This is a genomic window from Poseidonibacter antarcticus, assembly GCF_003667345.1.
Lineage (GTDB): Bacteria > Campylobacterota > Campylobacteria > Campylobacterales > Arcobacteraceae > Poseidonibacter > Poseidonibacter antarcticus.
Map to the genome: position 1 here is coordinate 230,686 of NZ_RCWF01000002.1, position 115,343 is coordinate 346,028.

The window sequence follows — 115,343 nt, forward strand, 5'->3', positions numbered from 1 at the left end:
CCTCATCTTCATTATCTCTAGTTTCTGTAGCACTTGCTGTTATAGTTAAATCAACATTTTCAGTTCCTTCAGGAACAGTCATTTTGATATTTGTATAATCGATAGACTTTACATCTTCTGTAGTAGTTAATTGCCAAGTACCATTGCCTTGATCAACTAAATTATTTAAATCAAAACTTGCATTATTAGGAACACCACTTATTTCTACACTTAATGTTTCACTTCCATCTATATCTGCTAAAGCGGCACTTATATCGACATTGTATTCTATTGTTGGGCTTGCATATCGTATCTCTTCGATATGATTTACTGTTAATGTTTGGTTTGTATCCTTATCAATTATTTGAGCTGCTATTACACCATTGTTATTTGTATAATTATTTACAGTGTAACTCGATTCAGATTTACCTAGTACTAATATATCTTTCCCATTTCCACCATCTAAAGATGTATTGCCACCGATGTTTCCATTTATTTGAATTACATCAGGACCATTTCCACCTTTTATATTGGTACCACCAGCTGTATTACCAATAATAACATGATCTTTACCATTTCCAACATCTATATTTTGATTAGAAGATAAATCTCCAAAGTTATGTTCCGTATATCCATTTAAATTTCCAAGATTTACAGCACTTCCAGTTGAGTCTACTTTTGTTACATCAATACTTACAGTAGTTGGAGCATCAGCAACAGCTTTAACATCAATAGTTGTAGTATATGCATCACCAAAATAAGTTCCATTCCCGACTTCAAATTTAAAACTTCCATCTTCATCGCTATTAGCAGTTGGTTCAAATACAAGTTTTCCAGCTGCTATATTAGCTAAAGAGATAACAGTACCTGCTCCAATTGCCACTTTTGAAGTAGCTGTTATAATAGTTGATTCTCCATCTTTATTGATAATAGTATCTCCACTTGTTACATTTAAATAAAGTGTACCATTTGTTGGAAGCTCAGTTATTTTAAATTCTGTTGTAGTAGTAGCAGTATAATCACCAAAATCATTTATTGTTAAACTATAATAAGATGTCTCTTCGTCAGTATTAATAACATCATTTGTTGATATTAATGGATCTGGAGCAAAATTAAAAGTTTCACTTGTAGTATTAACTTTCTCATAACCTCCACCAATCACTTCTGTTACTTTTACCTCTATACTAGATAAATCCTCCAATGCAGCTATTTGTATCGCATCAAGTGTTACTGTTCCTCTTCCTGTTGCATTTAATGCAACATCATAATTATCATTACCTATCTGAACTTTAACTGTTGCATTACCATGAGGGGGATAATCTTCATCCATTTGAATACTAAAAGTTATACTACCATCTGAAGTTACTATATCAGTTATGCTACTATCAACAACTTCTGTATAAACTATCTTATTGATTAAATAATCATCCACATAATTTGGTGCTGAAAACTCTACTTTATCAAAAGATACTATATCTGTATCTGTAGAGTTAGGTAATTCAAAAGTATATGGATTATCTACTTTATCAGAACTTCCTACTGCATTTACCATTTTTATTTGAGTCCCTGATGCATCATAATAAGTAACAAAAGCTTGTGTAGTACTTGAACCATCTCCTGTCACAGTTGCAGAACCAACAACATCACCATCATCATAGAAAGTTACTTCTGCAGTCTCATGATTATTTCTCCAAGCAAAAGCAACATCAAGTGAATTTACATCATTATCAAAATCAACAACAATTTTTTCATTTAATCCTAACTCTGTTGTAGCACCATTTGAAAGATTTGTACTTGTTACACCAAATCCATCATGATTTGTACCACTAACGATAGATAGATCTCTCTCTTCTCCATCTGTTCCAATGGCAGTAACTTTGACACCATTTGTACCACTTACATCAGTTGTTATATCAATAACTTTTGGTGTTGTTGCATCTGCTGTTATTGTTACATTTACGGGGTCACTATCATCAATTATTTTTGTAATAGCAGGTGTGTCATCAAAAGTTAGATTTTCTAAACTTCCTACTTGCCATGCATTTTCTTCATTTACAAATGAGATTGATGCAGATAAAGAGTCATTATCGATATATTTATCTTCACTAGAACCATCATTATCTCTATTTACCTCTGTTGCTTTTACAATTCCAAAAGATTCTCCAGCTTTTATTGTAATAGTTAAAGAATCAGAAGCACTTGCAGGTTCTCCATCTATTCCAACATTCAATGTAACAATTATATCATTTTTAGCTATAACACCATCTGGTAATGAAGCTGTATATGTAATATCGTTTCTGGCTTCAAAATCACCTTCAGGATTTGGATCTTCGTTTACTGATGCTGAAGCTGTTAATGTTACTGTTGTTTCATTTTCAGTATCTGTTACATTTGCTGTTGCACTTGCTCCATCTACACTTACATTTTCAAAGTTTCCACCGTTAATTGCTGTTACTACTACTTCATAACTTTGTGAATCATTATATACATCTGAATCTTGTGTATCAATTGTTAATGTACCTTTTCCACTTGCATCTAAAGCTACTGTTTGTTCAACTCCATTTACAGTTACTGTTGCAGTTGCACTTGTATTCGCATCTGGTGCGTTTGAAGTTTGGATTGTAAATGTTACATTTGCTGCATCTTCATTTACATCTGCTGTACTTACACTTACTGTTGTTGTTTGATTCACATCATCGATATTTGCACTTACTGTTGTAGTTGTGTCTGCTGTTAATTTCTCAAAGTTTCCACCACTTACTTCTGTAATTTTATTATCTAATGTACTTGCATCTTGATATACATCTTCTGTATTTGTGTTTGTAACTTCTAATGTTCCTGTAGTTCCCTCAGTAATTGTAATATCACCAAGTGTTGTTTTTACTACTACTGGATCATCCCCTTCTAAAACTGCGTTTGAAAGTGTTGCTGTAAATGTTACAGTTTGTGTTGCTTCATCTGTATTTGTTGCAGCTAAACTTACTGTTGTTTCATTTTCAGTATCTGTTACATTTGCTGTTGCACTTGCTCCATCTACACTTACATTTTCAAAGTTTCCACCGTTAATTGCTGTTACTACTACTTCATAACTTTGTGAATCATTATATACATCTGAATCTTGTGTATCAATTGTTAATGTACCTTTTCCACTTGCATCTAAAGCTACTGTTTGTTCAACTCCATTTACAGTTACTGTTGCAGTTGCACTTGTATTCGCATCTGGTGCGTTTGAAGTTTGGATTGTAAATGTTACATTTGCTGCATCTTCATTTACATCTGCTGTACTTACACTTACTGTTGTTGTATCAGTCTCAGATTCGAGAACTAGTTCTGGTTCTGACTCTATTCTATCTTCATCAGTATTTTGTATTTCTGTATTAAATTCATCTTCTCTTAAATTACTAGTAATATTAGTTGAATCAGCAGTTCTTACATCAGATACTTCATTAATATCTGTATTATCTAGTACTGTTTCTTCACCTAATGCTGTTTCTTCCTCTGTAGCATCTATATTATTTTCAGTAGATTCTACATCTTCATTTAGGCCTTCTCTAGTAAAAAATAATTCTTCTGTACCTGATACTATCTCAATTAATGAAGAATTATTAAGTTGCATTTGTCCATTATTAAGAACAACTACATCATTTGATAAAAGTTGAATTTCTATTTGTGATGATGACGAATTTGCACTATCTCCAAATACTGTATCATTTTCATAAATCTCGTCACCAACTTCTAAAACTCTAACATTACCATTTTCATCTTTTACTTTGAAAATTCCATTTGATAAGCTTTTAACATTTCCTGTAATCTTCGCCATAACTTTTCCTTAAGGAATATTTTATTTTATTATTTTTAAATATTACCACAATTTTATATATTTGTAAATAACCCAGTGGGGTGATATAAATGAATTTAATACTTAAATATTATTAAATTATTTAGTTTAGGAACTTTATTTATTAAAACGTGCTATATAGAGTGTTTGTATTACAGATAGTATTTTGTAAACTAGACATTTTTTTGTCTAGTTTTTATAGATTTACTACTAAAAATTCACTTTGATATTTTATATTAACAAAAAAGGAAAAGATATATATTATAGTAGAATAAATTATATGTTTAAGAGTTTTTTTCTGATATACAACAAATAAAAGATTGCACATCTATCATATCTTTTGGTTCAAGTTCTGTAATATTATTCTTTAAATATTTAGCAAATTTTTGAACTCTGTTATAAGTATTCCAATTTAATTTTAATTTATATTTAATATCATAGCCTACTATATCAGTAATACTTTGTATAGTTGTCGGTTTAATAAACATATGATTATTTGAATGGATTAAGAATTGGAAATATGAGACTATTGTCCATTTATTTGCATTTATTGATTCTAAAACTGCACAAAATTTATTAAAATGTAGTTTTTCATTTTCTTCATCATACAACAAATTAAATAACAATTTTGAAAATTCTTCTTTTGATTCATCTGATTCTAATCCGTTTTTAATTGCTAATTTTTCATTTGGTAAAATTAAAGTTGTTGTATTTATAATTTTTAATGCTCTTTTTACAATTTCTTCGTAATTATCATTTTTTAAGAGTTCTTCATATTCTTCTTTATTAAGTAAGTCAATTGCTAAATCTTTTGCTTTTATTTTATAATTTCTTTTTTTCTGTACATAATCTTCACCACTAAATCCATCTTCATAGTTTTCTAGAAAATATTTTATTAAGTTAGAATTAGGAATAAATTTTTCACTATTTTCAGTATTTATATTTTCAAATAGTTCATTAGTTATTTCATCAATTTCTACTAATGGATTTTGTTTTCTATTAAATTTTTTTAAACCACAATTTAAGAAAAATACTTCATAAATATTATTTCCAGTATTTTCTAATACCTTACCTGCTCCCCATTCTTCTTTCAAAGGATTTTTTACACATATGTCTTTTTTTAATATCATTTAGTCTTCTTTATTTTAATATTTACAAGTATTTGATAATAAAATATATTTAAATCCATTTTATTACAAAACACTAATAACTCTTAGTTTAGCACTTATTTATAAATTCCAGCATATTTGATACAAAATTACTTTCTTAAAGACTCTAAATTCTTTCTTTTTTATATTTTAATAACTGATGTTTTTATGAATTAGTTTTATAACTTTATTGTTTATTTCAGATATGCCAATATATAAATATACTAAAATTTATAGTTATTTAAAATTCTTTAGAAAAATGATAAATTTTATTAAATACGTACTTAACGTGTTTTGAACTAATTATTTTTTGGGAATATTAATTTTACATAAAGATATATAACAATTGGAAGAATTGCAAAAAGTATAATAAAAGTTATTATACCAATTTTTATTTGTATTGATATAAACATTATAAGAGCATAAATAATCATTATAATAATTCTTACTTTTTTATCTAAATTATTTAATTTTTTTAGATTCATAAAATACACTTTATCTTAATTTTTTTAATTATACAATTAATTTAAATAAAATATACTATTTGTATTAAAATTTAATTTTTATTATCCTTTAATTTTTAGCTATCGATACATTTTTTATAGCTTCTGTTTTAAACTAGATATTTTAATCTATTTTTATTGTTTTTATTTCTTCTTATTTTTCTTTTTTGAAGCTTTAGCCATTTTAGCTTTTTTCTTAGCTTTTGCTTTTGCTAAATCTACATTAGCACCTTTTCTAGCATTTATAACTTGTTCACTTGTTTCTTTGTGATTAAAGCCTACTAGAACTGGATTTTTATTTTGATTAGACTTCATTGCAATCTTATCACCTTTAGTTGTATCTACACTAGAAGTATTTTTTCTTGACATTTTTTACCTTAAGTTTTATAATTATCGTATTCTATTGAAACTTCAATTACAAAGAGTTAAAAAAACTACTTTTGACATTCTTGTGCAGTAATCATTTGTAAATAATCTTTGAAATAAATCTTTTCATTATTTTCTATATATACTCTTGGTACTCTCTTATTAATCATACAAACAATTTCATAATTAATTGTGTCTAATGATTCAGAAACACTATCAATTGAAATTCCATTTTCATCATTTCCACCAAATAAAACAACCTCATCACCAATTTTAACATCGAGACCTGTAATATCAATAAGACATTGATCCATACAAATATTTCCAATAATAGGCACTTTTTTATCTTTTACCATTACAAAAGCTTTCCCTGATAACATTCTTGTAAGTCCATCAGCATAACCAATTGGAAGAGTTGCTACTTGTGTGTTATATTCACATTTATGTTTTAAACCATAACTAACACCCTGCCCTTTTTCAATCTGTTTTACTTGAGAAACTTTTGCTTTTAAACACATAACTTCTTTTAGATTTATTTTATTATGGTTTACATATTTTGAAGGATATAAACCATATAACATAATCCCAGCACGAACCATATCTTTGTTATATTCAGGTAAATCAATAATAGCTGCACTATTTGAAACGTGTTTAATAGGAATATCTAAACCTTTTTGTTTTAAAGCATTAACAACATTTTCATAAGATTTTACTTGTTTTCTTGTATATTCTTTATCTATTTCATCAGCAGTTGCAAAGTGAGTAAAAATACCTTCAATATATAAACCATCAAGTTTACTCATTTGTAATATCGAATCAATTGTTTCTTGACTTTCTTGCATACCTAATCTATTCATTCCTGAATCAATTTTAATATGTATAGTCATTTTCTTATTTAGACTAAGTGCCGTTTTTGAAAAAAATTTTGCTTGTCTTAAAGAATAAACAGTTTGAATTATATTATTTTGAAGTATTTCTTCTGTTAATTCATCAGGAGTATAACCTAATACTAAAATTTCAATATCAGGGAAAGAAGCTCTTAATTGTATTGCTTCAGATAATGTAGCAACTGCAAATCTATTCGCACCATTGTCAAGTAGAGTTTGAGCAATTGATACTGCTCCATGCCCATAACCATCTGCTTTTATCACAGCAGTAACTTTAGTATCTTTTTTTACTATTCGTCTTGTTTCTCTCATATTATGAGCTAAATTATCCAAATTAATTTCTGCCCATACAGCTCTTGATAATTTCACTTTTTTCTCCTGATATTACTAATAAATTATTTTAACTTTTTTTTATAAGCAGATAGTTTAAATCTGCTTATAACTTTTTTTAATTATGATTTCTTTGGAATACCATTTTCAAAGTATCTATTTGTTTCAGCTACGATTACTTTAGATAATAAAAGTAAAGCTATTAAGTTTGGTATAGCCATTAATCCATTTGCTAAATCTGAGAAGTTCCATACAAATCTTAATTCAGTAACTGCTCCAACCATAACAAAAACTAAAAATATAATTCTATAAAGTATTACTGATTTTTCACCAAAGGCATATTCAAAACCTTTTTCACCAAAATATGACCATCCAAGTAATGTTGAGTAAGCAAAAAATACTGTTGTTGCAAATACAATTATCATACCAGTATCACCTAAGAAGAATTCAAAACTTTTTAAAGTCAATAATCCAGCACTTCCACCTTCTAACCAAACAGGAGCCATTAAAATTACAGTTGCAGTCATTGTACATACAATTAAAGTATCAATAAGAGTTTGTAACATAGAAACTAAAGCTTGTTTAACAGGATCACTAGTTTGTGCAGCAGCTGCAGCAATTGCACTTGAACCAAGTCCAGCTTCATTTGAAAATAATCCTCTTGAAACCCCCATTCTAATTGCAGCAGCAACAGCAGCACCAGCAAATCCACCAGCAGCTGCAAAAGGAGCAAAGGCATGTTCAAAAATTAAACCAAAAGCATCTGGTACTCTATCAAAGTTTGTAACAATAATAAAAAATGCAGAAAGCATATATAATAAAACCATAAAAGGAGAGAAATAAGCTGTAAATTTTCCCATAGTTTTAATTCCACCAAGAATAACAGCTCCTGTAAGAACAACTAAAACAGCTCCTGTAATCCAAGTAGGAATTTGTGCTTGATCATATAATACAGTTGCAACTGCATTTGATTGAGTCATATTTCCAGTTCCAAATGAAGCTAAAATAGTTAAGATAGCAAAGGCCATTCCAAGTTTTGGCATATTTAGTCCATTTGTGATGTAATACATTGCACCACCTTTATAACCATTTATACCTTTTTCTCTATATTTAACAGCTAAAATAGCTTCTGAATATTTTGTAGCCATTCCTACTAAACCTGTAATCCACATCCAGAATATTGCTCCAGGACCTCCAAGTGCAATTGCAGTTGCAACTCCAACAATATTACCAATACCAACAGTTGCACCAAGTGATAACATCAAAGCAGAAAACTGAGAAATATCACCTTCTGCTTTTTTATCCTTTGCAAAAAGAATTTCTATGGCATGAGCTACAACCTTAAATTGTAGTCCTTTTAAACGTATAGTTAAGAACAAACCTGTTCCAACAAGTAATATTAGCATAGGAGCACCCCATACTAATGATGATAATGAGCTAATAAAGCCGTTAATTGTTTCCATATCTTCTCTCCTTAGATATTCTAATGAGTAATTAAATTATTAAAATTACTCGCATTACGTAACTAACTAAACAACAGTTTAATTACAATATTAATCCAATGATTAATATTGTAATCAAACAAAGATATAAAATGAAGAGATTATCTCTTCATTTTATATTATCCTTGGAAAAAAGATGAGAATAATAAAATATCCACATTTGTTTCATTTTTCTTATCAACTGTAATTACATCACTAATAATTTTACCAATTGAAGGAGCAAATGTAATTCCTAACCAACCAAGACCAGTAGCGTGAACTAAGTTATTGTAATTTTCATCGAATCCTAAGATTGGAATATCATTTGGAGTAAGTGGTCTAAATCCTGACCATTCTATAACATCTCTTCTTTCAAAATCATTTGTATATTGAGCTAAGTTTGCATTCATACTATCAATTTGTTTTTTTACAATAGCAGGATTTTTTGTTGCTAGTTCAAGTTTTGCAGTCATTCTAATAGTCTCTCTTCTTGGAGTCATTGCAATAAAAAGATCAGCAAATAAGGCTGAAGTTTTAGGCATTAATTCTTTATCCATTTTATAAGTTAAACTATAACCTTTTGCAGGTGTCATTAAAAATTTGTTTTTTGCTTGTTTTGCTAAAGTATCATCCCAACCTGTAGATAAAACAAAAGTTTCAGCTTCATACACATCTTTTGAAGTTCTGATTTTACTAACTTTTGAACCTTCAAATTCTAATCTTTTTACTTCTTCATTTAAAAGGAATTCAACACCTTTTTCTTCTAAGTATTTTTTTAGGGCAAGCATCATTTCACCTGAATCAATATGCCCATTTTCTTTTAACAAAATTGAACCAATTGCTTTATCATTTAAAATTGGCATATACTCTTTTGTTTTTTCTTTTGAAAGAATTTCGTAAGCTTTAGGATCAGTACAATGAGCAGCTTTTGCATCAAAACTAGCTTGTTCTGTATAAATCATTAATAAACCATCTTTTCTAAAGTGAAAATCTATACCATCATCTTCAACCATTGATTGATACATATCTAAACTAACTTGTCCATATCTCTCAAATAATGCTAAAGTTTTTTTCAATCTAGCTTCAGTTGCACTAGCAGCAAATTTTAAAAGCCATTTTAATAAATGTAAATCTAATGTTGGATGAATACTTAGAGGTGATTCTCCTTTTAACATTAATTTTAAAGTTTCAGTAATAGCACCAGGTGTACTAAATGGAGCTTTTTTAAATGCAGATAATAATCCTGCATTCCCAAAAGATGTCCCATTTGTAATATCATTTTTTTCAATTACAGTTACACTTCGTCCACTTTTTTGTAAACAATATGCTGACATAAGTCCAATACAACCACCACCTACAATAATCACATCTTTTTTCATTTTACTTCTCCATTAATCTATATAATAAATTTTAGTTTATTTTTTTGCTATTGCTTCAATTTCAATCAAAGCGTCTTTTGGTAATCTTGCTACTTCATAAGTTGCACGTGCTGGATATGGAACACTAAAGTATTCTCCATAAATTTTATTTACTATAACAAAGTCTTCTAAATCTTTTAATAAAATTGTTGTTTTTGAAATATCTTTCATTTCTAAACCAGCTTCTTCTAAAATATACTTGATATTTTCTAAAGATTGTTTTGCTTGAGATGCAATATCCTCTCCTGCAAATTCACCTGTATTTTCATCTATTGGTAATTGACCTGATACAAAGATGAAACCATCTTTATCTACAGCTTGAGAATATGGTCCTATTGCACCAGGAGCTTTACTTGAATTTATTGCTTTCATTTTAATCCTTTTATGATAATTTTTTTTCACTAAGGGCAGTATATAATAAAATTTTATCAATGTAAATACTTTTTTGTATATTTTTAATACAATTTTATTATCGTAAGAATAAATTATTATAGTTTGACAATCTTTTCTTATTATTCTATAATATTTTTTATACAAAAACTATTTAAGGAATATTTATTGAATCCGTACATTAAAAAATTTACATTTATTGCAGACTTTCTAGCAGAAGTGCTAGGCAGCAATACTGAAGTTATATTACATGATTTAACTAACTATAAAGAATCCATAGTATATATTGTAAATGGGCATATTAGTGGAAGAAAAATAGGAGATTCTATTACAGACTTAATGTTAGAGTTTATTCATAAAGAATCAAAAGGTAATAAACAATTTATATGTAATTACAATTCAAAAACACTTTCAGGTAAACTTTTGTATTCTTCAACATATTTTATTAGAGATAATTCAAATAAGATAGTTGGTGCTTTAGGTTTAAATTCAGACTATCATGATTTCAAAAAATCATTATCTTTTTTGACTTCTTTACTACCTAATTATGTTGATGATAAGACTCTTGCTTTAAATAATGTAAGAGAAAACCTAAGTTCAGATGCGCAAGAATTAACATTAAATAAAATTGATACAATAATAAATCAATTTAATATTATTCCAACAAGAATGACTACACAAGAAAAAACAGATATTATTGCAGCGCTAGATGAATGTGGAATCTTTAATATAAGAGGTTCTGTTCAAGAAGTAGCAAATAAAATTGGTATGTCAGAACCTTCAATTTATAGATATATTAAGAAAACTAGAAAATAAACTAATTTTTTTAGACTCTGCAACCTTAATTTTTTCTTCTTTTAAAACTTTCTTAAACTCTATAATTATAATTAAAACTTATTATGATAATATAATTATATATTATTGAACATAAGGGAAAATCATGAAAAAATTAAAATATTTAAATCATATTGTATTATTAACAAGCCTAACAATAGGATATAGCGCTTGTGGTGACACTAAAAAAGTCAACGATCAAAAAGTAAAACAAAGTGAGACATTAAGTCAAAATAATACTAATATTGAACCTTTTATAAAAAAATACGCTATAAAAAGTGCTCATATTGAATATAAAATTATAGGTTCTATGGACATTATGGGTAATAGTTCAAAAACAACAGGAACAAAAAAATTAATTTTTTCAAACTTTGGGAGTCATGAATTAACTGAAATTAATAAAATTGAAGAACAAAATATGATGGGAAATCAAAAAACAATAAAAACTCATACATTAGACTATATTAAAGAAGCAACATTATATAAAGTTGACTTTAATAAGAAAAACATACAAAGAATGCAAGTTCCTGCCTTAGGTATGATGATAGAAGATAAAGATGAAAGCATACAGGAAAAAGGTCAAAAGATAATAATAAGTATGGGTGGGAAAAAAATTGGCATTGATAAAGTCTTAGGTTATGAATGTGAAGTTTGGTCATTAATGGGAACAGAACAGTGTTTATATAAAGGAATTCCTCTTAAAGTTCAGAGTAATATTATGGGGATAAAAAATACTGAAATAGCTACAAAAATTGAATTTGATTTACCTATAAATAAAGATATATATAAACTCCCAACTTTTCCTATAATTGATAGTATAAGTGGAACAAATATAGATAGAGATCAATTAGATAAAATGGATGAGACTGACAAAAAAAATGCTATTAAAAATAGAACTGACCTAGATAATTTGACTCAAACATTACAAGAGAGTCAAAAGAAAATAAAAGCCAATCCTAATATGAGCGAAGAAGAACAAAAAAGATTACTAATAGAAACTATGAGTAATTCAAAAGATATGAAAAGCCAATTTGAAAAACAAAAAGAAATGATGCCAAAAGCTATTACTCTTATGAAATTTTATCGAGATTGTCTTCAAGATGCTAAGTCCAAAGCTGATGCACAATCTTGTGATAAAAGAGGACAAGCACTAGCTAAAAAATTAGGGATAGATGAAGAATTTAATGATGAGGAAGAAGATAAAAGAGCTTGGACAAAAGAAGGAAGAAGAACTATTGTTTTAGAGATAAATGAAGAAATAAAAAATATAGAAAGTAGATTACCTTGTATTCAAAAAGCAAAAAACATGATGGATTTAATGAATTGTAATCAATAATCCTAAATTCTTCTATATTAAAGATAATATAATAAATTATTTAGATATATTGTATATAAACCAAAAATTCTATTGTAGGGAGAAATTATGAAAAAAAGTATCTTAAACGTTTTTCTTATGCTCTTTGTTCTTCTATTTTCTGCATGTACAGCAAAAAATGAAGTAGATCAAAATGAAAAAAAACAACTTATTCTAAATATGAAAGATAAAGTTCTTCAAGATTTATATATATTGAAACCAGATGTAAAGGCACAAATTACAAATGCTGAAGGTTATGGTGTATTTACTAATGCTAATCTAAAAATAATTTTTGCAAGTCTTGGTGGTGGTTATGGTGTAATTAAAAATAATAATACTCAAAGATATACTTATATGAGAATGGGAGAAGCAGGAGTCGGACTAGGTCTTGGTATAAAAGATTATAGATTAATTCTTGTTTTTCATACAAAAGAAAGCTTAAATAATTTTATAAAAAATGGTTGGACACTTGGTGCACAAGCTGATGCATCTGCAAAAGCAAATAACCAAGGTTATTCTGTTGGTGGAGAAATGAATGTAAACGATATTACAATTTATGAACTAACAGAAAACGGTCTATCTCTACAAGGTACAATAAAAGCAACTAAATTCTGGAAAGATGAAGAGCTAAATTAGTAAGAAAGAATAGAATCATCCCCAGTTATAATTACTGGGTCTATTTTGCCTTGTCCATTTTTTGACATAATATCTTGTCCTTCTTTTGATAAAACATAATTTACAAATTTAATAGCACCAGTTTTATCTTTTGAAGGATTATCATTTTCAATAATTGTAATACCATATATCATTGCATCAGCATCTTTAGTAATAAATGACCCCTCTTCTTTACCATTAATATTAAAAGAAACTGTTTTGTAAAATTCTTTATTCTCATTATCTTTTAAAGATACTTCTTTTGATAAAGTAATATATTCTAAATTGTGTTGTTTAGCAACTGATTTATAAATATATAAATAGTCATATTTATTTTCTTGAATTAATCTTAATAGTTCAGACTCTTTATCTCTTACTATGATTTTATTTTTATTTTCACTTCCTTCTTTATAACATGGTTCATATCCTAGTAAATTATTATAGAAGTTTGGTATATTATAAAACTTTTCTGCTAATTTTGTTACTAAGATTGATCTATAGCCACAAGGATCTAAGTTTGGGTTTGTGTGTGCGATTTTTACATCATCTCTTAAAAAAATTTCTGGCCAGTTCTGATTCGTTATTTCTTTTGCATATTTTGCATTTTTTGTATATGCAATAACCATTTCATTTGTTGAAAATTGCGCATTAAATTTAGCATATTTAGGAATTAACAAATTATCAATTACTTTATAATCGGCACTTGCTAATACATCAGCATGTTTACCTTCTTCATAGATCTTTTTTGCTGCTTTTATTGAACCTGAGTTTTCCATTTTTACAATATATTTTGGGTATTTATTTTCAAATGCTTTTGCTATTTGCAGAAAAGGTATGCTTAAGGAACCTGCTTGAAAGACTGTAATAATTTCTTTTTGCATTATTTATAAATATCTTGAGTAATTACAATACTATTATCATTTTCAATAAGAGTAAGTTCATTATCAAATATATTACACTGCATATTCATAGATCGTCTGTAAAGTGATTCTATATCACCCTTAATATTTAGATGTACTATTTGAAGATTCTTAAAATGAAAAAGAGAATGTTCTATATTTTTACGCCAAATACTCTCTAAATTTTCTTCAAATGTATATATTATTACTCTTTCTGATTGTCCACATATTTTTTTGATACGTTTTTTATTAGGTTGTCCCAAATCAATCCATACTTCAATATTTCCGTCTTGTGACTTTTGACATAATCCAGGCTCATCATCTTGTACTCTTCCTTTACAAAACATCAAAGTATCATTTGCATTTAATATAAAAGCAACTAGCCTAATCATTAGTCGTAAATCATCTTCTGATGGATCTTGTGCTAGAGTTAAGTGATGTTCGTTATAATAGTTTTTATCCATATTTGCAATATTTAGTAAAGCCTTATGAATAATTGGATTTGCAGCCATTCTTATCCTTTATTTTGTATCATATTTTGGAATTATTCTCAAATAAATTTATTAAATCTTACTAAAATTTTCTAAGAGATTTCCATGTTCCTGCATTGTGTACATTATCAAAGCCTTTTTCAATTAAAATATTTTTTGCACTCCCACTTCTACTTCCACTAGCACAACAAAGAATTATAGGCTTTGTATTATCTAATTCTATTATTCTATTTTCAAGTGAACCTAATGGAATATTGATACTTCCCTCTTTATGAGCCAAAACAAATTCATCTACAGTACGAACATCAATAATTTGTCCACCTTGAGTAAGTAAAGATGGTACAAGTTTTAATACTTGATATTGAGTATATTTTTTGTAGGCTATAAAAGCTACAAATGCGATAATAAAATAAATTAAATTTTCATTCATAAGCATCAATTCTTATAACAAACGTCAAAAAACTGTTTTTCTAACACTACTGCTTGATTAAAATATTCTTTAATTATTTCTTGTTCTGCTTTATTCGCATTATTAAATGCAGTATCAAGTTGAGTTCTTAAGTGTTCTACAACTGATTCAAAATACTCACCAGAATGCAATGTAATCCACTCTCCAAAGTAAAATGGAAGTGATTCAACACAATCAACCAATGGCTTTGCCCAACTTAAATAAATCCACTCAGCAACACATAATACAGCAATCATATTCGCATATTCACCACTATTTATAGCTTTTAACATTAATGCTTGGAAATCACTAGTTGGTTTTAAAATTGTTGGATTTTCTTGTTCACTTTTAGGAACTTCCAATGTTTCAAATGATCGTTGAAAATACGTATTTTCAGGACCTGCAATATTTCCTAAAAAATGAGCTAAAGGTAAACGATCAGCTAAAGATGGAGCATATTGTATTGCACAAGATGCTAGACGTACAAAATTATCAATAAAAGTATAATCTTGACCTAAATAAAGTCTCATTTTATCTAAGTCTAAACTATTATTTGAAAGTTCAGTACAAAAAGAATGACCTATAACTTTAGACCAATTTTCGATATTAGTTTGTTTTAATTGTTCACTTGGACGCATTTGTTTTTTCCTTACTTATTTTTCAAATTTTAAAGAATAGTATACTATAAAACTCTATAAACAATTTATAATCATTTAAATAATTATAAATATATCTATACTTTATTTATAAACTATGAAAAAAGTATTAATAAAAATAAAAAAATCAAGTATTACAATTAATTTATTGAAAATTACAGAATATTGAAAATATCTACTTTATTATGCCAGAATAGGTACAAAATAGTACTCATATATATAATAGAAGGAGAAAGTTCTCCTTCTATTTTAATAATTTTTTAATTAACTTTTATTTGTTTAATAGTAGTATTATCTTTTAGTTTTGGAATTGTTATTTCTAAAACACCATCTACACTTGTTGCAGATATATTCTCTTTATCAATGTTTTCAGGTAAATTAAAAACTCTTTGAAATTTTCCTAAAGAAGTTTCAACCTTATAATAGTCTTCTTCTTTTACTTCTTCTTTTAAAGTTCTTTCACCATAAACAGTCATTCTTTTATCATCTAAATCAATTTTCACATCTTCTTTTTTTATACCAGGTAAATCAATTTCAATATGATAAGCGTATTCACCTTCTCTTGTATTAACACTTGGAGCAAATGAACTAATAGATGTATCAGTATTTGCTTTTGTTAACGTATCTAAAGTTTTTTGCATATTTGCAAATTCAAACAGCGGATCTAATCTTGTCAATAACATGTTGACTCCTTTTATTTTTTTACTTGAAATAATATTTTCAAGTTATGGTCGAATTGTAACATTTTTTTTAGCACTTGTCAACACTGAGTGCTAATTTTTAGCACTATTTTACTTTTAGTGCCAATTTATAATTATTATTAGGTTTATTTTAGTCAAGAAGACTCAAGTTCTACAATTAGCAAATGTGTTTAAGTACTTTATGAAAATTAGGTAGAGAAACAACATCACCTGCAATCATACTATCAATATGAATACCACCTATTCTAACTCTTACTAATCTTAATGTAGGAAAACCCACAGCAGCTGTCATCTTTCTTATCTGACGTTTTTTCCCTTCATTAATTGTAATAGAAATCCAACTAGTAGGACCGTGTCTTTCATCTCTAATATTACGACCACGAGAGGGAAGTTTTGGCTCATCTGTAAGAGTGAATGCTTTACAAGGTAGAGTTAGATATTTGGTACTATTCACAGTAATCTCAACACCATTTTGAAGTTTTGATATTGCTTCTTCTGTAATCTCTCCGTCAACTTGAACGTAGTATTCTTTTTCTATACTTTTGTCTCTTACTTTGTAACTCATCATACCATCAGTTGTCAGTAATAATAAACCTTCAGAGTCATGATCTAATCGCCCTATTGCCATTGTATTATCAGGGAAGTTAGATAAATCACCTAATAACTTTTTCTTCCTTTTTGCTTCTTGTACAAACTGACTTAAAAAGCCATGTGGCTTAAATATTTTAAAATGCTGGTGTTTTTGGACTGTTTCGCAGGGTTCTATTAAATTGTTTTGATTAGTACTTGGCATTAGAAATTTCCTTGAACATAATGAATATAGGCTTTTTTTTTCAAATTATATTCCTTTTATTTTAAATTATAATTAGTTTAGTATACTGTCCTTTGAATTTAAGAAAATCATTGTAAGGAAAATATATGAAGAGATCTATTGGAATGAAAAGTTCTTATGCTTTAACAAATAATAGTGTAGATGATGAAATCACGCAAATATCAGCTGGTAACTTTGCTTTAGGATATGAAAGTAAAAGTGGGCTATTTGTAGTTCAAAACTTTGGTCGTTCTGATACCAATTTAAATCAAGAAGTAAAAAATTGGATTGGTAAATATAAAAGATTTAAATTTTTCTATGCTTCAAGTCCTAAAAGTGCTTTTATAAAAGAGTGTAAAAATTATCATGCTTTTGATAAAAATAAGATAGATAATAAAACTCACCCAGAAAAACCTGAAAATACAGATTATACTTGTCCTTATTGTAAATAATTAGGATAGACTCATCCATTTTCTTATTTCAAGGCTTAATTTTTTAGGCACCTCTAAAGGTAACATATGACTTGTTCCTTCTCTTGATACTTTTGTAATATGTTTATGTTCATTTGTAAAATTGTCTAAAGAACTATGAGTAAAAAGTCTATCTTTTGTACTATAGAATATTCGAATCGGTAAGCGTAAAGAAATCATTTCTTTATGTAAATCTTTTCTTTTAAAGGTGCTATTCATTTGAATATTATAGACATTTTGTCCTAAATCTGTAAACATATCTTTTATAAGTTTTATAAGTTCTTCATCATCTTTGTTGGATTCTTCAATTAAAGAGAGTACTTTTTTATGAGATAATCCTTTAAATCTTAAATTATTTATAAGAGCTAAAGTCTGTCTTCTTTTTTCAATCTCATCTGTTTTCATTTCACTTGGTGTTCCGGCTACTAGAAAAAGTCTATTTACTCTATTTGGATAATTGATTGTAAAATATGTTGCAAGATATGCACCTAAAGAAAACCCTAAAAGATTTATTTTTTCATCTTTTATAGTCTTTCCTAACTCTCTTGCAGCTTCCTTGAAATCATCTGTTAAGGGAAGTGATAAATGAATTAATTCAAAATCATCTTCTAAAAAAGGTTTTAATCTTTTCCATAATCTTTCATCGGTCATAAGACCAGGAAGTAAATATATTTTTTCTTTCATTTTTACATATGACCTGTTTTTACAAAAATTATAGTTTCCTCATTAACATAAGGAAAGTGTTCACTCAAGTGAGGACTTCTTATCCAAGATCCTTTTGGATATTCTCCGTATTCATCTATAAACATTCCTTCAAGAACTAAAACTTCTTCTCCACCCCAATGTTTGTGTGGAATAAACTTTTCACCTTTTGGCCATTTTACTAATGCTGTTTGTTCATGCAAGGGTTGAACCTCAAGATTACCTTGTCCAGCAAGCCAAGGAGATGTATTAGTATCAATAATTACCTGTATTTTATCAGTAAAGAAGTTAGTTTTTCTAAAGATTACAAAACCTTTATCTGATTTTACTAATGACTCATCTTCTTGTGGTAATCTTAGATAAGTTCCTTTTGGATATTCACCATATTGATTAATATAAGTACCCTCTAATATAAAAATCTCGACACTATTTATTTTCTTTGTTTGATTTAATGACGAGTTTTCATTTAATTTAATAAATGAAGTCTCTTCTTTATCTTTTATTGATAATACTTTTTTAAATACATTTTTATTTTCTGTTTCTTGCCATTTTATAGTATTGGTATCTATTAAAGCTCTTTTTTCATAATCACTATTCATTTTATTTACTTTTTTATTTTTATTTTTTAACATAAATTCTATTTTAAGTAAGTCAAAATCTCTTCATTGATATTAAGAGGTTTTGGTTTAATATCTTTCATTAAATTTTTAAAGTTTAATACTAGTTCATCTTTATTTTGTAAAGTCACTTTTTGATTAGATTTGATTAAATAAACAGTAAAATCACTTAAGAACGAATTGATAAAAGACATCCATTGGGCTATTAGCCCTTTAAAGTCTAATGATTTTATATTTACTTTTGCATCATCATTATTAGCAATAATAGCTTGATATTCTTCTAATTTATAGTAAGTTCTTAAAAAACTTGAAGCTCTGTTTTTAAGTTTATTTTTTAAATCTTTGTTATTCGAAATCTCTGCTAAAAGTAAAAAATAACCCATATGGTAAAGTGGAGTTAAAAATGAAACTTGTTTTGAAGGCTCTTCTTCCCATCCACTAAATATATTTTTATAAGAACTTTCTGTGAGATATTCTTCTTTCATTTTGTCAAAAAATGAAACTATATTCATAGAATTCCCTTTATGAACAATTTCTGGCATATATCTTGTTGTTTGTGATATAAGTACAAATTTTTGGGCTGTTTCTTTCATAACACTTTCTTTAAATTCAGAAGATTTAAATAAAATACTAGTGTTGATTTCTAGATGATTTTTTTTTGAATAACTTGTTTCCATTTTAATATTTCCTTGGTATTTATATAATTGAACGAGATTATTAGATTAGTATACTGTCACCGCATTTTATTTCAGGTATTGTTAATTACTTTTAAACATTGAGTTTAAAACTTTAGAAATAGATTCTTTAGACATAAATAGCTCTATCAATAATAAATTTTTTTGCAGTTTTTCCCATACCCGAACTATCTACTAAATCAACAGGTATTCCAAATATATTACTAATTTCTTCTTTTATTTCATTTATTCTACTAATAGCTTTAAAACCATATCTTGAAGCAAAATCAGGTGTTGATTCAACTAAAATATCAATATCGCTATTATTTGTAGCTTCATCTCTTGAGTATGAACCAAATAATCCTTGTATAATGAATCCCTCTTTACTGTAAAAAGGTTTTAATTCTTTTAGTTTTGAAATAATTTCATTTTTTTGTAGCACTATTTTGCCTTTGTATTTTATAACGATATCATATCCAAAGTTTTGTTTATCATTGTTTATAAATATTTGTTCTAATTTGACTTACTGAAATTGTTTTATAATTAATACCGTATGCTTTTTGGGAAATTGGAAATTCATGACCTGACCCCTATTTTTGAAATAAAACATTTTGGGATAATATTCATTCTTTATTTATCTTTCATATAACATCTAAGTTGAAAAACAAGGTATCCAAACGTCTTGATTATTAGCTATTTTATATATCTTAATTCGACATATAAAAGCTAAATAATTTCGCATTATTACCTTATTTTCTTTCCAACATTTTGTTATCCTTATCTGTTTAATATTCTAAATATTCTTCTATTTCATCTTTTGTGATAAATTCATTTTTTAATCCAATACTTTCTAAAAAAACAATTATTGACATTTTTAATAATGCTTTGTTACCTTTTAATGTATCTAAAATCAGTTCATTACTAAATCTGATTCATTAAAATTTCTAGCAATTTTATTTGTACCAGTATGCGTATAGTCATTCATCATTTTGTAAGCTCTATCTTTAATGTCTGAATAAAACTCTATTCCAGATTCTGCATCTATTTCATCTACCATATCTTGAATAATTGGAAAATGATTATTTCAACTGTTAGCATTATAAATTATTGTGATTTTTGTATCACTCATAATATAGTACATATATTTTAATTTTATAATATTTTCAAAAAATATTCTTTCTAGAGCAAATTTATAAATTTTATTTGATACTACAATATTCTACTTTACATTTTATATTTAAAAATAAATCTTTATTTTTTGTAACAATAACTTCTTTGAAGCTTTTCATACCACTTATTTCTAATAGATTAGTCTTATCTCTATGAGCTGATTTAGTCATTATTATATATTTTCCTGTCGGCAGTTTAGTTTTAAAATTACCAGCACCATCGACCGTTACAATTATAGGTTTTAGTTCAGAAATATTTATACTGAAATTTTTAGCAATATTATCGGTTGCTTTTAAAAAATTTTGGTCTCTTTCACCAGAATATTTTGCAATTGCATCCTTGACACTATACTGTTTAAACATTTTAATATCATTTATAATACTTTCTTTAATTAAATTTGATTTTACAAAGTATACTTCAGAACCTGTATCAGGTTTAAAACCATAATTATCATTAAAAAAATATGTCATATTCCCAGAGATTTCAGATTGATGATATGCTTCTTCTTTTTTAAAATAAATTGCACTTATTTCAGAATTTTTAAATTCTTCTTTATTATTTCTATACTTGAAAATAATACCATTTTTTGTTAGGCTTGATATTTCTCCTTCAAGTTTGCTCCCATCATTCAAAACCAATGTCTGAGCATTTAACATGCTAACGGTGATTAAGGTTTTTATAATTAGCCCTTTGTAGAAATTATTCATTTTTTTCCTCCATTAATATTATCTAAATAGTTTTTTTTATTTATAACTTTTTATTAGTATCCCATTATAGTCTAATATGACTTAAGTAAATTATTTAATAACTTTTTAGTTTAATTCAATAAGAGAACTTTTAAAAGCCCGTATTTAAAGATTTAACAAGAAAAATATTACATATTGAAATATTTTTAGATACATAAAAAAACATATTAGATATTATTTTAATAACCCTTTTTTCATAAAATAACTAGGTAAATGGTCTAAAACGTCTTACTATCATTAGCTCTTGGATTGAATCGGTCATTTGATGTTTTACTTAATTTACATTTTAATTTAGAAAATTTAACTAAATAATCTTTCTAAATCCAACAAACCTCATCAACATTAATATTTACATAAATTCTATCACCTGGTAGTAGTGTTTGTTCTTGCATTTGTTCTCTTGTGATTTTACTATTAAAAGATATTCCGCCTATGCTAAACTCTATTAGTAGATTTTGGCTTGAAGATTCTTGTCTTATTGATTGGATTTCACCTATTAGTGTGTTTTCATTTTTCATTTCATCGCAGTTTTCTCTACAGATTTCTATATCATTTGGGTTTATCATCACTACTGAATCTCTTTTTTTTGCTTGGCTATTTGGTATTATTAATCTTTGTTTATCTATGAATACTTTTACTAGGTTTCCTTCTTCGTTTTTTTCCCATGGTGAAAATAGTAAGTTTACACTTCCGCTTTCTACTAAAGTACCTTGAAAGAGTGCTACTCGTCTATCGCAGATGTGATTTAGCCATGTATGGTCGTGGCTTGAGATAAATATTGTTGTATTGTATTTTTGTTTTGCAGATAGTATTGCCTCTTTGATTAGTTGGGCTGAGTTTGTATCTACTCCACTTGTTGGCTCATCTAGGATTAGAACTTTTGGTTTTAGTATCAGTCTTGCAGCAAGTGCTACTCTTTGTGCTTCTCCACCTGAGAGTTGGCTCCATTTTCTGTTTTTAAAAGAGCTTTCTAGTCCTACTAATGCTAGTGATTCTTCTACTCTTTGTTCTACATTTGTAGTATCTTTTCTTAACTTTAATCCAAAAGCTATATTTTCATAAACTGTTCGTTTTAAAAGATATGGATTTTGAGGAACCATTACTATGTTTTGTTTTGTTTCTTGGTTTATATTTTTATTATCAATTCCGTTAAATTTTATATTTCCACTTGTTGGCTTATCTATAAAAGAAAGTATTGAAAATAGTGTTGATTTTCCACTACCATTTGGTCCAAAAAAACCAGTTATTTTATTTTCTTCAAGACATAAGCTATCTATATTTAGTACTTTTTTACCATCATAATGTTGCTCAATATTGTGAAGTTCATACAAAGTACTCACTGTGTCCATTTCCTTTTTAACTGCGATAATGCGATATTTACTATAAGTGCAACTGCAAATAATACAAGTCCAAGTGCAATACCTGTTACAAACTCACCTTTTCCAGTTTCTAAAGCAATTGCTGTTGTTACTGTTCTTGTGTGATATTTGATATTTCCACCAACCATCATTGAAATACCAATTTCTGTGATAATTCGTCCATAAGCAGTCATAGCAGCTGTCATTAAACCAAATCTTGCTTCAACTAGTGTTGCTATTAAAATCTGATATGAATTTGCTCCCATTCCTTTTAAAGATGTATAAAGTCTTTTATCTACTTGCTCAACTTGTGTGGCTGTTAGTGCAATAATAATAGGCAAACCTAAAACTATTTGACCTATTATAATTGCTTGTTGAGAAAATAGTAAATTATATTCACCAAATGGTCCAGCTTGAGAAAGCATTGTATAAGCAATAAGCCCTATTACAACTGTTGGTAAGGCTAGAAGAGTATCTACAATAGTACGAACAACTGCTTTACCAAAAAAGTTATAATAACCAAGGGCAAATCCCAAAGGAAGCCCAATGATTAAACTAATCAACAAAGACCAAGAAGATACAGTTATAGTTGTAGTAATTGCAGAATAAACACTTTCATTACCAGATACAAGCAACTGTATTGCTTCATGAAAACCATCGGTGAATAAATTCATTTTCTATAAAAACCTTTTATTTACCAGCATTTGGAATAAATAAAGCTTGACCTAATAATCTAAAATCAGCAATTGTTTGTTGAGTAGCAGGAGATACAACCCAGTTAGTAAATTTTTTAGCAAGTTCTGGTTTTACATTTGAACATTTTTCTTTATTAATTGTTACTACAGAATATTGGTTAAATAGTGTTTTATCACCTTCAACTACAACTTTCATTGTATTTTTATCACCTGTTTGTGACATATATTTAATCCAAGTACCTCTATCTGTCATTGTATATCCACCTTTTTCGTGAGCCATATTAATAGTTCTTAACATTCCTTGACCTGTTTGAACATACCATGAAGATTCAGCTTCTGTATCTACTTTTGCATTTTTCCATAAAGATAACTCTTTTTTATTAGTTCCTGAATTATCACCTCTTGAGAAGAAGTTTGATTTATTTGATTTGATTTTTTGTAGTGCATCACTTGGAGTCATACCATTTACCATTGCAGGATCTTTTTTTGGACCTACTATTACAAAATCGTTATACATAACTTGTTGTCTATCAACACCAAATCCAGTTTCTAAAAACTTTTTTTCTGATGCAGGAGCATGAACAAAAAGAATATCAACATCACAATTTCCACCCATTTTAAGAGCTTTTCCAGTTCCAGTTGCTACCCATTTTAATGTAGTTCCTGTATCTTTCTCAAACTTTGGTGCTAAATAATCTAATAATCCAGTATTATCTGTACTTGTAGTTGTTGCCATCATAAGTGAATCTTTTGCCATTAAACTTGTTGATAAAACCATTGATACCGATGCTGTAATTAGTGCTAATTTTTTTAAATTCATTCTATTTTTCCTTTTTTAATTAAATATATTTATTTGTGTTTGTAATAATTTGTTATTAAACTTAATAACTTTCACCATTTGTTCTTGCTGTATATTTGAAGTGTTTTCATCTGTTACTAAGATGCAATTACTTTCATATAAAGCTGTAATCATTCCTGAACCATATTTATTATTTCTTGTTACGCTAAAGCCTCCATTTTCCAAATTTCCTAAAACTAAGTTTACTCGTCCTTTTTTCGTTTTAAACTCTTGTGTATTTTTTGCAATTAAAACATCATGATAAAACCCTTTATTCCCTTGTATTTTATTTAATACAGGAATTGCAAAAAGTTGTGTGTTTATCATCGCTGTTAATGGATTTCCAGGTAGACACATTACAAAAGTTTGTTTTTGGTTTTCTTTTATTGTTCCCATCATAATAGGACGACCTGGTTTTACATTTACTCCATGAAAAGCAGTTTCTAAGCCATTTTGCTTAAAAGCTTCTGCCATAAAATCAGCATCTCCCATAGATATTCCACCACTTGTAATAATCACATCAAAAGTTTTTAAATTTGAAATAAAACTTATTGATTCTTCTAAATTATCAGGAACTACGCCGCTATATGTTGCATCAAATCCTGCTTCACTTAAAAGTGAAACTAAAGCATAAGAGTTACAGTTATAAATCTCTTCATCATTTGCTTCTTCCCATGGTTCTTTTAGTTCATTTCCTGTTGATACTATTGCAATTGAAATTTGTTTAAAAACTTCAATCATCATAAGACCTTGAGAAGCTAAAAGAGTAATATGCGATGAGTTTATTACCTCACCTTTGTGAAATAATACATTTCCTTCTTTTTGCTCTTCACCTTTTAATCTTAAGTTTGAACCCTCTTTTATATCAAAAGGAATTGTTACACCCTCTTCGCTTACATTTGTACAATTTTCAATTGGCACAATAGTATTAGTATCGCTTGGAACTTTTGCTCCTGTCATAATCTTATAACATTCACCCTCTTTTAAATCAGCTTGAACAGCAAAGCCTTTATCCCCTGCGAAAATTACTCTTTTTATTTTTAGCTCTTTTCCACAATCTTCTACTTTAAAAGCAAAACCATCCATAGCTGAGTTATTAAAAGATGGAAGATTTTTCTTACAGATAACATCTGTTGATACAATTCTTCCTAATGCTTTTGATATTGGAATAATCTCTTTTAGTGTTGTTGTTTTTGCTAATTCAAGACTTTTTTTAACTGCTTCTTGAAAATCTAAAAAATTAAGTTTATTGCTCATTTAAAACCTTTATTTGTTTATATCTTTTTACTAATATTTTTATAACTTTTTCTATTTTTTCTATGTCAAACTCTTTGCAAAATGTAAAAGAAATTGCATTTCTTGAAATAAGCTCTTCATAACCCATTTCTTGAATAACTCGTGAAGGCATTGATAATCCTAAAGAACATCCTTCCCCATTTGTAATATGAATTGAGTCTAAGGCAAGTGTTCGTATAATTTCTCTTGCTTTTATATTTTTTAATGCAAAATGAAGTGAATATTCAAGTGTTTGATTTGAATCTACAAGAAAATAAATATCATCACCAAATCCTTCAATAAGTTTATCTTTGAATATATCCTTTTGGCTTGTTACAAAAAATTGTTTTTTCAAAGCATCAAGTATTGAATAAACCGCTGTAATATCTTTGAATCCTATAACTTGCTCATCAAATAAATCATTATCAAATAAAAGAACAGACGATAATGAAAAACCAGTTAGTTTATAAGTATCAAAATATATTGCATCACTAAACTTTGAAGAATTTGCACTAGCATTTGAAATAATTATTGCATTAGTAAGACTTTTCACTTGTTCTAAATCTACTTTTACAAAAGTATCGATAATATAAGATGAAATAAAAATAAAATCTGCTTTTAAACTTTTTACATCCTCAATATTTATATTTCCATCTTTTTGTAAGCCTATCCATTCAAGTTCAAATCCCAAAGACTCAAACTGTTTTGCTGCTTGAATTATCGCATAAGATTCTCCAATACTTACTGCAATTTTTCCTTTTTTACTTAAGTCTAGTAATAATCCAAGAAATCCACTTTGTGAAAATGAAAATGTTATTAATTGTGAAAATGAATATTTCTTTTTAAACTCATCTTCTAACTTTGTAAACTCATCATTATTTTTTAATATACTAAGTGAGTACTCACTAGATATATGCAAATTTTGCACATTTGGGTATTGTAAAGAGTTTAATTTAATCACTTTTGACCTTCTTTAATATTTTTAGTATTTAATATTTCTTTGTTATCTTTCAAAAATAGCTCTTTGAATCTTGCATCTGCATATTTTTTAATATCATATTGCAAAATTTTATATGTTTGAATCACTTCTCTAGCTTTTGGAGTTAGGGAGCTACCACTTTGCTCCCCTTGTCCTTTGTTTGTAAATACTAAATCATCTTCAATATGTTTTTCTAATATTTTAATATGCGACCAAGCTTTTTTATAATTCATCCCTACTTTTTGGGCTGCTTTTGAAATAGAACCTGTTTGATCAATTAACTCTAATACTTCAGTTTTTCCACCACCAAAAATAAGATTTTTTTCTTCATCTTCAATCCAGATTTTAACTTTTACTTTCATTATCTTCCGCCTTATGTCCTTGTTTATCTCTAAAACATCCAAGTTGACAATGTACTACATCAATATCAGTACTTTTTACTGTTGAACCAACTGTTTTCAAAGAAGTTTTTTGTGCTTCTTCCCATAAGATCTCACATCTTACTCTTGTATTACCATTGAAATTCTTTTTTATTTTATTGTAAACAGCCATATTTTGGTCTTTAAACTTAAGTTTCCCAAAAACTCCTAATTCACAATTTGTTATTTTTATTCCTAAACTTTTTGTAATTGCTGACATTTCTTTTGGTTTTCTTCCAATTAAACGTGCAACTTTAAATGACTTTAGACAAGATAGTTTCCCATCTTCATCTAAATTTGTCATAATCAATTCTTTTTGAATCTTATCAAGTTTCATATCAATATTATCGTCAATACTAGACATTTATTCTTCCTTGATGAGTATATAAATTCATTTTTCTACCTCGTGCAAATCCTATCATCGTGATACCATGTTTATGTGCAACCTGAACACCTAAATAAGTAGGTGCAGTTCTTGAAACAATTATAGGAATACGATGCATTACTGCTTTTGTAACCATTTCAGAACTTAATCGTCCTGAAACAAATAAAACAGATTTTGTAGTATCTAAGCCTTGTAATTTACACTTTCCAACAACTTTATCAATTGCATTATGTCGTCCAATATCTTCAGCAGTAATAGTGGAACCATCAAGTAAATAAATCATTGCTTTATGTACACAACCTGTTAAATTATATAATTCACTCTCACGATAAAATATTTTTATCTCAGAAGAAATCGTTTGAGCTTTTACTGTAAAGGCAGTTTGGTTAAAAGGTATTTCAAGTGAACCTTCTATATTTCCAGTAATTCCGCCTCCACATCCACTTACTAGTGTTTTTTCTTTGTATAGATTCTCTAGGGAACCTTCATTTATTTTTGCTTTTACATCTACTCTTAAACCATCTTCGCTTACAGTAATATCTTCAACATCAGCAATAGAAGATATTACATTTTCACTCATTAAAAAACCAATAGCATGGGCATCTTGATCTTTTGGTATTGTCATCATAGATATAGTTTTTTCACCATTTAAATACAAGTTAAGACGTGATTCATCAATAGTCACATCTTCAAATTGGGTTGCTACATTTTCTATAAGTTTGTCAATAATTACTGTTTTTAAATATTTGGCGTTATCCATATTTTTCCTTAATATGCTGTATTTGCATATTTCTATTTTCTAAAAAAAGAAAAGCTGTTTTACCCCTCTTGGAGTAAAACTACTTAACTTCTATTTTTAAATTTTCTTCTTCTAAAACATCAGGTCTTAATTGTTCCATATACTCTATTGGTAATCTTCCTGTAATTACACCAGGAATATATCCTTTTACAGATACAAAATATGAGTACACTGTTTCAAACGTAAAGAATGAAATAATTGCACTTCCCATAAAGTGAATAAACAAAATAAATCTTTTTATTTGTATAGTTTCAGCATGCACTGCTGCATTTGGATACATAAACCAAATAATAAAACCACTAAATACAAGTAAGAAGCCAAAAGCTACATACGCATAATAGTTTACTCTATTCATTGGTTCATATTTTCCACGCAAGAATATTTTATTCCAAATTTTCATACTTGGTCTTACAAAATATTTATGATCTTTAAAAGCAATAATAGTCATAATAAACCAAACTGGCATCCAGCCTAATCCTACAATTTCATGTGTTGCTCTCATCAATCTTGCTATATATCCACCACCAGTCCAATTCCCAAAAGTAATTGAGAAACCAGTAATAAATAGATATATCATAATGATAATATTTAATAAAAGTACTATTCTTTGGAAAACAGAATATACTACAACAGTATCTTCTCTTCTCGTGATTTTTGCTTGTTTTCTTCCCTTTGCTATAATGAACATTGTAAAAAACATACAAAACTCAACTAAAAATACAATTGGTAATAAATGCTGTCTTTCTTCAAATGCTCTAATAACCTCTGGTGCTATTGCATCGTAACTAGGTCCAAATAATCCTACTTTCATTTGCTGATTATGTGTTAAAGTATCAAAAGGAACTATTTGTCCCGTAAAGTTTCCTTGTAACATCTGCAAAATAAATTGATATACATAAGAAATATCTGCAATAGTTGCTAACCAAAAGTACCAATATGTTAAAAGGGCGAAAATAAGACCTATAATTAAATAGACCTTATATTCACTTAGAAAACTTTTATTTTCCATACGCTTTATCCCAACCATAAGGTGCTGATTGAACCCCATGTCCTGAAGCCATTACTCTTTGTCTAAAAATATTTGATACAGATTCTGCATCACCTACTAATAAAGCTTTTGTAGAACACATAGCTGCACAAACAGGAACTTTACCTTCAGATATTCTATTTTGACCGTATAATTCTCTTTCATGTTCACTGTTAGTTTCTAAAGGACCACCTGCACACATTGTACATTTATCCATAACACCTTTTGTTCCAAAAGCACCTGTTTTTGGGAACTGTGGAGCTCCAAATGGACAAGCGTATAAACAATATGAACAACCAATACATTTATTTTTATCATGTAAAACAATACCGTCTTCTCTAATATAAAAACAATCAACTGGACATACTTGCTCACAAGGTGCATCGGTACAATGCATACAAGCAACAGATAGAGAAAACTCTAACCCTTGCTTACCTTCGTTTACAGTTACTACTTTTCTTCTTGAAATCTCAACTGGTAATTCATGAGCTTCAGCACAAGCAACAGAACAACCATCACAATGAATACATCTGTTTTCATCACAATAAAATCTCATACTTGCGAAATTAATTTCATTACTACTCATAATACTCTCCTATGCTCTTGCTATTTGACATAATCCACCCTTAGTCTCAGGAATTTGAGTAACAATGTCATAACCGTAGTTACTAACAACATTTGCACTCTCTCCAATTGCATAAGGAGCAGTTCCATCAGGATACTTATGAAGTAAACTTTCACCTTCCAACATACCAGCAAAGTGGAATGGAATAAATATTCTATCAGGTGTTACTGAATAAGAATAATGTGCTTTTACTTTAATCTTTGTTCCTTGAGGTGAATGAATCCACATCATTGAACCTTCTCTAATTCCATATCTTCCTGCTAAATCTGGATTAATATCACAGAACATTTCAGGACTTAATTTAGCTAGATATTTACTAGCTCTATTTTCCATACCTGCACCATTCATATTTACAAGTCGCCCTGTAATTAAGTTAATTGGGAAATCTTTCGCCCAATCTTGCTTAGATTGTTCAGAAATATATCTTGTATCAACTCTCCAATGATTTGGTTGATCTGGAAAACTAGGATAATCTTTTGCAAGATCAGTTCTTTGCGTATGAAGAGGTTCCCTATGTTTTGGAATCTGATCAACCCAACCCCATACTTTTGCTCTTGCTTTTGCATTTCCATAAGGAGCAATACCTGCTTCCATACATTTTTGAGCAATAATATTTGATTTATCAACTTTCCAGTTTTTACCAATCTTAGATTTTTCATCTTCTGTTAAAGTAATTCCTAAAACAGCTTCAATATTATCTTTATTAATTTCAGGATAACCATCTTTGTTATTTGAACCTATTGGTGCACTTCCTTTACCTGCTAGTAAATCTTCACCATCACGTTCCATACCAAATCTGTTTCTAAATCCCATACCACCTTCTTTAACAGGTCTATTTATATTATATAAAATAGGACTTCCTGAATGGTTTTCAGTCCAACAAGGCCATGGTAAACCATAGTACTCACCAGTCATCTCTCCATAACCTCTCATAGTTACTTCATCAAACATATGCCAGTTTTCTTGATGTTTTTTTAATCTTTTAGCTGTCCAACCTGTTAATCCAATAGTTTTGATGATTCTAGCCATCTCATCTGTTGCATCTTCTGGCCAAGTAAAATCTTTTTTATTTTCTTTTACTTTCATTCCAGCTGTAAATTCATCATAAAAACCTAGTCTTTTTGCTAGTTCAAACATAATATCTTGGTCTGTTTTACACTCGTACATTGGAGGGACTACTCTTTGTCTCCATTGTGCTGATCTATTTGTTGCCGTTACTGAACCACTAGTTTCAAACTGAGTAGTTGCAGGTAAAATATAAACATCATTTTGTTTATCAGTTAAAATAGCACCTTCATTAACAAAAGGATCACAGAAAACAGCAAGATCTAAATTATCTAAAGCTTCTTTAACTTTTTTTGTTTGCGCTGTTGATGTAATACCATTACCCATAACAAGTAAAGCTTTTAATCTAGTCCCAGCATTGTGAATAGCATCTTCACCTGGATTTCCACCAAGTACTCCAGCCCACCATCTAGCTAATGTCATACCTTTTTTACCCATCCACTCAGGAGATTTAAATCTTGATTGTAACCAATCAAAATCTACATTCCAAGATGAAGCAAAATATTTCCAAGAACCTTCACTTAAACCATAATATCCAGGTAATGAATCAGCTAAACAACCAAAATCAGTTGCACCTTGAACATTATCGTGACCTCTTAAGATATTAGTTCCACCACCTTCAACACCCATATTACCAAGTGCTAATTGTAAAATTGGAGCCATTCTTGTATTTGATGTTCCATTTGAATGTTGCGTTAAACCCATAGCCCAAATTAATGTTCCAGGAGTATGTTGTGCGTAATGCTTTGTAATTTGTACAATTAAATCTGCATCAACACCTGTTACATCAGCAACTCTTTCAATTGGCCAATTTTTAGCCTCTTCCATAATATCTTGCATACCAAAAACTCTATCTTTAATAAAGTTTTTATCATGCCAACCATTTTCAAAGATGATATTTAACATTCCATACATAAATGGAATATCAGTACCTGGTCTAATTTGTGCATAATAATCTGCTTTTGCAGCAGTTTTAGTAAATCTAGGATCTACTACAATTATTTTAGTGTTATTTCTTTCTTTTGCTTTTAAGAAATGTTGGAATCCTACTGGATGATTTACTGCTGGATTTGCTCCAAAAATAATTATCGCTTTAGAATTTTGTATATCTCCCAAAGAATTTGTCATAGCACCATAACCCCATGTGTTTGCCACCCCGGCAACTGTTGAGCTATGTCAAATTCTAGCTTGGTGATCTATATTATTAGTTCCAAACATTGCAGCAAATTTTCTGTAATAATATGATTGCTCATTACTGAATTTTGCTGATCCTAAAAACATTGTTGAATCTGGACCGTGTTTTTGTCTTAAGTCTTCAAGTTTTGAAGCAATACCATCTAAAGCCTCATCCCAAGAAATTCTTTTCCATTGTCCGTCTTTTTTCACCATTGGATGTTTAAGTCGTACTTCTGATCTAACCATATCAATCATATCAGCACCTTTACAACAGTGCCCTCCAAGTGATACAGGATGATCTTGAGCTACTTCTTGTCTTACCCAAACGCCATTTTGTACTTCTGCTATTACACCACAACCAACAGAACAAGCTGTACAAATAGTTTTCACCATTTTTGAACCAGGGAAAGGATTTTTAATCTCTTCGCTGGTTGCTTGTCTAGTTGCTTCAGTACTAGCAAAAGAAGATGTTACACCAAATGCAGTAGCAACTGCCGCCATTTTCATAAATGACCGTCTTCCTACTTTTGCATTTAGAGCTTCATATGTATTTGCTGACATACATTACTCCTTTTATTTATTTTGCTTTCTTGTAATATTGTTCCCAAGTAGCAGTTTTTTTGTATAGAATCTCTTTTTTAGTAGAGCTTCCTACAACAACACCATTATTTTCATCACCTTGAACTGATGAATTACCAGCTGCAGCCAATACACTAGTACCTGCAACTGCAGCAGCACCTGCTGCGACAATCGCTGTTTTCTTCGCAAAATTTCTTCTACTTTCTTGCACGACTGACCTCCTTATAGAAATTAAGCCCCTTACACTAGAGACTTTATTAAAAAAAGAATCTTTTCTTAATAAAGCCTCTTGATTAAAGAGATTTAACTCTTAAACATCTGTTTCCATTGCTGTAGCTGTATCAACAGGACCTTCATAAATTTCTTCTTTTTTAGGTCCTGATTCTCTTAATAATTTATTTTTAGCTCTTCTTTCTAACTCTTCATCAGAAATAGAATCTTGGACTTTTGCTTTTTGTACTTTTACTTTAGCTTTTGGTTTAGAAACTTCTAAATATAATCTTTCAAACTCTGCAAATGAGTGTAAAACAATCATTAATTGAGAAAATATCTTCGCATTTTTATTTTCATATACTTCTTTTGCAAAATCATCTACAAAATCATTTAAAATTTCTGCAAAAATACAGTGAACAGTATTTTCATATTCATGATTTCCATTAGCAATATTGTCACAAAGTTGTGCCATAAAAGAGAAAATAAATCCTACAGAATCTTCATATTCAAAATACTTTTTTTCATCACGTCTTAGTTTTGTTTTTGCAACAAACTGAATCATTTCAACTCTTTTTTTACCAGATTCAACACCTTCATCATAATAAGAAGCCGTAAGTCTTATCTTTTTATTTAAAGGACTATGAAATAAATCATCAAATTCTTGAACTAAAACTACATTTGAAGATGGATCTAATTCATTTGAAATAGCTTCAAGAGCTTTTCCTGATTCTATATCAAGAGGACTTTTCTTTAAGATGTTTATTAATCTTACTAATTCAAAATAGTTTTCACTTTTTGATGAAAGTACAAAAAAGTTTGCAAATAAATTATAATAAAGAGCTCTTGCTTTATTTATTGAATTATTATCTTTCATTATGCTTTTCCTTTATTTTTTTGATCATAATAATTTTGCATCATAATCTTTGGTTTACAATCTGCACAACAATATAAACTTCGCTCTTTTACAGGGTCATGTGCAAATAATGGTCCCATCATATTTGCTATTTTTGTAACTGCTTTTACTGTTGCAAATTCAACACCACACTCAACACAAGCAAATAAATCATCTTTTGCGATTATATTTTCTTTAAACCAAGTTGGTTCAAGTTTTATAACATCCCTTTCAATTGTTAAACAATCATCTTCAGGACATGAAACTTCACAGTATCCACATGAAGTACAAAGACTTGGATTTAATCTTAGAGTATTATCACTAGCATCTGCTTGAAGTGCATCGACATTACAAGAACCAACACAAACTAGACATAAAGTACACTTATCTTCATTTACTTTTACAAGTCCATAATGAACGTGTTCACCTGTTTTAACAACGCCAAGATCTTCATCACCTACAATTTTTTGTAATCTATGTGAGAATATTTCTCTTTTTTTAAGACCGTCTTGATTAAAGTTAAATTCAGAACCTTCTATAAATGAAACCTCGTTAATTGCAGATTGAAGTTCATCTTCATTCATAGCTACAAGTATTGCATCTTTTTTATATTTTGCTTGATAAATATCATTTACAATTCTAATAGCATCACCGCTACCTTTTGAGATAAAATCAGTGTAAAAAATCACTTGAGAACCTGATATTTGAAGAAGTGTTAAAAATGATTCTTCATGTAAAAATTTTTCACCTTCAATTGCAAAAGGTAAAACATTTTCTTTTAGAGATACTTCAAGTGTTGATATATTCATTTTTTCAGGCACTATTAAAGGATGAGTTTCTTCAAAAAACTTACTCATTTCAAATAATGATTCTTTATTTGATGGAGCATAATCAATTGCACCACTTGGACAAACTGAAACACAACCACCACAACCGTGACAATCTATTTGAGAGAAACCTAAAGTTTTTGTTTCATCATCTTTTGTAATCGCAACTGTTGGACAAACCTCTTCACACTTAGAACAGATTTCTTCTCTTCTTCCATCGTATTGACAAATTTCTTTATCATAAGTTGTAAACTTTTTGTATGAATATTCATTAATATTTTCTTTTAATGTTTGAACAACTTCTTCAATACTTGATTCATTTGGATCAAATGTTCCGCTTTGAGTAAGTCCCATTTCTTTGGCATCAAACCAAACAATTTGAGAAACATTTAAAGTAACATCCTTACCTTCATCATCAACAATAACTGATAAGTTTCCAATATGACCTGAAATTTGCTTTACAATATCTTCTTTTACAAAGAATAGTTCAAAATCATCAGACTTTATACAGGCTGTAAAAGCTTCATACTCTTCTTTTGAATTTGTTATAAGCAATAATTGTTTTGAAACTTCTTGTGAATATGAAATATCTTGTGCAAAGTCATATTTGCTAGCTGCTATTTCATAAAGTTTTAGTACATTTTCTATTTTTAAAGATGTTGAATCTTGAGAATTTTTAATATAAAAATCAATTTCATCTGCATTTAATTCTGATTGTACTTCCTTAGTATTAGAAATTAGAAAATCTTTATCTTTAGTATCTTCTATATTTGTAGTAACTAAAATTTCTTCACTAATTGGGAAGTCTAATCCTTTTGGATTATAATATATAAATTCTTGCACTTAATATGCCTTTTTTGTCAATAATATTTTAATCTTATATTATATGCATAGAAATTAAACAATGCTTAAATGATAAAAAATATTTTACCAAAAAATATTCTTCTGTTACATTAAAGCCGTTTATTGTTGATTTTTAAGTAAACTACTTTATGATTAAACGTATTCCCATATTACTTTTTATATTTTTATTAATTTTTATTTATTCCAAAGATGAAAAATTTATGAGCAAGACTATTACAATAGGAACGTCTATTCCTCAAACTGGAATTATAAAAGCATTAGGTGATTCAGTTATAAATGGTGCTAGTTCTTATTTTAATTTTGTTAATGATAATCACATTTTAGGAGAAAAAAAAATAAGATTTTTAGTTTATGATGACAAGTATGAACCTGATTTAACTACACAAAATACTAATAAGCTTATATTCAAAGATAATATCTTTGCTCTTTTTAGTTTTATAGGAACACCAACTGTAAAAAGTATTTTACCTATTTTATATGATGAGAATATTCCTTTTTTTGCAGCTTTTAGTGGTGCGTCTTTTTTAAGAGATAATCAAAATAAAAATATTGTGAATTTTAGAAGTTCTTATTCCCAAGAGATTGAAGCTATTGTTTCTCATTTATATGAAGATGAAAAAATAAATTCAATTGCAGTTTTTTATCAAAATGATAATTATGGAGAAGAAGGATATATTTCTTTATTAAAATCATTAAAAAAAAGAAATCTTAAATTAGTAGCCCAAGGTTCTTATAAAAGAAACACCCTTTCAATAAATCATGCTTTTAATGAAATAAAAGATGCAAAACCCCAAGCTATTGTTATGGTGGGAGCTTATAAAACAAATGCTTTGTTTATAAAAAAAGCAAAGCAAAATGAAAATTTAAAAGATGTGATATTTGCCAATCTTTCTTTTGGTGATGCAAATGAAATGATTAAAGAGTTAAAACAACAAAAAACAAATACTAATAATCTTTTATTTTCTCAAGTAGTTCCAAACTATACGAATAATGATATACCAATAGTTCTACAATATCAAAAACTAATGAAAAAATATCATCCAAAAGAAGAGCTAGGTTTTATTTCTTTTGAATCATTTTTAGCAGCAAAAGTTTTAGTAAATGCTATAAGTAGAATAAAGGATGATTTAACTAGAGAAGAATTTCTTTGTAATTTAAAAGAGACTCCAAGTGATTTATTAGATGGTATTAATTTAGAGTATAAAAATACTCAGCTTTTAAATAAAGTATATTTGTTTCATTATGAAAACTCAAAATTTGTAGAAGTAGAAAAATAATATGCTTTTGAAAAAAACACTAAAATTCTTTGACAATCTTAGTTTTAAATATAAAACATCATTTTTGATTTTTATTATTGCTGGTGGGATGATTTGTATTGTTGTGTTATCTCAAATTTCTACTTTTAGTATAAAAGAAGATTTTGATAATTTATTTAATAATAGAACAAAATCATTAATAAAACTCGAAAGTATTAAAGATACCTACAATGTTAATATCCAAGATACACTAAAAGATTTAAGATACAATAATATAAATAATAAACAAGCAAGAGAAGTCTTAGCTCTTGCACAAGAACTTATTAATAAAAACTGGTCTGAATATAAAGAAAATCAAAAAATCAAAAAATCAAAATTGTTTATAACAAAATATATTAAAGATTTTCTAATAAATGAAGAACAATCTTATAAAAATGAAATACTAAAGCAAAATATTATACAAAATATAGATAATAAATTATCAGATATTAAAAATGCTATCTATGATATTAGTATCAAAAATACAAATAGTGATTATGAACAACTTGATCTAAATATAAATGCTATTTCAATATATCTTAGTAGTCTAACAAATTATGATTTATCACTTGCAGTAAATGAAAAAAGAAATACTGAAAAAATATTTAACAATATAATCATATTTTCTTTTATTTCTATTTTTTTAGTGTTTTTATTTTCTATAATTTTAACTATTATAATCATAAATAATTTTAAGACTTTAAACAGTACTTTAGAGCAAAAAGTAGAAGAAAAAACAAAAGAATTAATGCAATTAAATAGCTACCTTGAGACAAAAGTTTCTAAGGAAGTTGTAAAGAATAGAAAAAAAGATATGATTATGTTTCAACAAGCAAGACTTGCAAGTTTGGGAGAAATGCTAAATAATATCGCACATCAATGGAGACAACCACTTAGCTCTTTAAGTATGATAATTCAAAGTTTCCAGATAAAAATGTCTTTAGGAAAACTAAGTGAAGAGTTTGTTGATACAAAAGTTAAAGACGCTTTATTATTAGCAGAAAATATGTCAAATACACTTGATGATTTTAAAAACTTTTTTAGTCCTGATAAAACAAAAAGTAGATTTTCTATAAAAAATTGTATAGAACATTCTATGGACCTTGCCAAATATTTACTCGAAAAAGAAAATATACAAATAAAACTAATTATAAAAGAAGATATTGAAATAAATAGCTTTTATAATGAATTATCCCACGTCTTCTTAAATATTATTTCTAACTCTAAAGATGCTTTATCTTCGATTGAAAATAAAGATGATAGAATTATTAAAATAATAGTACATAAATATAAAAAGAATATTATAATAAATATGCTTGATAATGCAGGAGGAATTAAAGAAGAGATTATTCCTAAAATATTTGAGCCTTATTATACTACTAAATATAAAAGTGCTGGAACAGGTATTGGTCTTTATATGTCAAAACAAATTATTGAAAAACATATGAATGGTACAATTTTATACAAAACTGTTAGACATAAGATTAAAGATGATAGAAATTTTAATTGTTCATTATTTACTATTAAAATTCCAATTATTAATGAAATTGAAAATCAAAAGGAAAAACTCAAATGATGCAAAATAAAGATTTGGACATCTTACATAATTTTAATATTTTATATCTAGAAGATGATGAAGACTTACTAAAACATACGCATGATGTACTTGAAGATTTTGTTAATAATATTTATGCTGTGAAAACATCAAAAGAAGCTATGAATATACTATTAAACAAAAAAGTAGATGTTATTATTTCAGATATTTTACTTGAAAATGAAAATGGAATTGATTTTTTAAAACATATAAAAGAAAAAGATATTTGTATTCCTACAATATTAACAACTGCACATACAGATACAAAATATTTACTTGATGCGATTAAACTAAAGGTTGAAAACTATATTGTAAAGCCTATAAATATCAAAGAATTACTAAATAGTTTATATGATATTTTACTTCCTGTTATTCAAGAAAAAGAGATTCAAAAAAATATTTATATAATCAGAACAATATCAGCAATTACAGATGGAAAACAAGTTGATATAATCAGATATATTATCAATAGCTTAAATAATGATAATATTTTTACAGCTTCATATAGTGATATTATGCAAAAAATACCTATTTCAAAACCAACACTTATAAAACTTTTTAAAGAATTAGCCCAAAAAGATATTTTGGTAAAAGTAGCTCATAAAACTTATAAATTTAACCAATCAGCCTTAGATCATATCTAAAGCTGTGGTTTTTCAATCCCGAATTTTTTATACCAATCATAAGACAATACAATATAATGATTTTTTTCATTATCTAAACTTTTAAGATATTCATCATTTGGATATGTTTTATATAATTTAATCCAAATATTTACAGCAAATAAAAGATGTGCTTTTATATCTTTTGGAATTGGAATATAAGGTCTAAAATCAGTAATACCCTCTTTTTCTAGTTCAGCTAATTTCTCATCTGTAATATAATCAATGGGAGTGTTTGTTCGTGGGCTTCTTACTATTTTTGCTTCCATATCTTTTTGATACTGTGCATAATCAAATATTTCAACAGGTTCGTAATCTTTATTCATAATTTCATTCATTTTTAAAACTTCTTTATTGTGATTTTTGCGTAATTATAGCAATATAAGAATATAATATTTATAAAAGGAAAAAAATGGCTTATAAAGAATACAAAGTTATACATATTGTAGAAGGTGGCTTAGGAACAATTTTTTTAGGAGCATCTGGAATTCCTATTAAAGAAATGGAAATAAGACTCAATAGGGAAGCCCAATCAGGTTGGCAAGTTGTTTTTCAAATTATTGAACAAAAAAGATTTCTATTATTTTGGTCAAGAGAAGCTGTTGTTGTTACTTTAGGAAGATAAAATATGAATAATGATGATGTAAAAAAAGAAGAAGAACTTTTAAGAAATAAAATACTTTTATTATCTGATGAAAATAGAAAAGTATTCTATGAAAATGTAGAAAAACAAATAAAAGATCCTGATACATATGCTGCTTTAAACTTTTTATTTTTAACGGGAATACATCATTTTTATTTACAAAAATGGTTAAAAGGAACAATAAACCTAAGTTTATTTGTTTTTGGATTAATTCTACTTTTTGGAAGTACATTTTCATATGGTTTTGGGTTAGGAATTCTTTTAGCTGTTTTTATTTTGGAATTAAATGAACTTTTTAGATCACAAATAATTGTTCAAGACTACAATAATAAAGTCTTAGAAAAGAACTTAGAACTATTTAAGTGAACATCCACAAGAAGTAATGTTTTCTTCAACTCTTAAATATCTTCTTACTCGTCTTGATATTAAATCTACTACGATATTTAATAATGCAGTTACAACTAAGAGTAAAAACATTTTATCAAGTCTAAAATCAGCAATTGCAGAGTCTATAAAGAATCCTAACGTAGCGATTCCTAAAATACCTAAAATTGCACTCTCACGCATAATAATTTCCCATCTATAAAATAAAAATGCTAGGAATTGATTATAAACTCTTGGTATTATTTCAAAGAAATAAAGGTTGATACTTTTTTGAGTTTTATCAGGTCCTAAAACAATTAAATTAGTTTCATTTCCTATTAAATGTCCGATAATTGAACCATTATGAAGCATAAGAGCAAGAGCTGCGGGAAGCATTGATGGTCCAAATAATTGTAGGAAAATATATGCAAGTATATATTCAGGAGTTGAACGTAAAATCACTAAAAAAATATGACTTGTAAATATAGTCGGTTTATTTGCAAACTTTTTTGATACCAAAGGAAACAGTAAAAGGGCTAAAAAAGCTGTTAGCAATAATGATAATTGTGTTAAAACTATTGTATTTATTGTCCCTGGAATAATCTCATTTGAGAATATATTTGAAAACCAAGAAATAGTAGCATCAAGTCCTAAATCATTTCTAATTGGATGAGGAACAATATCATTTGTAACAAATCTAATCAAATTATCAAGATTAAAACCTGAAAAATCATCTAAATAAAAAAATGAGCCAATAAGTAAAAAAGGAAAAGTATACTTATTAAACCAATATCTTATTGTCGCAACTACGATATAAAATAAAATTAAAATCATCCAAACTTCAGAATAAATTCCTTGCATAAAGGATGATGATAAATAATATCCAAGTGTAGTAATTCCAACAAAACCTAGAATAGCAGTTGAACGTAATGCACATTCAAATCTATATAAAGTATAAGAAAGTAAATGAGGAAAGGCATCTGGTATTTTTGTAAATAAAAAATAAGAAAAGCTATTTTTACCTCGTAAAACTTTAGGAAAAGTATCGTGTTCTTCAAGTATTTCTGCGTATACTTTTCCTAAAATCGCACTATATGGAATGATAATTGCTAAAAGTGCAGTTAATGTATTTAGCCCAAATATTTGTAAAAAAATCAAAGCCCAAAAAAGTTCGTGAATTGCTCTTGTAATTGCAAGTGAAATACGAACTAAAACATTTCCAAAAAACAATGCAAGAAAAAAACCAATAATTGCAGATACAAATATAGCAATAATTGCAATTGAAATAGTATTTAAAAAAGCTTCAAATAAAAGTGAATAGTCATTAAACTGTAAATGTAAAATTGCATAAAAAAAGTCTTTTGTTAGTTGTGTAGTATCAACTGTTGAAATTTCTAAATCTGCTAGAAAAAAAGACAGTAATCCTATAAAAATAAAAAGTACTGATACTTTCGTATTATTAGTCACAGACATAATACAACTTTTGTCTATCATCATCTGTTAATTGTGAGCATTTTTTATCAACTAATATTTTTCCATTTTTTAGACCGATTACTCTTTGAAAATGTTTAACCGCTAAATCAACATTGTGAATTGCACAAACTATTGTTTCATATTTTTTGTCTAAAACTTCTAAAACTTTTGAACTTAAATATTCATCCAAAGCTGAGATTGGTTCATCTGCTAATAAAATCTTTTTTTGATTAAAAAGTGATCTTGCAATTGCAGTTCTTTGTTTTTGTCCACCTGATAAATCATGGTTTTTTACAAAAAGCTTATCTTCTAAATCAAAATCTTTTAGTATATTTCTAATCTCATCAACCTCTTTTGAAGCTGGTTTGATTAAATTTCTAATATTGTAAAAAGTAGAATAATCATCTAATCTTGCAATATAGACATTGTGAAAAACTGACAAATTATTTACCAAACCTAATTCTTGTGGGATATAAGAGCTTTGCTCTTTTTCAAGTTCATAAAGTCTTTTTATTAGTGTTGATTTACCACTACCACTTTTACCAAGAAGTGCAACCTTTTCTCCTTTTTTTATTTCTAAAGTTAAAGAGTCTAAGATTACATTATCTAAGTATGAAATAGATTCATTTTGTAAATAAAATGCCATGTTATTAGTCGATTAAACCTATTTCTTTTCCAACATTTAATACTGGATCAAAATCAGAGTTTTTAGCTTTGATAAATGCAGATCTTGGGAATGCATCTAAAATTGCTTTATCTTTTACATTTAATAATGCATTTGTTAATTTTTCAGTAAACCCAGCACCATAAACCTCATCTAAATCACCATGAGCTGTAAACTGATAATCAGGATAAGTAGGAGTTGTCCATAAAATTTCTACTTTAGAAGTATCAATATTTCCAGCTGCTAATTCTCTATCCCAAACTTTAAAGTTAACAGCACCAACTTGGTATGCTCCACTTGCAACTAATGAAATAGTTTTTGTATGACTTCCTGAGAAACCTACTTTTTTGAAAATATCAACAGGAGCTTTTTTGAAGTTTTCTCTAATAAAATACTCAGGCATTAATCTACCACTTGTACTACCTTTTGAGCCAAAAGTAAATGTTTTATCTGCAATTTCTTTTGGAAAAGCTTCATTTTTATCTAAACCAAGTGCAGTATTTGCAATGATGTATGATCTAAATTGTGTATCTTCAACACCTTGTGCAATTGCAATAGAACCTGGAACTACGATTCTAGCTTTAACACCTGATAAACCACCAAACCATGCTAATTGAACTTGATTATTTCTAAATGCTGCAATTGACGCAGAATATGACTTAACTGGAACAAATTTAACATCTACATTTAACTCTTTTGTTAAATAAACTGCTAATTTTGAAAATCTTTCTTTTAGTTTTGTTTCATCTTGATCTGGAATCGCTGTAAAAGTAAATGTTTTTGAAAATAGTACTGCTGAAAGTACTAAAAGTGAAATAAGTATTTTTTTCATAAAAAAACCTCAATAATTTTGAAGCATACATGAAGATATAAAGTAAAGTAAAATTAGTAAATAATCATTTTCTTTATGTCAAACCTAAGCCTTAGGTCTAAATGCTATTTTGATTGTGAATCATACTATATCAAAAATAAACTAAAGATTAAATGGTAAATTTTTTTTTACTATTTATATAATATTAATATCAATTTAAAATAAAAGGATGTAGAATCTACTATAATATTATATTTAACATCCAAAAAGAGGAAAAAATGAATAACGAATATAAATTAACTAAATTCGTTCAAGCTGCTGGTTGTGCTGCAAAGATGGGTCCGGGGGACTTAAAACAAACTCTTTGTAACCTTTCGCCAAAAGATGAAAGAATATTAGTAGGATTTGACACAGCTGAAGATGCTAGTGTATATCAAATAAATAGAAGTCAAGCTATCGTTCAAACATTAGATTTTATTACACCTGTTGTAGATGATCCTTATGTTTATGGACAAATAGCAGCTGCAAATTCACTATCAGATGTCTTTGCAATGGGAGCAGAAGTTAAAACAGCTTTAAATATTGTAGGATTTGATAAAAAGAACTTATCACCTGAAGCCTTGGGAGAAATTCTAAATGGTGGAAATGAAAAAATCAAAGAATGTGGTGGATTATTATTAGGTGGTCATACTATAGAATCACCTGAAATGTATTATGGCTTATCTGTTACTGGAATAATTCATCCAAATGATATTATAAAAAATAATACATCGCAAATAGGTCATGTTTTAGTTTTAACAAAACCTCTTGGAATGGGTATTTTAACAACTGCAATTAAAAGAGATTTATTGCATATTGATATGATAAAGTATTGTGCTAATATTATGGCATCGTTAAATTATTTACCTTCTAAAATTATGAGAAAATATGATGTAAGTTCTTGTACTGATATTACAGGATTTGGTTTATTAGGTCATAGTTTAGAATCAGTAAATGCTAATACATCATTTTCAATTCAATCATCAGAAGTTCCAATAATACACGAAGCAATTGCATTATCAGAAGAAAATGTAATTCCTGGTGGAACTAAAAAAAATATGAAATATATTGAAGATAAAGTTTTATATATGAGTGGATTAGCTCGTCATATTGAAGTACTATTGTGTGATGCACAAACTTCAGGTGGATTATTGATAGCTATGGATAAAGATGATGCAAAAGAATATATAAAAGAAATTGAAGATTTATCTTTTGGTTATGCTACTATTATTGGAGAAGTTATTCCAAAAGCTGCAAAAGATATTATAGTTCATTAACTCACACCTACACAAAAAAGAGCAAATATTTTAAAATATTTACTCTTTTTTCATATCTCTATTTACTAATGTATTTACTTATCTTTATACTAGTGTTATAATAAAATACTATAACTATCTTAAATACCAAGGGAATTTCTTATGAATAAAAATGAAAAACTAGAACAGTATTATGCTCGTTGTGATATGAGTCAAATTAAAGGTCATTTAAAAACTTTACTTCAAAGTGCTAAAAAAGAGATAAAAGAAATAACTGTAGAAGAAATAGACCTTGAAAATATGGTTCTTATTGATGTACGTGAAGCAGATGAATTTGCATCAGGTGTAATTCCAGCGAAGAAAGTTTTTACAATACCAAGAGGAAAACTAGAATTTGCAGTAGATGATAAACTTGTAGATGTAAGTGACCATCAAGTTGTTTGTTATTGTCTTAAGGGAGCTAGAGGTTTACTTGGAGCAAAAACGCTTAAAGATTTAGGATTTAGCAATGTATCTAATCTTCAAGGTGGTATAGAAAAATGGGTTCAATCAGGGAAAAGTATCGAAAACTATTTAGGTTCTTTTAAACTTGACATATAAAAAATAGGAAAAGGTAAAGCTTAGAAGAAGGTCTAAGTTTCATATAAAACAAAGGATAAATTTATGGAAATGGATTTCATAATTGGATTAGCAGTAATAGTATTTTTTGCCTCTATGGTTCACGGAAGTATTGGATTTGGATTTGGTATGATTTCAACTCCACTTATAGCATTGTTTACGGATATTCAAACTACTATAATGTTGATGCTTATTCCTACAATGGTTGTAAATATTGCTAGTATTGTAAGTGAGGGTAAGTTTTTTGAGGCTATAAAAAAGTTTTGGTTTATTATCACTCTTATGGTCATAGGTAGTATTATTGGTACTATTCTTCTTGTATATACAAATTCAGAGTTTTTTAAACTTCTACTAGCTTTTATTATCTTTTTATATTTAATTCAATCAAGAATAAATATAAAAGCTGCTTTTGTTTCAAAATATCCAAAAGCATCAACGTATTTCTTGGGAATAGTTGGTGGGACTATCTCAGGTCTTACAAATGTTGTTGCTCCTTTGATGATTATGTATACGCTTGAGCTTAAATACTCAAAAAAAGATACAATTCAGCTTTCAAACTTATGCTTTTTATTTACAAAAATAGGACAATTAGCAGTATTTTTATATTTTGGAACATTTACAATGCATACTTTTGAAATTTCATTACTTAGTTTACTTGCTATTGCAGTTGGATTATTTTTTGGAGTTAAATTAAAAAGAAAAATTGATAAAGAACTTTATAAAAAAATATTACAAGGATTATTATTCATTATTGCTTCTATGTTAGTTGTTGTAAGTGTTTAAAAAATTTATTAGTTGATTATAAATTAAATGATAATATAACTATTACAAAAAATAAATACCAAATAGGAAAATAATGCAAAAAAGTATAGTTGTTGGTGGGTTCAACAAAGAACAAAGAGAAAAAAACCTAGAAAAACTAAAAATAAAATATGCTAAAAAAGGTTATAAATTTCTAAGCTTCAAAGAAAATGGAGCTTTGAAATCAATTGCAATTTTTGAAGTAGATGAAAATATTTTGAAAAAAGAAAAAGCAAAAAGTCTTTATATAGTAGCTGGAATATTTATATTGCTTTCAGTTTATTTATTTGTTAAGGCATCGGTTTAGAAAATATCACATAGCAGTTTGTAGGGGTATTAAAACTGTAATTATCATAGCCTCCGCACCTTTGCTATTGTATCACATAGCAGTTTGTAGGGGTATTAAAACAGTGGAAAGCTTGAAACTCAACAATGGGAAATTGTATCACATAGCAGTTTGTAGGGGTATTAAAACTATTCTGACACGCCTAAAATTGGCTATGTAATTGTATCACATAGCAGTTTGTAGGGGTATTAAAACAGTAACAAAATCATCATTATTTTGTAAAATATTGTATCACATAGCAATTTGTAGGGGTATTAAAACTCAAAATGACTTATCAAAAAGTAGTCATAAATTGTATCACATAGCAGTTTGTAGGGGTATTAAAACTACATTTTTATTTTTAATGAAAACAAAAAGATTGTATCACATAGCAGTTTGTAGGGGTATTAAAACTGCATTTTTTTCATTGCTTTTTCAATATCAATTGTATCACATAGCAGTTTGTAGGGGTATTAAAACTACTTTGCTGCTTTTCTTACTGCGTAATTTATTGTATCACATAGCAGTTTGTAGGGGTATTAAAACTAGTATCATCTTATATGGAGATACCTAAAGATTGTATCACATAGCAGTTTGTAGGGGTATTAAAACATTGAATCAGTTGATACTTCAGCAACTAATATTGTATCACATAGCAGTTTGTAGGGGTATTAAAACGGAGTACCTATGAAACATACAAGAAAATATATTGTATCACATAGCAGTTTGTAGGGGTATTAAAACTAACCTTTACTGAATAATTCATCTTCTAATATTGTATCACATAGCAGTTTGTAGGGGTATTAAAACTGGAGTTCTTAGACCAAGCAAGTAAAGAATATTGTATCACATAGCAGTTTGTAGGGGTATTAAAACATTCTGCTTTAGCTAGCCATTTTAAATTAAATTGTATCACATAGCAGTTTGTAGGGGTATTAAAACCAGACAAGCCTGAGTCAACTACATCATTATATTGTATCACATAGCAGTTTGTAGGGGTATTAAAACAAAAATCAAAAGATAGAAAAAAATTTATTAATTGTATCACATAGCAGTTTGTAGGGGTATTAAAACTCCTGAAATTGTATCATAAAAAACTTAAATATTGTATCACATAGCAGTTTGTAGGGGTATTAAAACGAGGTTGGTACAAATAAAGTTTTAGAGGTTATTGTATCACATAGCAGTTTGTAGGGGTATTAAAACACAGCAACAGATTTTGACACGGCAACAGTAATTGTATCACATAGCAGTTTGTAGGGGTATTAAAACCGATAAAAAATAAAACTTTTTATCAAATTTGTACTTTTATAAATATTATGCTAAAATTATTAATGTTATATCACATAACAGTTTAATAGGGGTATTAAACTAAGGTTGCTATTTTAGCAACTGACTTTAGGCAGTGGTTTCGACCACTTGCCCTTTTTTAGAAAAGCAATAATTGCTTTGGTTCATTTTTTTCTTCAATACTTTGCTCTCCAATTATTATATCCATAGATGCAAACTGTTTATCTGTAAACATTAGTATTCTTATATTTCCATTTTTTATATTTGTTTTTATAAACTTTTTTATTCTTTTTTTACCTAATTTCGCCGATTCTGTTGAACTAAATATTTTTCCATATACAGAGTATTGAATCATACTATAACCCTCTTTTTCTAGTTCAGCATGAAACCAATGATATTTTTTTCTTTGTTTTTTTGTTTTGGTGGGTAAATCAAACATTAGCATTAACCACATAATTCTAAAGACACTCATATTTAAAATACATCTCTTTGATACTTGGATAAAGAATCAACGAATTATCATCTTTTATCATAGCCTTTTTATAATTCATTACAAAAAGTTCTACAGCTCTTGGAATATTACTTATTCCACCTTTTATTTCTACACATTCAAAATTTAAAAGGCTTATAATTTCTCTTTTCAATTGTGTATCTAATGAGATTTTATGCGTATAGGTTTTTCTTAATATTTTTATATGAATATCTACAAAAGCTCTAAAAGGCTCTATTAAATCATCTACAAGATTAAAAGCATTATATTTATTTTGATGCCAAATACCAAAAATAGGTAATAACCCACTAGCACTAATACTTCTAGCCATACAAGCTCGAACAATAGCATATCCATAGTTAAGCATACTATTTATAATATCAGTAGCTCCTTGTTCTCTTTTAAAGTTTGGTATTTTAAATAGTTGTTTCCAATAAAGCCTTGCCCCTTGTGCTTCATCATTATTTTTATCACCTATTTGTACTTGTGAAGACAATTTTACTAAATCTTTAGCTTTTGAACTTCTATATAGTTCTAATACTTTTGCCTGATTTATAAGTTTTGACTTAATTATCTCTTGCCACGCTTTTTCTTTGAACTCTTTTGTTAAACTAATTTGTATGTGAGCTATTTCAGTCATTGTACTATGCTGAAAATAAGGAGTTAAAATACCACAAGGTGTAAACTCTTCATCAATAAAAAGAGTAGCTATATTATTTTTAGCTAAGAGTTCAAGAGTTTTACCAGTTATAGAAAACTGTGTATTATCAAAAAGAATAAAATCTATATCTTTTATCGTCACTTTTATTTCTTGTTTCTCTTCATAAAAATATAAGAGTAAATTTTCACTCTTAATTTTTATTTTGCAAGCTTTGCTTAAATGTATTATTTTCCATCCCATAACATCAACTTTTTATATTTTTAATAAAATCTAACTGTTCACTATTACAAGAGCCTATTTTTTGATATGATTTTATATTTCCTAAAATATCTAGGTTTAATTTTATTATTCCAATTGCTTTATTTAAAGATTGTTGTTTATGACTATTTGCTTTACCATTAAATATAGTTAAAAATGAGTCTGGTTGAAGTCCAATGCTTGCGGGAAACTTGGGATTAGAAAATGCACCCATTTTCTTATCTTCAAGAAAACTCACAATCTTTCCACCCCTAAAACTTCCATCAGAATAAATAAAAAATACTATATCATTTTTATATACTTTAAAACTATTATCTTTTTCTTTTCTTATTTTTTCATAGTTAGATACATCTACTCTTTCATATTGCAATTTTTCATTTTCTAAATATGCTTTAAACCCTATAAATGTTTTTTCCTTAGTAGCAAGACCTCCTCTTATCTCAAACCCTGTGAGGTTTGTTTGATAAAACTTCACTTTTCGTATGATATTTTGATTATTATCTATAAGTGGTTTATGTATTAAATTGTCAAGTTTTATTTTTGATTCACTTACAAGTTCTTTATCTTTTGTATCAATAGCACTAAACTCTTCTAAAAGTGAAGCTATTTCATCTGCCTTATTTTGAACTATTTTACATATCACATCATTTTTATTTGTTTTATATAAATACATTTTATGCAATATCTCTTTTTCAAACTTTTTCATAAAATCATCATATTTAGTTGTCGTTGTCACTTTAAGTGATATAAATTTATTGGTAATATTTTCTCTAACTGTATAAATACCATTTGCTTTTTTAGCATATATAGTATCTTTATGTACTTTTGAAACCATTGGTTTTTTCGATACCCAAAAATTCACTGCTTTTGTTTTACCAAAAATATCTTTATAAAAGATACTATTTTCTCCAAACTCATTGTATCTATCTTCTATCATCTCTACAAGCTCTTTTGGTTCAATTCCTTCGATAAGTGGAATATCTTTTTTTATTCTAGCTCTTGCTTTATCGTCTATAACACCCAAATTTTCTCTAAAAGTATTTGATAATTTTTGAAGCCAAGAATGATTTGTAAGTCCAATTAAAATCGCATCTATTGCATGGTGAATATTAGTATCTCTTACTTTTGTTTTTACTTTTAATACTTTTCGTATATTTGATGTAGCTCTTCCTGGGATATGTCTTACCTCACTACCATCTTTTTGTTTTTTTTCATTTGAAAAAGGGTAATATCTTTTTAAAATTTGTGCAGTTAGGGCTTCTATATAACTTGTAGCTCTTAAACTTTTACTTTCAAAAGTATCTTTGAAAACCTCATCAAGATTTGTTGCTAATAGATTTATTTTCTTCTTCCAATTAATTTTATGCTCTTTAAATAAGTCTTCTACCCTATTTTTGAAATCCTCTTTATCTTTTATAAAATCCATAGGTAGTTGATTTGATTTTTGAAGATTACTATCTCTATGAACTAAAACAAAGTTGTGTTTTACAGAAAGTCCTCCTACACTTTGAGGCACGATATGGTCTAAATCAACTGTATTTGTAAATATATCTTCAAATTCTATACCTTTTCCTGTATAAATATCTCTTCTATTTTGTTCTTCATACATCAAAATCTTACGTGCATATTTTCTTAAGTTTTTTCCATATTGTTCTGCAATTTTTTGATATTCTTTGTTTCCTACAATCTCATCTATTTGTTTTTCTAAAGCCCTATTAGCTTTTTCTATCTCTTTTTTTGCATCTTCACTAAGACTAAGTTCTCTTGTACTTTCTACTCTTATTTCATCAAATGCTCCGTAAGTAATATGAAGATGTTTAATAAGTCGTAAGCTTGCACTCACCACGTACTTTACGGGGTGGTTATTTATAGGTAGCTTATCATCTTCTTCAAATTGCGAAACATTAAGATATTTAATTCCTTTTTTAAATTCACTATAATCTTCACATCTATTTAATTCTAATTTTTCTTTTATCTCATCAAGAGTATAACCTTGTTCAAAATATGGTATAAGTTTAATCATTGCATAAGATGAAATTCTCAAACTTGAACCAGTTTTATTTTTAATAAGTTCTATAATTGTTTTATCATCTACTTTATTTTTTAGTTTTTCATATATTGTTTTAGGAGATTTTTCAAAACCTAAAGTATCAAATATCTCTTTTAGTTCTACATAGGGATTTTCTTTTTCAAAAGCTTTTAGAATAAAACTATTATCTATCTTTGATAAACTGCTTATAAAATGAAATTTAATAATACTATTTTCTTGTTTTTTTCCTTTATTTAGGTAGCTATCTTCTTTATTAAATATTTTTATATCATCAGATAGTTTTAAAATCTTTCTAATATCTTTATATTTAATATCAAGAATATTCTTCCCTTTTTTTATTTTTTGGAAAAAATCATCTGCTATTAATTTTATCTGCTCTTTTGATATTTTTATTGTAGGTTTTTTATTAAAAGTGATATTTGAGACAGCTTGATACATCTTATAAATATCAGCTATAAGTGAATATTGGTGTGATACCTTATGCTCTTTATAAAACTCACAAGGTGCAAATAAGTTCATATCATTTGAAGACTCTTTTTGGTCATCTATTGTCTGTATAAGCTTTGATATAAAATTATCTGTATTAAAATCTTTATCAAATAAGCCAAATTTCTCCTGAGATTTTATAATCTTTTCAATCTCATCATTTATATCTTCTCTTCTTATCATATATTTATAGTTATCATGATTTCTAAATGTCGGCGTTGCTTGTTTTAACTCCTCTTCAAAGATTATTGTAGCAACTGTTTTGTTTGGATATTCAAGTTTTAGATTCTCTATATTTTTAAGAGCGGCTTTTATTTTCCCTTTTTCATCATCTTTTTTACTTTTCTTATCTTCTTTAAAAGGTATATTCAACTCTTCACACAATTCTTCAAGTAAATCAGTGCTATCAAGAGATTTATAACCTCTATGTTTTGCTATGGCATAAAATATTGTAAATAACTCTTCAATCTTAAGTTTTTCACTAAATGTTTTTTTTGCTCTTAATTCCCATTTATTTTTATATATATTTTGTTTTTCTTGATATAAAAAATACTCTTGTTCTCCAAGCCCAAACTCCTCAAAAAGTTTTGCAAGGTTTTTCTTTCTTTGTTTTCGTAAATTTACAAGATTTGAAGCACTTGCACTGGCACTATGTAAAAGTTTTTTAGACTTGCCATCTTTATCTGTTGCTTTATCAAACATACTAACGCCATAATCTATTAAAAAATATTTGTCATTTTCCATTTCTTTTAATACACTATAACCAATACTTGTAATACCTAAATCAAGACTTAGTATTTTTTTCATTTCAAACCTTTTACATATATTTTAACTTGAAAAATATTATTAATTTATTTTATTATTTATATTATCTATTTTAATATTAATCTTTTTTGAAGTATAAAACTTAAGGCTTTGTTGACATTTTTTAAGGTACAATCGCTGTAAAAAATAAAGATGCAAATATTTAAAGTTTGATTTTAGGTAGTTAAAAAAGTGGCGAGAAGGTGTAGGAATCGAACCTACCGCGGCTTACACACGTAAACCACCAATCAGGGTTGAAACCTGTGGCGTCCACCAGGATCGCATACCCCCCACTTGAGAATTTGAGTTTACATTATTTAGTTTTAAAAACATCTGAAAGAGTTAATTATATGAGTTTATTAAAAAGCATTCCAAAGGTTGATAGGTTTATCAACAACAAAGTGTTTAATGATTTTTCAAAATCTTTAATAACACAAATATCAAAAGAGTTAATCGCCAATTTAAGAGCTGATATTTTAGCAAACAAAATAGATACTATTGATGAGCAAAAACTTATTTATAATGTGATTTCAAAGTATAATTCTCTTCTTTCACCCTCTTTACAAAGTGTTATAAATGCAACTGGAATTATTGTTCATACAAATCTAGGGCGTTCTTTGATAAATGAAAAAAGTTTTAAAAAAGCTTTAAATATTGCAACATCATATAACAATCTTGAATACGATTTAGAAAAAGGCAAAAGGGGTGAGCGATATTCTCACATTGTTAAAACTCTTCAAGCTTTGACAGGTTGTGAAGATGCTATTGTTGTAAACAACAATGCAAGTGCTGTTTTCTTGGTATTAAATACTTTTTCAAAAGGCAAGGAAGCAGTTGTAAGTCGTGGTGAACTTGTTGAAATTGGCGGAAGTTTTAGAGTTCCTGATGTGATGGTTCAAAGTGGAGCTATTTTAAAAGAGATTGGAACTACAAATAAAACTCATTTAAAAGATTATGTAAATGCTGTAAATGAAAACACTTCAATGCTTATGAAAGTTCATAAATCAAACTATACTATTGAGGGTTTTACTTCTGAAGTTTCTTATGAAGATATTGTTAAAACTGCAAAAGAAAAAAACGTGATTGATTATTATGATATGGGAAGTGGTCATATAATTGACTTGCCTTATAATCTTGACCTTGCCGAGCCTTCTATTTTAAAAATAATGAAATACAATCCAAGTTTATTAAGCTTTTCAGGTGATAAACTATTAGGTTCTGTTCAAGCTGGTATTATCATTGGTAAAAAAGAGTTAATAGATAAGATTAAACAAAATCAACTTTTAAGAATGCTAAGAGTTGATAAGATTACACTAAGTATTTTAGAAGATACTCTTACTTCATATTTAGAAAATAAACTTGATGATATTCCTACTTTAAAAATGTTAAATACTCCTGTAGAAGAGTTAGAAAAAAGAGCTTTAACTTTAAAAAATTCAATAGATTCTATTTGTGATTGCAGTATTATAAAAACTCAATCTTTAATAGGTGGAGGAACAACTCCAAATAAAAAGATTCCAACTATTGCTTTAAGTATTTCATACAAAGATTACAAAGTAAATAAAATTGAGAAAATACTAAGAAATGAGAATCTAATCACAAGAATAGAAAATGAAAAAGTTTTAATCGACTTTAGAAGTATTCAAGAAAATGAAATAAAAAAAATTGAAGCTATAATCAAAAAGGTTTTTAACTAATGGCAAATATAATCATAGGAACAGCAGGACATATTGACCATGGAAAAACTGCTCTAATCAAAGCCTTAAATGGTTATGAAGGTGATAGTACAAACGAGGAAAAACAAAGAGGTATTACTATTGATTTATCTTTTTCAAATCTTTCACGAGCGCAACAAAATATTGCTTTTATTGATGTTCCAGGACATGAAAAACTTGTAAAAAATATGATTGCAGGTGCTTTTGGATTTGATTATGTAATGTTGGTTGTTTCTGCTGTTGAAGGTATTATGCCTCAAACTATTGAGCATATTGAGATTATTAATTTACTTGGAATAAAAGATTTAATTTTAGTAATTACAAAAAGTGATTTAGTTAGTGCAGACGAACTAGAAAAAACAAAAGAAAAAACTCTTTCATTTTTAAATGACTTTGATTTTGATATTAAATTTGTACAAGAAGTTTCAATATATAAACCCGAATCAATAGAAAAACTAAAAAACAACTTGTTTACGATTAAAAATTCTACAAAACAAGAAGAAAACTTCTTTAGATATTATGTAGATAGAGTTTTTTCACCAAAAGGAATTGGTACAGTTGTAACAGGAACAGTATTAGGGAAAAAGCTTGAGTTAAATGAAAAAGTATTTATTTGCCAAGCACAAAAAGAATCAAAAATAAAAAATATTCAAGTACATAATGAAAATACTCTTGAAGCAAATATTTCAAATAGAGCTGCTTTAAACTTACAAGGAATAAATAGTACAAATATAAAAAGAGGTGATTTAATCACAAAAAAAGGTCATATTAGAGGCTTTGATGAAATAGATATCTCTTTTAAGGCTTTAAAAGGAAAAAAAGTACATCACAATAAATCATATACTATATTTATTGGTGCAAAGAAATTTGAAGCTAAAATCTTATTATTTGATTCAACAGAGGAATTAGATAGTGGTTTTGCCACAATTAAAGCAGATGAAAACTTATTTACTATATTTGCAGAAAAACTAATCATTAGACAAGGAAATCAAACTATTTCAGGTGGAAAAGTTTTAAATCCAATTATTGATCCAATGAAAAAGAATCAAAAGAAACAGTTATTAGAATCTTTAAATGAGAACAACTTTAAAGATGCATATTATCAACTTCTTCAAGCTCATAAAAAAGGATTAGGAATAATCTCTTCAGCTCAAAGATTTGCACTTTCTCATGAAGAAGCTATATCATTTGCTAAAGATTTAGAAAATGTATTTATTGATGAAAAAGAGCTTGTGGTTTATCCTATTGAAACAAAAGAATTAATCATAAATTCAATAAGAGATATTTATACTAAAAACAGTTATGCCCTACTTTCAAATGCATCAATTGGCTTACGATTAAAATGGGCTAGTACTTCTTTTATTCAATTAGCACTTGATGATTTAGTAAATGAAGACTTTTTATCTAAGGATAATAATCTATATAAAAATGCAAATATCAAAGAGGATTTTGCAAAGAATTTAGAAGATTCATTTTTAGCAAGATTAAAAGATGAAGATATTACACCAACTGCACCTTATAATATCTATGATGAACTAGATTTAGATAGAAAATTAGGTGATGATATTTTAAAAGCTTTAACAGCAAAAAAACAAGTCGTTAGACTTCAGCATAATCTTTTTATTCACTCTGAAAGCTTAAATAATATTATTATAAAAATGAAAGAGATTATAAAAGAAGATGGTTTTATTCAAATTGCTAATTTTAAAGAAAAATTTCCAATGAGTAGAAAATATCTAGTAACTTATTTAGATTATCTTGATAATTTCTCAAATATTAAAAAAATCGAAAATAAAAGGGTATTTGTATAATAATGACATTAACTAAAGAGCAAGAAAATATAATAAATGCAAAAGAAGAGTCTTTTAAAATAAATGCCGTTGCAGGGAGTGGTAAAACTACTACTTTACTTGAATATGCAAAAAAAAACTCTCATCTAAAGATTTTATATCTTGCATATAATAAATCACTACAAGTAAGCCTACAAAAAAAACTAAAAGAATATAATCTAAATCATATGAATGTGAGTACAATTCACTCTTTGGCATATCAAAAAGTAAGTGCTTACCAATACAATTTAGCACACGATTTAAAAATTCAAGTAATAGAGCAACTATTAAATGGTTATGAGCAAACTTTTAACAAAAGAACAAACTATTATCCTGTTGCTGAATATGTTGCTTTGATAAAAGATTTAGTAAATTTTTATTGTAATTCATCATTAATCGCACTTGATCTGAAACTATTAGAATCATACAAAAAACACGGTGATTTAAGTGCAAAAGTTTTAGAACTATTAAATAAAGATGAGAAAAAAGCACTAAACCATTTAAAACATATTTTATCTGCAATGAAAAATAAACTAATAGATGCTACTCACGATTTTTATTTAAAAATGTTTTATTTAAACAAAAAAGTCAGCACAAATCTTGGTTATGATTTAATACTTGTAGATGAAGCACAGGATATTTCAGATGTAATGATTGGAATTGTCGAAGCACAAAAATGTAGACGTATTTATGTTGGTGATTCTTTTCAACAAATCTACTCTTTTAGATACGCTATAAACGCTTTAAATAAAATAGAATTACCAGCTTATGAACTATCAAAAAGCTTTAGATTTAGTAATACTTATGCAAAATATTTAGAGCAAAATTTAAACTCATTATATAAAAATAACAATGGCAAACTTCTAAAAATTTCAGGTCTTGATACGATTACCAATATTGGTGAAAAAGCAATTGATTATAAAAAACCTATTTGTGTTATTGCTCGTTCAACTTTTGGTCTTATTCAACAAATAGTTCACTTTATTCAAGATGATAAAAAAATATATTTTGAAGGTGGTTATGGTTCTTACTCATTTATGAATCAAACTGTTTATTCTATTTTTCATCTAAAAGAGAAAAAGAATGACAAAATAACAGTAGATGAAATAAAAGATTTTGAAACAATTCAAGAGTTAGAACAGTTTGCAAAAGATACAAAAAATCAAGATTATCTAAATATTATTAAGTTTATTAATACTTATGGCGATAATATATTTGAGATAAATAAAAAGATAAAATCACAAATAACAACAACAAAAGATGAAGCTGATTTAATTTTTACAACTACTCATAAATCAAAAGGTTTAGAGTATGATCAAGTTATTATGGCAGATGATTTTATTACAAAAAAAGAGTTATCAAATCCTAAAAATAAAGTTTCATTTTTAAAACTAAATGAAGAGCTAAATATCTATTATGTAGCAGCAACTAGGGTTAAAAGTGCCATTTATCCAGCTTCTTTAAACTTAGATTATGTTTACAAAGAAGGTGATGAAAATAACTTCTCAAAATCTACTTATACTAAATATTCAGGCAAAAAAACAAGTGGTAAAAAAATGAAACAAATGCAAGAAGAGTGGTTAAAGAAAAATAGAATAAATAAAGTGAATGCTTTCTAAATGTATGTAATTGGAATGAAAAAATGAAAAAAATAGTTTTAATTATAAGTATTATTTCTTCTCTAATTATTGCTACAATATTTTATACTTCAAATAATACAGCAAAACTCACCTACTCTTTTTATCATTGGAAAAATAGTTTTAATGAAGTAAATATAAAAGAAAAACTTTATATAAAAGTACTTGAAGTAACATATTCAAATAAAATAGAACCCATACGTACAAGCTTTAAAACTAAGCCAAACGATGGTTTTGTACCAGTTGTTTATATTACAAATGAAGCTATGAAAAATCTATCTTTTAAAGAGATTTCCAAAAGTATTCAAGATACATTAAAAGCACTAAACAATAAAAATTATAAATATAATGAGCTTCAAATAGACTGCGATTGGTCTGATTTGACTAGGTCTAATTATTTTGATTTATTAAAAGATTTAAAAAATAAACTAGCTATAAAATTAAGTGCAACAATACGACTTCATCAAGTAAAATACGCTAAAAGAACGGGTGTTCCTCCTGTTGATTATGGTTTATTGATGTACTATAATATGTCAACTATTACAAAACTTGAAACAAAAAATTCTATTTTAGATAATAATATTGCTAGAAAATATCACTATAATTTTGATATTTATCCTTTGAAATTAAAACTAGCACTTCCTTTATATTCTCAAGCTATTTGGTTTAGAAAAAGTGTAGCTTTAGAAATAATCCAAGGAGCAAAAAAAGAAGATTTTTCTTCAAACTTTATAGAAATATCTCCTAATATTTATAAGTGTTTAGAAAGTGATTATTTCAAAGGACGATATGTTTACAAAGATGATATATTTAGATTTGAAGATTCAAAAGAAAAAGATATAAAGACAGCTTTAAGCGACTTTTTTAAAATTGCTTCAAATCGATTTAACGAAATTGTATTCTATACTTTTTCCTACAAAGATAAATACAATTTAACAAATTTACTTAAAGGTTACAAATGATTATAAAAATTTTATTATTTACACTGCTTTTAAAAATTGCCGTATTTTCATGTGCTGGTGGTTGGGACTATAGCAATAGATCATTTTTATTTCTTGAAGAAAGAGAACTTCCTTTTTCAAATCAAAAAAGAAATTTAGATAGTGCTGCAGTTTATAATGATATTATTGATGATTATAAAAATAGAGCAAAACAAGCCAATTTAGAAGAGTGGCAAAAGCATTTAAAACAAAACTTAAGTCTTAAAACAATTGAGCAAATAGTTTACCAAAGAAAAAATATTTCACTTATAAAAGATGAAAATATAAAAGCGTATTTGAATTTTATTCAAAATCAAGAACAATACGTTGTAAATTATTATTACAGTAATCAAAAAGAACCAGAAATAAAAGAAGAAGTACTTATAAATGAAGCTATAAAAAGAATAAACACGAATATCCCAGAATGGCTAAAACTTAGATACTTTTACTTAAGTTTACGATTAGCACATTATAAAGAGTTAAAACCTTTAGAAATATATAAAAAGTATAGCTATTTATTACAAACAAAAGAAAAAACAATCGTAAAAGATTGGATTCAAGGTATTTATGCAGGTGCGTTAATCAAAGATAAAAAAATACAAAAAGGTGTTTATGAGTTCTCAAAATTACTAGATAAAGACAAAATAAACTGGCACTTAGCTTATTATAATTTCAACCATATACATACAAAAGAACAGTGGAATACTCTTGTAAATATCCCTACTTCAAACTACGAAAAAGCAAGATTATATGCACTTAGAGCATTAAATAAAAATAGCAATATTATAGAAGAATTAAAAAATATATATAAAATTGATAAAAATTCTGTTTGGTTTGATTTTGTTCTATATAAAGCCCTTTTAAATTCACAGCATTTCTTTGATTTAGATGATTATTATGTACGTAATTTTCCAACACAAGAGTTTATAAACTATCTTCAAACAATAAAAAAAGATGATATGTATACAATAAACTTATCTTTAGGATATTTTAATTTGTATTCTAATAACTTGAAAAAAGCAAAAGAGATTGCTTCTGGGCTTCTACTTTCAAATGATAATCACGAAACACAAACATTTAATTATATTGTAAATTTAAATCAACTAAAAAGTATAAATATACAAATAGAAAATGATATTTATTCACAAATGACAAAATTAACAAATGATAAAGATCACACATCAAATGCAATACAAAACTATACTTTTGTAATACTAGAAAAATTATATAAAAAACAAAATGATACGTTTAAAGCCTTTTTGAGTGCAAATATCAACAACTTAAATAACAGTTCTTTTACCTTAGAATCTTTAGATGAATTTAAACAATTTATCAATGTCAAAAGTAAATCAAAAATGGAAGAGTATTTTAAAGAAAAATATAAAGAACAAGAAAAAATAAAAAAAATTGATAATAGTTTTAGCTTTGATGAAAGTCTAAAGAAAACCCAGATTAAACTTTTAATCAATAATCAAGAGTTTGATAAAGCCCGTAAAATAAAAAGTAATTATCTAAATGAATATATAAAATTCAATCCTTTTAATGTTTCAATTAGAGGAAATAATCGTTCAGGGGAAAAACAAACATATACGATAAAAGAGTTTTTGGACAAAATAATACAAATACAAGAAGTATTAAAAAACACTCCAAATAGTGCAATTGACAACTATTTATATGCAAATGCCATCTATAATCTAAGTTATTTTGGGAACTCTAATATAATTACTACAGAATACAGAAGTGTTTATTCGTTTCATAATAAAGTATTGGAACTAAAAAAAGTAAATGATTCTATAAAGTATTATGAAAAAGCATTAAAATATGCAAAAAATAAAGAGTTTAAAGCAAAAATCACATATATGCTAGCAAAATCAGAATTAGCACTTTTTGATATAAACTTTGCAAAAAAATCATCTTATAGTTATCCAAAAGAAATTACTTCTTATGAAGCACCTAGAACTTGGTCTTATACAAGAAATAAAACTTATAATAAATATATAGATAACAATTATGGTAAATATTTTGATAAACTAAAAGATAAATATTCTAATACAAAGTATTATGATGAGATATTAAAAGAATGTGCAAACTTAAAAACATACCAAAAAAGGAAGTAACACTAGTATAAGCAAACTATATACTAAGATTTGTTACTATCCCAAAAGAAATAAATAAGGAATTTTATGCAATATTTTGGAACAATTGAAACTAAATATGAAGAGATTTTTATTACATCTAGCTATATGTATTTTGGTGCAGAAGATGAAGTAATAACTCCTAAAGAATTAAAAGCGAAAATTAAATCAGCTAAAGAAAGAAAAAAAAACATAATAGGTACAGTTTTTTTATACAACCCTGTAGTAACTCCTGTAGGTTATGATTCAAATAATTACTTACTAGATCAAAACTTTGATAGTTTTGGAGAAATGGTAGAATTAAAAGCAGAAACATATATCACAGTCTTTAAACAAGCTATGAGTGAACATTGTGCTGGTAAAATAGTAGAGATTAGAAACTTATTTAATCTAAATGAACAAAACATTGATGCTTCAACACTTTTAATGAAATTTAATGATGATTTAGAAATATATAACTCAGCTCAAAATACAGAGTTTGAAAGAGAAATTATGTATTTGGATGCTGCAAACCTAATTCCTAGTGGAAAATTTGTATTTTTTGCATGGGGAGATAAAATCAGTTCGAAAGAATTCCCATATATAAGTGAATATGCAAAAGTGATTTATGATAATACTGTTAAGCTTGGTAAAAAAGTTGCCTTTGTTTATAAAAGAGAAAAAACAGAACAAGGTTCTATTAAATATCTACAATTTTCAAACCCAGTTCAAAATCATAAAAACAAAAGAACTATTGCAAGTGCAATCAAAAAATCATTTGAACAGTTCCCACCTGTAATCACACCCTATGAATAATAAGTATTTTTTTTAAATACTTAAAAATTTCAATATTTTACATTATCTCTATTATAATTTCAGTTATCTTTAAAGTAACTGGTATTATAATACCGCCACTTAAACGATTGGGGTATCGCCAAGTGGTAAGGCACTAGCTTTTGGTGCTAGCATTCGAAGGTTCGAATCCTTCTACCCCATCCATCATTTGAGTATTTCGGGAAGGTTGGAGAGTGGTCAAATCCTGCGGATTGTAAATCCGCCGCCTACGGCTTCGAAGGTTCGAGTCCTTCTCTTCCCACCACGTGTGGCGCGATAGCTCAGTCGGTAGAGCAAAGGATTGAAAATCCTTGTGTCGACAGTTCGATTCTGTCTCGAGCCACCATTTTTTTAATATTAATAACACAAACAAATCAACTACCAATAAGTGCGAGTGTGGCGGAATAGGTAGACGCGTTGGACTTAAAATCCAATTCCGGTTTCGGAGTGTCGGTTCAATTCCGACCATTCGCACCACTGTGTTATTAAATTAAAACTTTCTTTTTAAAAATCACAAACTACATTTACTTACTAATTTATATAAAATCATTACATTTATTAAATTCATAAATACAAACTTATTTTAAGATTATATTTATAAATCAAATTCAATAGTAAATTCAGCTCCTGTGTATTTTTTATTATTGTATATAAAATCATGATTTTTTACAGATATCTTTCCATCTAAATGTTTAACTATAATTTCTTCTGTCATATATAAACCAATACCTGTACCTTGTGCTTTATGCTTTGTTGTAAAGTATGGTTCAAAGATTCTTTCTATTATATCAGCAGATATACCTCCTGCATTATCTCTTATGATTATACTAACTTTTTTAGCAGAAACTATAGAACTAATAAATATTACTTTTTCTACATTCTTATCTTTTTTTATTAATTCATCTCTTGCGTTATTAATTATATTTATTAATGCTTGTATCAATTCATTTTCATAACTAAACATTTCAATATCTTCTATATCTTTTACTATTCTTATATCTTTTGATGTTAGTTGAGCTTGTAATAAATCTAATGTAGTATTAAATGTATTTTTTAAAGAAAAGTTTGTCTTGATTTTATGTGGACTATAAAAATTCCTAAAATCATCAATTGTTTTTGATAAATGCTTTACTGATGCATTTATTCTTTTTGTAGCATCAAAGAAAAACTCATCTTCTAGATTATTCATCTGTTTTTGTAAAAGCATTCCTGTAGATGCTGTTAAAATAGTTGAAAGTGGTTGTCTCCATTGATGTGCAATATTACCAATCATTTCTCCCATTGAAGCCATTTTTGATTGTTGAAATAATATATTTTGTTTTTCATTTAAATCTTTTTTATATTTATCAAATTTGTATTTTAGAGTCTTTGAAATATAAATTGATACAATTAATAATACAAAAGTTAGAATAATACTTATTGTAAAAATTTTATATATAAAAGATTCGTATTTGTTATCAAGAAACTCTTTTTTATCTTGAATAAGCTTCCCCATCTTATCCTTTGAATAAGAAGAGACAAGTATCCATGACCAATCATTAAATTTTTTTGCATACCCTATTCTATTATTATTTGAAGCTTTATATTCAATAAATAAACTATGCTTATTTAACATACTTGGCATATTTTCTATCAAATCTTTAACACTTTTATCTTTTTCTACATCTAAAACATTTTTCCCTATAAATTTATTATCTTTATATAATACAAACCTACCTGAGTAATCAAGAATAAAAATATCTTTTTTAGTATCTTTTTTAATATATGTTAAATATTTTAATGTTTTTTCTTTAACAAATGCTTCATATTCATCTACATATTCACCCGTTCCTATAACCATATTGTAGGGCTCTAGATATTTATAAAATGAAATCTTTTTATATGTTTTCATTCCTTTATTTGGTTTATACCAATAGTATTCATCAAATCTTTCTGATTTATCTTTTATAGTTTTAATAATTGTTTTTACAAATTCATAACCATTACTATCTCTGTAATCAATCATGATTTTATTTTCGATTTTACTATCAATTGGATATAAAACTTTTCTTCCCTCTATATTGTCAATAAAGAAGTACCCTCTTCCATTGTTAAATCTTATTTCATTTAATGTAACTTTTATAAGTTCAAATATTTCATCTTTTGTTTTTGTATTTTTATATTTTTCATATATATTTGTAGCAATAGTATGAGCTTCATATACTCTTGTTTTTATTGAATTCTTTAATTCAACTTCAATATTCTTATAAGAATTATTAACAATATTATAAACCAAAGATATATCACTTTTTAGTTTATTTTTAGTCTCTAAGATATATTCATTTTCAATTTGTTTTTTCTCTTTTTGGAATATACTTTTATTTTCAACATATAGCCAAATTGTAATTATCATAGAGAAAATTATAACAAAAGACGAAGGTGCATATTTAATTATTTTTAATATTTGTTTTTCATTATTGTTCTTCATTGTTTTAATTATATCCTAAAATATTAGACTTTTTATGAAGAGTTTATAATATCAGATTTATTATTATCATTTTAATCAACTAATTCAAGTATTCCTTAGATATAATTATAAAACCATATATTATAAATAAGGAATACATATTGTCAAAAATTGGAATACTAGTAGCTAGTTCAAATAATAATCAGAAATTAGGTTTAAAACTTGAAGAATTAGCATTAAAAGAGAATTGTGAAGTAGAATTAATAAATTTAGTAGATTTAAGATTACCATTATATAGTACAATTGAAGAAGAAGAAAATGGAATTCCCGAAACTGTTTTAGATTTAGCAACAAAAATATTAGATCTAAAAGCTTTTATTATTGTAGCACCTGAATATAATGGAGTTATGCCACCTGTACTTAATAATGCAATGGCATGGACTTCACGAGCTACAAAAGATTGGAGAGATGCATTCAATGATAAAATTATTGGGTTAGCAACACACAGTGGTGGTGGAGGTGCTAAAGGTCTTCAAGCTATGAGAATACAATTTCAACATTTAGGAGCTAATATCTTAGCTAGAGAACTTTTAACTACTTATGAAAAACCATTAAATGAAGAAACTGCAATTGGAATGATCCAAGCACTTAAAAGATTATCAAAAGTTTAGGAATCATTCCTAAACTTTAATCGTTAATCTTTAAAATATCTATTTTTTATACTTTATCTGTAATTCATTTGTAACATATTCTTGTTACAATTTTTTATGAAAGAAAAAATATACGTAATAGATACTAACATCATCTTACAAAACTTACAAAATCTCTATAAAATATCACAAAATAAAACTAACCACATAGTAATACCTGAGACTGTTTTACTTGAACTTGAGGACAAGAAAAAACTATCAAATGAATTAGGATATTATGCAAGAGAATTTGCAAGACTTTTGGCTTTGATGAAAATAAAAGAAATTGATTATAAAACTGGCTTTAAAGTTGTAAAACTTTTTAATGATGAAATTAATATTGATATTATTTCAAAAGATGTTTATGAAACAGTAATAGAACAAGTTCATTTATCAGAAAGTAATGATAAAAGGATTATCGAAACGGCTTGTGTTGCAAGAGATTATTATAAAGGTGCTAAAACTATTTTTTTATCTCTTGATGTTTACGCTAGGACTTTTGCTTTATTTAAAGGTATCAAAACAGAAACACTTCATGATGATAAATCTACACTTCCAAAATTTGGTTTTGTAAAAACTATTGAACTTGATTCTTCAAAATTCAACTCTTTGAATAATAAAAATATTTTAAAAATTGATAAAGAGTATGAAAAAGAAAACTTTTCATATATTTTCAATAGTTCTGATGGAAATAGTGAATATGCAATTATTTATAATGATAGAATTGATACTTTAAAAACTACAGACTTTAAAGCTTTAAAAGTTAAACCAGTGAATCTAAAACAAAAATTATTTACAAAAGCTATTATTTCAAATATGTTTGAATTATTAGTGATTGATGCAAAAGCAGGAAGTGGTAAAACACTGATGTCAATTGTTAGTGCTATGAGATTAATAGATTTAGGCTTTTATGACAAAATTGTATATGTAAGAAATTCAATTGAATCACTAGATAAAGGTGAAGATATTGGATATTTATCAGGTAATGATGAGAAATTTAGAATCTATAATATGGCTGTTCAAGATACATTAGAATTTATAGCTAAAAAACAGCTAAAAAAAAGTGAGAATAAAGATAATCTTCAATCAATAGAAACAAAAATTTCCGAACTCCAATCTAAGTATAATATTGAAACTCTTTGGCCAGGAGAAGCTAGAGGACGAACATTAAGTTCAGCTATTGTTATTATGGATGAATGGCAAAATAGTAGTGAAAAAACTACACAACTGATTTTATCAAGACTTGATGAATCTTGTATGGCAATTGTAATTGGTTCAAATAGACAAATAGATAACTTATATTTAAATAAATATAATAATGGTCTTACTACACTTCTAAAACAAACAAATGAAACTCATCCCGAATTAAAAATATTTGCAATAGAATTAGATAAAGCAGTAAGAGGTAAATTTGCCCAATTTACTGAGAGAATATTTGAAAAAAGAAAAGATTGATGAAAAGTAGAGCTATTATGTTCTACTTTTTAGAACAACTTCCTTTTCCACCACATCCACAACTACCGTCTTTTGTAAATATTTTTTTCAAAATAAAAGCTAGTGCGAGAAAGCCTATTGCATAAATAATATATTCTTCCATATATTTTCCTTAATGATAATAATTATTAGTATATTATATTATTTATAATTAAATTACAATTAATACATAAAATTAAGGAATAATCAAATCAAGAAGAATATAATACTACATATTAAAAAAGGAAATGAAAATTCAAAATAGATTAATAAACGACACTATATATAATCATATAGAATATACAAAATTAGAAGATAAAATTCTACAAACAAAAATAGTAAATAGATTGCAGTTTATAACGCAAAATGCATTGGCTTATTTTTCATATCCATCGATTACTACTAAAAGATTTATACACTCTCTTGGTACTATGCATTTGGCTTCTTTTATGTTTAAAAACTCACTTTTAAATGCTGATAAGATTACAAAGAATAGTTTTTTATCATCTTTGAAAAAAGCTATTGAACAGATTATTAAAGAAGAAAATCTAAATCTTGATTTAAAAGATATGGTTTATTTTGATAATAAAGCTTTATATCAATTCAGTATTCCAACTAAATCAAAATCACACTCAACTGCTTATACTGTGATTTTACAAACTATTAGAATCATAGGATTACTTCACGATGTTGGGCATTTACCTTTTTCTCATCAAGCTGAGAATGCTTTGAAAAAAGTTTATACAAAAATAAAAAACAAAGAATCAAATCAAGAAATTTTAGTAGAAAAAGAGATTGAATTTAAAAATAATTATGAAAAAATTACAAATAATTCAAAAGAAGTCTTACATGAAGCCATTGGGAAAGAGCTTTTATCTTTATTATTTGATTATGAATTAAATGATTTCTTAAAAAAATCAAATGATAAAAAATATATAAAACTAATAGAAAAACTTTCTTTATGTATTTTAGAAGAAAAAACTATTTATGGTTTTGATTTCAAAGTTTTACATAGATTTATTGATAGTACAGTTGATGCTGATAGATTGGATTATGTAAATAGAGATATGCTTGCAAGCGGTTATATTACAGGACCAAATGATCATATAAGAATAACAAAACAAGCTGTTTTAGTTCAAGAAAACAAAAAATATCACTTAAGTTTTTTTGATATGTCTTTAATAGATATTGAACATATGTTAGAAATGAGATTTAATCTTTATAAAAAAGTGATTTTTAATCATGGGATTGCAAAAACTGATACATTACTTGAAAATGTAATTGAATATTTAGCAGACAAGTATTTTAAAAATCCTAAAATGGATGAAAAAGTATCAGATAATATTTCTATGCTTTGGAATTTTCATAATAGAGATATAGAAAAAAAACTAGATACTATTTCTATGTTAGATGAAAACTGGTTAATTTCACTATTTAAAAATGAATATTTTTTAATAAAAGAAAAAGATGTTTTAAGTTCAGAAGACAAAAAATATCTTTACTCTTTTGAAGAAGTATTATTTGGAAAAAGAAAGTTTAGAAGTCCTTGGAAAAACTTAAATGAATTTTATAATGTTTTAGAGTTTTCAACAGTTCAACGATATAAATTTAGAGAAAGTTTTGGATATATAAAAGGAAATAAAGCAAAAAAACTTCAAAATGCTTTGGATAAATTTATAACAAAATGGGAAAAAAGTGAGGATAAACTATTTTTTGCATATCAAATAGTTTCTTTTAATCTTGGAATTGAAAAAGAGTTTTCTTTTTACGATGGAGGAGAACTTATAAATATAGATGAGATTTCAACATTAAGAAAAAGACTTAAACAATCAATGCAAAATACAGTTCCATTTTATATTTATTCTAATAAAAAAGTTTTAAATGAAGAGATGAAAAAAGAACTAAGAGAAATTTTATTTAATATTTTTGGTGATTAAATAATATTTACCAATTAAAGAAAGGAAACACTGTGGATTTAACGGAAATTAGAGGAAAATATACTACAAAAGCTTTGGATATTGAGCATTTAGATAAAAACCCATTTAAACAGTTTGAAATATGGTTTAAAGATGCAATCAATGAAGAAGTATCCGAACCAAATGCAATGATTCTAGCAACTGTAGGAAAAGATATGATGCCAAGTGTACGTGCTGTATTGCTTAAAACTTTTGATGAAAGTGGTTTTGTATTTTTTACAAATTATAAAAGTAAAAAAGCAGCTCAAATAAAAGAAAACCCAAATGCAGCAGCACTATTTTCATGGATTGATATGGAAAGACAAGTAAAAATTGAAGGTTCTGTTGAAAAAATTTCAACTGCTGATTCTTTGAAATATTTTCTTTCTCGTCCAAAAGGAAGTCAAATTGGTGCTTGGGTTTCACATCAAAGTAGTATTATTACTTCAAGAGGTTTGTTGGAGCAAAAATTTGATGAAATAAAAAGAAAATTTTCAAAAGGCGAAGTTCCATTTCCAGACTTTTGGGGTGGATATATAATCAAACCTTTAAGAATCGAATTTTGGCAAGGAGGACAAGATAGACTTCATGATAGATTTCTTTATGAAAAAGATGAAAAAGGTTCTTGGACTATCACAAGATTGGCACCATAATATTACATTTTGTAATATATTTTAATAATTTATAAAAAAATTGTTAAAATACTTCTATAAAAAAAGAGGAGTATTATTATGATTTTAGGGAAATGCCCTTATTGCGATGGCAATGTAATAGCACGAAACTTTGTAGCACAAGGTAAAAAAATAAAATTATATACTTGTGAAAATGCAAAAAAAGAGTATGATGAAAGTGAATCTTTTGTATTTACAGCTGATTCAACTTGTACTTTTAGAGTATATTCAAATGCTTTCTTGAGATGGAACAAAAGAAGTTTTAGCCAATATGAAATGAAGAAATTACTTCAAGATGGACAAGCGACAATTAGATTACATGGAAGAGCTGGTACTAGTGAATATTTTAAATATGTAATACCTGATAAAGAGTATGGTGTTTCTATTTTATGGGATGAAGAAGTAGAAAAAGAAGATTCCCAAGTATAGTATGGTTTAAAATATTCATTAGCTAAAAAATAAATAAAAAGGATAAAAAATGAAATTATTTCATAAAATAATTACAAGTATAATGTTAGTAGCATTTTCAACAAGCTTAAGTTTAGCAGCACCTACACCAACAAATATAAAAGAACAATCACCACAAGGTATATACCTTTCAGCTGTAGAAACATATGATTTAGTAAAAAAAGATGCTAATAAAATCTTATTTATTGATGTAAGAACACCTTATGAATTGGTTTTTGTTGGTTCAACACCAATGATGGATAAAAATATTCCTTTTACATTAGTATCTGCTAAGAAATGGGATGAAAAAAGAAAAAGTTATGCTGGGGAATTAAATAAAAATTTCGTAAAAGATGTAGAAACTGCACTTAAAGCAAAAGGTTTAAGTAAAAAAGACCAAATTATCTTTATGTGTAGATCAGGATCTAGAAGTCTTAAAGCAACTAAACTTATGGCAAAAGCTGGTTATATGAATGTAGCTACTGTTGTTGATGGTTTTGAAGGTGGAAAAGATAAAAAATATAAACAAAGAACTACAAATACAGGATGGAAAAATACTTGTCCTGCAAATTCTTGGGGATATAAAAATTATAAAGAAAAAATGTATTTTCCAAAAGAAAAAATTTAAAAGAGATTTAAAAGTAGGAACTTATTTTCTAAGTTCTTACTTTTTCACTTACATTCTACATTTTTTAAAATAGCTTCTTCTTTTTTCAAGTGGATACAATCTTCTTTTTTTACAATACTATCATTTATTTTAGCATTCCAAAAAATCACACCTTTTATATTTAAATCACTTAAATCAACATCTCTAAAAGTTGCATACGCTGCACCTGCATTTTGAAAATCTGTATTTTCAAATGAAGTTTCTAAGAAAGTTGCTGACCAAATAGAAAGATTGGTACATTTTACATTTTCAAAATTTGTATTTGAGAAATTAGTACCTTTAAATGTAGTATTATGACATTTTATATTTATAATATCTGCACCTGTTAAATTTGATGCTCTTGCATTTGTATTCTGCATATTTGTATTTGTAAGATTTACACCCCACATATTTGCTTTTACTAAATTTGTATTTTCTAAGTTTGCATAGCTTAAGTCACTTCCGCTTAAGTTAGATTCACTTAAATCTTTTCCACTTAAATTTACGCCTGTTAAATCACACTCTTGACAATCGTTAGTTTTCAATAACTTATCTAAATGCTCTTGATTAAAAGCAAATAATGAAGAAATTAAAAATGTTACTATTATTAGATATTTCATAATTCTTCCTATTTTACATTTTTAACAAATTCTAAAAATTGTGATTCTCTAGTTCCACCAATTTTTTTTGCTAATAGTTTCATTGAACTAGCCTCACTAAAATAAAAAGTTGGAATACCAATAAATTTATATGGTAATATCTTCTCATCTTCTTTTATATCCATAACAACAGATACAAAGTTATCATTTATAAAAGATATAATTTCTTTATCTTTTAAAACTTTTTTCTTCATATAATTACACTCAGGACAAGTAGGTGTTGAATACATAATCATAAGTTTTTTATTTGAATCAATTGCTTTTTGTTTAGCTGTAGATAAATCTTTTTCAAAGTTAATTGAACCTGCAAAAAGACTTAGTGTAAATATTAAGATTAAAAATAATAGTTTCATAATACTCCTTTTACTTAAATTATATTACAAATAAGTAAAAAAAGTATTAAATCAAAAATTAGTCGTTTCTAGAAGTAGTTTCTAATAAATGGAATCCAAATTGAGTTTTAACTGGACCATGTACCACATTTATAGGATCATTAAATACAACTTTATCAAATTCTGGAACCATTTGACCTTGGTGAAAATTACCTAAATTTCCACCATCTTTTCCTGATGGACATTGAGAATGTTCTTTTGCAAGATCTTCAAATTTTTCTCCATTTTCAATTCTTTGTTTTAATTCATTACATAATTCTTCGCTTTCAACTAATATATGTCTAGCAGATGCTGATTTCATATTTTACCCTTTTTTTAAAATTCCGAAATACTAACATAAATTAATATTATTTCTCATAAATCTTAAAATATTTACCTTTAATTCTACCATTACTTAGACCTTCTAAGGCTTTTTTCACAACTTCTTTTTTAACAGCTACATAAGAGCAAAAATCTAAAGAATTAATTTTCCCAATATCATCTTTGGCTAATCCAACACCTGCTGTTAAAGCACCTAAAATATCCCCTGCTCTAACTTTTTGTTTTTTACCACCATTTATGAATAATGTTCTATAGTCACTATCAATTTTATAGTCTAAATCATCATTTAATTGCTCTACTCTTTCAAATTGTAAAGTATCAAATTCTTCTTTTAAATCTTCAACTTTATCTTCTTCATCAGGAGTAAATAGTGAAATTGCTAAACCACCCTTACCTGCTCGTGCAGTACGACCAATTCTATGTGTATGCGTTTCAACATCTCTTGCTAAATCATAGTTTATTACTAAATCAATATCATCAATATGTAAACCTCTTGAAGCAACGTCTGTTGCTATTAAAATTGGATAAGATTTATTTGAAAAGAAAATAATAGTTTCATCTCTTTGTTTTTGTTCTAAATCAGAATGAAGTGTTAAAACATCAAGTCCTAAATCATATAAATCATCACTTAATGCATCACATTGAATTTTTGTATTACAAAAAATAATTACTGATTTTGCTTTATTTTCTGAAATTAGTGCAGGAATAATTGATGTTTTTACATCATCTTTTGTTTCATATAATTTTTGATCAATGATTACTTTTTCTTCATTTTCATTTTTTATATTAATTGGATTTTTTGTAACAAATTTTGCTAAATTATCAATATTTTCTTGATAAGTTGCAGAAAATAACATAGATTGTCTATTTTTTGGAAGTACTTCAATAATTTTACCTATGTCTTCTAAAAATCCCATATCAAGCATTTTATCTGCTTCATCTAAGACTAATGTTTTTACTTCTTTTAAATCTATATTTTCTTCATTTATGTGTTTTAAAATTCTTCCAGGAGTTCCTACAACTATATGTGCTCCATGGAAAAGTGAAGATACTTGAGGTCTATAAGCAACTCCACCGCAAAGTGTTAAAACTTTTACATTATGAATATGTCTTGATAGTTTTCTTATTTCTATTGCAATTTGATTTGCAAGTTCTCGTGTTGGTGCCAAAACGATTGATTGGATTCTAAATCTTTTAACATCAAGTTTACATACTATTGGAATAGAAAAAGCTACAGTTTTACCTGAACCTGTTTTTGCTTGTGCTATTACATCTTTTTCATCTAATAAAAAAGGTAAAGATTTTGCTTGTATTTCAGTCATCTTATCAAAACCTAAAGAATCAAGGTTTGATAAGAACTCTTTTGAAATGTTTAATTGTGAGAATTTTTCATCTTCTTTGATATTTGTAGAAATGATAAAGCCTTTTTGTTGTTTTTTTGATATTATATCTAAAACTTAGGCTTCATCTTAAATTTATTTATTTTTTATCAATTCTTTTAAATATAAATGAAATACCAATTGCTATAACTATAACAATTCCTATTCCTACATATTTAAAATCATCAGCAACAGCTAAGATATACTCACCAGCTGCATAAGAACCATAACCAACTACAACAGCCCAAATAATAGTTGCAAATACGTTATAAATACTAAACTTTACTGATGAATATTTTGTTAATCCCATAGCAAGAGGAATTAATGTTTTAATACCATAAATATATTTTTGAACAAAAACAACGAGTGAACCATATTTTCGCATCATTATATGTGCAAGTGCTATTTTTCTTCCATAATTTTTCATCATATCTTTTGCATATGATTTATTTTTTCTAGCTAAAAAGAATAAAAATTGATCACCTATAAAGTTTGCACTAGCAGCAACAGCAATAGAAATATATAGATTTAAATCACCTGCAAATGATAAAACACCTGCAACAATCAATCCTACAAACCCTCCACCAAAAGAGTATGCAAATAAAGCTATATATCCCCAATCTTTAATTAATGCTTCCATTAATTAACCTTAATATCAAAAAATTCTAAAGCTTCAATAACATCATCGTCATCTAATTCAAATACTTCTTCTTTGATATATTCTTTAGTTTTATTAATAATAAACTCTTTAACTTGAGCTCTTGTTTTTACAATATCATCAATTAAAACAAAACCACTAAATTGAATTTCATTATCATAACAAAGTAATACACCATCACAATGTTCTTCAATAAACTCACTAATATCTCTATATTTAATCTCTAAAGCACTTGCATGCCATCCAAATTCTTCTAAGATTGAATCTTCAAAGATTTCAACTCCATCACTTTGGTGATCAAAATAAAGCATATTTTGAGCATTCATTCCTATAATATTTTGCCAATTCATTACAGGTTTGATTTTACACATTGTTCCTGTTACAAAAGGTTTATATTTTGCAAAAATATCATTTGATAAAGATTTAATATCATTTATATCTTCTTTTTTTTCATAATCTTCATTTACATAAATAATTGCTTTATTTTTAGGAACTTCTTCATTAATATAAACATTTCCATCAATGTCTACATTAATCTTATTTTTTACATTTTTCATTTCTAAAAAAGGTGTCATATCAATATTTAGTTCTACATCTTTTATATTTATTTTTCTCATACTTATTTAATCCTATAGGTCTTTTAGCGATTTTATCAAAAAGAGTATTAAACAAAGAATTTTTATGCTTATTTCTTGTTAAATATTTGAATTTTACAAAAAATAATGTTTTTTTTACAATTCTTAAAGTTTAATTATATATAATCTAATAAGCTTATATTTTGATAAAAAGGATATATATTGCCATTAAAAAAATATATACATAATTTTTTCAATAAAAATAAGATAAAAACCCTTTTTTTAGTAGATATTTTATATATGAAAGATATTAATGCCATTTATAATTTTAAAAATGGTGACTATATAATTAAACAATTAAAACAAATACTTAAAAATCAAATAATCACATTAATTAAAAAAGAAATTGGTAAAAAAATAATAATAAATTTAACAAATACTCATGTTGATGTTTTTGCGTTAACAATATATAAAGATCTCTCAATTGACGATATTTTAAAAATAAAAAACCTAATTTTTGAACAAGTAATTAATCATCCTTTTAAATTAATAAATAAATTTTCTTCAATAAATATAGATATAACCATAGGATGTTCAAAAAGTAGTAATCAATTAATTAGAGTTTATGCAGAAAAAGCACTTCATAAAGCAAAACTTAATTTCGTACATTATATGTATTATGATGCCTATCTTTATGAAAACGAATCAATTAGTGAAGACTTAGTTGATATTTTAAATTATAATATAGAGCATAATTTAGTTGAACCCTATTTACAACCTATTATGGATAATACAACAAATAAAATTATAAAATATGAGGCATTAATGAGACTATTTGATGAAAAAGGAAATATTCTTATGCCTCAAATTTTTATTCATAAATCTAAAAAATGTAGACTATACCCAAAACTGATGGAACTACTAATAGATAAAATTGTTTTATATATTAGAAAATACAAAATACATATTAGTATTAACCTAGATTATACTGATATATTAAATCCAAATATTAAAAAATCTTTAATAAATAAAATACAAGAAAATGATGTAGGACCTTATTTAACAATAGAAATTTTGGAAAGTGAAAAAATTGCTAACTTTACTATTGTAAATAATTTTATTAGTGAAGTAAAAAAATATGATGTAAAAATTGCAATTGATGACTTTGGAACCGGCTTTTCAAATTATGAATATATATTAAACTTAAATGTAGACTATATTAAAATTGATGGTTCTCTTATCAAAAAAATTGATGAAGAAATATATTTAAATTTAATAAAAAGTATAGTTCAATTTTGTAAACAACAAAAAATAAAAGTTGTTGCAGAATTTGTTAGTGATTTAAAAATATTAAGATATGTAAAATCTATAGATATTGATTATTCACAAGGATATCATATTGGTAAACCTGCAACAATAAAAGATATAGTAGGAGAAAAAAGTGAAAAAAGAATTAAAAAAGATTACAGATATAACAATTAATAATCTTTTAAATAATGATGTAATTATGCCTTCAATTTATTTTGAAAACTTTAATAAAAATGCAAAAACTTTAAATATAGATATAGAAGATTCTTCATTTCAAAAAGAGTTAAATGAAATATTAATAGAAGATTTTAATTCTATTGAAATATATATGTATTCGATTCAAAAAAATGCTTCAATAATGGAAAATGTTATTAAAGCTTCAAAAAAAGCATTAATTCATAAAGATATTAAATCTCTTAGTGATATTTATTTACAAATAACAAAATTAGAAAATGAAGTAAAAGATCTAAATAATAAATTATTTATAGATGATTTAACCTCTTGTAATAATCGAAAATGGATATATAATAAATTTCTAAATAAAAAAGCTCAATTTAAGAATTCTGGAATTAGTGTACTTATTGATATTAGTAACTTTGACTATATTTATACTAAGTATGGAGAATTACTCTCTAATAACTTGATTATATTTATAACAAATTTTATAAGAAAAAAGTTAAAAGAGGAAAAAATAGATTTTGAAATAGCAAGATTATTTAATAGCCAATTTTTGATTTTTATTGATGAAAAAGATGAAAAAGAGATATCTAATTATATATTTAATATAAAACAATTACTAAAAGATACTATACTTGAAAGTAAAACAGGTTTAGTAATTAGAGCTGATTACAATTATGCAATTTCCAAATATGTTAAGAATCAGGACTCTAAAGAAGTTTTTGAAATATTATTTCAAGAAGTAAAATAAATGCTTATAAAGCTTTTTTAAGTAGCTTTATAAACTCCACTGCATTTTCATTATTCCAATCAACGCAAATAGTATTTGCCTCAATAAAGAGTTTTTCTTTATTGATACTTTCAATGTAACCCCTATCTTTTAATGTAACAATTCTTTGTGCCATTTCAAGTTCATCATGTATTACTGAATTTGGCATAGCTTTTGAAACTAAAATTCCATTATTATTATAATTTCTATTTGCATATATTTCTAAAATTAAATTTATTCCATATAAAAGTGCTGTATGTTTATTTGCTTCATTATTTGGAGTTGATAGAATCATTAATTTTATATTTTTATCAAAAGAAGATATTGCACTTAATATTGCTTTCAAAATATTCTCATCTTTCATCATATCATTATATAAAGCACCATGAGGTTTTACATAAGAAATAGCAGTTCCATGTAATTTACAAAAAGCATTTAATGCACCTAATTGGTATAAAATAATTGATTTAATCTCTTCTAAAGAGCAAACCATCGAACGTCTACCAAAACCTACTAAATCTTGATAGGAAGGATGAGCACCAATTGTAACATTGTATTTTTTTGCTAAGGCAACAGATTTATTCATATTTAAAGCATCGCTTGCATGATATCCACATGCTAGATTTGCCATATCAATAAGTGGCATTATTTCTTCATCATAACCCATTTTCCAAATACCAAAACTCTCACCCATATCGCAGTTTAATTTAATATTCATATTATTGCCTTGCATTATTCTTCATTATTTTAGCATATATTAAACTAAATTAATTAAATTAGCTATATAATAATAAACATAAGGAATAAAAATGAAAAAAGATGAAGCAATTCATAATGATAAAATATTAAAAGATTTTAACGATGCTAAAGCAATATTAAAAGATTTAAAAAACAATGTTACTATTTTTGGAAGTGCAAGAACTAAAAATGTTGACAAATATTCACTACTTGCACAAAAACTTGCTAAAAGACTTGCTAGAAAAAATATAAATATAATAACAGGTGGTGGTGCTGGAATAATGGGTGCTGCAAATAAAGGTGCTTTTAAAACTAAAAAAGCCCAATCTATTGGTTTAAATATTCTTCTACCTGAAGAACAGGTACCAAATCCATATACAACTAGAAATATGACTTTTAATTACTTTTTTTCAAGAAAATATATGTTGATTAAATATTCACAAGCAATTGTAGTATTTCCAGGAGGTTTTGGAACTTTAGATGAATTATTTGAAGTATTAACACTAGTTCATACAGGGAAATTAAATAAACTAAAACTATTTTTAGTTGGTTGCGATTATTGGAAACATCTAATGAAATTCTTTGAAAAAACTTTATATAAAAATAAAATGATATCAAAAAGTGATTTAAAGATTATTACATTAACAGATGATTTAAAACTTATAGAAAAAGAAATATCAAAACTAAAAATTTAGTTTTGATACATATGATATTTTGAATTCTCTTTTGCTTGTCTATTTTGAATAATTTTATATGTCTCTAGTGCTTTTTGTTTCTCACTTTCATTTACTATTGAGCTTTTATACTCTTTTATAATTGAATCAAGGACTAAAATATATACTATACTATTTAATTTTAAAGAGTCTTCATTTCTCATTAATTTATCTAAATCAATTGCATAAACTGCCTCTTGAAATGTATAAAAAAGTCTTTGTTTATTATCTTCTAGTCTATATGTATAACCTAAAATAGTAAGATAATTTTCTTCAAACTCAACTTTTAGAGATTCTTTTTCTAACATATTTGCATATTTAACTATAGTACTTTCACACTCTTTTACAATCATCTCAGTTTCCATAATCTTATTTTTAAAACTATATATATAATCTGAAATTTCATTTATCATTTTATTATTATCCTTTTCACAATTTTTTCATTATATAATGTTAAAATAAAATAAAATATAAATAGGATATATAAATGAAAAAAAGTACAATACTTGCATCTTTGATTTTAACTTCGAGTTTAACATATGCATTTGATTTAGGAAGTATTACAAAAGGTGTTATGGATACTGTTACAAGTGGAACAACAACTGATACAAAAACAAGTTCGACAACAACTTCAAGTTTAGATAATTCAACTGTGTCAAGTGGATTAAAAGAAGCTTTAAAAACTGGTGTTACGTATGCAGTTACTCAATTAGGTTCAAATAATGGTTATTTAAATAATGACCTAGTAAAAATTCCCTTACCTGATAATTTAGCAAAAGTTGAAACACTTTTAAGAAGTGCTGGTGGCGATGAAATGGCTGATAACTTAATCAACTCAATGAATAAAGCAGCAACAACAGCAGCTCCTAAAACTGCAAGTATTTTTGCAGATGCAATTGAAAAAATGTCATTAGAAGATGCACAAAAAATATTAGCAGGAAGTAATGACGCTGCAACTGAATATTTTAAAACAAATACAACAACATCATTAAAAGAAATGATAACTCCAATTATTCAAGAAACAATGAAAGAAAATCAAGTAGCTTCATATTACGATATAGCAAATGATTTTTATAAAAATAATGCAAAAAGTATGGTTGATAGTAGCGGTGTTATGGATATAGCTAAAAACTTTGGTGTTGATTCATATTTACCAGGAAGTTCAGACCAATCACTTGATGAATATGTTACAGATAAAGCAATTAGTGGATTATTTACAATGATTGCACAAAAAGAAGCAGAGATTAGAACTAATCCTGTAGCTCAAACAACATCACTTTTAAAACAAGTATTTGGAAACTAAAAAGGATAAATCCTTTTTAGTTTAAAAAACTGATGTAAGTATAAGGAAGGTAATCGCTGAAAATATTCCAGCAGCTGGTAATGTAATTATCCAAGCCATTCCAATAGGTTTCATTAATTCCCAATTTGTATTGTGATTTACTAAACCAACACCTAAAACAGCACCAATTAAAATATGTGTACTAGAAACAGGTAAACCAAAAACTGAAGCTAACATAACTACACCTGCTGCTGCTAATTCAGCTGAAAAACCTGAAGCAGGATGCATTTTTGTTAAATTGTGCCCTACAGTTTGAATTACTTCTTTACCAATAAACCATAAACCAACAATTAAAGCAACACCAAAAGTAAGCATAGCAATAGTAGGAACTGCAGCACTAGAACCTAATTCACCTGTTCTTAAAATATCTAAAATAGCAGCAAATGGGCCAATTGCATTTGCAATATCATTTGAACCATGACTAAAGGCAAAACCTGAAGCTGTAAATACTTGCATCCAACTGAACATTAAAAAAGTAGATTTATCTAAATCTTTACCTTTTAAAGTTTTAGCAAAAATAGCAGTAGCTAACCAAACAAATGCACCAATCATAGCGATAATAAGATAATTATCAATAGTTGATAATCCCATATCCATATGTTTTAAACCTTTGAATAATAACATTCCAGTAATTAACATTGCACCAAGAGCTGCAAATAAAGGAACATAAGTTTCAAGTGCTTTTGTAGCATTTATACTACCTTGTTTTTGTTCTATTTCATAAACTTTTTTATAATAATCTGATTCTAAATCATCAGGTTCAAAATCATCATCTTTTATAGTATGTGCATCTCTTGCCATTGAACTTGTGTATGAAAGTTGTTGTAATTCTGAAAGTCTTTCAAAAGATTTTTTATGAATTTTTTTAAGTTCTTTTTTCTCTTTTTTTATTGTTTTTAACTGATTTGAACTTTGATCATTATAAACTAAAATATATTTCTTAATTTGATAATATAATACATAAGATACTAAACCTCCCAATACTGGTGAAAGTACCCAAGAAAAAGCAATTGTTCCTATTTTATCCCATTTAACTAATGAAAAACCAGTATCAGCTCCACCAATTAAAAAACCTAAAGTAATAGAACTACCAACAATACCACCAATAATTGAATGTGTAGTTGATACAGGCCAACCTTTTTTTGTAGCAACTAATAACCAAAGAGCTGCTGCTAAAAGTGCGGACATCATTATATAAACAAATTGCATTGGTTCAACACTTATTTTGGATAAATCTACAATTCCCTTACGAATAGTTTTTGTAACCTCACCACCTGCAATAACTGCACCACTTACTTCAAAAATTGCGGCTACAATTAAAGCTTGTTTAATAGTTAATGTTCCAGCTCCTACACTAGTACCAAATGAATTGGCAACATCATTCCCACCGATATTAAATGCCATAAATATACCAAAAAGTGTTGCTAATACAAAGATAATAGTATGATTACCATTTGTATAAATAGATCCCCAATATAAAAAATATCCCACTGCTATAATAAAGCCTATTCCAAAGAATAAACTTAATTTTAAGTCAGCAGAACTAGTTGTACTTGACATAATTTCTCCTAAACATAATTTTATGCATTATAAAATTTATTTATTACATTTTAGTTACTAATTAAAAACAATATTTGATATAATTGTTTATAAAAAATTAGGAAGAATATGAATATAAATTACTACTTTAGTAAAGACAATATTATTAATAATATTGCAAAATATGAAACATATTATCAAGTAGCCCTTGGAATATTAATAAGTACAACAAACAAAAAAGAAATAGACCAAAACATACAATTAGAATATGCTTTAGGCTCTATTTATGAATTAATCAAAGATTTAGAAAATGAAAATATTGATGAGATATTTGAAATAGAGTTACAAAAACAAGCAGCAATGGATGCACTGCAACATTTTGCAAATGAAAATATCAAAGCAGTTAAAAATAAAGAAATTGATATAGAAAACAATGTAAATATAATAAATGACAATCTATTTTTTAATGATATTTTACTTGAAATTTGTGAAAATAGTTTTCCTACTCAAATAAAAAAATGGCAAACTATAATAAATGATGAAGTTTCAGATTCAATTATAAAATCTTTGGAATCTTTAGAAGAAAAATAAAGGGAAAATCCCTTTATTCTTTTTCATTACAAGCTGCTGTAAAAATAACATCAGTTGATGAATTTAAAGCAGTTTCTAGTGAATCTTGTACAACACCAATAATAAATCCAATAGCAACAACTTGCATTGCAATATCATTTGAAATACCAAATAAACTACAAGCTAATGGAATTAACAATAATGAACCACCAGCAACTCCAGAAGCACCACAAGCAGCAAGGGCAGAAATAACACTCAACAATAAAGCAGTTCCTATATCTACAGGTATTCCCAAAGTATGAACAGTAGCTAAAGTTAATACTGTAATAGTAACAGCAGCACCTGCCATATTTGTAGTAGCACCTAAAGGAATAGAAATAGAATATGTATCTTCATGAAGACCTAGTTTTTTACATAAATTCATATTAACGGGAATATTTGCAGCTGAAGATCTTGTAAAAAATGCAGTAATACCACTTTCTTTAATACAAGTAAATACTAAAGGAAAAGGATTCTTTTTTGTTTTTAAATATACAATAATAGGATTTGTGATAAAAGCAATAAATAACATTGTTCCAACTAAAACAGCTAAAAGTTTTGAATATGAAAGTAATGATTCAAAACCAGTTTGTGCAAAAGTATTAGCAACTAATCCAAAAATACCAAAAGGAGCAAGTCTAATAATAAATGTTACGATTTTAGTAATACCTGTTGAAACATCAAAGAAAACATTTTTTGTCTCTTTTGAAGAAAAATGCATTGCAAAACCAATAGCAATCGCCCAAACTAAAATACCAATAAAGTTACTAGTAACAAGTGCGTTTACAGGATTATCAACCATTTTAAACAATACATCTTTTAATACCTCAATAACAGAACTAGGAGGAGTTAAACTAGCACTTGCCCCATCCATTAAAACTATATTTACAGGAAATAGAAAACTAAAAACAACCGCTGTAAGTGAAGCTAAAAAAGTACCTATTAAATATAATTTGATAATAGGTTTAATATTTGTTTTAACACCAATTTCTTTAGTAGCAATAGCAGTTGCTACTAAAGTAAACACCAAAATAGGCGCAATAGCCTTAAGCGCTCCAACAAAAAGCGTACCCAATATCGAAACAGCCATTGCAGCCTCTTTTGAAATAAGTGCTACAACAACACCTAATACAATACCAATTATAATCTGAATAATTAAATTACCATTTAAGAATTTAGAAACTAAAGTAGAATTATCTTTCATCTTTATCCTATATACACGTAAATTTGTCTAAATAAAATTTAAACGCAAGATTTTAGCTAAAAGTGTATAAAATAAGGAAATTCAGTGAAATTAATGATATTATAAAATGTCAATTGAATATCAAAGATATACTCTAAAAGGAAATATTAAATGCAAGTAAATAAACATCATTATAAAATACTATTTATTGAAGATGAAAAAATCATAAGAGATAATTATGTAAAATATTTGAATATTTGTTATGATGAAGTTTATGAAGCTGATAATGGTGAAGAAGCATATAGACTTTATAAAGAAATTAAACCAGATATTATGATAATTGATATTCATATTCCTAAATTAAATGGTTTGGAATTACTAAAAAGAATTAGGAAAAATGATCATACTACTAAAGCAGTTATAATGACAGTGCATACTGATATAAATATTATGAGAGAATTAGCTTGTTTAAAATTAACTGATTATTTAATAAAACCAGTAAGTATTAAAGCGCTTAAATCTGCATTAAACAAAGTGGTCATAGAATTATCACAGTTTAAAGTAGTTCCCATAAAAAAAATACAATTAAAAGATGATTATTATTGGGATACAGAAGAAGAAAAACTTACTCAATATAGGAAAGCAATCATTTTAAGTAGTAAAGAAAAAAAGTTTTTTGAATGTTTGATATCAACAGTTAACAGAACATTTACTATCGAAGAAATTATTTCATATATATGGGAAAATTGTGATGAAGGTAATAGTAACGCACTAAAACAGATAATAAAAAACTTAAGAGCAAAATTACCAAAAGGTATTATAGAAAATGTCTTTGGAGTTGGTTATAGATTGAAAGTTGAGAACTAATATCAAGAGATACTGATAATATCAGTATCTCTTAAAATAAATTACTTAATAGGTGAAATTAAATCAGGATTTGTAACAAGATTTCTAACACCATGTGCGTGATCTTCTTTAAAAACATTACCTTTACACCATTGTCCAACAGTATCAATATTTACTTTTGCAACTTTAGGTCTAACACCCCAAGATACTTGGAAAGGAGAAGCTTTTTCATTATATCCAGGTCCTGTAGTTGATCCAGTATATGATACAGGTTTCCCAGTATTAGATGGAATATTAAGTGCTTGATTCACCCCATTTTTAACACCATATTTAGTTAAATCAGCAAAATCAAGAGCATTTTTATCATTAACTAATACAAATACTTGTGCTTCAACACGTAATTGTGGGTTTTTGATTGATTCACTTAAACATGACCCTAATGTAGGACCAGGATTAACTTTTGCAGTTGAATAAACATAATGAACTTCAATAGTATCTCCTGAACTTAAAGCTCCATGAGCACTACTACAAATATTATGATCAGTAGCTAATAATTCAGATGCAGTTAAACTACCAGAATATTTATATCCACTTTGATAACCATGACCATCTCCGTTTCCTGCATACTTAGTAAATTCTCCACCTTTATGCTCTGCATTTTTATGAAAATGAATATTACAAAGATTCATTTTTGAATATTCAGGTGCTATCCCAAATGTGATAGTATTTTTTCCCATTTTAGAATCAATATCACGAGGAGCTTGAGGACCAAAGCCTTTACCTTCTGTATTATGTGATAACATTGCTCTTTGTTCTTTAATCATACTATCTGTAGCCATATGATGCGTACTATGATGCTCTTGCGTAGCCGCCGTATGTGTACCATGTGGTTGTGTATGTACACAACCTGTTAAAACTGATAATGCAACAAATGCTACAAGTGAACTAATAATTTCTTTTTTCATATCTTCTCCTAAATATAATTTATAAATTATATTATGAACTAGTTAGAAAATAGTTATATTTTAAAATATTTTGTTCATGCTTTGTAATAGTTGTAGTTTTTTATTATTTAGTATTTTTGTAGATTTAAAGTAAAGTTTAATTTTGACAATTGAACCTAAATATAATAGGTGATTCAAGTCAAAATCAAACTTCAACGTAAGGGGACTGTGTACAAAAGCCTTTTCTATAAAGCTTTTGCAGTAATTCTATTTAATCTTTGTGCAAATGCAACAGCGTCAGTAATTTCCATACCTTCACTTAGTTTTGCTTGGTCTAATAATACCCATGAAACATCTGATACAAGTGCATCATCGTTTAAACCGTTTAACTTAGTTACGATTTCATGATCAGGATTAATTTCTAAGATTGGAGCAGAATCAGGCATTGCTTGACCCATTGCTTTCATCATTTGTGCCATTTGAGCCATTTGTGCATCACCTGCATCTTTTACAACACAAGATGGTGATTGAGATAATCTAGTTGTAACTCTTACATCAGTAACAGCATCACCTAAAATTTCTTTTATTTTTTTAGTAATGTCTTCAAATTTTTCTTCTACTTCTTTTTTATCTTCATCACTTTGCTCAACTTTTGGAGCTTCTGCTGTTGTAATATCTTTAAATTCCCAATCTTGGTAAGCACCATACATTGGAGTGATAATTTCATCAATTTCTTTATCATCTAAGATAAGAACTTCGATATTATTTTTCTTATATGCTTCTAACAATGGTGAGTTTCTTAAAATATTTTCATTCTCACCAACAATATAGTAAATTGCTTTTTGTTCAATATCAGCAGCTTCTTTATAAGCTTTTAATGATGTCATTTTATCTGAACTTGAAGATTTGAATCTAATTAATTCTAAAATTGCTTCTTTGTTTGTAAAATCTTGATAAGCACCCTCTTTTAAAGCTCTGTTGTATTGTTCAATAAATTCAGCATATTTTTCTTCATCTTTTGACATTTTTTTGATTTCATTTAAAATCTTTTTAACAGATGCTTGTTTGATATTTGCCATAACTCTGTTTTCTTGTAAAATTTCTCTTGAAACATTTAATGGTAAATCTTCAGAATCAATAATACCTCTTACAAATCTTAAGTAAGTTGGTAATAATTCTTTTTCAGAATCTGTAATAAATACTCTTTTAACATAAAGTTTAACACCTGGTTGATAATCAGCTCTATACATATCCATTGGAGCAGTTTTAGGAATATAGAAAAGAGTTGTATATTCGTTTACACCTTCGGCTTTTGTATGAATTGTAGCCATTGGGTCTTGTGAATCATGAGAAATTGATTTATAAAAAGCATTGTACTCATCAGCTTTTAATTTAGATTTTGGTTGCATCCATAAAGCTGTTGCTTCATTGATTTTTTCATTTCTATCTTCTATAGTTTTTTTAGCTTCTTTTCCTGCTTTTTCATCTTCTTCGCTTAAAGTTTCAGTAACTTCTTCTTTGTAAGAAAGGAAAATTGGGTAAGCAATATGATTAGAATATTTTGTAACAATATTTTCAATTCTCTCTTTAGTTGCAAATTCTTCTGCTTCTTCATCTTTTAATTTAATGTAAATAACAGTTCCTGATGATTCTTTAGTACAAGGTGCTAAATCAAACTCACCAGTACCATCACTTGACCATTTGTAACCTGTATCTTCACCAGCTTTTTTTGAAATTACATCAACATGAGATGCAACCATAAATACTGAATAAAAACCAACACCAAATTGACCGATTAAATTTGAATCTTTTTTAGCATCACCTGTCATTGCTTCAACAAATGATTTTGTTCCTGATTTTGCGATTGTACCAATTGAAGCGATTAAATCTTCTTCATTCATACCAATACCATTATCAATGATTGTTAAAGATTTATCTTCTTTATCAAAAGTAATTGTAACTTGTCCTGCCCAATCTTCTGGTAACGCTGATTTAATTTTTTCATCTGTTAATTTTAAGTAATTTAACTTATCAATTGCATCACTTGCATTTGATACTAATTCTCTTATAAAAATTTCTTTGTTTGAATATAATGAGTGAGTCATTAATTGTAAAAGTTGACCTACTTCTGTTTGAAATTGATGTTTTGCCATAAAAATCTCCTATATTTTTTAATATTATTAATGAAATTTTATCAAAACTTTATAAAAGGAAGCTAAAGTCTGAAGACAAATTAGCACTTTAAGACTAAAAGTGCTAATTTGTCTTTAGTAAATACTTACTAAACAATAAAAATATATACTATTTTTTATAGATTTACATTATAAAAAGGCATCAAAATGAAAGCAAAAATATTTAACAAAAGAAATTTATATTTCTTAACAACTGGATTAATAGTCATTTTAATTGGTTTAATTGGTGGAATAGTTGATATTATACAAACTCAAAATGTGATTGTTATTTCAGAACATTTGGGTTATCCATTATACTTTTTTACACTTCTTGGAGTTTTTAAAATTTTAGGTGCAATTGCTTTAGTATTACCAAAAAGATTTGATAACTTTAAAAATATCGCTTATATAGGTTTTAGTTTTGATTTTATATTTGCTTCATTTTCACATTTTAGTGTAGGTGATAGTTTTGCTAAAGTCGTATTTCCATTAATAATATTAGCTATTTTGGCTATTTCATATATCACAAAAGATAAATCTTAATTTATCTTTTGTGATTAAATTTATGATTACATAGACTCTACATCTATTATTTCTTTTCCTGATATTTTTTCTAGTTTTTGCTCTATTAAGCTTAAGAAATCTGCTTTATTTTTTTCATCCATATTATTCTCTAGCATTTCAATAATATATTTTATTCCATTTGCATTTATCTTTTTTACACTAGCTAAATAATGAACAAAAGAAATAATTTGTACATCATTAATAGAATATAATTTCTTCAACTCTTTTTTTTGAGGAAATAAACCTTTATCCTCATACATTTTAAGTGTTCGAACCTTTGCTGTTAAAAGTTCTGCTATGCTACTTAAAGGTAGCACATCTTTGTTATTATCTAATAGAGCCATTTTTTTCCTTTTTATAATTTTATAATTTTTTTTCTAAAATAAATACAGTTTTAGAAGTATCACTACTTTTTAAACTACATTTATAATCATTATTCTTTGACAAATTATTTACAATTGAAAGTCCCAAACCAAATCCACTATTTTTTCTATTTTTACTTTTTGAAATAGTAAAAAAAGGTTCAAAAATTTTATCTTTGAACTGAATTTTTATTTCTTCTCCATTATTTTGAAATAATATATTATTTTTTTCATTGGAAACTTTAATATAACCTTCTTTTGTATATTTAATAGCATTTTGCAATATATTTAAACTTATCTTTTTTAAATCTATTTTATTAAATTCTATTATAAAGTCTTTTTCAATATTATTAATTAACTCTATTTTGTTATTTGTCAATAATAAAGGAAATATTTCATTTTCTAAAAAATAAAAAAATAATATTTTTTCTTTCGATTTTTTTCTTTCCATTGATGAAATTAGACCTAACATATCCACTGTTAATTCATCTAAATATTTAATTTCCTTTTTCATATGATTTAAAGTAGAAGGCATTTTATCAGAAGAAATCAAGCCATCTTCTATTTCTTCTATATAGCCGTTTATTATCGTAATTGGTGTCTTAATATCATGAGACATAGAAATGAGTAAATTTGATAAATTATGATTCTTTTGTCTTAAATCTATAATTAATTCATTTAATTGATTTGAAAGAAAATTAATATCATCATTCATTTCTTGAACTTCAGTAATTAGGTGTTTACTTTCATTATGATTAAATTTTTGTTCTCTTATCTTCTCTAAACGTAATTCAATAAATTTAAATTTTTTTGATAAATATGTTCCTGAAAAAAAACTTAAAAATGCAATTATAGGTAAAACAGATAATACTGTTAATGTTATTTTAATTAACATAACACTACATATTGGTTTACCAATAATAACAAAAGTCATAACTGCTGTAAAAATCGATACAATAAGTCCTGCAATAGTTGATAAAAGTACTATAAAAGTTTTAATTTTCATCTATTTTATATCCTATTCCTCTTACAGTTTTTATAAGATTTTTTTCTTCATATTGACTAATTTTCTTTCTAATATTACAAATATGACTGTCAATTCCTCTTTCATCAATTTCACCTAAATAATTATCATAAATTAATTGTGCCAACTCTTGTCTTGTATAAACTCTATTTTTATTTTTAATAAATAAGGATAAAAGAAAATATTCACTAGGTGTAAAATTTACATTGTTATTATTAACTTTTATCTCTTTTGAAATATCATTTAAACTTAAAATACCTGAACTTATAATTTCTAAAGTGCTTAATTCATCTCTTCTTTTTAATAATGATTTTATTTTTAATGAAAGTTCTTTTGCTGAAAATGGCTTTGAAATATAATCATCTATACCGTATTCATACCCTTTTGTTTTAAACTCTTGTGTACTTACTGCACTAACCATAATAATAAGAGTTCTTTTACTTTTTTCTCTTATTGTTTTGCATAAGGAAAATCCATCAATAAAAGGGAGCATAATATCAAGTGTGATTAAGTCATAATCATTTTTTTCAATCTTGTAAAGTGCTTCTTTTCCATCAAAAGAAATATCAACATCATAAACTTCTTTGCTAAGTCTATTTTTAATAATATTTACAATTAACTCTTCATCTTCCACTATTAATATTTTTTTTTTCATATTTTCTTTTTATTTGATTTCATGTTTTCTTTTTCAATTATACAATTAATTTGCTAAAACACTTAATCTTTGATTATTATATATATTAATGCAATCTTCATATAATCTTAACAATTGTTTTTTATAATATTGAACTAATATTTTAGGAGAGAGATATGAAAGAAAAAAAAGAAATAGGTATTCACGAAGCTTATTATAATGACCCTATAAAAAGTGATTTAGATATTTTTGGAAGAGAAAGTTCTAAAGAATCAAGAAGAGGTTTTTTAAAAAAATCTTCAATGGCTATGATGGCTGCAATTGTTGGTTCAAATATTCCTTTTGGATCTAATATGCCTTCTGGATTAATTCCAGCAGCACTTGCAAACTCTGATGTTCCTTTTAAAATTCAAGGGAAAGATGGTTTAGTTTATTTAAATGATAGACCTGTAAATGCTGAAGCACCACCTCATATTTTAGATGATGAGTTCACACCTGCTGAACATTTTTTCATAAGAAATAATGGTGTTCCTCCTGAGAAAACAAATGATCCTGAAAATTGGACAGTTGAAATATCAGGTGAAAGTTGTGAAAATCCAACTACTTTTACAGTTGCGCAATTAAAAAAGAAATTTAAGCACTATACTTATGCTCTTCAAATAGAGTGTGGAGGAAATGGTAGAAGCGAATATAACCCACCTGCAAAAGGAAATCAATGGTCTACAGGAGCAGTTGGATGCGGTCGATGGACAGGCGTTAAATTAAAAGATGTATTAGAGTATTGTGGTATTAAAAAAGATGCTGTTTATATTGGATATTACGGGAGAGATACACATTTAAGTGGAGATCCAAGTAAAGTTGCTATTTCAAGAGGTGCTCCAATGTCAAAAGCATTAGAAGAAGAGTCATTACTAGCATGGGCTTATGAAGGTGAAGATATTCCTTTAGTTAATGGATATCCTTTAAGACTTGTTATGGGTGGATGGCCAGCTTCTGTTTCAGGTAAATGGTTAAAACAAATTGTAATAAGAAATAAAGTTCATGATGGAACTAAAATGACTGGACAATCATATAAAGTACCTTGTAATCCAGTTGCCCCTGGAACAAAAGTAGCAGATGAAGATATGTGTATTATAGAATCAATGCCTGTAAAATCATTGATTACATTTCCAAAATCAGGAGTTACTCATAAACTTGGTGAAAAATTCAATTTTAGAGGAAAAGCTTGGGCTGGTGATTTAAAAGTAGAACAAATGGAAGTATCTATTGATTTTGGAGCTACTTGGAAAAAAGTTAAAAAATTAAAAGATCCTTTAAATAGATTAGCTTGGCAATCATGGGAAGCATCTGTTAAATTCCCTAAAACTGGGTATTATGAAGTTTGGGCAAGAGCTATGGATAGTGCAGGAATTAGACAACCAATTATTTTACCAGGTTGGAATCCAAGAGGATACTTAAACAATGCTTGTCATAGAATTGCTGTACAAGTAGTTTAGGAGTTATTATGAAAAATCTCACAAAAACAGCTTTATTATTTGTTTCTTCAGCATTTTTATCATTAAATTTAAGTGCTCAAGAATTAGACAAAGATACAGGACTAATAATAGCAGAAGGAATGCAAACAGTTAAAGCAAATTGTACTGTTTGTCATAGTGCTAAGTTTATAACATTTCAAAAAGGTGATAGAGAAACTTGGCTTTCAATGATTAAATGGATGCAAAAAACACAAGGACTATGGGAATTTGATGCTAAAACAGAAGATACTATTCTTACTTATTTAGAAACAAACTATCCTCCTTCTACTACATCTAGAAGACCTAATTTATCATTTGATAAGTTACCACAATAAAGTCAAAAAAAGAAATAAGAGAAAATTAATCTCTTATTTCTAACACAATCTTTCCAATATGTTTTTTTGTTAAAAACTCTTTTTGTGCTTGAACAATATCTTTTAAGTCAAAAACTTTAGAAACTAATGGTTTTATTTGCTTTTTTTCTATTCTATTTATAAGATTTGAAAATACATTTTTTTCAAGAACTGTACATCCAAAAAACGATAAATCTTTTAAATATAATGTTCTTATATCAAGTTCAACTATAGCTCCACCAATTGCACCTGAAACTGCATATCTTCCTTTTGGTTTTAGAACTTCTAAAAGGTCATTCCATTTTTTTCCTGCTACTAAATCAATTACAACTGTAACAGAATTTTTTCCAAGAACTTCTACAATATTATCTTCTCTTGAAACTACTTGATTTGCTCCAATTTCTTTTATAGCTTCAAACTTTGATTTTGAAGTAATTGCAATTACTTTTGCACCTCTTGCACGGGCTAATTGAACTGCTGCACTTCCAACTCCACCTGATGCACCTGAAATTAATACTATATCATTTTCATTTACATTTGAGCGTGTTAGTAAGTTTTCAGCAGTTGAATAAGAGCAAGGGAATGATGCTAATTGAGTATCCGAATAATCACTTTTAATCTCATAAGCGTGTTCATTTGAAACTACTGTAAATTGTGCAAAACCTCCGTCACATTCACTTCCAAAATACCATGGATTTTCTAATTGTTTTCCGTTTATTTTCTGTAAACATGGTTCTATTAAAACTCTTTGACCAATTCGTGAAGAGTCAATATTTTCTCCAACATCTACAATATATCCACAAACATCAGCCCCTTGAATTCTAGGAAATTTTAAACTCTCTCCTGTCCATGAGGCATCATCACTATCTCCATCATTTTTTGAATACCAAGCAATTCTTGTATTAATATCCGTATTATTAACACCTGCTGCTTTTATTTGTATTAAAACTTCATTTTCTTTAGGAATAGGCGTTTTATAGTTTGTTTCAAATTTTAATTTATCATAGTCACCATTACCAGTCATTAGTAATGCATTCATTGTTTTTGGGATTGTATTCATTTGTACTCTTTAAATTTTTAGATTATTATATTTTCTAGAAGATAAAACAAGAGTTATTTAACTCTTATTTTATAAAGTATTATTTAGCAGCCTTAGCTTCTTTTATCCAAGCGTCAACTTTAGTTTTGTTTTTTTCTAACCATGTTTGTACATGTCTTTTTATATCTTTTTGTTTATTTTGACCATTTGTCATAAGCATATTTTGACCACTAATATCATTAACATCAATTTTAATAATATCAAATAATTTTGCAATATCTTTATGTTTTGTTTTTACACTTGCATTTGTTGCAATTTTTTGATTATTAATATTAAATCCATAATCTGCACCATTTCCTAATTTTGTAGAACCAGCATTTGGATTAGCTGAATGTGTTACTTGTAAGAAAACAACATCTTTTCCAGGAACTAATTTACCACTTACCCAATAAGGAGTCCATGTATAATATAAAATAGGTTTTCCAGTTTTATAGTTTGCAAGAGTATTTGCAATTAATGCAGAATATTCACCTTGATCATGTTCTACTGTATCTCTCATATCATAAGCATCTAATTGATATTCAATAACTTTTTCACATCCCCAACCTGCATTACATCCTGATAAATTTGCTTTTCCATTTCCATTTGTATCAAATAATTTTGCGATTTCTGGTTTTTTTAAATCATTATAATATTTGATATTGTATTTGTCAGCAGTTTTTTTATCTATTAAATACCCTTGAGCACAGTTTGAAATAAAGTCAGAAGATATAAGAATCTTTTTATCTCCTCCAAGAGCAGCAATTTTTTCATTATGTAAAGGATCCCATACAGAAGCTAAGAAATATACATCATCACTATTTGCATTACTTGATATTGTTTGGTATGCAATATCATAATTTACATCTTTAACACCCTCAATTTCATGTCCCATTTTCTTTAATAATTCAGTAACTACTAATGTTTGAAACATTTCTTCTGCAATACCACTAGTTAGAGCTGTAACCTTTGCTCCAAATAAACTTGAAGCTACAACAACTGAAGCTAAAGCACTTATAAACATTTTTTTATTTATCATTTTTTTCCTTTTTAAATTTATAAATAAGACCTATAGGGCCTTTTTCATACCATCTTCTTTTATCGTTTTTGTCTGTATTTCCCATCTCTTGTGTTAATCTATCTAAAATAACGGCAAGAAGTACAATTCCAAGACCACCAACAGCAGCTAGACCAATATCTAATCTACCAATTCCACGAAGAACCATTTGACCTAAACCACCAACTGCAATCATTGAAGCAATAACTACCATTGAAAGTGCAAGCATTAGTGTTTGATTGATTCCTGCCATAATTGTAGGCATTGCTACTGGAATTTGAACTTTCCATAACATTTGAGAAGAACTAGCTCCAAAAGATCTAGAAGCTTCAATCAAATCGTCAGGTACTTGTCTAATTCCTAGATTTGTAAGTCTAATTAATGGTGGCAGTGCAAAGATTATTGTTACAATAACTCCAGGGACATTACCAATACCAAATAACATTACAATAGGAATTAAATATACAAAAGCAGGTGTTGTTTGCATTGCATCTAAAATTGGTCGTAAAACCTTATTTACTGTATCACTTTTTGCAGACCATATACCTAAAGGGAGTCCTATAATTATTGAAAATAAAACAGCTGTAATTACTAAAGATAAAGTAATCATTGATTCTTCCCAAGCACCTATAAAACCAATTAAAAATAATGAAACTAAAGTTCCAAAAGCAAGTTTTTTACTAGAAACTTGTAAAGCTAATAATACAAAAAACAAAATTACTACATATGGATTTAAATATAATAAAAAACTTTCAATTGATTTTAAAACTACATCAATCGGAGCTTTTGCTGCTAAAAATACATCTCTAAAATTTTCAACTAACCAATCAATTCCTGTGTTTGTCCAAGAATCAAAAGGAATAAGAACATCATCAAAAGGATTTAAAATATCAAAATCTTTTATCTCTTCAATAGGTGTTTGAGATTCGTCACTTGTCCAGTTTACTGAAGATTCTTTAGTTTCTTGTGCTGCGGACGCATTACCCCATGGATCATTAGCCATTATCAACTCCTTCATCGAATACTTTTAACAATCTACTTTTTGAAATTGTTCCTTTATATTTTCCCTCATCATTTATTACAGCTGTAGGATATATGTGTCCTGCAACATCTGAAATAAACTCTGAAATTTGTAAGTTTTCATTAATTGGTTTTTCATCAATTACTGCATCAAGAATAGAACCTTCAAGTTTTTTCTGTTCTTTTAAAGATTCTAAAGTTAAAACACCAATGTATCTACCACTTTTTTCTACAAAATATGCATAGTCTTCATCATAATCACTAATATATTGTAATGCTGATTTTATTCCTAAACCATCTTTTTTGATAATTGTAGGTTTCAATTTTTTTGCAATATGAGTAGCACTTAAAACAGAAGTTACATCAACACCTCTAAAAAATGATTTTACATAATCATTTGCAGGTTCATTAATAATTTCTTCAGGAGTTCCAACTTGGCAAACTTCACCATTTTGCATAATTGCGATTCTATCTCCAATTCTAATAGCTTCATCTAAATCATGAGAAATAAATACAATTGTTCTTTTCTCTTTTTCTTGAAGTTCTATTAATTCATCTTGCATTTCTGCTCTAATTAATGGATCTAGTGCTGAAAAAGCTTCATCCATAAGCATAATATCTGGATCATTTGCTAAAGCACGTGCTAATCCTACACGTTGCTGCATTCCACCACTTAATTCATCAGGAAAAGATTGTGCGTGATGTTCAAGTCCAACTTGTTCTAATGCTTTTTGTGCTGCTTCATATCTTTCTTTTTTAGGAATTCCACTTAGTTCTAAACCAAAAGATGCATTATCAATTATGTTCATATGTGGCATTAGTGCGAAAGATTGAAAAACCATTGATATTTTTTTTCTTCTTATCTCAATAAGCTCTTTATCGTTTAAGTTTGTAACATCTATATCATCAATAAAGATTTGACCTGAAGTTGGTTCAATTAGTCTATTTAAAAGTCGTACTAAAGTTGATTTACCTGAACCTGATAAACCCATAATTACAAAAATTTCACCTTCATAAATTTCAAAACTAGCGTCTTGAACTCCTATTGTCATACCTGTTTGAGTGAAAATATCTTCTTTACTCTTTCCATTTTCTAACATTTTTAAAGCTTTTTTTGGATTATCTCCAAATACTTTAAAAACATTTTTAACTGTTAGTTTTGTATTATTAATACTGTAACTCCTTTTCATAAATTATGTAATTTTTTTACATTAAATAAGTATTAATATATCATTTTTTGTGTAAAAATGCAACTTAAAGATAAATTAAACCTTTTACTTATTAATTAAAAAGCAATTTAAAGATAAACTACGCCTAATAAATATAAGAAGGACTATATAATGAATAATGATAAATTTCTAACAGAATTAGATGAAGTTTATGGCTTTTTAAATACTCAAAAATCAAATATTAATAAACTAATCTCATATTTAGAAAATAATGAATTTGAAAAATTAACGATTATAGATGATTTTGCGAAATACCTTGATCTTCCTATGAGTGATGATTTAAGATTTGCATTAGTTACAAGACTTGTAAATTTAAGAGATGATTCACTTGTACAAGTTCTAAAAAAAGAGAACAAAGATGAAACACAAATAATAGAAATTCAAGAAGATGCTTATTGTTTTGTTAGAGATTTCTGGCATGAAAAACATAAAAAAACTGTTGATTATATAAAAAATAATAACTTATTAACTCCATTTTATCAAGCAATTTTTGAAGGTGTTTATAATGTAGGTTTAAAAATGTCATCATGGCAGAGTTTATGGACTGCACATATTATAAATGATGTAAACAAAGACTTAATAAAAAAATTTGATGGTAATGAAGAAAAAGTATTCCAATATCTTGAAGATAATAAATTACTTGATTTAGGTCATAACGATATGATTGCAGATAGATCATATTCAGCACTAGTAAAAGAAAAAGATAAATACTTTTCAAAAGCTTATATCAATGCTTTTAAAATTCAAACTACTGCTGTTATTGATGCACTAGAAGAGTTTGAAGAAAGATTAATTGAACTTGAAGATGAAGTTTATGGTGAAAAATGGAATTATATTTTATATATTCAATCACTTATAAAAGCTTTTGCAGAAGATAAAACACATCTTTTAGTATCAAGATGGGCTGATGTTGATAGAAATTGGATGAAAATAAAATCTCCTATTCAAATTGGACATCCATTAGAATATTATGAAGATCATTTTAGAAAAGCAGTTGCTTTAGAATGGGATATTAGATTAACTAATCCTGAATTTTCACAAGATGATAATAGAGTTAATAAAATAAAATTAGCATTTGCTAAAATATTTACAAAACAAGAACAATCAGAAGAAAATAAATCTGTTTATGATTTTTCACTAAAATCACTTGATAAAGTTCAATTGTATATAGGTCGTCCTGCAATATTTTTTGGGGCAGAATTTAATGGATTATTTTCAGCTCAAGTTGTTCCAAATGATGAACTAGTTTCAAAAGAAGAAGGTAAAAAGATTTTTGCTTTTTCAGATGAAATTCTTCAAACAAGTCGTGCTAAACCATTTTTAAAACTAAGTAGTGAAATTTTTGGACAAGAAATATTAAAAGAAGATAGAGAATTTTTATTTAATCAAACAGAATCTTGGCACAAGGTTTATGATATTACAACAATTGGTCATGAATTTGGTCATATTTTATGGTGTGATGAACAAACAGAATCTGTTATGAATAAAACAGGTAATTTTAAAAATATCGAAGAATTTAAAGCAACAACTGGTGGATTAGTATCTTTCTTTTTAGATGAATCAAATGATGAAAAAGATTTAGAAAAACAAGTATTAATAGATACAGTTAAAAGAGCTGTTGGATTAATGGGTTGGATGGAAGTTGATGAAGTTCAACCATATTATTGTGAAGGTTTAATTCATTTAAGTGGATTATTTGACTCAAAAGTATTAGATTGGAAAGAAGAAAAATTAATAATTGATTTATCAGCTTCAAAATATGAAGACCTTAAAAAATGGTATATTCAAACATATTCATCTTTAGCAAAACATTATCTTGATAAAAAAGATGCAAGTGAATTTTTAAATTTATATGCAATTAAAGAAGAAAAATATTTTTTACCTGTAAATGATAAAATAAACTCATTTGTAAAATACTACTTTAAAAGATACCAAGAAATTGGTCAAGAATTAGACACTATTGATAAAAAAGAAAACTATATTAGATAAGAGGAACTTTCCTTTTATCTATTCTTTTTGATAACTATTATTAATATTAAGTATTATTTAAAACATTAAGTTATATTATTCCACTTGTAGAACAGAAAAGGAATACAATGTATAAAACAATAGTAGATTGTGCGATTAATAAATCTTATCTTATAAAAAAATTGCATACGACAGGTGCATTAAGACAAAGACTTATCTCATTTGGAATACTAAAAGGTGTTGAAATAAAATATCTTTCTTCGACAAATCTTCATGCAACGTATGAAATACAAGTTGGAAAGATGATTATTGCTTTAAGAAAAGAAGAAGCTATGAAAATAGAGGTGCAAAATTATGAAACAAATTAAAATTGCACTAGTAGGTCAACCAAATGTTGGTAAAAGTATGCTTACAAATGCTATGGGAGACACTACACTTCATGTAGGAAACTTTTCAGGTGTAACTGTAGAAAAAAAAGAGATAAAATTTAAATACAAAGATTATTTAATCACTATTGTTGATCTTCCTGGTACATATATGCTTACAAATTATTCTATGGAAGAAAAAGTTACAAGTGACTTTTTGAAAAATGAAGAGTATGATTTGATTTTAAATGTTGCGGATTCTACGAATCTTGAAAGAAATCTTCAACTTACATCTGAACTTCTTAACCTAGATAAAAAAATGCTTCTTGCTTTAAATATGTCAGATGAAGCAAAAAAAGAGAAAATTGAAATAAATTCTAAGCTAATGGAAGAACTTATGGGTATTAGTATCACTAAAGTTTCTGCTGTTACAAAAGAAGGTGTATCAACATTACTTCAAAATATTGTAAATACTTATGAAAATGAAAAAAGAGAAAATAAACTTATTTTTAGTGAAGCAATTGAAGAAGAAATACGAAATATTACTGAGCATTTAGAAGAAAATAAATATGAAAGTGAATATTCTTATCGTAAAATTGCAATAGATTTAATAAGTGAAAATAAACAAACATACAAAAAATTACACGATGAACCTATTTGGATAACACTTCAAACTATTTTATTAGATGCAATCAAACATATACAAACACATAATGAAGATGAAGCAATGATAGATATTTTTGCAGAAGAATATATGTCTTTTAACAAAGGAATATTACTTGAAACTGTAAAAGTAAATAAGCTAGATAGTTCTAAAATCACTACAACACAAAAAATAGATAATATTCTAATCCACCCTTTTTTAGGAATTCCTATATTTTTATTTTTAATGTGGGGATTATTTCAATTAACATTTGAAGTAGGTTCTATTCCTATGGATTGGATTGATGCATTTTTTGGATGGTTGGGTGATTTAGTAGGTGCAACTATTGTCAATGATGATTTAAGGTCACTTGTAGTTGATGGAATCATAGGTGGAGTTGGTGCTGTTGTTTTATTTGTTCCTAATATTATCATTTTATTTGTAGGAATTGCTCTACTTGAAGGAACTGGATATATGTCAAGGGTTGCATATTTACTTGATGGTTTCTTCCATAAGTTTGGATTACACGGACAATCTTTTATTCCTTTAGTAACTGGTTTTGGTTGCTCTATTCCTGCTTATATGGGTGCTAGGATTCTAAAAAATGATAGAGATAGATTATTGACTTTATTTATCATTGGATTTATGAGTTGTGGTGCAAGATTACCTGTTTATGTATTATTTATAGGTGCTTTTTTTGAACCTCAATATGCAGGAAATGCTCTTTTTGCTATTTATATTAGTGGTGCTATTCTTGGTATATTATTAGCAAAAGTATTAAAAATGACTGCTTTTAAAGGTGAAAATGAACCATTTGTAATGGAAATGCCAAAATATAGATTACCCTCTGCTGTTTTAATATGGCATACAGTAAAAATCAAAACACTAATGTATCTAAAAAAAGCAGGAACATTTATTGCCGCTGCTTCAATACTAGTTTGGTTTTTAAGTAATTATCCAAAAAATGAAGTTTTAACATTTGATTACCAACAACAAATAGCAGTAGCACAAGAATCACAAAAAGATGATTTATCAAATCTTTTAAATGAAAAACTTTTAGAACAAAGTTACTTAGGACAAGTTGGGAAATTTATAGAACCAATATTTGAACCATTAGGAATGGATTGGAAAATGGCAGTTGCCTTACAAACAGGACTAGCTGCAAAAGAAGTTGTAGTTTCAACGCTTGGAGTTTTATACTCTTTAGGTGGTGATGTTGATGAAGAAAACAGTACTTTACAACAAAGACTATCAGATCATATTCCCTTTGCATCAGCGGTTGCATTTATTGTAATTATGATGACGTATTTACCTTGTTTGGCTGCAACTGTAGTTTTCTCAAGAGAAGCTGGTGGATTTAAGTATGTACTGTATTTATTTGCTTTTACAACAACAGTTGCATATTCGTTTGCATTTATTGCTTATAAAGTAGCCTTGCTATTTTAAAGAAAAATAAGAGGATTTTTTCCTCTTATTTTAGAATCTTATCTACTAACTGCTCATAATCTTTTACACAATCATAAGTAATATTTTCATCTTCTAAAAATTCAAAATATTTTTTAGCATAGGCTATTTTCAAATCTTCACTTCCTTTTAATTGTAACTCTTCACAATTTCCTTTTGTTTCAGCTATAAAATATATATCTTTTTTATCACTTCTTTCAAAAACTACTGCCCAATCGGGATTGTATCCACCAAGTGGTGTTGGGATTTTGAAATCATTTGGTAGTTTTGCATAGACTACAACTTGTCCATTATCCATATCATAAGCAAAGTTTTTTTCTACTTTTGAATCAGCTTTTAGATAATCATAAATATGTTTTTTTACTTCTATTGTATCTCCTGTTGTTCTTGATAAATTACATTTGAAGTTTGGAACTGTAAAAATATTTGTATCATATTCTTTATTAGTTTTAAAATATTTTATTCCACTTATTATTAGTTTTACTTTTTGTGTATTTATTATCTTTGTTATCTTTAAAATAAAATCTTCTGGGTTTGCTTTGAACATTGCAAATTTGTTTTCTCTTATTTTTGATAAAATTTCTACTGCTGTTTTTCTAGTAATTTGGCTACTTTTTACTATTTCACCTATTAAATCATATTTTGTAAAACCTAGTTCATAATCCATTCTTTCATAAGTATTTTGTGCTTCATCTAAAATAGATTTATCTTTTGATAAATCATCTATTCTTAAGTTTTCTTTTTGTGTTGAACTAATTATTTGAACCTTTACTTTTTGTACTTCAAGAGTTTGATTTATTGATTCTATACTATTTTTTATTAACTCTTTTGAATCAATATTTATAGTATAACTTGCTTGTTTATTTATTTTTTGCCATAAAGTTTGAAACTCTTTTTTATAAAAGTTTTCATTTGGTTCTAGTTTTATTTCATTATTTGATTTATCATTATCTATCATATTTTTTACATTTGCACTTGAACTTGCTTGTTTGATTATTTCTTTTATCTCTTTTTCAAAACCTTCAAAACTTTGTGGTAATTCAAAATCATCATTTTTAATATCTTTTATAGCCTTTTGACTTATAAACTCATCTTCCCCTATATAACCTTTTTCTTTCCAATCTTCAAAAAGCTCTTTTGCTAAAGGTTTTGATATTATTAAAACTTCACCTTTTTCATTTTTTAGTGTTATTTTTTCTAAGACTTTTGCTGTGATTTTTGTTTCTCGGCTTAGACTTTCTAATATCTCTTTTTGTAAAGTTTTTGCAAATTCATCATAAGATTCACTAGCAATTACAGTTAGGTTATTTATATCAAAAAATTGTGATTCTAGTTTTGTAAAATCTTGTCTAATTCCATGTTTATCTACACAAATTCTAAGCCCTCGACCTATTTCTTGTCTTTTACTATCTGTACTATTTGAGTGTTTTAATGTACATATTTGAAATACATTTGGATTATCCCAACCCTCTTTTAAGGCACTATGAGAAAAAATAAATCTTGTAGGCTCTTTAAAATCCAAAAGTTTTTCTTTGTCTTTCATAATCAAATCATAAGCATTTACATCTTTTAATATATCACTTTCTTTTGTGATAGCTTTACCTTTTTTATCAATAGAAAAATATCCTTTATGAATAGTATTTGTATCAAATTTATCAATATATTTAAAATATTCTTCATCAAAAAGTGTACGGTTTTCTTCTATTACTTTTTTGTATTCTTCTTCAAAAACCTCTTCATATTCTGATTTTATTTTATTGTTATTTTCATCATAAATTCTATATTTTGCAACCTCATCAATAAAAAATAGACTTAATACTTTTATTCCTTTTTCAAATAAAACTTTCTCTTTTTGAATATGACTTTTTATTGTTTCTCTTATTTGTATTCTTCTTAAATGCTTCTCTTCAACACTTCCTACAACCTCACCTGCACTTAATGTAATTCCATTTAAAAACTTGATTGTATTTGTTCTTGCATCTATTGAAGTTACTATATAAGAATCTTGATATTGGGCTAAATTTTGTGATAAGTCATATAGATTGTCACCCTCTTGTACTTTTTTGCTCTTTTTTACTATTGAACTTTTTTGTTTTATATCTATTTCTATTAGTGCTTGGGGATTGTTTTTGCTTAAAATTATTGTATCAAAAAATACATATCCACCTGTTGCACTATCACCTTGTACATCTATGGCTTTTACTGATATTTTTTTTACTAATTTTTGATTATAAGCATCAATTGCATCAAGGCGATAAATTTTATGAAAATCATCCTTATGAGTTGCACTAAATCTTAATGTAAACAATGCTTTAAACTCTTTTAACTTTGACTCAGCAGTTTTCCCTAATCTTTGTGGTTCATCTATTATAAGTATTGGTTTTGTTCTATTTAGTACATCTATTGGACGCAATGATTGCATTGAATCTTGGTCTTTATATATTTTTCTTGATTCTTTTGAACTTGTTGCAAAAGCTTGATAATTTACTATCATTACTTCTATATTTGAACTATTTGAAAAGTTGCTAATATTTGTAAGGTTTGAGCTGTTTTTTGTATCGTAGATAAAATATCTTATTGTTTTATTATACTGTTCTTTAAAATGCTCTTTTGTAATTTCTAATGATTTATGAACACCTTCTCTTATTGCAATACTTGGAACTACTATTATAAATTTGCTCCATCCATAAAGCTTATTTAATTCAAAACAAGATTTTGTATAAACATAGGTTTTTCCTGTTCCTGTTTCCATCTCAATTGTGAAGTTTAATCCTGCTTTTAAATCAAGGCTTTGCTTTAATAATGGATCTTTCTTTTGTACATTTTGGATATTTTCAAGCATATTTATATTTGGTGATAGTTCTTGATTTGAAAATCTTTTGATGATTATTTCTTCTTCAAGGAGTCCATTTTTTACTATTTTTCTATCTATTATATCTTCTCTTAAACCTTTTTCTTGACCTATAAATAAGTCTGTAATAGCCTTTGTGGCTTCACTTTGATAGTTTTGTGTTTTAAACTGTAGTTTCATTTTATATCACCGATACACTAGAGTTTTGGCTTAGGTCTTGTATGGCGTTTATTTTATCTGTGTCATTTGCAAAACATCCATCTTTTAGTACTACTTTATATGGATTGTGTGCTTTTATTTTTTCTATAACTTCTAGTGAAATGTTTTGACTAAAACACGCAACTAATTCGCTGTTTTCTAAGATAAATATTGTTTTATCATCTACTATTTCTTTTGTGATTTTTAAGTCTAATTCTATTCCTAAATCTAACATAATTTGAAATAATAAATCTAATTCATCTCTATCTTCTTTAATATTTGATTCAAGATTAAATAAATCTTTTTGTCCTAAATCATTTGGATGATAATATACATCTTTGAAGTTAGAAGAATCTGTTTTTAAAACTCTAAAACCTATGTCTAGGTTTTTGATATTTTCTTTGTCTTTGTTATCTTCTATGATTTTTTCTCCTGCTCTTCTGATTCGTTCTTTTCCTATTTCTGGAATTGTTTTGTATCCTGCTTTAAAAGCTTCACTTTTTTCATCCGTAACTTCTGAAAGTTGCACCATGATGTATTTTCTATTTCCAATATCTTGGGCATTTAAGTCAATAACTGCATGAGCTGTTGTTGCTGAACCTGAGAAGAAGTCTAGGATTAGGTCGTCTTTTTTTGTAGATAGAATCATTAATTGTTGAATAAGTTTAATTGGTTTTGGAGTATCAAAGGGTGAACTATTAAACAAAGATTGTAATAATTTTGTGCCTTTTGTTGCCGTTCCATAACTATTACCGTCAAACCAAGTATTAGGTACACTACCAAATTCTTTTTTTTCTTCATAAAAAACTTTTAATTGAGGTCTTCCATCTCCTGTTTTTCCAAAAACTATACGCTTATCAGATAACCATTCTTTATAGTTTTTTTCTTCAGTTCTCCAGCATCTTCCATTTGGAGGCATATGTATCTCATTAGTATTTGGATTTATTATAGGATAAGTTAAATTTGGTCTTATATTAGGTGCGTCAAAAGGATCTGCTTTCCAGATACCTCGTGAATCATTATCTGGATTAGCAAACTTACCCTTATCAAGAGGAATAGGATAACAAGCAAAAGATTTTTCTTTAAACCATAATTCTTTATTTACTTCTTTTAATCGTCTATTTGTTTGTCTTCTAATTTTTGCATAGCTAACTATATACTCATGACTACTACTTAAATCTGTATCATTTTGAATTGATTGCCTTGCTTGCCAAGGAATTTGACTAACAAAATTCCCCTCACCAAAAACCTCATCACAAATCTTTCTCAAATTATGAACTTCATTATCATCAATTGATATAAAAATAACTCCGTCATCTTTTAGTAAATTTCTTGAAACTAAAAGCCTTTCATACATCATACTTAACCAATCACTATGAAATCTTCCATTTGAGTCTGTATTTTTAAATAGTTTGTTTTCTTCTTCATCTTTTAAGCCGATTTTCTCTTCAAAATTTTCTTTGCTCTCTTTGAAGTTATCTTTATATACAAAGTCTTTTCCTGTATTATAAGGTGGGTCTATATATATCATTTTGATTTTGTTTAGGTAGCTTTCTTGTAGAAGTTTTAGCACTTCAAAGTTATCACCTTCTATATATAAATTTTGCGTATTTTCAAAATCTTTTGATTCTTCTATACTTGGTCTTAGTGTCTTTTTTATAGGTGTATTTGCTTTTAGTAAACTTGCCTTTTTACCTGGCCAATCTAGTCTATATCTTTCATCATCACCTTCAACTATATTTTCACTTAGTATTTGTTTTAAAAGGTCAAAGTCTACTGCTTTTTTAACTGTGTTTCCATCCTTTTTTTCACTTATTATATTTGGAAAAAGTTTGGCTAGTTTTTCTATGTTTTCATCTGTTATATTTGCTGTTTGCATTTTTAGCTTGTTTAACTTGTTTAGCTTTAGTTCATTCAATTTTCATCCTTTTGTATGTTTTTTAATTCTTCTTGTAGTTGTGTTTGTAGTGGTTTTAAGCTTCTTGATAGTTCAAGTTGGCGTTTAAATACTTTTTCTTTTTTGATTTTATTTTCTAGTGTTGAAATCTGTTTTTTAAGCTCTTGTATTTCCTTTTCTTTTTTGATTAGTTCATTTAGGTTTAAAGTTTCATTTTTGGTATTTAAAAAAGTTTTTACTGTATTTTCATAAATTTTCTCAAGATTTATATCTTGAAAGTTAAACTCTTTTTTTTCATTCCAAGGTGATAAAAAACATTTGCTATTATCCAAAGTAAATATTGCAAAACAATACTCTTCTTCATAAACAATCTCATATAAAATAGGTCTGTTTATTAGCTTTGATATGTTTTTTATAGCCTCTTTTGGTACTTCTTTTTCATTTAGTTTTATTTGGATTATTAGTATTTCTTTTATATTTTTTGTTTCTGGTGTATTTATACTTTGAGAACATAGTTTATGTTTTAGAGTTATTTTAATTATGCTTTTAAATATTTTTTTTGCATTTTTAATTTTTTCTTCAAAAACTTTTTTGGGTAAAAATCTATTTACAATACTTGCTGATGGTAGTTTAAAATCGTGCATAAAAACTACTTTATAACCACAAAAGATATAAGCTCAAAATCATCTAAGCCTTTTACACTATTTTGTAGAAAGCTTGAAGAATTACCGCTAAAAAGTGATTCTATATCGCTTTGTTCTTTTGTTTGGATTATTGAACTTATTGATTCATTTAAAAGGTTTGAGTATTCACTCATATCTTTTCCATCATTTGTTTGATTATTAAAAAGAGTATAAACATCATTTAAAGGCATTTCTTTACCTTTGCAAAGTGTTCGTATTGTATCTAGGGTATTTTTGACATTTAGATGATTTGATAATACTTCTCCATCTTGTGAGATATAAACTAAATAAAATGGATGTAGTTGATTTGTATTATCTATATTTACATTGTCATTTATATTTTTTAGTACAAAGATTACACCCTCTTTTATATTTTTGCTATTATCTTTTTTGCAAACTGTATGCACTCCACAACTTACATTTTTTATATCGCCTTTTGTATTTATAAACTCTATTAAGTCCATTCTAAAATCATTTAATCCCAAATCTGTAATAGAAATAGAACTATCTATATCTTCTAAATCTACTACTTCATTTTGCATTTTTTGAAGTTGTACTTTTCTAAACTGCATATCACTTGATTTATTTGTTAATACATTATCTTCACCTGTAGCTGTTGTATCAACCATAAACATTCGTGTTTCTACTCTATTTTTTAGGTTTATATATTCATCTAGGCTTATTTGTGGCCAAAAGTTTATTAGTTGGATATATTTATTTTTACTTCCGATTCTATCAACTCGACCAAATCGTTGTATTATTCGTACAGGATTCCAATGAATATCATAATTTATAAGCATGTCACAATCTTGTAGATTTTGCCCTTCGCTTATACAATCAGTTGCTATTAAAATATCTAGTTGTTTTTCGTTTGCTTTTAGCTTTTTGTTTTTTGCAAGTGGTGAAAAATGACATAAGATATTGTTAAACTCATTGTTTATATTTAGTGTTGATTTATTTGTACTAGAACCTGTGATTTTTGCACTTTGTAAACCTAAAGAGAGATTAAAATCTTTTAAGTTTTCATATAAATAATTTGCGGTATCTGCAAATGCTGTAAATATTATAATTTTATGATTGTTTTTATTTATGGGGTTTTGTTTTTTGTTTTGAATTATCTCTTTTAATAAGTTTAGTTTTTCATCATCTTTTGCTTTTACTTTTTCCATATCATATAAAATATTTAAGGCTATGTCTAAATCTTCTTGTAAGTCGGTTTTCCATCCTAGAGTATTCATATCTTCTAGGTTTATTTTTACTTTTTTACCTATGCTAAACTCTTCATCAAGCCAAGTTTCATTTTCCATATCTTCAAGTTCAATAATATTTTCATCTTCTATTAAACTTGTTCTATCGCCATTTTCAAAGGCTTCTATTTTTTCGCATATATTTTGAATATTTGTAGCAAATTTATCTAAGGTGATTCTAAAACTATCCACACTACTTTCAAGTCTTTTTAGGAAATTTACTCGCATTAGTATTTTTAGATTGTTTTCTCTATTTTTTTGTTTTAGTGTTGCTTTATTGTTTATCTTATCATCATAAAGATTACTATAAAAATCAATTTTGCTTTCTAAAATATAGTTAAATGGTGTATAAACTCCCATATTAAAAGTAGATAATTTTTTATAAATCTCTTCTATTTGCATCACATTATCTAGTTTTGTAATATCACTTCTTACTGTTTTTGGAGCTAATCTTGTAGGGAATTTTCCAATAGCATTCATATCATAGTATTTTTCTATATGCTTTCTACTTCGTGCAATTGTTACAGAATCCAAAAGTTTAAAAAAGTCAAAATTTTGATTTAATTCATCTAAAAGTTTTTTTGTACTTCTTTGTTCATTTGGTAATTTTGACCAATTGTTAAACGAAAGTTGTGCTTTTCTCAAAATTGAATCAATAGAGTTAGAGATATTTAGTTTTTCATCTTTTATATTTGTTTGACCTTCGTAAGCTAGGGCTAATTGGTTTTTCAAATCTTTAAAACGATTGTTTACAGGTGTTGCACTTAACATCAAAAGCTTAGTTTTCACTCCTGATTTTATGGTATTTAGTAGTTTTTGGTATCTTGTAGTTTTGTCTTTTCTTGCGTCATTATTTCTAAAATTGTGTGATTCGTCTATTACTATCAAGTCATAGTTTGACCAATTTATACGGCTTAAATCCACACCATTTGAAAAACCTTTTTCTCTTAAAATATCTGTATGATATAAAACGTGATAGTTAAATCTATCTTTTAAAAGTGGATTGTCTTCATAGTTATTTAAAAATGTTTTCCAGTTATCGCCTAATTTTTTAGGACATAAAACTAAAACTGATTTGTTTCTTTCTTGATAATATTTTATAACTCCAAGAGCTGTAAATGTTTTACCAAGTCCTACAGAGTCTGCTAAAATACAACCATTGTATCGTTCAAGTTTATTTATAAGCCCTAAAACTGCATCTTTTTGAAAGTCATATAAAGTATTCCAAATTACACTATTTTTGAAACCTGTTTTTTCATTTGCCAAATCATCTTCATTTAAATCTTCTAAAAACTCATCAAATATATGATACAAAATCAAATAATATATAAATTCAGGCGAATTTTCTTTATAAAGGTTATCAATATAATTTACAACTTCACTTGTAACATCTTTTAAAATATCTTTATCATTCCATACTTTTTCAAAATTATTTAAAAACTCTTTTGTAATATTTGAATCTTCCATTTTATTTATGATTCTTAAAGCAGAGTTATCACTTTTATATCCAAAACCAGCACTTGAAAACTCATCAATTCCTAGATATACAGATTTTTGCTCATTGTTATCAAGAATTAACATAGCTTGAATTGAGTTATTTCCTTTATTTGTTTTAAAGGTAACTTTTTGTTCTAGCCATTTTTTGCACTCTTTGGCAATATTTTTGCCTTTTAGTTCATTTTTTAGATTTATTTCAAAACTTGAACCATTTATTGCTTTTTGTCTATTTATTGAGTTTATTTCAAAGTATTTTGTATCTTTATTATTTTTGTCATTTTCTATAAAAGTTGGATCTGTAAAAATAAAATTAAGTGAGTCAATGTTTTTTAACTCTTTTTTCAAACTCTCAAATCCATAGATAGAAAAAATAGATGAAGCAATACTTAATTTACTGTTTTTAACAATAGATAATTTTAAATCATCACCTACTTTATTTATTTTATTATCGAAAGTTTTTATCAATGTAATTTCTCTTAAAAGTTATTTTTAAGGGATATATTACCTTTTAAATTATTAAGAAGGAATTATAGCCCTCTTAATATTAAAAAAAGGGTATTTAATACCTTGTTAGAAAATAACTATTTCTCTTGTATTTTTTGAATAAAAAAGGCTTTACATGACACAAAGAGATATGGCAGGTTTTTTAGATATTGATGTTAAAACAATAAGAAATTGGAGAAAAAATAAGCCTAATTTATACAAAATAATTATGCAAGGATTTGCTATTGAAGAAGCAATTGCTAAAGCTGAAAAGAATGCTAAGGAATTAAGAGAAATTGTAGAAGTTTTAAATAAACCTAAATAAAATCTAGGTTTATTTTTTAGTTATTTTAAAACTTACCTAAAACCAATTCAGTTTTAGCTAAAGATTTATTTGAAGAATCAACTGCGTTAATATATACTATATAAGTATTTCCTTTTCCACCTGAACAAGGGGCAAGATATGCACCTGGAGTTTTTTTGAATCTTGTACCTGTATGTGCTGTTACAACTTCAAAACCTTCTTTTAATTTAAATGTTTCGCCTTGTTGTGCTGGTACCTTTACATCTTTTGTGTTTTCTTTTAGATTAAAAGCTATAACTCCATGACCGCCATTGTCCATTTTTGTGAATGTTTTATCGCTATATGTAAAGATTAGTTTTGTAGTATTTTGAGGAATATTAGATACTTTTAGAGCTGGTGTAGAACCTGCTTGAACATTATAATTTGAACAAACTTCATCTTTTGGAACTGTTATTCCATCCCATTTATTATTAGTAAACTCTACATTTAAATCAGTAGCAAAGATTGAACTTACAAATAGTAGAGAGCTCAATACAATTGATTTTTTCATTTTTATTTCCTTTTTTTAAATATCTTCTTAATAATAGCAAATATTTTAGATATAAGTAAATAAATTTTTGATTTAAAATTACCATTTTGATTATTTAGATATTTTACTATTTCATAATTCCCAAACATTGAAGCAAACATTATAGGTGTTGTTCCCATTCCATTATTTTCATAGATATTTGCTCCACCGTGAACTAGTATTTTTACAATATTTAAATAACCTTTGAAACAAACTCCAGCAAGTGGAGTTTGTCCTCTATCATTTTTTTGATCAACATTAGCACCTAAGTTAACAAGCATTTGGCTTGTTTCTTCATTGCCATTGTAAGAAGCTAGCATTAATAAACTATTACCTTTATGGTCACATAAGTTTATTGGCATTGAAGCATCAAGCATTGCTTTTAAATCTTGTGTTTTACCTTGTCTTGCAAAATCTAGTGCAAATACTTGAAGTTCTTCATACCTTTTTTGCTCTTCTTGTGTGATTTCCATATTTAGATTCCTAAAGCTTTTTTAACACCTGCTGCATAATCACTATGAACTTGTTCAAATAGTCCTAATTGTCTATTTACAATTTCACTTGGAACACCATCCATTGCTTCTGCAATATTTGAGAATAGTTGTTCTTTTTGAGTTTGGCTCATTATGTTAAATAGTGCTGTTACTTGTGTAAAGTCATCATTTCCATCTCTATGATCATATCTATCTGCCACATCACCTGTTTCAAATTTTGGTTCTGCAAAGTTTTCATCTTCAACTGCTCCACCAAAACTATTTGGTTCATAATATGCATCTGTTGGTTCTTTTTGCTCATAATTCATAGGTCCATCTGTATGATAAGTATTAACTTCAACAATTGGTCTATTTACAGGTAATGTCTCATAATGCGTCCCTACTCTATATCTATGTGCATCAGCGTATGAGAAGATTCTAGCTTGAAGCATTTTATCAGGTGAGAAACTAATTCCTGGAACTATATTTGATGGTGAAAATGATGCTTGTTCAATTTCATTAAAGTAATTTTTTGGATTTTCATCTAAAGTCATTTCTCCAACTTTTATCATTGGATAATCCTTATGAGACCAAACTTTTGTTAAGTCAAATGGATTAAATGAACATGCTTTTGCTTGTTCGTCTGTCATAATTTGAATTTCAAAACTCCATTTTGGGAAATTTCCTTTTTCAATATTTTCAAATAAATCTCTTTGATTTGATTCTCTATCTTTTGCAACAATCGCTTCTGCTTCTTTATTTGTAATAGTTTCAATACCTTGAAGTGTTTTAAAGTGGAATTTAACCCAGAATCTTTCGCCTTGTGCATTTATTAAACTATAAGTATGTGAACCATAACCATTTACGTGTCTATATGATTTTGGAAGTCCTCTATCTGACATTAAAATAGTTACTTGATGTAAACTTTCAGGAGATAATGACCAAAAATCCCACGCAGCTGTATTTGATCGTAGGTTTGATTGTGGATGTCTTTTTTGAGTATGGATAAAATCAGGGAATTTATATGCGTCTCTTATGAAAAATACAGGTGTATTATTTCCTACTAAGTCCCAGTTTCCTTCTTTTGTATAAAATTTAAGTGCAAAACCTCTTACATCTCTTTCAGCATCAGCTGCACCTTTTTCACCTGCAACTGTTGAAAATCTAAGAAGCATTTTTGTGCTTTCACCTTTTTGTAAAGCACTAGCTTTTGTATATTTTGAAATATCTTCTGTAATTACTAACTTACCAAAAGCTCCACTTCCTTTTGCGTGAACAACTCTTTCAGGAATTCTCTCTCTATTTTGATGAGCTAATTTTTCTATAAGTTGATAATCTTGCATTAAAACAGGACCTCTTGCTCCTGCTGTTAATGAGTTTTGATTATCTGAAATTGGATTACCAGCTGTTGTAGTCATAGTTTTTTTAATCATAATTTTATCCTTAGTATTTTAATGGAAAATATTTTTCCTTTGATAAAATTATTCTATATGAATAAAACTTAATCAAAGCTTAACCATTTTATCCTATTTATTATTGATAAATCCTATTAATAAAATATTTATTTGACTTTTCTTCTAATTTCTATTATTATTCACTTGTCCAATGATTGGATGATTAAGAAAACTTAGGAAAATTATGAAAATAAAAAAACCAATTAAAATATCATTACCAAAACAAATATCAATTGAAATTGAGAAAACTATAAAAAATGGGATATTTAAGTTAGGAGAAAAAATTCCTTCTGAACCTGATTTGGTAAAAGAGTTTGGAGTTAGTAGAAATACAATTCGTGAAGCAATTCAATCTTTAATACAAGCAGGAGTTTTAGAATCACGACAAGGTGATGGAACTTATGTTATTGCAATAAGTAAATTTGAAGCAAATATTTTAAATCGTTTGAATAAGTCAAAAACTTCAGAAGTTCATGAAGTTCGTATTTGTTTAGAAAAAGAAATTGTTAAACTAGCAGCGCAAAGAAGAAGTGATGATGATTTAAAAAATATTGAAAATGCACTTAATCAAAAAAATTTAACAAAAGGTTCTTTCATAGAAAATAGTGAAGCTGATTTAGAATTTCATCTAGCTATTGCAAAAGCTTCCCATAATTCAATTTTTTACGATTTATATAAATCTTTATCTCAATATATTTGTACTTCAGTAGCCCAAAGATTAAAATCAACAAATATGGAAGAAAAAATGATTTATCAATTGCATCTAGAACTTTTTGAAGCAATCTCTGCTCAAAATAGCGAGAAGTCAGAAGAAATTATAATTAAAATTCTAGAAATTTAGAAAAGGTTAAAAACATGAGATCAAATCCCCATTTATTAATAATTTTTTTAGGAATTATTTTTGTTTCATTTAATTTAAGAGCACCCATTACATCTGTAGGTCCTATTATTGATTTGATCCAAGCACAATATAATTTAAACAGTAGTATGGCTGGATTTATTACTACTCTTCCATTATTAGCTTTTGCAATATTCTCTCCCTTTGTTGCAAAAATAAACCATAAAATTGGTCATGGTTTGACTATGTTTGCGGGACTTCTTTTAATAATAATAGGAGAACTAGTTCGTTCTTATACAAATGTTTATGGATTATTCATAGGTACTATATCAATAGGAATAGGAATTGCTATTGGAAATGTATTAATACCTAGTGTAATAAAACATAAATTTAAAAAAAATGTTGGAAGTATTATAAGCATTTATATCACTAGTATGTGTATATTTGCAGCTTTAGGCTCAGGATTAAGTATTCCTGCAACCGAAATTTTTGGTTGGAATACATCTTTAGCAATTTGGGTAATATTAGCTTTACTTGCTTTAGTAGTATGGCTTCCCCAACTTAAGGAAAGTGAAAACTATAATAACAGTGATGACTTAAAACTAGAAGAGATTATGCAAAGCAAATCAATATGGAAATCTCCTCTTGCATGGTGGGTAACATTATATATGGGAACACAGTCTTTATTATTTTATACTTTAATTACGTGGATTCCTTCTATTCTTATGTTTAAAGATTTTGATAGCCATTTTTCTGGAATGATGTTATTGTTATTTCAATTAATAGGATTACCAGCTACTCTAATTGTTCCAATAATTGCAGATAAAATCAAACACCAAAAATTTATTGCTACTATTATTTCTTTAATCTATTTACTTGGAATAGTTACACTTTTATTTGCACAATCTACTTTTAGTGTTATTTTATCAATGATATTTATAGGTCTTGGAATGGGTGGTGCTATTAGTTTAGCAATTGGATTTATATCATTAAGAACTCCTCATGCTAAAAAAGCAGCAGAGCTTTCAGGTATGTCACAATCAGCGGGATATTTATTTGCAGCTGTTGGACCTATCTTAATTGGTTTTATATTTGATCTAACAAAATCATGGACAAATGCACTTTTAGTATTAATCGCATTAACCTTGTTATTAATTCTTTTTGGATTAAAAGCTGGGAGAGATGAATTAACCCATCATTAATATAAACTATAAATAAAAGACATTATTTAATACTAGGACTTATACTCTTCCAATCTTCTCGTAAAGTTTTTTCTAAAGTAAATTTATCTTTAGAATTTGCTTTTTCATTATAGTCATAAGGAGTTACAACAACAAGTCCACCTTTTAATAAACTTGTAAAAGTATTTGATTTTACTTTTGTATCTGAAAAAATTGAAAACTTCATTTCAAAACCACTAATATCGTGAAAAACAGAATTTTTTCGTATAAATTTTGTATATTTATTCCATATAAGACAATCAATAAGTACCTTTGAAGCATCAGGACTTAAATCTACTTTTAAAACTTTTCCTATTTCTACATTTTTATAATAAATAGGTGAGTCTACATTTACACTTGATGCCGTACTATCTTGAACTCTAAATATTGTTCCATAATGAGAATGATTAATTGAAGGTTGAGAATCACTTCCTATAAAATTAGATTTAAAAACTTTACTCTTACTTTTTATAATACCAATATTTACAGCCATAATAGTTGAACCTACATTAGCAATTTCTTGAAATGAGATTCTTGGTTTCTTAAGAAAAAATCTTGTTCCTTCTTTTGCAAAGGCATCATAATCATTATAAATCAATGCTTTTACTTCAACTTTTCCTTTTCTATTTAAATTTACTTTTGTAACTTTCCCTACATTTACACCTTTGAAAGTCAGTTGTGAAAAGTTTTCTTGTACTCCTTCTACATCATCAAAAACTATTGTAATGCTACTTGATGAGTTATTCATTTCATCAACACTAGAAAATATTTGATAATCATCATAAATCATATTTGAATTTGTATCAAGGTGAATTGAGCCTTCAAGCAATGAAGTAAAATTATCAACTTCAAACAATACGCCACTTAAACTAGCTTTTAAGTTTACTATTCCTTTTTTGTAAAATCTACTTTGTTTATTTATATATTTTTCAAAAGTTTTATATATAAATAAATTAACCTTTGATTTATGATTGTTAAATTCTATATCTTTTACAAAACCTATCTCTTGATTTTTATATATAATTGCCATATTTTCTTTGAGTTCAAAATCGTTATTGTAATAAGCACTTATTACAGAACCGCTGTTATAAACTCTTTTTAATTTTTCTACATCTTTAAAAGACTCATAAAGCTTAAATTCATTTTTAGTAAATTTACCTTTTCTTTTTTCACCTACAATTCCTATTGCACCATTTAATAGTGGTTCTATTCCACTATAATTTATATTTAAATCTAATGTTTTCATTTCTACTAATTTTGAACTCATATCATAAAATAAAATATGATTATTTAATAAATCTTTATATTTTTCCTTTATAGAAATTTTGATTTTTACTTTTCTTAAATCAGAAGTTAAAGCATAATCTATTACATTTCCTACTTCTATATTTTTATAATATATTTTTGATTTTTTACTAATTGAGTTTAAGCTATCACTATATAATGTAAGTTCTATATTTTTATGGTTTTTTGATACCTCATCCAATCCTTGTGCATAAAAACTATTGCTAAACTCACCTTCATTAAACTCTAGACCAATATAATTTCCTTTTACTATTGTTCCTAAATTTTTAACACCTTCTAGACTAACATCAGCCTTTGCAATATAAAACTTTGTATTATTTGTTAAAAGATATTTATATTTTTTATATACATAAGCTTGCGATGAAATATCATCTTTAGTTAACTTAATATTAATTAATTTACCAATATTTATTCCCTTATAAAAAATTGGAGTATCAATACCTATTCCATCCGCATTTAAAAATCTAAGGTCAATATTTATTTTTTCTTTTAGTTCATCTTTACTTGCGTATAATTTATAATTCTCACTTTTTTGAATTTTAGCATCATTTTTATTTTCAGTTATAACTGTAATTCCACCTACTAAGGCTGAATAAAGAGATCCTAATTCTATTTTTAAACCACCTGGTCCATAATTAACTTTTAATGCTTCATTCATTACAAATTTTGAACTTTTATTTACAAGATAGTTAAATTTATCATAAATATATGAGTTTAAAAATACTTTTTCATCTTTTAATTCTTTTGAAACAACTTCTCCAATTTGAAATTTGTTATAAAATATTGGAGTTCCTACTTCTACATTATCTTTATTATTTGAAATAATAGAAATATAATATCCATTATCTGCTAGTTCATCATCAGGTTGACTATCTAGTCCTACAAATGAATATTGTTCTATTCCTTTATTAAACTCTTCTTGTGTTTTAAATTTTGGAGATATTTCAATTTTATATCCACTAATTAATGTACTAAGTCCAGATATTTTAGTAAGTGATATTGTTGGTTTTTTGATATAAAACCTTGAACCTTCACTTGCCACATATTGGGATACATCATTCTTAACTAAAATATTTACGCTAACACTTTTTAAATCTTCATACATAGTTATTTTTGTGACTTTTC

General features: G+C 27.0%; 109 protein-coding genes, 5 tRNA genes and 1 CRISPR repeat array (2 of these 115 only partly in view). Of the genes, 44 read left to right on the forward strand and 70 right to left on the reverse strand.

All coding sequences use genetic code 11. The features are described from left to right. The 7 genes from D9T19_RS03855 to D9T19_RS03890 form a co-directional block, all read right to left on the reverse strand. Positions 1-3,799: the 5' portion of a beta strand repeat-containing protein gene (locus tag D9T19_RS03855; protein WP_121626896.1), read on the reverse strand. It extends 1,631 nt beyond the left edge of the window; only the first 3,799 of its 5,430 coding nucleotides appear in the window; it begins with the start codon at positions 3,797-3,799; its stop codon lies off the left edge, out of view. A gap of 302 nt (positions 3,800-4,101) precedes the next feature. Continuing rightward, positions 4,102-4,947: a hypothetical protein gene (locus D9T19_RS03860; protein ID WP_121626897.1), complete on the reverse strand. Its 846-nt coding sequence runs from the start codon at positions 4,945-4,947 to the stop codon at positions 4,102-4,104. Between the two features lie 665 nt (positions 4,948-5,612). Further along, positions 5,613-5,837, reverse strand: a complete 225-nt coding sequence (locus tag D9T19_RS14500) for a hypothetical protein (RefSeq protein ID WP_162984536.1) — start codon at positions 5,835-5,837, stop codon at positions 5,613-5,615. A gap of 65 nt (positions 5,838-5,902) precedes the next feature. After that, positions 5,903-7,090, reverse strand: a complete 1,188-nt coding sequence (gene alr / locus D9T19_RS03875; RefSeq protein WP_121626899.1) for an alanine racemase — start codon at positions 7,088-7,090, stop codon at positions 5,903-5,905. A gap of 83 nt (positions 7,091-7,173) precedes the next feature. After that, positions 7,174-8,514, reverse strand: a complete 1,341-nt coding sequence (locus tag D9T19_RS03880) for an alanine/glycine:cation symporter family protein (RefSeq protein WP_121626900.1) — start codon at positions 8,512-8,514, stop codon at positions 7,174-7,176. A gap of 158 nt (positions 8,515-8,672) precedes the next feature. Continuing rightward, complete coding sequence (locus D9T19_RS03885; protein WP_121626901.1) at positions 8,673-9,911, reverse strand: NAD(P)/FAD-dependent oxidoreductase; 1,239 nt, start codon at positions 9,909-9,911, stop codon at positions 8,673-8,675. A gap of 36 nt (positions 9,912-9,947) precedes the next feature. Then, positions 9,948-10,322, reverse strand: a complete 375-nt coding sequence (locus D9T19_RS03890) for a RidA family protein (protein WP_121626902.1) — start codon at positions 10,320-10,322, stop codon at positions 9,948-9,950. 186 nt (positions 10,323-10,508) lie between these two features. On the opposite strand from D9T19_RS03890, the gene D9T19_RS03895 reads away from it, so the two are divergent. The 3 genes from D9T19_RS03895 (at position 10,509) to D9T19_RS03905 (ending at position 13,164) form a co-directional block, all read left to right on the forward strand. After that, positions 10,509-11,156: a helix-turn-helix transcriptional regulator gene (locus D9T19_RS03895; RefSeq protein WP_162984537.1), complete on the forward strand. Its 648-nt coding sequence runs from the start codon at positions 10,509-10,511 to the stop codon at positions 11,154-11,156. A 124-nt stretch (positions 11,157-11,280) separates the two neighbouring features. Continuing rightward, positions 11,281-12,510, forward strand: coding sequence for a hypothetical protein (locus D9T19_RS03900; RefSeq protein ID WP_121626904.1), 1,230 nt, complete (start codon positions 11,281-11,283; stop codon positions 12,508-12,510). Positions 12,511-12,597: 87 nt separating this feature from the next. Further along, a complete protein-coding gene (locus D9T19_RS03905) occupies positions 12,598-13,164 on the forward strand; it encodes a lipid-binding SYLF domain-containing protein (RefSeq protein ID WP_121626905.1) in 567 nt (188 codons plus the stop codon). On the opposite strand, the gene wtpA is transcribed toward D9T19_RS03905, so the two are convergent. The 6 genes from wtpA to D9T19_RS03935 form a co-directional block, all read right to left on the reverse strand. Beyond that, entirely contained in the window at positions 13,161-14,063 is a 903-nt protein-coding gene (wtpA, locus tag D9T19_RS03910) for a tungstate ABC transporter substrate-binding protein WtpA (protein WP_121626906.1), read from the reverse strand. The two genes, D9T19_RS03905 and wtpA, sit on opposite strands and share 4 nt — an antisense overlap. Next, positions 14,063-14,593 (reverse strand): YaeQ family protein, encoded by a 531-nt coding sequence (locus D9T19_RS03915; RefSeq protein ID WP_121626907.1) that lies wholly within the window; start codon positions 14,591-14,593, stop codon positions 14,063-14,065. Before D9T19_RS03915 ends, wtpA begins: the two co-directional genes overlap by 1 nt. 61 nt (positions 14,594-14,654) lie before the next feature. Continuing rightward, positions 14,655-15,002, reverse strand: a complete 348-nt coding sequence (locus D9T19_RS03920; protein ID WP_121627113.1) for a rhodanese-like domain-containing protein — start codon at positions 15,000-15,002, stop codon at positions 14,655-14,657. A 5-nt stretch (positions 15,003-15,007) separates the two neighbouring features. Beyond that, positions 15,008-15,658 (reverse strand): TenA family protein, encoded by a 651-nt coding sequence (locus D9T19_RS03925; RefSeq protein WP_121626908.1) that lies wholly within the window; start codon positions 15,656-15,658, stop codon positions 15,008-15,010. Positions 15,659-15,936: 278 nt separating this feature from the next. Beyond that, positions 15,937-16,359, reverse strand: coding sequence for an Hsp20/alpha crystallin family protein (locus D9T19_RS03930; RefSeq protein WP_121626909.1), 423 nt, complete (start codon positions 16,357-16,359; stop codon positions 15,937-15,939). Positions 16,360-16,534: 175 nt separating this feature from the next. Continuing rightward, on the reverse strand, positions 16,535-17,170 hold the full coding sequence (locus D9T19_RS03935) for a pseudouridine synthase (protein ID WP_121626910.1): 636 nt from the start codon (positions 17,168-17,170) through the stop codon (positions 16,535-16,537). Between the two features lie 125 nt (positions 17,171-17,295). On the opposite strand from D9T19_RS03935, the gene D9T19_RS03940 reads away from it, so the two are divergent. After that, positions 17,296-17,640, forward strand: a complete 345-nt coding sequence (locus D9T19_RS03940) for a hypothetical protein (protein ID WP_121626911.1) — start codon at positions 17,296-17,298, stop codon at positions 17,638-17,640. Here the strand turns inward: D9T19_RS03940 and D9T19_RS03945 are convergent, their stop codons facing one another. The 20 genes from D9T19_RS03945 to D9T19_RS04035 form a co-directional block, all read right to left on the reverse strand. Then, positions 17,641-18,342 carry an alpha/beta fold hydrolase gene (locus tag D9T19_RS03945; protein ID WP_121626912.1) on the reverse strand — a complete coding sequence of 234 codons (702 nt, stop codon included), beginning with the start codon at positions 18,340-18,342 and terminating at the stop codon, positions 17,641-17,643. Positions 18,343-18,344: 2 nt separating this feature from the next. Further along, the gene (locus D9T19_RS03950) at positions 18,345-18,992 is read right to left on the reverse strand and encodes a cupin domain-containing protein (RefSeq protein WP_205588679.1); all 648 of its coding nucleotides are present in this window, start codon (positions 18,990-18,992) and stop codon (positions 18,345-18,347) included. Between the two features lie 5 nt (positions 18,993-18,997). Then, positions 18,998-19,654 carry a hypothetical protein gene (locus D9T19_RS03955; protein WP_121626913.1) on the reverse strand — a complete coding sequence of 219 codons (657 nt, stop codon included), beginning with the start codon at positions 19,652-19,654 and terminating at the stop codon, positions 18,998-19,000. Between the two features lie 127 nt (positions 19,655-19,781). Continuing rightward, positions 19,782-20,093 (reverse strand): nucleotidyltransferase family protein, encoded by a 312-nt coding sequence (locus tag D9T19_RS03960; protein ID WP_228197959.1) that lies wholly within the window; start codon positions 20,091-20,093, stop codon positions 19,782-19,784. 468 nt (positions 20,094-20,561) lie between these two features. Next, on the reverse strand, positions 20,562-20,708 hold the full coding sequence (locus tag D9T19_RS14505; protein ID WP_162984538.1) for a hypothetical protein: 147 nt from the start codon (positions 20,706-20,708) through the stop codon (positions 20,562-20,564). Between the two features lie 142 nt (positions 20,709-20,850). Then, positions 20,851-21,528 carry a hypothetical protein gene (locus D9T19_RS03965; RefSeq protein WP_162984539.1) on the reverse strand — a complete coding sequence of 226 codons (678 nt, stop codon included), beginning with the start codon at positions 21,526-21,528 and terminating at the stop codon, positions 20,851-20,853. 356 nt (positions 21,529-21,884) lie between these two features. Further along, complete coding sequence (locus D9T19_RS03970; RefSeq protein ID WP_121626916.1) at positions 21,885-22,916, reverse strand: energy-coupling factor ABC transporter ATP-binding protein; 1,032 nt, start codon at positions 22,914-22,916, stop codon at positions 21,885-21,887. Continuing rightward, positions 22,904-23,599, reverse strand: a complete 696-nt coding sequence (locus tag D9T19_RS03975; protein ID WP_121626917.1) for an ABC transporter permease — start codon at positions 23,597-23,599, stop codon at positions 22,904-22,906. The genes D9T19_RS03970 and D9T19_RS03975 overlap by 13 nt, the downstream gene beginning before the upstream one ends. Positions 23,600-23,615: 16 nt before the next feature. Continuing rightward, on the reverse strand, positions 23,616-24,416 hold the full coding sequence (locus tag D9T19_RS03980) for an ABC transporter substrate-binding protein (RefSeq protein ID WP_438942774.1): 801 nt from the start codon (positions 24,414-24,416) through the stop codon (positions 23,616-23,618). A 39-nt stretch (positions 24,417-24,455) separates the two neighbouring features. After that, positions 24,456-25,715 (reverse strand): molybdopterin molybdotransferase MoeA, encoded by a 1,260-nt coding sequence (locus tag D9T19_RS03985; RefSeq protein WP_121626919.1) that lies wholly within the window; start codon positions 25,713-25,715, stop codon positions 24,456-24,458. Beyond that, positions 25,705-26,694 (reverse strand): cysteine desulfurase, encoded by a 990-nt coding sequence (locus D9T19_RS03990; RefSeq protein ID WP_121626920.1) that lies wholly within the window; start codon positions 26,692-26,694, stop codon positions 25,705-25,707. The genes D9T19_RS03985 and D9T19_RS03990 overlap by 11 nt, the downstream gene beginning before the upstream one ends. Further along, complete coding sequence (locus D9T19_RS03995; RefSeq protein ID WP_121626921.1) at positions 26,691-27,074, reverse strand: winged helix-turn-helix domain-containing protein; 384 nt, start codon at positions 27,072-27,074, stop codon at positions 26,691-26,693. Before D9T19_RS03995 ends, D9T19_RS03990 begins: the two co-directional genes overlap by 4 nt. Then, entirely contained in the window at positions 27,058-27,495 is a 438-nt protein-coding gene (locus D9T19_RS04000; RefSeq protein ID WP_121626922.1) for a ModE family transcriptional regulator, read from the reverse strand. The genes D9T19_RS03995 and D9T19_RS04000 overlap by 17 nt, the downstream gene beginning before the upstream one ends. Further along, positions 27,488-28,276, reverse strand: a complete 789-nt coding sequence (gene fdhD / locus D9T19_RS04005) for a formate dehydrogenase accessory sulfurtransferase FdhD (RefSeq protein ID WP_121626923.1) — start codon at positions 28,274-28,276, stop codon at positions 27,488-27,490. Before fdhD ends, D9T19_RS04000 begins: the two co-directional genes overlap by 8 nt. Before the next feature lie 79 nt (positions 28,277-28,355). Further along, positions 28,356-29,324 (reverse strand): cytochrome b/b6 domain-containing protein, encoded by a 969-nt coding sequence (locus D9T19_RS04010; RefSeq protein WP_228197960.1) that lies wholly within the window; start codon positions 29,322-29,324, stop codon positions 28,356-28,358. After that, positions 29,314-29,928, reverse strand: coding sequence for a formate dehydrogenase FDH3 subunit beta (gene fdh3B / locus D9T19_RS04015; RefSeq protein ID WP_121626924.1), 615 nt, complete (start codon positions 29,926-29,928; stop codon positions 29,314-29,316). The genes D9T19_RS04010 and fdh3B overlap by 11 nt, the downstream gene beginning before the upstream one ends. 9 nt (positions 29,929-29,937) lie before the next feature. Continuing rightward, a complete protein-coding gene (locus D9T19_RS04020; RefSeq protein ID WP_121626925.1) occupies positions 29,938-32,769 on the reverse strand; it encodes a formate dehydrogenase subunit alpha in 2,832 nt (943 codons plus the stop codon). Between the two features lie 16 nt (positions 32,770-32,785). Further along, positions 32,786-32,998 carry a Tat pathway signal protein gene (locus D9T19_RS04025; RefSeq protein WP_121626926.1) on the reverse strand — a complete coding sequence of 71 codons (213 nt, stop codon included), beginning with the start codon at positions 32,996-32,998 and terminating at the stop codon, positions 32,786-32,788. Positions 32,999-33,097: 99 nt separating this feature from the next. Beyond that, positions 33,098-33,874 (reverse strand): TorD/DmsD family molecular chaperone, encoded by a 777-nt coding sequence (locus tag D9T19_RS04030; protein ID WP_121626927.1) that lies wholly within the window; start codon positions 33,872-33,874, stop codon positions 33,098-33,100. Further along, the gene (locus tag D9T19_RS04035) at positions 33,874-35,562 is read right to left on the reverse strand and encodes a 4Fe-4S binding protein (RefSeq protein ID WP_121626928.1); all 1,689 of its coding nucleotides are present in this window, start codon (positions 35,560-35,562) and stop codon (positions 33,874-33,876) included. Before D9T19_RS04035 ends, D9T19_RS04030 begins: the two co-directional genes overlap by 1 nt. Positions 35,563-35,783: 221 nt before the next feature. On the opposite strand from D9T19_RS04035, the gene D9T19_RS04040 reads away from it, so the two are divergent. Genes D9T19_RS04040 through D9T19_RS04050 form a run of 3 tightly spaced genes read left to right on the forward strand, consistent with a single transcriptional unit; the run spans position 35,784 to position 39,116 of the window. Continuing rightward, on the forward strand, positions 35,784-36,860 hold the full coding sequence (locus tag D9T19_RS04040; protein ID WP_228197961.1) for an ABC transporter substrate-binding protein: 1,077 nt from the start codon (positions 35,784-35,786) through the stop codon (positions 36,858-36,860). 1 nt (position 36,861) lies between these two features. Next, positions 36,862-38,454 (forward strand): sensor histidine kinase, encoded by a 1,593-nt coding sequence (locus D9T19_RS04045; RefSeq protein ID WP_162984540.1) that lies wholly within the window; start codon positions 36,862-36,864, stop codon positions 38,452-38,454. Further along, the gene (locus D9T19_RS04050) at positions 38,454-39,116 is read left to right on the forward strand and encodes a response regulator (RefSeq protein ID WP_121627117.1); all 663 of its coding nucleotides are present in this window, start codon (positions 38,454-38,456) and stop codon (positions 39,114-39,116) included. The genes D9T19_RS04045 and D9T19_RS04050 overlap by 1 nt, the downstream gene beginning before the upstream one ends. Here D9T19_RS04050 and D9T19_RS04055 read toward each other — a convergent pair. After that, a complete protein-coding gene (locus D9T19_RS04055; RefSeq protein WP_121626930.1) occupies positions 39,113-39,472 on the reverse strand; it encodes a hypothetical protein in 360 nt (119 codons plus the stop codon). The genes D9T19_RS04050 and D9T19_RS04055 overlap by 4 nt on opposite strands. A gap of 74 nt (positions 39,473-39,546) precedes the next feature. On the opposite strand from D9T19_RS04055, the gene D9T19_RS04060 reads away from it, so the two are divergent. Both D9T19_RS04060 and D9T19_RS04065 read left to right on the forward strand, forming a co-directional pair. After that, the gene (locus D9T19_RS04060; RefSeq protein WP_121626931.1) at positions 39,547-39,759 is read left to right on the forward strand and encodes a DUF4177 domain-containing protein; all 213 of its coding nucleotides are present in this window, start codon (positions 39,547-39,549) and stop codon (positions 39,757-39,759) included. Between the two features lie 3 nt (positions 39,760-39,762). Continuing rightward, positions 39,763-40,143: a TM2 domain-containing protein gene (locus D9T19_RS04065; RefSeq protein ID WP_121626932.1), complete on the forward strand. Its 381-nt coding sequence runs from the start codon at positions 39,763-39,765 to the stop codon at positions 40,141-40,143. On the opposite strand, the gene D9T19_RS04070 is transcribed toward D9T19_RS04065, so the two are convergent. From D9T19_RS04070 to D9T19_RS04080, 3 genes are read right to left on the reverse strand one after another with little or no spacing between them, the layout of a single operon-like run. Continuing rightward, positions 40,132-41,613, reverse strand: coding sequence for a PhnE/PtxC family ABC transporter permease (locus tag D9T19_RS04070; protein ID WP_121626933.1), 1,482 nt, complete (start codon positions 41,611-41,613; stop codon positions 40,132-40,134). The genes D9T19_RS04065 and D9T19_RS04070 overlap by 12 nt on opposite strands. Beyond that, positions 41,600-42,259 (reverse strand): ATP-binding cassette domain-containing protein, encoded by a 660-nt coding sequence (locus D9T19_RS04075; protein WP_121626934.1) that lies wholly within the window; start codon positions 42,257-42,259, stop codon positions 41,600-41,602. Before D9T19_RS04075 ends, D9T19_RS04070 begins: the two co-directional genes overlap by 14 nt. A gap of 4 nt (positions 42,260-42,263) precedes the next feature. After that, complete coding sequence (locus tag D9T19_RS04080) at positions 42,264-43,109, reverse strand: putative selenate ABC transporter substrate-binding protein (RefSeq protein WP_121626935.1); 846 nt, start codon at positions 43,107-43,109, stop codon at positions 42,264-42,266. Between the two features lie 257 nt (positions 43,110-43,366). Here D9T19_RS04080 and selD point away from each other — a divergent pair, with 257 nt between their 5' ends. The 4 genes from selD (at position 43,367) to D9T19_RS04100 (ending at position 46,109) form a co-directional block, all read left to right on the forward strand. Further along, complete coding sequence (gene selD / locus D9T19_RS04085) at positions 43,367-44,404, forward strand: selenide, water dikinase SelD (protein WP_121626936.1); 1,038 nt, start codon at positions 43,367-43,369, stop codon at positions 44,402-44,404. 141 nt (positions 44,405-44,545) lie between these two features. Beyond that, on the forward strand, positions 44,546-44,983 hold the full coding sequence (locus D9T19_RS04090) for a rhodanese-like domain-containing protein (protein ID WP_121626937.1): 438 nt from the start codon (positions 44,546-44,548) through the stop codon (positions 44,981-44,983). Positions 44,984-45,046: 63 nt separating this feature from the next. Next, positions 45,047-45,784: a sulfite exporter TauE/SafE family protein gene (locus D9T19_RS04095; RefSeq protein WP_121626938.1), complete on the forward strand. Its 738-nt coding sequence runs from the start codon at positions 45,047-45,049 to the stop codon at positions 45,782-45,784. A 73-nt stretch (positions 45,785-45,857) separates the two neighbouring features. Continuing rightward, the gene (locus tag D9T19_RS04100; protein ID WP_121626939.1) at positions 45,858-46,109 is read left to right on the forward strand and encodes a hypothetical protein; all 252 of its coding nucleotides are present in this window, start codon (positions 45,858-45,860) and stop codon (positions 46,107-46,109) included. Continuing rightward, positions 46,110-47,399: a CRISPR direct-repeat array (repeat unit 36 nt; unit sequence ATTGTATCACATAGCAGTTTGTAGGGGTATTAAAAC). Positions 47,400-47,556: 157 nt separating this feature from the next. On the opposite strand, the gene cas2 is transcribed toward D9T19_RS04100, so the two are convergent. From cas2 to D9T19_RS14510, 4 genes are all read right to left on the reverse strand, one after another. Beyond that, the gene (gene cas2, locus D9T19_RS04105; RefSeq protein WP_121626940.1) at positions 47,557-47,889 is read right to left on the reverse strand and encodes a CRISPR-associated endonuclease Cas2; all 333 of its coding nucleotides are present in this window, start codon (positions 47,887-47,889) and stop codon (positions 47,557-47,559) included. Then, complete coding sequence (cas1, locus tag D9T19_RS04110; RefSeq protein WP_121626941.1) at positions 47,876-48,808, reverse strand: type II CRISPR-associated endonuclease Cas1; 933 nt, start codon at positions 48,806-48,808, stop codon at positions 47,876-47,878. The genes cas2 and cas1 overlap by 14 nt, the downstream gene beginning before the upstream one ends. A 4-nt stretch (positions 48,809-48,812) precedes the next feature. Next, positions 48,813-52,169, reverse strand: coding sequence for a type II CRISPR RNA-guided endonuclease Cas9 (cas9, locus tag D9T19_RS04115; RefSeq protein WP_121626942.1), 3,357 nt, complete (start codon positions 52,167-52,169; stop codon positions 48,813-48,815). Between the two features lie 190 nt (positions 52,170-52,359). Then, positions 52,360-52,458: transfer RNA gene (locus D9T19_RS14510), tRNA-Sec, on the reverse strand. A gap of 58 nt (positions 52,459-52,516) precedes the next feature. Between D9T19_RS14510 and selA the strand changes: the two genes are divergently transcribed. The 10 genes from selA (at position 52,517) to D9T19_RS04165 (ending at position 61,752) form a co-directional block, all read left to right on the forward strand. Continuing rightward, complete coding sequence (gene selA, locus D9T19_RS04120) at positions 52,517-53,863, forward strand: L-seryl-tRNA(Sec) selenium transferase (protein ID WP_121626943.1); 1,347 nt, start codon at positions 52,517-52,519, stop codon at positions 53,861-53,863. Further along, a complete protein-coding gene (gene selB / locus D9T19_RS04125) occupies positions 53,863-55,692 on the forward strand; it encodes a selenocysteine-specific translation elongation factor (protein ID WP_121626944.1) in 1,830 nt (609 codons plus the stop codon). Before selA ends, selB begins: the two co-directional genes overlap by 1 nt. Positions 55,693-55,694: 2 nt before the next feature. Next, on the forward strand, positions 55,695-57,329 hold the full coding sequence (locus D9T19_RS04130; protein ID WP_121626945.1) for a UvrD-helicase domain-containing protein: 1,635 nt from the start codon (positions 55,695-55,697) through the stop codon (positions 57,327-57,329). Between the two features lie 23 nt (positions 57,330-57,352). Further along, positions 57,353-58,309, forward strand: a complete 957-nt coding sequence (locus D9T19_RS04135) for a hypothetical protein (RefSeq protein ID WP_121626946.1) — start codon at positions 57,353-57,355, stop codon at positions 58,307-58,309. Then, positions 58,306-60,444, forward strand: coding sequence for a hypothetical protein (locus D9T19_RS04140; RefSeq protein WP_121626947.1), 2,139 nt, complete (start codon positions 58,306-58,308; stop codon positions 60,442-60,444). The genes D9T19_RS04135 and D9T19_RS04140 overlap by 4 nt, the downstream gene beginning before the upstream one ends. A 66-nt stretch (positions 60,445-60,510) precedes the next feature. Then, positions 60,511-61,257, forward strand: coding sequence for a hypothetical protein (locus D9T19_RS04145; protein WP_121626948.1), 747 nt, complete (start codon positions 60,511-60,513; stop codon positions 61,255-61,257). 108 nt (positions 61,258-61,365) lie between these two features. Then, positions 61,366-61,440: transfer RNA gene (locus tag D9T19_RS04150), tRNA-Gln, on the forward strand. A 15-nt stretch (positions 61,441-61,455) separates the two neighbouring features. Beyond that, positions 61,456-61,540 (forward strand) — tRNA-Tyr (locus D9T19_RS04155). Positions 61,541-61,545: 5 nt separating this feature from the next. Continuing rightward, positions 61,546-61,621 (forward strand) — tRNA-Phe (locus D9T19_RS04160). Between the two features lie 44 nt (positions 61,622-61,665). Next, a tRNA-Leu gene (locus D9T19_RS04165) sits at positions 61,666-61,752 on the forward strand. 118 nt (positions 61,753-61,870) lie between these two features. Here D9T19_RS04165 and D9T19_RS04170 read toward each other — a convergent pair. After that, positions 61,871-63,742 carry a sensor histidine kinase gene (locus D9T19_RS04170; protein ID WP_121626949.1) on the reverse strand — a complete coding sequence of 624 codons (1,872 nt, stop codon included), beginning with the start codon at positions 63,740-63,742 and terminating at the stop codon, positions 61,871-61,873. Positions 63,743-63,882: 140 nt separating this feature from the next. Here D9T19_RS04170 and D9T19_RS04175 point away from each other — a divergent pair, with 140 nt between their 5' ends. Then, on the forward strand, positions 63,883-64,392 hold the full coding sequence (locus tag D9T19_RS04175; RefSeq protein ID WP_121626950.1) for an NADPH-dependent FMN reductase: 510 nt from the start codon (positions 63,883-63,885) through the stop codon (positions 64,390-64,392). A 96-nt stretch (positions 64,393-64,488) separates the two neighbouring features. Then, complete coding sequence (locus D9T19_RS04180) at positions 64,489-65,865, forward strand: PhoH family protein (RefSeq protein ID WP_121627118.1); 1,377 nt, start codon at positions 64,489-64,491, stop codon at positions 65,863-65,865. A 22-nt stretch (positions 65,866-65,887) separates the two neighbouring features. On the opposite strand, the gene D9T19_RS14805 is transcribed toward D9T19_RS04180, so the two are convergent. Continuing rightward, the gene (locus D9T19_RS14805) at positions 65,888-66,007 is read right to left on the reverse strand and encodes a FeoB-associated Cys-rich membrane protein (RefSeq protein WP_121626951.1); all 120 of its coding nucleotides are present in this window, start codon (positions 66,005-66,007) and stop codon (positions 65,888-65,890) included. 124 nt (positions 66,008-66,131) lie between these two features. Between D9T19_RS14805 and D9T19_RS04190 the strand changes: the two genes are divergently transcribed. From D9T19_RS04190 to D9T19_RS04205, 4 genes are all read left to right on the forward strand, one after another. After that, positions 66,132-67,820, forward strand: a complete 1,689-nt coding sequence (locus tag D9T19_RS04190) for an HD domain-containing protein (protein ID WP_228197962.1) — start codon at positions 66,132-66,134, stop codon at positions 67,818-67,820. Between the two features lie 32 nt (positions 67,821-67,852). Continuing rightward, positions 67,853-68,491 (forward strand): pyridoxamine 5'-phosphate oxidase, encoded by a 639-nt coding sequence (gene pdxH / locus D9T19_RS04195; RefSeq protein ID WP_121626952.1) that lies wholly within the window; start codon positions 67,853-67,855, stop codon positions 68,489-68,491. Positions 68,492-68,569: 78 nt separating this feature from the next. Continuing rightward, positions 68,570-68,938, forward strand: a complete 369-nt coding sequence (locus D9T19_RS04200; protein WP_121626953.1) for a hypothetical protein — start codon at positions 68,570-68,572, stop codon at positions 68,936-68,938. A gap of 49 nt (positions 68,939-68,987) precedes the next feature. Next, the gene (locus D9T19_RS04205; protein ID WP_121626954.1) at positions 68,988-69,584 is read left to right on the forward strand and encodes a rhodanese-like domain-containing protein; all 597 of its coding nucleotides are present in this window, start codon (positions 68,988-68,990) and stop codon (positions 69,582-69,584) included. A 44-nt stretch (positions 69,585-69,628) separates the two neighbouring features. On the opposite strand, the gene D9T19_RS04210 is transcribed toward D9T19_RS04205, so the two are convergent. From D9T19_RS04210 to D9T19_RS04235, 6 genes are read right to left on the reverse strand one after another with little or no spacing between them, the layout of a single operon-like run. Further along, complete coding sequence (locus D9T19_RS04210) at positions 69,629-70,222, reverse strand: pentapeptide repeat-containing protein (protein ID WP_121626955.1); 594 nt, start codon at positions 70,220-70,222, stop codon at positions 69,629-69,631. Positions 70,223-70,230: 8 nt separating this feature from the next. Continuing rightward, positions 70,231-70,614: a thioredoxin family protein gene (locus D9T19_RS04215; protein WP_121626956.1), complete on the reverse strand. Its 384-nt coding sequence runs from the start codon at positions 70,612-70,614 to the stop codon at positions 70,231-70,233. A gap of 58 nt (positions 70,615-70,672) precedes the next feature. Beyond that, positions 70,673-70,954: a peptidylprolyl isomerase gene (locus D9T19_RS04220; RefSeq protein ID WP_121626957.1), complete on the reverse strand. Its 282-nt coding sequence runs from the start codon at positions 70,952-70,954 to the stop codon at positions 70,673-70,675. A gap of 46 nt (positions 70,955-71,000) precedes the next feature. After that, on the reverse strand, positions 71,001-72,422 hold the full coding sequence (gene dbpA, locus D9T19_RS04225; RefSeq protein ID WP_322900268.1) for an ATP-dependent RNA helicase DbpA: 1,422 nt from the start codon (positions 72,420-72,422) through the stop codon (positions 71,001-71,003). 31 nt (positions 72,423-72,453) lie between these two features. Beyond that, positions 72,454-72,993 carry a DedA family protein gene (locus tag D9T19_RS04230; RefSeq protein ID WP_121626959.1) on the reverse strand — a complete coding sequence of 180 codons (540 nt, stop codon included), beginning with the start codon at positions 72,991-72,993 and terminating at the stop codon, positions 72,454-72,456. Continuing rightward, positions 72,993-73,628 carry a hypothetical protein gene (locus D9T19_RS04235; protein ID WP_121626960.1) on the reverse strand — a complete coding sequence of 212 codons (636 nt, stop codon included), beginning with the start codon at positions 73,626-73,628 and terminating at the stop codon, positions 72,993-72,995. The genes D9T19_RS04230 and D9T19_RS04235 overlap by 1 nt, the downstream gene beginning before the upstream one ends. Before the next feature lie 180 nt (positions 73,629-73,808). Here D9T19_RS04235 and D9T19_RS04240 point away from each other — a divergent pair, with 180 nt between their 5' ends. Then, positions 73,809-75,068 carry an EAL domain-containing protein gene (locus D9T19_RS04240; RefSeq protein WP_121626961.1) on the forward strand — a complete coding sequence of 420 codons (1,260 nt, stop codon included), beginning with the start codon at positions 73,809-73,811 and terminating at the stop codon, positions 75,066-75,068. After that, positions 75,028-75,822 (forward strand): diguanylate cyclase domain-containing protein, encoded by a 795-nt coding sequence (locus D9T19_RS04245; RefSeq protein ID WP_121626962.1) that lies wholly within the window; start codon positions 75,028-75,030, stop codon positions 75,820-75,822. Before D9T19_RS04240 ends, D9T19_RS04245 begins: the two co-directional genes overlap by 41 nt. 4 nt (positions 75,823-75,826) lie before the next feature. Here the strand turns inward: D9T19_RS04245 and D9T19_RS04250 are convergent, their stop codons facing one another. After that, positions 75,827-76,558: a 5-oxoprolinase subunit PxpA gene (locus tag D9T19_RS04250; protein WP_162984541.1), complete on the reverse strand. Its 732-nt coding sequence runs from the start codon at positions 76,556-76,558 to the stop codon at positions 75,827-75,829. A 91-nt stretch (positions 76,559-76,649) separates the two neighbouring features. Between D9T19_RS04250 and D9T19_RS04255 the strand changes: the two genes are divergently transcribed. Then, the gene (locus D9T19_RS04255; protein WP_121626964.1) at positions 76,650-77,273 is read left to right on the forward strand and encodes an LOG family protein; all 624 of its coding nucleotides are present in this window, start codon (positions 76,650-76,652) and stop codon (positions 77,271-77,273) included. On the opposite strand, the gene D9T19_RS04260 is transcribed toward D9T19_RS04255, so the two are convergent. Next, positions 77,270-77,704 carry a hypothetical protein gene (locus tag D9T19_RS04260; RefSeq protein ID WP_121626965.1) on the reverse strand — a complete coding sequence of 145 codons (435 nt, stop codon included), beginning with the start codon at positions 77,702-77,704 and terminating at the stop codon, positions 77,270-77,272. The two genes, D9T19_RS04255 and D9T19_RS04260, sit on opposite strands and share 4 nt — an antisense overlap. A 74-nt stretch (positions 77,705-77,778) precedes the next feature. On the opposite strand from D9T19_RS04260, the gene D9T19_RS04265 reads away from it, so the two are divergent. After that, positions 77,779-78,594 carry a DUF4197 domain-containing protein gene (locus tag D9T19_RS04265; protein WP_121626966.1) on the forward strand — a complete coding sequence of 272 codons (816 nt, stop codon included), beginning with the start codon at positions 77,779-77,781 and terminating at the stop codon, positions 78,592-78,594. 21 nt (positions 78,595-78,615) lie between these two features. On the opposite strand, the gene D9T19_RS04270 is transcribed toward D9T19_RS04265, so the two are convergent. After that, complete coding sequence (locus D9T19_RS04270; RefSeq protein WP_121626967.1) at positions 78,616-80,193, reverse strand: inorganic phosphate transporter; 1,578 nt, start codon at positions 80,191-80,193, stop codon at positions 78,616-78,618. A 108-nt stretch (positions 80,194-80,301) separates the two neighbouring features. Here D9T19_RS04270 and D9T19_RS04275 point away from each other — a divergent pair, with 108 nt between their 5' ends. Next, on the forward strand, positions 80,302-80,763 hold the full coding sequence (locus D9T19_RS04275) for a hypothetical protein (RefSeq protein ID WP_121626968.1): 462 nt from the start codon (positions 80,302-80,304) through the stop codon (positions 80,761-80,763). 13 nt (positions 80,764-80,776) lie between these two features. Here the strand turns inward: D9T19_RS04275 and sstT are convergent, their stop codons facing one another. Beyond that, positions 80,777-81,985 carry a serine/threonine transporter SstT gene (gene sstT, locus D9T19_RS04280; protein WP_121626969.1) on the reverse strand — a complete coding sequence of 403 codons (1,209 nt, stop codon included), beginning with the start codon at positions 81,983-81,985 and terminating at the stop codon, positions 80,777-80,779. Positions 81,986-82,135: 150 nt separating this feature from the next. Here sstT and D9T19_RS04285 point away from each other — a divergent pair, with 150 nt between their 5' ends. Beyond that, positions 82,136-82,831, forward strand: coding sequence for a response regulator transcription factor (locus D9T19_RS04285; protein ID WP_121626970.1), 696 nt, complete (start codon positions 82,136-82,138; stop codon positions 82,829-82,831). A gap of 41 nt (positions 82,832-82,872) precedes the next feature. On the opposite strand, the gene D9T19_RS04290 is transcribed toward D9T19_RS04285, so the two are convergent. Both D9T19_RS04290 and htpG read right to left on the reverse strand, forming a co-directional pair. Continuing rightward, positions 82,873-83,775, reverse strand: a complete 903-nt coding sequence (locus D9T19_RS04290; protein ID WP_121626971.1) for a delta-class carbonic anhydrase — start codon at positions 83,773-83,775, stop codon at positions 82,873-82,875. 224 nt (positions 83,776-83,999) lie between these two features. After that, a complete protein-coding gene (gene htpG / locus D9T19_RS04295; protein ID WP_121626972.1) occupies positions 84,000-85,907 on the reverse strand; it encodes a molecular chaperone HtpG in 1,908 nt (635 codons plus the stop codon). A 186-nt stretch (positions 85,908-86,093) separates the two neighbouring features. On the opposite strand from htpG, the gene D9T19_RS04300 reads away from it, so the two are divergent. Then, positions 86,094-86,468, forward strand: a complete 375-nt coding sequence (locus D9T19_RS04300; protein ID WP_121626973.1) for a DoxX family protein — start codon at positions 86,094-86,096, stop codon at positions 86,466-86,468. 26 nt (positions 86,469-86,494) lie between these two features. On the opposite strand, the gene D9T19_RS04305 is transcribed toward D9T19_RS04300, so the two are convergent. Genes D9T19_RS04305 through D9T19_RS04315 form a run of 3 tightly spaced genes read right to left on the reverse strand, consistent with a single transcriptional unit; the run spans position 86,495 to position 88,530 of the window. Further along, positions 86,495-86,833 carry a MerR family transcriptional regulator gene (locus D9T19_RS04305; RefSeq protein ID WP_121626974.1) on the reverse strand — a complete coding sequence of 113 codons (339 nt, stop codon included), beginning with the start codon at positions 86,831-86,833 and terminating at the stop codon, positions 86,495-86,497. Positions 86,834-86,852: 19 nt separating this feature from the next. Continuing rightward, complete coding sequence (locus D9T19_RS04310) at positions 86,853-87,857, reverse strand: sensor histidine kinase (protein ID WP_121626975.1); 1,005 nt, start codon at positions 87,855-87,857, stop codon at positions 86,853-86,855. Further along, positions 87,847-88,530, reverse strand: coding sequence for a response regulator transcription factor (locus D9T19_RS04315; RefSeq protein ID WP_121626976.1), 684 nt, complete (start codon positions 88,528-88,530; stop codon positions 87,847-87,849). Before D9T19_RS04315 ends, D9T19_RS04310 begins: the two co-directional genes overlap by 11 nt. A gap of 281 nt (positions 88,531-88,811) precedes the next feature. On the opposite strand from D9T19_RS04315, the gene D9T19_RS04320 reads away from it, so the two are divergent. Beyond that, a complete protein-coding gene (locus tag D9T19_RS04320; protein ID WP_205588686.1) occupies positions 88,812-90,005 on the forward strand; it encodes a sulfite oxidase in 1,194 nt (397 codons plus the stop codon). Between the two features lie 8 nt (positions 90,006-90,013). Continuing rightward, positions 90,014-90,358 carry a hypothetical protein gene (locus D9T19_RS04325; protein ID WP_121626978.1) on the forward strand — a complete coding sequence of 115 codons (345 nt, stop codon included), beginning with the start codon at positions 90,014-90,016 and terminating at the stop codon, positions 90,356-90,358. 25 nt (positions 90,359-90,383) lie between these two features. Here the strand turns inward: D9T19_RS04325 and D9T19_RS04330 are convergent, their stop codons facing one another. From D9T19_RS04330 to proV, 4 genes are all read right to left on the reverse strand, one after another. Beyond that, positions 90,384-91,436 carry an alcohol dehydrogenase family protein gene (locus tag D9T19_RS04330; RefSeq protein ID WP_121626979.1) on the reverse strand — a complete coding sequence of 351 codons (1,053 nt, stop codon included), beginning with the start codon at positions 91,434-91,436 and terminating at the stop codon, positions 90,384-90,386. Between the two features lie 79 nt (positions 91,437-91,515). Continuing rightward, positions 91,516-92,493: a glycine betaine/L-proline ABC transporter substrate-binding protein ProX gene (gene proX, locus D9T19_RS04335; protein ID WP_121626980.1), complete on the reverse strand. Its 978-nt coding sequence runs from the start codon at positions 92,491-92,493 to the stop codon at positions 91,516-91,518. Then, positions 92,483-93,514: a glycine betaine/L-proline ABC transporter permease ProW gene (gene proW / locus D9T19_RS04340; protein ID WP_121626981.1), complete on the reverse strand. Its 1,032-nt coding sequence runs from the start codon at positions 93,512-93,514 to the stop codon at positions 92,483-92,485. Before proW ends, proX begins: the two co-directional genes overlap by 11 nt. Then, entirely contained in the window at positions 93,507-94,721 is a 1,215-nt protein-coding gene (proV, locus tag D9T19_RS04345; protein WP_121626982.1) for a glycine betaine/L-proline ABC transporter ATP-binding protein ProV, read from the reverse strand. Before proV ends, proW begins: the two co-directional genes overlap by 8 nt. 150 nt (positions 94,722-94,871) lie before the next feature. On the opposite strand from proV, the gene ciaB reads away from it, so the two are divergent. From ciaB to feoB, 3 genes are all read left to right on the forward strand, one after another. Beyond that, a complete protein-coding gene (gene ciaB, locus D9T19_RS04350) occupies positions 94,872-96,749 on the forward strand; it encodes an invasion protein CiaB (RefSeq protein WP_121626983.1) in 1,878 nt (625 codons plus the stop codon). Positions 96,750-96,856: 107 nt separating this feature from the next. Continuing rightward, positions 96,857-97,096 (forward strand): FeoA family protein, encoded by a 240-nt coding sequence (locus tag D9T19_RS04355; RefSeq protein ID WP_121626984.1) that lies wholly within the window; start codon positions 96,857-96,859, stop codon positions 97,094-97,096. Beyond that, positions 97,083-99,182, forward strand: a complete 2,100-nt coding sequence (gene feoB, locus D9T19_RS04360; protein WP_121626985.1) for a ferrous iron transport protein B — start codon at positions 97,083-97,085, stop codon at positions 99,180-99,182. Before D9T19_RS04355 ends, feoB begins: the two co-directional genes overlap by 14 nt. A gap of 25 nt (positions 99,183-99,207) precedes the next feature. On the opposite strand, the gene D9T19_RS04365 is transcribed toward feoB, so the two are convergent. From D9T19_RS04365 to D9T19_RS04380, 4 genes are read right to left on the reverse strand one after another with little or no spacing between them, the layout of a single operon-like run. Next, positions 99,208-102,231: a restriction endonuclease gene (locus D9T19_RS04365; protein ID WP_121626986.1), complete on the reverse strand. Its 3,024-nt coding sequence runs from the start codon at positions 102,229-102,231 to the stop codon at positions 99,208-99,210. A 1-nt stretch (position 102,232) separates the two neighbouring features. Continuing rightward, a complete protein-coding gene (locus tag D9T19_RS04370) occupies positions 102,233-104,167 on the reverse strand; it encodes a site-specific DNA-methyltransferase (RefSeq protein WP_205588680.1) in 1,935 nt (644 codons plus the stop codon). Continuing rightward, positions 104,164-104,790: a DUF4391 domain-containing protein gene (locus D9T19_RS04375; RefSeq protein ID WP_121626987.1), complete on the reverse strand. Its 627-nt coding sequence runs from the start codon at positions 104,788-104,790 to the stop codon at positions 104,164-104,166. Before D9T19_RS04375 ends, D9T19_RS04370 begins: the two co-directional genes overlap by 4 nt. A gap of 5 nt (positions 104,791-104,795) precedes the next feature. Further along, a complete protein-coding gene (locus tag D9T19_RS04380) occupies positions 104,796-108,038 on the reverse strand; it encodes a helicase-related protein (RefSeq protein WP_121626988.1) in 3,243 nt (1,080 codons plus the stop codon). Positions 108,039-108,192: 154 nt separating this feature from the next. Here D9T19_RS04380 and D9T19_RS04385 point away from each other — a divergent pair, with 154 nt between their 5' ends. Continuing rightward, positions 108,193-108,381 carry a hypothetical protein gene (locus D9T19_RS04385; RefSeq protein ID WP_121626989.1) on the forward strand — a complete coding sequence of 63 codons (189 nt, stop codon included), beginning with the start codon at positions 108,193-108,195 and terminating at the stop codon, positions 108,379-108,381. Between the two features lie 25 nt (positions 108,382-108,406). Here D9T19_RS04385 and D9T19_RS04390 read toward each other — a convergent pair whose 3' ends face one another. From D9T19_RS04390 to D9T19_RS04400, 3 genes are read right to left on the reverse strand one after another with little or no spacing between them, the layout of a single operon-like run. Beyond that, positions 108,407-108,910, reverse strand: a complete 504-nt coding sequence (locus tag D9T19_RS04390) for a hypothetical protein (RefSeq protein WP_121626990.1) — start codon at positions 108,908-108,910, stop codon at positions 108,407-108,409. Positions 108,911-108,912: 2 nt separating this feature from the next. Beyond that, positions 108,913-109,401, reverse strand: a complete 489-nt coding sequence (locus D9T19_RS04395; protein ID WP_121626991.1) for an ankyrin repeat domain-containing protein — start codon at positions 109,399-109,401, stop codon at positions 108,913-108,915. 2 nt (positions 109,402-109,403) lie between these two features. Continuing rightward, positions 109,404-110,834 carry a catalase gene (locus D9T19_RS04400; RefSeq protein WP_205588681.1) on the reverse strand — a complete coding sequence of 477 codons (1,431 nt, stop codon included), beginning with the start codon at positions 110,832-110,834 and terminating at the stop codon, positions 109,404-109,406. Between the two features lie 205 nt (positions 110,835-111,039). Between D9T19_RS04400 and D9T19_RS04405 the strand changes: the two genes are divergently transcribed. Together D9T19_RS04405 and D9T19_RS04410 are read left to right on the forward strand one after the other, a co-directional pair. Then, a complete protein-coding gene (locus D9T19_RS04405; protein ID WP_121626992.1) occupies positions 111,040-111,696 on the forward strand; it encodes a FadR/GntR family transcriptional regulator in 657 nt (218 codons plus the stop codon). Between the two features lie 14 nt (positions 111,697-111,710). Then, positions 111,711-112,895: a CynX/NimT family MFS transporter gene (locus tag D9T19_RS04410; protein ID WP_121626993.1), complete on the forward strand. Its 1,185-nt coding sequence runs from the start codon at positions 111,711-111,713 to the stop codon at positions 112,893-112,895. A 22-nt stretch (positions 112,896-112,917) separates the two neighbouring features. Here D9T19_RS04410 and D9T19_RS04415 read toward each other — a convergent pair whose 3' ends face one another. Next, positions 112,918-115,343, reverse strand: the 3' portion of a protein-coding gene (locus tag D9T19_RS04415; protein WP_121626994.1) for an MlaD family protein. It continues 232 nt past the right edge of the window; only the last 2,426 of its 2,658 coding nucleotides appear in the window; its start codon lies off the right edge, out of view — the gene reads right to left on this strand; the stop codon is at positions 112,918-112,920.

Coding starts and splice junctions, on each gene's coding strand:
- D9T19_RS03860 (WP_121626897.1), bottom strand. CDS start 4,947: ATGATATTAAAAAAAGACATATGTGTAAAAAATCCTTTGAAAGAAGAA.
- D9T19_RS14500 (WP_162984536.1), bottom strand. CDS start 5,837: ATGTCAAGAAAAAATACTTCTAGTGTAGATACAACTAAAGGTGATAAG.
- D9T19_RS03880 (WP_121626900.1), bottom strand. CDS start 8,514: ATGGAAACAATTAACGGCTTTATTAGCTCATTATCATCATTAGTATGG.
- D9T19_RS03885 (WP_121626901.1), bottom strand. CDS start 9,911: ATGAAAAAAGATGTGATTATTGTAGGTGGTGGTTGTATTGGACTTATG.
- D9T19_RS03890 (WP_121626902.1), bottom strand. CDS start 10,322: ATGAAAGCAATAAATTCAAGTAAAGCTCCTGGTGCAATAGGACCATAT.
- D9T19_RS03900 (WP_121626904.1), top strand. CDS start 11,281: ATGAAAAAATTAAAATATTTAAATCATATTGTATTATTAACAAGCCTA.
- D9T19_RS03905 (WP_121626905.1), top strand. CDS start 12,598: ATGAAAAAAAGTATCTTAAACGTTTTTCTTATGCTCTTTGTTCTTCTA.
- wtpA (WP_121626906.1), bottom strand. CDS start 14,063: ATGCAAAAAGAAATTATTACAGTCTTTCAAGCAGGTTCCTTAAGCATA.
- D9T19_RS03915 (WP_121626907.1), bottom strand. CDS start 14,593: ATGGCTGCAAATCCAATTATTCATAAGGCTTTACTAAATATTGCAAAT.
- D9T19_RS03920 (WP_121627113.1), bottom strand. CDS start 15,002: ATGAATGAAAATTTAATTTATTTTATTATCGCATTTGTAGCTTTTATA.
- D9T19_RS03925 (WP_121626908.1), bottom strand. CDS start 15,658: ATGCGTCCAAGTGAACAATTAAAACAAACTAATATCGAAAATTGGTCT.
- D9T19_RS03930 (WP_121626909.1), bottom strand. CDS start 16,359: ATGTTATTGACAAGATTAGATCCGCTGTTTGAATTTGCAAATATGCAA.
- D9T19_RS03935 (WP_121626910.1), bottom strand. CDS start 17,170: ATGCCAAGTACTAATCAAAACAATTTAATAGAACCCTGCGAAACAGTC.
- D9T19_RS03940 (WP_121626911.1), top strand. CDS start 17,296: ATGAAGAGATCTATTGGAATGAAAAGTTCTTATGCTTTAACAAATAAT.
- D9T19_RS03945 (WP_121626912.1), bottom strand. CDS start 18,342: ATGAAAGAAAAAATATATTTACTTCCTGGTCTTATGACCGATGAAAGA.
- D9T19_RS03950 (WP_205588679.1), bottom strand. CDS start 18,992: ATGTTAAAAAATAAAAATAAAAAAGTAAATAAAATGAATAGTGATTAT.
- D9T19_RS03955 (WP_121626913.1), bottom strand. CDS start 19,654: ATGGAAACAAGTTATTCAAAAAAAAATCATCTAGAAATCAACACTAGT.
- D9T19_RS14505 (WP_162984538.1), bottom strand. CDS start 20,708: ATGGTAGATGAAATAGATGCAGAATCTGGAATAGAGTTTTATTCAGAC.
- D9T19_RS03965 (WP_162984539.1), bottom strand. CDS start 21,528: ATGAATAATTTCTACAAAGGGCTAATTATAAAAACCTTAATCACCGTT.
- D9T19_RS03970 (WP_121626916.1), bottom strand. CDS start 22,916: ATGGACACAGTGAGTACTTTGTATGAACTTCACAATATTGAGCAACAT.
- D9T19_RS03975 (WP_121626917.1), bottom strand. CDS start 23,599: ATGAATTTATTCACCGATGGTTTTCATGAAGCAATACAGTTGCTTGTA.
- D9T19_RS03985 (WP_121626919.1), bottom strand. CDS start 25,715: ATGAGCAATAAACTTAATTTTTTAGATTTTCAAGAAGCAGTTAAAAAA.
- D9T19_RS03995 (WP_121626921.1), bottom strand. CDS start 27,074: ATGAAAGTAAAAGTTAAAATCTGGATTGAAGATGAAGAAAAAAATCTT.
- D9T19_RS04000 (WP_121626922.1), bottom strand. CDS start 27,495: ATGTCTAGTATTGACGATAATATTGATATGAAACTTGATAAGATTCAA.
- fdhD (WP_121626923.1), bottom strand. CDS start 28,276: ATGGATAACGCCAAATATTTAAAAACAGTAATTATTGACAAACTTATA.
- D9T19_RS04010 (WP_228197960.1), bottom strand. CDS start 29,324: ATGGAAAATAAAAGTTTTCTAAGTGAATATAAGGTCTATTTAATTATA.
- fdh3B (WP_121626924.1), bottom strand. CDS start 29,928: ATGAGTAGTAATGAAATTAATTTCGCAAGTATGAGATTTTATTGTGAT.
- D9T19_RS04030 (WP_121626927.1), bottom strand. CDS start 33,874: ATGAAAGATAATAATTCAATAAATAAAGCAAGAGCTCTTTATTATAAT.
- D9T19_RS04040 (WP_228197961.1), top strand. CDS start 35,784: ATGAGCAAGACTATTACAATAGGAACGTCTATTCCTCAAACTGGAATT.
- D9T19_RS04045 (WP_162984540.1), top strand. CDS start 36,862: ATGCTTTTGAAAAAAACACTAAAATTCTTTGACAATCTTAGTTTTAAA.
- D9T19_RS04050 (WP_121627117.1), top strand. CDS start 38,454: ATGCAAAATAAAGATTTGGACATCTTACATAATTTTAATATTTTATAT.
- D9T19_RS04055 (WP_121626930.1), bottom strand. CDS start 39,472: ATGAATGAAATTATGAATAAAGATTACGAACCTGTTGAAATATTTGAT.
- D9T19_RS04060 (WP_121626931.1), top strand. CDS start 39,547: ATGGCTTATAAAGAATACAAAGTTATACATATTGTAGAAGGTGGCTTA.
- D9T19_RS04065 (WP_121626932.1), top strand. CDS start 39,763: ATGAATAATGATGATGTAAAAAAAGAAGAAGAACTTTTAAGAAATAAA.
- D9T19_RS04070 (WP_121626933.1), bottom strand. CDS start 41,613: ATGTCTGTGACTAATAATACGAAAGTATCAGTACTTTTTATTTTTATA.
- D9T19_RS04075 (WP_121626934.1), bottom strand. CDS start 42,259: ATGGCATTTTATTTACAAAATGAATCTATTTCATACTTAGATAATGTA.
- D9T19_RS04080 (WP_121626935.1), bottom strand. CDS start 43,109: ATGAAAAAAATACTTATTTCACTTTTAGTACTTTCAGCAGTACTATTT.
- selD (WP_121626936.1), top strand. CDS start 43,367: ATGAATAACGAATATAAATTAACTAAATTCGTTCAAGCTGCTGGTTGT.
- D9T19_RS04090 (WP_121626937.1), top strand. CDS start 44,546: ATGAATAAAAATGAAAAACTAGAACAGTATTATGCTCGTTGTGATATG.
- D9T19_RS04095 (WP_121626938.1), top strand. CDS start 45,047: ATGGAAATGGATTTCATAATTGGATTAGCAGTAATAGTATTTTTTGCC.
- D9T19_RS04100 (WP_121626939.1), top strand. CDS start 45,858: ATGCAAAAAAGTATAGTTGTTGGTGGGTTCAACAAAGAACAAAGAGAA.
- cas2 (WP_121626940.1), bottom strand. CDS start 47,889: ATGAGTGTCTTTAGAATTATGTGGTTAATGCTAATGTTTGATTTACCC.
- cas1 (WP_121626941.1), bottom strand. CDS start 48,808: ATGGGATGGAAAATAATACATTTAAGCAAAGCTTGCAAAATAAAAATT.
- cas9 (WP_121626942.1), bottom strand. CDS start 52,169: ATGAAAAAAATACTAAGTCTTGATTTAGGTATTACAAGTATTGGTTAT.
- selA (WP_121626943.1), top strand. CDS start 52,517: ATGAGTTTATTAAAAAGCATTCCAAAGGTTGATAGGTTTATCAACAAC.
- selB (WP_121626944.1), top strand. CDS start 53,863: ATGGCAAATATAATCATAGGAACAGCAGGACATATTGACCATGGAAAA.
- D9T19_RS04130 (WP_121626945.1), top strand. CDS start 55,695: ATGACATTAACTAAAGAGCAAGAAAATATAATAAATGCAAAAGAAGAG.
- D9T19_RS04135 (WP_121626946.1), top strand. CDS start 57,353: ATGAAAAAAATAGTTTTAATTATAAGTATTATTTCTTCTCTAATTATT.
- D9T19_RS04140 (WP_121626947.1), top strand. CDS start 58,306: ATGATTATAAAAATTTTATTATTTACACTGCTTTTAAAAATTGCCGTA.
- D9T19_RS04145 (WP_121626948.1), top strand. CDS start 60,511: ATGCAATATTTTGGAACAATTGAAACTAAATATGAAGAGATTTTTATT.
- D9T19_RS04170 (WP_121626949.1), bottom strand. CDS start 63,742: ATGAAGAACAATAATGAAAAACAAATATTAAAAATAATTAAATATGCA.
- D9T19_RS04180 (WP_121627118.1), top strand. CDS start 64,489: ATGAAAGAAAAAATATACGTAATAGATACTAACATCATCTTACAAAAC.
- D9T19_RS14805 (WP_121626951.1), bottom strand. CDS start 66,007: ATGGAAGAATATATTATTTATGCAATAGGCTTTCTCGCACTAGCTTTT.
- D9T19_RS04190 (WP_228197962.1), top strand. CDS start 66,132: ATGAAAATTCAAAATAGATTAATAAACGACACTATATATAATCATATA.
- D9T19_RS04200 (WP_121626953.1), top strand. CDS start 68,570: ATGATTTTAGGGAAATGCCCTTATTGCGATGGCAATGTAATAGCACGA.
- D9T19_RS04205 (WP_121626954.1), top strand. CDS start 68,988: ATGAAATTATTTCATAAAATAATTACAAGTATAATGTTAGTAGCATTT.
- D9T19_RS04210 (WP_121626955.1), bottom strand. CDS start 70,222: ATGAAATATCTAATAATAGTAACATTTTTAATTTCTTCATTATTTGCT.
- D9T19_RS04215 (WP_121626956.1), bottom strand. CDS start 70,614: ATGAAACTATTATTTTTAATCTTAATATTTACACTAAGTCTTTTTGCA.
- D9T19_RS04220 (WP_121626957.1), bottom strand. CDS start 70,954: ATGAAATCAGCATCTGCTAGACATATATTAGTTGAAAGCGAAGAATTA.
- D9T19_RS04230 (WP_121626959.1), bottom strand. CDS start 72,993: ATGGAAGCATTAATTAAAGATTGGGGATATATAGCTTTATTTGCATAC.
- D9T19_RS04235 (WP_121626960.1), bottom strand. CDS start 73,628: ATGAGAAAAATAAATATAAAAGATGTAGAACTAAATATTGATATGACA.
- D9T19_RS04250 (WP_162984541.1), bottom strand. CDS start 76,558: ATGAATATTAAATTAAACTGCGATATGGGTGAGAGTTTTGGTATTTGG.
- D9T19_RS04255 (WP_121626964.1), top strand. CDS start 76,650: ATGAAAAAAGATGAAGCAATTCATAATGATAAAATATTAAAAGATTTT.
- D9T19_RS04260 (WP_121626965.1), bottom strand. CDS start 77,704: ATGATAAATGAAATTTCAGATTATATATATAGTTTTAAAAATAAGATT.
- D9T19_RS04265 (WP_121626966.1), top strand. CDS start 77,779: ATGAAAAAAAGTACAATACTTGCATCTTTGATTTTAACTTCGAGTTTA.
- D9T19_RS04270 (WP_121626967.1), bottom strand. CDS start 80,193: ATGTCAAGTACAACTAGTTCTGCTGACTTAAAATTAAGTTTATTCTTT.
- D9T19_RS04275 (WP_121626968.1), top strand. CDS start 80,302: ATGAATATAAATTACTACTTTAGTAAAGACAATATTATTAATAATATT.
- sstT (WP_121626969.1), bottom strand. CDS start 81,985: ATGAAAGATAATTCTACTTTAGTTTCTAAATTCTTAAATGGTAATTTA.
- D9T19_RS04285 (WP_121626970.1), top strand. CDS start 82,136: ATGCAAGTAAATAAACATCATTATAAAATACTATTTATTGAAGATGAA.
- D9T19_RS04290 (WP_121626971.1), bottom strand. CDS start 83,775: ATGAAAAAAGAAATTATTAGTTCACTTGTAGCATTTGTTGCATTATCA.
- htpG (WP_121626972.1), bottom strand. CDS start 85,907: ATGGCAAAACATCAATTTCAAACAGAAGTAGGTCAACTTTTACAATTA.
- D9T19_RS04300 (WP_121626973.1), top strand. CDS start 86,094: ATGAAAGCAAAAATATTTAACAAAAGAAATTTATATTTCTTAACAACT.
- D9T19_RS04305 (WP_121626974.1), bottom strand. CDS start 86,833: ATGGCTCTATTAGATAATAACAAAGATGTGCTACCTTTAAGTAGCATA.
- D9T19_RS04310 (WP_121626975.1), bottom strand. CDS start 87,857: ATGAAAATTAAAACTTTTATAGTACTTTTATCAACTATTGCAGGACTT.
- D9T19_RS04315 (WP_121626976.1), bottom strand. CDS start 88,530: ATGAAAAAAAAAATATTAATAGTGGAAGATGAAGAGTTAATTGTAAAT.
- D9T19_RS04320 (WP_205588686.1), top strand. CDS start 88,812: ATGGCTATGATGGCTGCAATTGTTGGTTCAAATATTCCTTTTGGATCT.
- D9T19_RS04325 (WP_121626978.1), top strand. CDS start 90,014: ATGAAAAATCTCACAAAAACAGCTTTATTATTTGTTTCTTCAGCATTT.
- D9T19_RS04330 (WP_121626979.1), bottom strand. CDS start 91,436: ATGAATACAATCCCAAAAACAATGAATGCATTACTAATGACTGGTAAT.
- proX (WP_121626980.1), bottom strand. CDS start 92,493: ATGATAAATAAAAAAATGTTTATAAGTGCTTTAGCTTCAGTTGTTGTA.
- proW (WP_121626981.1), bottom strand. CDS start 93,514: ATGGCTAATGATCCATGGGGTAATGCGTCCGCAGCACAAGAAACTAAA.
- proV (WP_121626982.1), bottom strand. CDS start 94,721: ATGAAAAGGAGTTACAGTATTAATAATACAAAACTAACAGTTAAAAAT.
- ciaB (WP_121626983.1), top strand. CDS start 94,872: ATGAATAATGATAAATTTCTAACAGAATTAGATGAAGTTTATGGCTTT.
- D9T19_RS04355 (WP_121626984.1), top strand. CDS start 96,857: ATGTATAAAACAATAGTAGATTGTGCGATTAATAAATCTTATCTTATA.
- feoB (WP_121626985.1), top strand. CDS start 97,083: ATGAAACAAATTAAAATTGCACTAGTAGGTCAACCAAATGTTGGTAAA.
- D9T19_RS04365 (WP_121626986.1), bottom strand. CDS start 102,231: ATGAAACTACAGTTTAAAACACAAAACTATCAAAGTGAAGCCACAAAG.
- D9T19_RS04375 (WP_121626987.1), bottom strand. CDS start 104,790: ATGCACGATTTTAAACTACCATCAGCAAGTATTGTAAATAGATTTTTA.
- D9T19_RS04385 (WP_121626989.1), top strand. CDS start 108,193: ATGACACAAAGAGATATGGCAGGTTTTTTAGATATTGATGTTAAAACA.
- D9T19_RS04390 (WP_121626990.1), bottom strand. CDS start 108,910: ATGAAAAAATCAATTGTATTGAGCTCTCTACTATTTGTAAGTTCAATC.
- D9T19_RS04395 (WP_121626991.1), bottom strand. CDS start 109,401: ATGGAAATCACACAAGAAGAGCAAAAAAGGTATGAAGAACTTCAAGTA.
- D9T19_RS04400 (WP_205588681.1), bottom strand. CDS start 110,834: ATGATTAAAAAAACTATGACTACAACAGCTGGTAATCCAATTTCAGAT.
- D9T19_RS04405 (WP_121626992.1), top strand. CDS start 111,040: ATGAAAATAAAAAAACCAATTAAAATATCATTACCAAAACAAATATCA.
- D9T19_RS04410 (WP_121626993.1), top strand. CDS start 111,711: ATGAGATCAAATCCCCATTTATTAATAATTTTTTTAGGAATTATTTTT.